The organism is Rathayibacter sp. SW19, assembly GCF_030866825.1.
Taxonomy (GTDB): domain Bacteria; phylum Actinomycetota; class Actinomycetes; order Actinomycetales; family Microbacteriaceae; genus Rathayibacter_A; species Rathayibacter_A soli.
In genome coordinates this window covers 1-113,932 of record NZ_CP133020.1, presented here as the reverse complement: position 1 = coordinate 113,932, position 113,932 = coordinate 1, and the positions used below count along the sequence as shown (strand labels likewise).

Here is a 113,932-nt window from a genome sequence, read left to right as displayed (position 1 = left end):
ACTGGAGAGCAGAACTGTGGCACCGGATGCCTTCAGCCGGTCGATCTCACGGGTGAACACGCTCTCCATCACCGGGTCGAGCCCGCTGGTCGGTTCGTCGAGGATGTAGAGCTCTGCAGGCGTGGCGAATGCCGCGATCAGTGCGACCTTCTGGCGGTTGCCCTTGGAGTAGCTGCGCGCCTTCTTCTTTGGGTCGAACTGGAATGCGGCCATCAGTTCGGCACGCCGCTCGCGATACCCGGCGGTACTGGTGTCTGCACCGCGAAGGCGGCTGATCACATCGACCGACTCTCCACCGGTGAGATTGGGCCAGAGACTGACGTCGCCGGGGACGTAGGCCATCCGCTGGTGCAACGCCACGGCGTCCCGCCACGGGTCCCTGCCGTACACAGTGGCGGTGCCACCACTGGCGCGGGCCAACCCCAAGAGAACGCGGATCGTTGTGGACTTACCCGCGCCGTTCGGGCCGAGGAAGCCGTGCACTTCGCCCGCGGTTACACTCAGGTTCAGGCCGTCGAGTGCATGCACGCGGCCGAATCGCTTGTCGAGACCCACGGTCTCAATCACTGTTGTCATGGGCACTGTTGTCATGATCGTGACAATACGCTTGTTTCACAAATTTGTGAATATTCCTAACGGAATTTTTACGGGCGTGTTCGGCGCCCCTGCACTGCGCCACCGCGTGCGCCGTGCGCCAGTTCAACTGGCGCACGGCGCATGACATGGCGCACGAGGCAGCCGCCGATCACGATAGTGTCGTGCAATCAGCGCTCGCACCCACCAGCCCAGCACCGGCCAGCCCAGCGCCCGGCGGCCCTTCGCCCGGCAGCCCATCGATCGCGAGATTCTGCGGCTCGCCGTGCCCGCACTGGGCGCACTGATCGCAGAGCCGCTGTTTCTACTCGCGGATTCGGCCATGGTCGGCCATCTCGGTGCGGCCTCGCTCGCTGGGCTCGGTATCGCAGGCGCCGTTCTGCAGACGATCGTCGGCCTCATGGTCTTCCTCGCATACGGCACGACGCCGGCCGTTGCGCGCAGGCTCGGAGCGGGCGATCCGCGCGCGGCCGCCGCGGCCGGTGTCGACGGCGCCTGGCTCGCCCTGGGTCTTGGCATTGTGCTTGCGATTGTCGGCTGGATCGCCTCGCCCTGGCTGGTCAGCCTGTTCGGGGCGGCACCGGATGTCGCGACCGCGGCATCCGGGTATCTCACGATCTCGATGCTCGGCCTACCCGCAATGCTGCTGGTGTTCGCGGCTACCGGACTGCTGCGCGGCCTGCAAGACACTCGAACACCGCTGGTTGTGGCCACGATCGGCTTCGGCGCGAACGTGCTGCTGAACGCCCTGTTCATCTACGGGCTGAAGCTCGGGATCGTCGGGTCGGCGATCGGAACGATCGCAGCGCAGTGGGGTATGGCGGCCGTGTATCTGTTCGTCGTCGTTCGCCACACCCGACGGGTGGGCGCGTCGCTGCTGCCGCGGCATGCAGGCATCCGCAATTCTGCCGGTGCCGGCGGATGGCTGTTCCTGCGCACGCTCAGCCTGCGTGCGGCTATGCTGCTCGCCGTCTATGTCGCCACCCAATTCGGCTCGCACGAGTTGGCCGCCTTCCAGGTGGCGATGACGGTATTCGCGACCCTCGCCTTCGCACTGGATGCTCTCGCTATCGCAGCGCAAGCACTGATCGGCAAGGCGCTCGGCGCATCCGATCTGGAGTCGGTGCGCAGCGTGCTCGCGCGCTGTCTGCAGTGGGGTGTGCTCGGCGGCGTCGCACTCGGAGCGGTGCTGGCCGCGCTGAGCCCGATCGCGCCGTGGGTGTTCACGAGCGATTCGAGCGTCGCCGGGATGCTGCCCGTGGCATTCTTGATCGTCGCCATCGGAACCCCTTTAGCCGGTTACGTGTTCGTGCTTGACGGCGTGCTGATCGGCGCAGGCGATGCGCGCTATTTGGCGTGGACGGGCGGGGTGAACCTGGCCGTGTTCGTTCCGCTGGCCATCGCGGTGGGAACGTGGGCGCCGAGCGGCCCGAGCGGACTGGCCTGGCTGACCGCCGCGTTCTCGTTCGGCTACATCGGGGCGCGAGCCGTGACGCTCGGGCTGCGTGCCCGCCGCGGCGCCTGGATGGTCGCCGGCGCGCAGCGCTGACCTTGCGGTCGCTGAACGAAGCCGAAGCGCAACCACCGGTCGCTGAGCGAAGCCGAAGCGCAACCACCGGTCGCTGAGCGAAGCCGAAGCGCAACACCGGGGACCCTTCGGCTGCGCTCAGGGAACGAAAGGCTGCACTCAGGGACCGACAGTGCTCTCAGGGAGCGACCACCAGCCACTCGCGAGCTGCTGTCTCGAGGGCGGCGACGCCCGTGTCGAGGGTCGGCTGCAGCACCGGCGCGAAGTAGGGCGAGTGGTTCGACGGGATGTCCATTTCGACACGTCCCGCCGCCACGGCTTTGGCGAACTGTTGCGGATCGCTGCCGCCGATCAGCCAGTAGACCAGCGGCACTCCTGCAGCGGTGGCGAGTTGGCCGACGTCTTCGCTGCCGGACACGGCCCCCGGGTCGACGACGTTCTCCGCACCGAAGCGCTCTCGGAACGCGGCCATGACGCGCTGCGTCGCATCCGAATCGTTGACAAGGGCGTCGAATGCGTCGGTGTGCGTGATCTCGGGCTTGACCAAGGCGCCGGATGCCGCGGCCTCCGCCTCGACAATGCGCGTGATTGCAGCAAGCACATGATCGCGCACCAGCGGGTCGTAGCTGCGCACGTTGATGCCGAGCGTCGCATCCGGGCCGATGATGTTGACCTTCGAACCGGCGTGCATGGTCCCAACGGTGACAACGGCAGAATCGGCCGGAGCGACCTCCCGAGAGACAATGCCTTGCAGGCGCATCACGGTTGCAGCGGCCATCAGCACGGGATCGACCGTCGTCTCCGGGCGCGATCCGTGGCCGCCCTGGCCGATCAGCCGGACGCTGACGTTGTTGGTCGCAGCGAAGGCCGGTCCCTCATGCGCGCCCAGCTGGCCGGCGGGGAACGGCGTCACGTGCTGGCCGAGCACCACGTCAGGCTTCGGCACCCGGTCGTACAGGCCGTCCGCGAGCATCTGAAGGGCGCCGCTGCCGAGCTCCTCGGCCGGCTGGAAGAGCGCCACCACCGTGCCGGACCATTCCGCGCGGGTGCCGACGAGCCGCTCGACGGCACCGAGCAGGCACGCGACGTGCACATCGTGGCCGCACGCGTGCATCACCGGAACATCGTGGCCATCTGGATCGATGCCTCTGGCCGTACTGGCGTAGTCGAGGCCTGTCGCTTCCTCAACCGGGAGGCCGTCCATGTCCGCACGCAGCAGAACCGTCGGCCCCTCGCCGTTCTCGAGCACCCCGACGACGCCGGTGCCCGCGATGCCCGTCGTGACGGTCAGGCCGAGAGCGGTGAGGCTGTCTGCGACGATGCCGGCGGTTCGGTGCTCGTCATAGGAGAGCTCTGGATTTCGGTGCAAGTCTGTGTAGACGGCTTCGAGGTCGATGGTCATGAAAACAGCGTACGCACATGGGTCTCGATACACGTATTCGCCCTTCGGCTCCGCTCAGGGACCGAAGCTCATGCGCTACTCGACCAACGAACGGGCCGACTGCCCAGCCCGGTGATCGAGTAGCGAGCGCCAGCGAGTGTATCGAGATCTCCTGAGCCGAAAAACAGAGGTCTCGATATGCGTGCTCGTTCCTCGCGCGCTACTCGACCACCGGGGGCGGAGGCGGAGGCGCAGTCGTATTCCCGCGATGGAATATAGTCGTAAAACCAACCGGTTCCGGATGCTCCCCCGCCAGCAGCATCAGCACCGCGCGACCGGCCGCGCGGCCTTTCTCCTGCGCGGGCTGCACCATCGTCGTGAGGTCGTATGGCCACAATCCGTCTACACGCACGCCGTCGAAGCCGAGCACGCTCAATTCGTCCGGCACCACGATTCCCAGTTCTTCGGCGGCGCGGATCACTCCGGCAGCCAGCAGGTCACTCTGCGCGACGATCGCGGTTGGCCGCTGCTCGACCGGCACGTTCAACAGGCTGCGCGCGGCCAGCCGTCCTTCCTCGACCCGGCTTCCCGCCGTGATGACCGCAGGGGCATCGGGGAACACGTCACGCGCCCCGGTCAGCCGCTCAAGCGACGTGGCGACCGTGCTCGCGGCGATACGCTCGGGCGTTACCGGCCCGCGCGATCGCCACCGATCGAACGGCAGCGTGACGATCGCAACCCGCGTGTGCCCGAGGTCGCGGAGGTGCTCCACGCCGAAGCGGGTTGCTTCCCGGTTATCTTGGGTGATCTGGAGCACCCCGTCGCCGGGATCACCCTCAATGGCGACGATCGGAATCCCCCGCGAGCGCAGTGTGGCCAGCGACTCCGAATAGCGTGGGCTGCAGCCCAGCAACACGACGGCATCCATCGGCGCATCCGCGATCGTCACGGCGCCTTCTCCCTCAGTGGCCTCGGCCAGAATCAGCACGCCCGCGTCGATCGTGCCGAATTCCTCGGCCAGGCCGTCGAGCATGGCGATGCGGATCGGGTCGCGGAATGCCTCGCTCACGCGCTCCTCCATCACGACGCCGACGATTCCCGAGCGCCCGCGCCGCAACGATCGCGCGCGCGGATCCGGCCCGCCATAGTTCATTTCCTTGGCGGCGGTGAGCACGCGCTCACGAGTCGCCGCCGACACGGGCCCGGAACCACTGAACGCAAGTGATGCTGTCGAGGCCGAAACCCCCGCGCGAGCGGCAACCGCGGCAAGCGTCGGTCGCGCATCGTGGTCGGTCATGCTCTCGACTCCTCCATATTCGCCGTGGCCTGGTCCATCTTCGCGCTAGCCTGGCCCATCTTCGCGCTGGCCTGGCCCATCTTCGCGCTGGCCTGGTCCATCTTCGCGCTAACCTGGTCCATCGCGGTGTCCGCGTGGCCCACCGTCGCCGCCTCTCGCCTTGACCACGGTGGTCTGATTCGATAGCTTAGGCGCAACGACTTATCGAATCGATTCGATTCGTTGTTGATTCGATTCTGCCACCTCGACCCCGTACCCCTGGAACTTCTCACCATGACCGCACTCGCCAACCGGCCGACGCAGCCGCGCAGCCTCCACGAACTGCGCGTCTGGCGCAATGCGGTCTTCGTGATCTTCGTGCTCAGCGGTCTCGCGCTCGCCAGCTGGGTCGCGCGCATCCCCGGAGTGCGCGACGACCTGCAACTGACGACAGAGGGCGTCGGCCTGCTGCTGCTGTGCCTCTCCATCGGCGCGATCCTCGGCCTTTCCGTCTCGGCGCCGATCTTGGCTCGGCTCGGAGCGCGTCGTGGAATCCTGTGCGGTCTCGGCCTGGTTGCGCTCGGAATGGTCTTGATCGGCATCGGCACCACGATCGTTCCGTTGATCCCACTGGTAGCGATCGGCCTCGCCCTGCTCGGCTTCGGCAACGGCGCCGTCGACGTGATGATGAACGTCGAAGCGGCGACGGTCGAGCGTCAACTCGGCAAGACGATCATGCCGCTGATGCACGCCTGCTTCAGCCTGGGCACCGTCATCGGTGCGGGAATCGGTGCCGCGGCGGCTGGGTTGAACATCCCGGTCGCCTGGCACCTGTTCGCAATGGCCGCGCTGCTGGTCGTCGCGACCCTCGCCGCGACACGGTTCATCCCGCGCGTTCACGAACTGGGTGACGATGAAACGCCAGCCGAGAAACTCGGATGGCGCGCTCGCCTCGCCGACAACCTCTCCGTCTGGCGCGACTGGCGTCTGATCCTGATCGGCGTTGTCATGCTCGGCATGGCATTCACGGAAGGCTCCGCGAACGACTGGATCGCCCTGGCCACCGTCGATGGGCACCACCAGGACAACGCCACCGGCGCGCTCGTGTTCGGCGTCTTTGTGGCCGCGATGACGGTGGGGCGTGTGGTTGGCGGGCCACTCGTCGACCGAATCGGCCGGGTCTGGGCTATTCGCATCACCGCAGCGATGGGTGTCGCCGGGCTGCTGATGTTCATTCTGGGCGGGCCATTGTGGCTGGTCATCATCGGCACTGTGCTCTGGGGTATCGGCTGCTCGCTCGGCTTCCCACTTGGGATGTCCGCAGCGGCAGACGACCCGCAGCACGCCGCCGCCCGGGTGAGTGCTGTCGCGATGATCGGATATTGCGCGTTCCTGGTTGGTCCGCCGCTGATCGGGTTCCTCGGCCAGCACTTCGGCATTCTCAACGCACTATTCGTCATTTTCGTGCTCCTGGTGGCCTCGGGCCTGTGCGCAAGCGCTGTGCGAGAGCACTCCGGCCCACGCGCGCGTCCCAGCGCGGGCGCGAAGGCGAAGACGCGGGATCACTCGCACGTAGGTTAGCCTCGAGAAGTGCGTCTGGTAATTGCGAAGTGCTCCGTCGACTACGCCGGTCGGCTCAGCGCGCACTTGCCCCTGGCCACGCGGTTGCTTATGGTGAAGGCCGATGGCAGCCTGCTGGTGCACTCGGACGGTGGTTCCTACAAGCCACTGAACTGGATGAGCCCGCCGTGCACGCTGGTCGTTGCGGAGCCTGATCCCGATCAAGCGGATGCCGGCGTCACCGAGCTCTGGACGGTCACCAACACCAAAACCTCGGACAAGCTCATCGTGTCGATCAACGAGGTGCTGCACGATTCCGCTCACGAACTCGGGATCGACCCCGGGCTCGTCAAGGATGGCGTCGAAGCTCACCTGCAGAAACTGCTCGCCGAACAGATCGGGCTACTGGGCGAAGGCCACACCCTCGTACGCCGCGAATACATGACGGCGATCGGCCCTGTCGACATTCTGGCCCGCGACGGCTCAGGGCATTCCGTTGCCGTTGAACTCAAGCGCCGTGGCGACATCGACGGCGTCGAGCAACTCACTCGCTACCTCGAACTGATGAATCGTGACCCGCTGCTCGCCCCGGTTGCCGGTGTGTTCGCCGCGCAGGAGATCAAGCCGCAGGCGCGCACTCTGGCCGAGGACCGCGGCATCCGCTGTCTCGTGCTCGATTACGACGCCATGCGCGGTTTGGACGACACGGATTCCAGACTGTTCTAATGAGCGCAGTCTAGTGAAACCATCCGCACGCTTTCCGCACAGCTATGTCAACACCGGTGTGGAATTTGCGATCCAGGGTGTCTACGCCTCCCAGAGCGAAGACGCACTGCCGGCATTGCTGCACGCGGCGCTTTCGGGCGGCCTCGTTGTCGACATCACGGGGTCGACGCAGGAGAGCGGGCCGCGGGCGCGCACGCTGGTTTCCAGCGATGGCCACGGCGTGCTCCCTCTGTTCACCTCGATGAAGGCACTCGAAGAAGCGGTCGGAACCAGTGCCCCTGGCACTATGGTTCAAGCAACGATCCTGCCGGCGAGGGAAGCCCTCGCATTGGTGCAAACACCTGACATTGCGGCCGTGCAATTCAATCCGGGTCCGTTCGGTCTGGTGGTCGCTCGAGCGCACATCGAAATGGCCCTGGGCGTGCATTCAGCAGAAGATACGTAGTATGGGAAGGCTATGAATAACCCGAATACAACCTTGACCCGAACCTGGACCTGTGTTCTCTTCGACCTGGACGGCACGCTGACTGACTCCGCTCCGGGCATCACATCGTCTTTGACACAGACCTTCACGACGCTCGGACTGCCGGTTCCAGATGAAGCCGGCCTGCTGGCCTACGTCGGTCCTCCCCTGCTCGAGTCGTTCCGCACGTTCGCCGGAATGAGCGAACTCGAAGCCTTGAATGCCCTCACCGTCTACCGTGATGCCGCCGTCAGCCGCGACCTGCACGACAATGCAGTGTTTCCCGGCATTGTCGGCCTTCTGCGCAGCCTGAGCGAGGCTGGCATTCCGGTCGCCGTCGCGACGAGCAAGCCGGAGTCCCGCGCGATACGCATCCTGGAACACTTCGGCATTGCCGATTACTTCCAGGTGATCGCGGGTGCATCTGAGGACGAATCACGCAGCACCAAGACGGATGTCGTCGCGTACGCGCTCGATCGCCTTCGGGATCTCGACGTGGACCTATCGCGGGCTGTGCTCGTCGGCGACCGCTCGCACGACGTCGAAGGCGCAACGGCCAACGGCATTCCGACAATTCTCGTCGAGTGGGGCTACGGCTCGCCCGCTGAGGCGGATGGCGCCATGGCGATCGTGCATTCCGCGGACCAGCTGCGCAAGCTGCTACTCGGCTGAACATCGGCAGTCCGGCAAGCCGCATCGAAAGCGTGCGTGATTGCTCTGTGTGTTATAGCTCCGCGCGTGTTTACCAGGAGCTTGTTGGCCCTGCGCGTGCTCGCCCTGCGCGTGCTCGCCCTGCGCGCGCTCGCCCTGCGCGCGCTCATCCTGCGCCGGTTCGTCCGGCGCTCGCCTGTTCTTCGCCGGTTCGTCCGGCGCGCGTTCGCCGCCAGGCGGCTTTGCTGCGCATCCGGATCGGGGTCTGGTTCGGGTCGATGTTTGCCGGTGGGATCATCCAGTAGGCGGAGCCCTCCCGCCGGATCTTCCACCCCTGATTGTGGACTCGCATATGGCTGAAACGGCACAGTAACACGCCGTCAGCGATATCGGTGCGGCCGTGATCAGCATGCCATTCGTCTGTGTGATGAGCCTCGGCATAAGAGGGAGGCTGGTCACAGAACGGGTCCATGCATCCGCCGTCTCGGTATGCCATCGCGACCTTGTGTTTCGCGGTGAATAGGCGCTGTTCTCGGCCCACGTCCAATGGGTTGCCGGAGCTGTCGACGGTGATCTGGCGGGTGCCGACGTCGCACAGCATCCGTTCCAGCATCGCCGGGGGGACCGCTTCACCCGTATCTTCCAGAAACCCGATTCCGGTCAAGTTGCCGTCCTGATCGTGTTTGTTCAGTTCGTCTTGGGCCACGATCACCCGAAGGCCGGGCTGGCGGGTGCCGAACGCCGTGGTCGGGTCGGCGATTGCTCCGGCACGCAGGGTATCCATGATCAGGTCGAAGACCAGCTGTTCGTTGGTGCGCGGATCGTTCACCAATTCTTCTGCACGTGCCCGCTCGGCAGCATCCACGAACCGCGGCCCGCCTCTGCGCGGTCGCATTCCCGCAGAGACGATCGAATCGATCCACGCGCCGGACTCGTCGTCGAACTGGACCCATGCCGTGCGCGCGCCTGAGCTGTTGCGGCCGAACCGCCACACCCGGTCTTCATAGTGCTTCTCGAACCGTTCCGTCACCCCGACGGGGTCGATCTGATCGCGCATCTGCCGTGCCAGCTTGCCCAGCTCGTCCGCATTCAGCGCCAGGCTTGCAGACATCTTCGAGCCGGCACTGGGTCGCTCCGCTGCGAGCTGCGCCGCATACTGCAGAAGTTGCGTGACGCCACCGCGCATCGTCTCGGCATCGCAGTGGTCGCACGGCTCGCCCATCCCGCGGATTATTGCGGCAGCACCATCGGAGGTCAGCGCGTGTTCCGCCACCGCCCGGGTGACCGGCTCGAACCACGGAAGCGCCGGCGACGACGGCCCGCACGAGCCGGCCAGCAGCGGATCCTTCAGCCGACCATCTTTCGGGTCGGGCGCGCCACCAACGCCGTCATCGGTGCCGAAACCTTCGCCGTCGCCGGCGCACTTGCCGGCCTCGAACGCTCGCGCGGCGGCATCCACCTCTGCCATGGCCTCACCCAGACGCACCTGCCGTGCAGCCTCACTCCGGGAAGACCCGGTGATTGCCTGAATCACGGCCGTCGCAGACCGGTAACCCTTGCGGGCCGCCAACCCCGAATAACCCAGATCGCGCTCGGAGCGCTTTGCGACCACCCCGGCGCCGGCCGCGATCACCGCATCGGTCTCCGACCGCAATGTTGCCGCCGCGGATAGCAGTCGCTGTAAGCCGACCTCATCCAGGCTGTCGACCACGGCCGGCAGAGAGCCGCCCGACCCACCAGAGACCGCTGAGGTCTGGGCGGTGTCCAGAACAGCACAGACGTCCAACACGCTCTGCTTCAGCTGCTCGGATATCGAAATCATGATCATATTCTATCACGACAATCGAAGATATATTCGACTCGGTCAAAATCTAAATAACACAACTCGACAGGGTGTGCGCCCAATTTAGAGCGGGCAGCCCGCCTGTAAAAGGGGCAATGCAACCGTCGCTCGGGCGTTCCGCCGCGACGCGCGCCGATCTCCGAAGGATCATCAGTCGTATCTATATTCGGCTAGAGTTGAACCGCTATCGCGGAGACAGCGGCCCTGTTGGAACCCCGCGGCCGTGCGGATGGGGTCAGGCACGCGGGGTCAGACGCACGGGGTCAGACGCGCGGGGCCAGACGCGCGGGGTCAGACGCGCGGGGTCAGACGCGCGTGAACACTCCGAGCCCCTCAGCGTGCCCAGTGTTCAGCGGCTCGAGCGCGAGCGTGGTCGGACCGGCCCCCACCGTGAAGGTCGCGGCCGAGATTCCGGCGGCGTTTTCGCCGATCGGCTCGTACGAGTAGGTCGCGCCGTCCCAGTGCGTCAACGGGTATCGCACCTGCTTCGCGCCCATCGTGAGCACCAGCGCATCGCCGTCTGCGATCACAGCGGCCGGCCCGTAGAGGTCGTTCGTGTATTTTCCGACCACGGCGGATGCCGGCGGCGCGGCACTCGGGGAGGCCGGCTTCGTCTTGCCTGCCAGTTCGCTCGGGTTCTCATAGCCGGGTGCGAACTGGTAGTCATGGAAGAGCCGGTACCAGTCGGCGCGCACGTCGCCCGTCTCGACAATGTCGAAGAAACTGCGGGTGACGGCCTCGACCAGTCCGATCGCCATGCCGTTGCCGAGCACGACGATGCCGAGCTTCTCGGCCGGCATCATCATATAGTTCGTGCCCGCACCGATGGCGAACTGGCCGGAGTGGCTGAGAACGACGCGCCCGGAGGCATCCGGACTTGTACCGATGCCATATCCGTACATGCCCGCGCGGGAGGCCGGCGTGCCGGGGGCTCCCGAGATCATGTGGGGAGATTGGATGGTTAGGATCTGTTTGGCGTCGATCACCTGCGTGCCATCGAACTTGCCTTCTGCCAATTGCAGGCGCAGCCACGCGGCCATGTCCTTCACGCTGCCGCTGACCCCACCGGCGGGGGCTTCTGGATCGGGGTCGCGCACGTACTTCGCCTCCCACTTCTTGCCGACGAGAACGTGACCGTATGCCCGTTTCGGCGAAGACTTGTACGCCGCCAACGTCGTGTTCGTCGACGACATCTTCAGCGGGTCGAAGAGGAATTCGTGGCAGAGGGCATCCCAGCTCATCCCCGCTGCGGCTGCCGTTGCCGCCGCGGCGGCAGTGAGTCCGAAGTTCGTGTATGCGTAGTGGGCGCGTATTGGCGCAAGCGGGTAATACTGCAATCGACTCAGGATGGCCGACTCGTCGTAGCCCAGATCCTCAACCAGGTCGCCCGCGTGGTCGGGGAGCCCGCTGCGGTGCGAGAACATGTCGGCCAGGGTGACGTTGTTGGTGGCGTATTCATCGGACAGTTTGAACGACTTCAGGTGCTTGATCACTGGGTCGTCCCACGCGACGATGCCCTTCTCGACAGCGGCCGCCATGACGGTGCCCGACAAGGACTTTGAGAGCGAGGCGAGCTGAAACACCGTGTCGGTGTCAACGGCGTCGTGCGTGCCGACCTTGCGCACTCCGAAACCCTTCGCGAAGACGATCTTGTCGTTGTGCACGACGGCTGCCGCCACACCGGGCATGCCCGTCTTCTTCATCAGATCCGTGATCAACGACTCCACGCGATCGACGGCCTTGTCGATGTTCGAAGCGTCGATCGGCAGATACGCAGCTTCGCTGGGAACTTTGACCTTGGGAAATGCGGACGCGGGAGGGTTCAACGCCTGCACCCCTAATGTGCCGCCGACACCAACGACGACACCTCCGGCGGCCGCCAAAGACGCCCCGAGAAAATTGCGACGTGCGACCTCTGCCACGAAAACCCCTAAGTGGCCGGCGCAGCCGAGAGCGCGGCGCTACGTTCCAAATGGAGCGGCGCGGGGCCTCTGGTCGCCGTTGGACCCTGTTCGAATATTAGAGGGAGATGTGTCAACGCTCCAAACCGCCATAGAGCATTTCTCAGCTTCGGTGGCAGCTCCCGACCGAGTTTCCCTCGCCCTGTTATCGCGCCAGGCGCTCGACCACCGCACCGAACAGCCGCGGTGCCGCCGAGGATGCCGGCACGATCTTCGAGCGCAACCCAGAGCGCCCGGCCGCGACGAGGCCACTGGTCAGCACTCGGAAGTCCCGCGTAACCCGCACCCACTCCCGCTCGTAGCGGCGCAGGTCGCCCGCGCGGACGGCGCGCACCGCTGCATCTGCCTGGGCGAAACCGACGCGCAAACCCTCGCCGGTGAGCGCGTCGACATAACCGGATGCGTCGCCCGTCAGCAGGACACGACCGGCGGTGCGTGCTGCCGAACGTTGGCGTAGCGGACCGGCCCCGCGCACGGGTCCGTCTACCGCAGCACCGCTCAGCCGCGCGCCGAGCTCAGGGATCCTGGAAAGTTCCGCGTCGAAATCGGCACCGACAGGACCCAGCAGAGCGACGCCGACGAGTTGAGCGCCGACCGGGGTCACGTACGCCTCGACCCGATCGGACCAGTGCACCTCGACGAAGTCGCTCCACGGTTGGGTTCGAAAGTGCCGACGCAGACCGAACCGGCGCTGTGACCTCTGCTGTGGCGCGGCAGCCAGCCCGACCAGCTGCCGCACGGTCGAATGCAGCCCGTCGCAGCCGACCAGCCAATCCGCGCGAATCCGGTCGAGGCCGGGGCCCGACACGGTGACGCCGTTCGCATCCTGCACTAGGTGCTCAACGCGACCGGTGATGCGACCCACGCCGAGCGCATCCGCCCGCTCGGCCAACGCGCGATGCAATTCAATCCGTCGCACCCCTCGCCCCGGGCCGTTCGTGAACACGTGCTCTGCGCGCGTCGCGCCTTGCAGATAGCGGATGCCGCGGAAGTCCATGCCTGCCGGGCGCACTCCGAGCAGCTCGAGGGCGCGAACGGCGCCGGGCATGAGTCCCTCACCGCAGGCCTTGTCGATCGGGGTTGGGCGCGGTTCGATGATCGCAACGTCAAAACCGAACGCGCGTGCGCGAATGGCCGCGACAAGACCGACTGGACCTCCGCCGACGATGAGAATTTCGACATCCGAGAGGAGTTCGGCGTCCGGCGCGCGCACGCTACGCTCCGGCCGCTCGAGTCGTCGCAAGCGCCCGCTCCTCGGTCGGGATGCGCACCGCCAGCAACAGAATTGCGTTCAGCACAGTGAATACGATGGCCGTGATCCACGCTGTATGTACGAGCGGCAGAGCAATGCCTTCGACGACGACCGCGACGTAATTCGGGTGGCGCAGCCAGCGATACGGGCCGCGCGTAACCAGGGGAAGGCCCGGCACGACGATCACCCTGGTGTTCCAACGCGGACCGAGCACGGTGATGCACCACCAGCGCAGCGCTTGGCTGGCCATGACAAGTGCGAGTGCCGGCCAGCCGAGCCAGGGAAGGAAGGGTCGGTCACCGAACCAGACTTCGGCAAAGCACGCGAACAACAGGCCGACGTGCAAGGCGACCATCGGCGGGAAATGCCACCTGCCGTACTCGATGCCGCCGCGAGCGAACGACCAACGGGCGTTGCGACTCGAGACGATTAGCTCAGCTATTCGTTCGACGCCGGTGGCCAGCAGAAGAGCGGTGTACCAGATCATGCGGGTGCCTCCGCGGGCACCGGTGGAGCGGCAGCGGTGGTTGAGGAGCGAGCGCCAGCGAGCGTCTCGATCACTTGTGGAACGGCGCCGGTGGTTGAGGAGCGAGCGCCAGCGAGCGTCTCGAAACCATTGCCCTCGACAGCGTATTGTCCCGGTTTCGAGACGCGCTGCTCGCTGCGCTCTCGGCGCTCCCCAACCAACGGTGCGGCAGGCCAGCGCAGCAGCACCAACTCCGCGGTGACCCCGGGGCCGAGGGCGAACAGCAGGCCGTTTGTTCCGGCTGTAGGGGTGCTGACCGCAGCGGTGCTGCCTGCCGGGGTGCCCGCCATCACATCCGCCAGCACGTGCAGCACGGCTGCCGAGGAGAGGTTGCCTTCCGCGGCCATGGTCCGCCAACTCGGTGCGAGCGCGTCATCAGGCAATTCGAGCGCGGCCGCGAACGCCTCGAGCACCTTCGGTCCGCCGGGATGTGCCATCCAGACGTCGATGTCGTCCAGACCGAGCTCGTGGTCGGCGACGAGCTTCAGCGCGTCCGCAGCGAAGCTGTGCTCGATCACGCTCGGCACCCCTGCTCCGAGCACGATCTTGAAGCCGGTGCCGCCGATGTCCCAACCGAGCACGTCGCCGGTGCCCGGATACAGCGCGCTACGGCTGCCAAGCACATCAGGCCCCGTGGCAGCCAGGCTGCGAGCACGCTCGTCGCCGACCATCACCACGGCAGCTGCCCCGTCGCCGAAGAGCCCGCTTGCGACGAGATTGGCCATCGAATCGTCGCCGCGTTGCACGGTCAGCGAGCAGAGTTCCACCGAAACCAACACGGCGACGTCATCCGGATGCCCTTGAAGATAATCATGCGCTCGCGCGATCCCCGCCGCTCCCGCCACGCAGCCGAGGCCGAACGACGGCATCCGTTTGAGGTCGGAACGCATGCCCAGCCGCGCAGCGAGCACGGCGTCGAGGGAGGGGGCTGCGACTCCCGTGACTGTCGTGAAAAGCAGGTAGTCGACATCCGTTGCGGCCAGTCCGGAAGCGGCGAGTGCGTTACGAATCGCGCGCTCGGCGAGGTCGGCTCCCGCCGACATGAACAGTTCGTTCGTCTCATGGAACGGCCCGAGGTCGATATATTCCTCGAGCGGCATGACAAGGTGACGCGTGTCGACCCGACATGACGCGTGCAGCCGTCGCATCAGAGACTGACGGGCCGGATCGGCCGTGATGAACGGAAGCAGTGCCTCGACGATCTCGCTCTGCGCGTAGCGATGCAACGGGAGGGCAGGGGCAACCGCCACAATACGGGACACGGTGGCAACGTATCACGCGCCACCGGTTGATAAACTCCGAATGCGGTCCCAGGAGTGCCGTCGTAAGAAGGCAGGTGCGACATGACGCCAGGTGAACCCGGTCAGGCAGCTGCGGCATCCGCAGGTTCGATCGTCGTCGGGATTGCCCCCGACGAGGCGGCGAGGGTCCTGCTGGAAGCAGCCCGGTTCGCGCGTGAGCTCGGCACCGAGCTCGTCTGCGCGCATGTGGACGCTGCCCGCTATCCGATCGAAGTGCGCGAAGACGGCACTGTTTCATCCATGCCTCTGGACCCCGAGGTTCCCGACGTGCGCGACGAGACGGTCGACCCCTCGCTGGCGCGCCACGTGCTCGACACGCTCGCCGGTGCCGATGCCGGTGTGGGCGCCGATGCCGGTCTGCGCGTGCGCTTCTTCGCACTTGCCGGCGACCCTGCTCAGGCGCTCGGCCGGCTGGCGGAGTCGCTGGATGCACGGGCGATCGTCGTCGGCACTCGGCATCCGGGCGTTCGAGCGGGTCTCGAAGAGTTCTTCACCGGCTCGATCGCGGTGCGACTCGCCCACCGGCAGAGCCGGCCCGTCATCGTGATCCCGCTGCAGCCGCATCCGACGGCGGCGCCGTGGGAGTTGGAGGAGTGAGCCGGCAGAATCCACCGGCAATGGCGGGGCCGGAGGCGCGCCCGCTCTATCTGCGCCCGCGGTACATCCTCCTCGTAGGAATCGGCGGGGCCGCGGGAACGCTCGCCCGCTATCTGATCAGCCTCGTCATGCCCGAGGCATTCGGACTCCCTTGGCCGACGCTGACCGTGAACCTGATCGGGGCGTTTCTGCTCGGGATGCTGTTAGAGGGGCTCGCCCGTCGAGGACACGATGAAGGGCGCCGCCGGATGTTGCGCCTGCTACTCGGCACCGGATTCATGGGCGGCTTCACCACCTACAGTTCTCTCGCCGTCGAGACTGAGCAACTGTTGCGCGCGGGGCGGGTGTGGGAGGCGATCGGATACGGCTTGATCACCGTTGTCATCGGGCTGCTCGCCGCGTTCTTCGGCATGTGGATCGCGGCGGTGCACCATCGCTCGGCTGTGCGACGCGACGGCGACCGGCACGGCGGCCCGAATGCCGAGCCTGCCTCGTGATCGCGTTGTTGGCCGCGGCCGGCGGCGTCGGCGCGATCGCGCGCTTCATGTTGGATGGGATGCTGCGCAACCGACTGCGCACCGTTCTGCCGCTGGGCACGATAATCATCAACGTGTCCGGCTCGCTCCTGCTGGGCTTTCTCACCGGCCTCGTGCTGTTCGCGGGGACGCCTGATGGCTGGCGCGTCGTGGTCGGCACCGGCTTTCTCGGCGGCTACACCACGTTCAGCACGGCCAGCGTTGAGACCGCGCGCTTGGTCCAAGAGCGACGCTGGCTCCTTGCACTCATCAATGCCTTCGGGATGCTGGTGCTCGCGGTCCTCGCCGCTGCCGCCGGCGTCGGCTTCGCCTCGCTGCTCCACTGACTTCGCTGGCGCGAGCGCAGCGCTGCAGTCCCGCTGGTCGAGTAGCGCGCGAGCGCAGCGAGCACGCGTATCGAGACCACAGTGAGCCGATCCGCGCAAGCCCGGATACGGGTCGATACGGGTCTCGATACTCTCGCTGGCGCTCGCTACTCGACCACCGTCCTTACCGCTCGACCACCATCTTTGCCCGACCACCGCAGTTCGCCGCGCGTAACGGATGTCAGCGGGCGGCGACCTCCGCGCCCGCGTGGGCGGGCATCCGCAGTGCTTCGATCATCGGGTAGAGCATGACAAGTGCGACGACGATGAACGACCAACGGTAGCCAAGGTCGATGCGGCCTGGGTCGACGACCTGGGCAGCAGCCGTCGTCACGCGCACGATCAATGCGGCAACCGCAATGCCGAGCCCGATCGCGATCTGCTGCATCGTCGATGCCAACGTGTTTGCGCCGGACGTGAGTTCTGGCGGCACGTCCGCGAATTGGATCGAGTTGTAGCCGCTGAAGCCGATCGACCGGAACACTCCACTCGCCCCCAGGGCCAGTGCGATCCAGACCAGTGACGTCGACGGTTCGATGAACGCGCACGCCGCGAACACGATGGCACCGCAGAGCGAACTGCCTGCGATAACCGCCCGAAAGCCGAAGCGTCGGATCAGCGGACTCGTCGCCGGCTTGATCGCCACGTTGCCGACGAAGATCGCCATCACGAGCACGCCCGCCTTCGTCGCACTCCAGCCGAAGCCGGACTGGAACATCAGCGTGAACATGAACGGTGCCGCACCGATCAGAAGCCGGTACATGCCTCCGCCGACATTCCCGACGCGGAATGTGTGGATGCGCAGTGCCCGAAAATCAAGAAGCGGATGCTTCGCCCGGCTGATTCGAGCCACTGCGGCCGCTCCTACCACAAGAAATACTGCAAGCAGCGCGGTCACCGATAGCCAGTCGGTCGGCGCGGCGCCGACCAGGTCCATGCCGAGCACGAGTGCGGCGAGGCTGAGACCGACCAGGAGAAAGCCTGACCAGTCGAGCGCATGAACGACCCGCTCCGCTGTCGACGGAACCACGCGCAGGGCGACGATGAACGCAGCGATTCCGATCGGAATGTTGATCAGGAAGATCCAGTGCCAACTGGCGAAGTCGGTGAGGACCCCGCCGAGTGCCGGCGCGATCACGGGCGCAATGAGAGCCGGCCAGGTGAGGTAAGCCATCGCATCCAGTAGGTCTCGTTTTTCGACGGTGCGCAGCACGGCGAGGCGACCGACCGGCACCATCATGGCCCCGCCGATACCCTGCAGCACGCGCATCGCGCAGAGCATGGGCAGGTTCGTGCTGGCCGCACACAGCGCCGATGCCACCGTGAAGATGACGATTGCGATCGCGAAGATGCGCCGATCGCCGAAACGGTCGGCGAGCCATCCGCTCACCGGAATGCCGACGGCGAGCGTCAGCAGGTAGGACGTCATGGCGAGGTTGATGTCGACCGCGCGCACGCCGAAATCTAGAGCCATCACCGGCGCGGCGGTCTGGATGATCGTGCCGTCGAGGATCTCCATAAAGAAGGTGCTCGCGACCAGCAGTGCGAGGGCGCGGTTGAGCGTCTTCGAGCGGGGCCTCATCGGGCCTCGAAATGGGTCTTGATACGGGTCTTGATACGGGTCTCGATACGGGTCTCGATACGGGTCTCGATACGCTCGTTCCTCGCTACTCGACCACCGGCGCTTGCTACTCGACCACCGGCGCTTGCTCCTCGACCACCGTGGGCGTGAGCTTTTCTGCCTCGGCCAGCAGCACGCAGGTGCACAGGCCGTCGACGGCCTCGCGCAACTCGTCCAGCGAGGGGAAGGTCGGCGCGATGCGGATGTTCGCATCGGCCGGATCCTTGCGGTGCGGATACGTCGACCCGGCCGGCGTGACCGCGATGCCCGACCGCGCGGCGAGTTCAATCGCGCGCGCGGCGCATCCGTCTGCCACCATCAGGCTCACGAAGTAGCCGCCCTTCGGGTCGGTCCAATCGCCGGCGCCGTACGGGGCAAGCCGAGAAGCGAGGATCTCGGCGACGGCCGCGAATTTGGGTTCGAGCAAGTCACGGTGCTTGCGCATGTGTGCGATCAGGCCGGCTTCGTCGCGCAACAGGCGCACGTGTCGCAGCTGGTTGACCTTGTCCGGCCCGATCGACTGCGCGCGCATCTGCTCGAGCAACCAGGCCACGTTCTCCTCGGATGCCCCGAAGAATGAAACGCCGGATCCCGGGTAGGTCACCTTCGACGTGGAGGCGAAGATGAATGGACGGTTCGGGTTGCCGGCCTCTGCGGCGAGCGCGAGCACGTCGATCGGTGCAGGCACGTCGTCGGTGAGGTGGTGAACGGCATACGCGTTGTCCCAGAACAGGCGGAAGTCCGGGGCCGCAGCAGGCAGCGAGACGAGCGCGCGCGCGACGTCCTCGCTGTACACGATGCCGGTCGGGTTCCCATAGACCGGCACGCACCACATGCCCTTGATCGACGAGTCCGTCGCGAGAAGTCGCGCAACCGTCTCGAGGTCGGGGCCGTCATCGTTCAACGGGACCGGAATCATCCGGATGCCGAACACCTCGGTGATCGTGAAGTGGCGGTCGTAGCCGGGCACCGGGCAGAGGAAGCTGACGGCGTCTTCCTTGCCCCACGGGCGCTCGCCGTCGGGCACGCCGTGCAGGAGTGCTTGAGCGACCGTGTCGTGCATCACGGTAAGGCTCGAGTTGCCGAGTGCCAGCAGTTGAGCGACCGGAACGCGGAGCACGTTCGCGAAAATTGCACGCAACTCGGGCAAGCCCTGCGCGCCGCCGTAGTTGCGCAAGTCGGTGCCCGCTGCGTCGCGGTAGTCGTCCTCGCCGGGAAGGCGCAGCAGCGCGTTCGACAGGTCGAGCTGTGCGGGCGAGGGCTTTCCGCGCGTCAAGTCGAGCTTCAGTCCGCGAGCGACGAGCGCGTCATAATTGCGCTGAAATGCCGCGTGGATGTCGCGCAGCTCCTCGGCGCTGCGCTTTGCCAACGGAATGTATGGTGGCGTACCGGTTTCGCGTATTGTCACGGGCTCCATGGTAGTCGCGCACGTGCCGGTGGACTCTCTGTAGATAATTATCTACAGAGAGGTATGGTAGGGCTATGAAAACGACTGAATCACCAACGGAACGGACAATGAGCGTCGGCCAGCTTCGCCAGAATCCTGCACCGATGGTTCACGATGTCGAAGATGGACGTTCCTGGGTGTTGACCAACCACGGCCGCGCGTTCGCTCGAGTCGTGCCATACGCCCGCGAGTCGTGGGTGCCTGTCGGCGAGGTGACGGAACTGCTGAACACGGCGACCGATCCGGAATGGCTTGCCGAACTCGAGGCGGACCGCGCCGCATCCGAACTCCGTGATCCGTGGTCCGAATGAGGGCGATCCTCGATACGAACATGCTGATCTCGGGCGAGTTCCGTGCGCCTGAGGGCGTCACCGAGTTGGCCGTGACGTCGATCTCTTACGCCGAGCTGCAATTTGGGATTACCGCGACCGCGGATCGTGCGGAGCAGCAGGTTCGTCGTCGATTGCGGCTTGAGGCAGTCACCGCGCGGTTCGGAGACGGGCTCCCGTTCGACGATCAGGCTGCGCTGGGTTATGGCCACATCACGGAACTAGTTCGCCTCGCGGGGAGGTGCCCGCGTGGCCGCATTCCCGACCTGATGATCGCGGCGATAGCCCTCAGCCACGGCGCTGCACTGATCACACGTCACGGCAAGGACTTCGCCGGGGTCGATCGGATCGTGCAGGTGCTGCGCGCGTAGGCGCCACGGGCGCTGTCGGTGTCGGTGTCGGTGTCGCGCCGGCGATAGCGAGGTGCGGCGGCGATGTCAGGGATGCGGGCCGACTGTCACAAGGGTGATTGTGTCGGACTCGGGACCGTAGCACCACCACAGGCGCCATGCTCCCGGCGTGCTGTTCTCGACGTAGACCTCCCAGATATCTTCGCCGTTCGGTCCCGTCAGAGTGCGGTACTTGTGGGCATTCAGACCAGGATGCCGAGGACCGATGTCGCGCAGCATCCGGATTGCTTTGAGTACCTTCCTGTGCTTGGCAGTATTGCTCTTTGCGACTTGAGTCAGCTGCTTGTCGAACTCGGGGGCGGTGAGGATGCGGAAGGGCGGCGCAGCCATCCTCACTCGTCGCCGTCGCGGTCGTCGCCGTCGCTGTCGCCTGTGGCGTCGCCGAGAGCATCAAGCGCGTCATTCAAAGCGAGGTTTGGGTGGGCGAGGCCGGCCGCGGCCTCAGCAGTTCCGGTCAGAATGCTCGTGCGCAAGTCCGCGTTCTCCCAGACAAGCAGCTCTCGCTTGGGGATCGTAACGACGGGTGTCAAGATAATCGTTCCATCGGATTCTACGGTCGCTTGGAACTCATCGCTCGGGTGCACGCCGAGGCGACCGACGGGCAAGCGAGTGCGGTCGTCCGCCGTGAGCCGAACTGTTGTGACTGCCATACGTTCGAGTCTAGCCGCTTCGGGGCAGATGGGTAACGCCCACCTTTAGATGAGATGTACGCAGCACATGCCGCGCTCGAAAAGTGGCTACTTTCGCTCGGCGATCGCCTTCACATTCTTCACGAGGCTGTCCCACATGCCCTTCGAGTGCTCGGCTGCCTCGGCGCTCGCGTTGTTGTCCTGCGATAGCGTCAGCTCTGTCGCGCCCGCCCCGCTCTCCAGTGTCCAGGTCAGCGTGTGGTAGTTCTCGGGCACGTCATCCTGACCGCTCAATGGGCTGAAATGGGTGTTGACGAGTCGCCGTCCGCGTTCGAACTCGAGGATCACACCCTTGTCCGCGTAGTCCTTGCCGTTCCACACACCGCGCCAGAGGATCGGTCCGCCGACCGTCCAATCGGTCTCGACTTCTGTGCCGAACATGAATTCCTTGATCGCGACAGGGTCGGTGAGCACGACCCACACGCGATCTGCCGACGCATCGATCGTGATTGTCGACGTCGCCACATAATTTCCGGTCATTGCCTTCTCCGTTTCGAACGTGGTGGCGCCGGCCTCGCCTGGCCCAGACACTACTCGGATGCCGTCGCTTACACCTTGAAAAATCGCGACAGAACCAGCTGGCTTCTGCCGGAGCGTTTCCGGTTCAGTTCTTTTCGATCAATTCGAGCAGGCGGGTGGTCGTGCGCCAACTTCGCACGGTCATCTGCTGGAATACGGGCATGCCGAAGAGGCGGGTGATGCGGGTCTTGGATGCCTGTGCTGCCGTGCGCGAGAAGTAGAGCGCGCCGGGGCCGGGCGAAATCGAGTCAACGCCCTCACGCAGCTCTGGCATCTGCGCGATCACCCCGACCGCGGTGAGTGGCTGTTTGAGGAAGAACACGTCGCTACGTAGCTCCTTGGAGCCGTGGTCGGCGGGCGCTGCTGCGATCGTCGCGGCAAGCTCAACTCGCGATCGGACAATGGTAGGGATCGGGGTGTCGAACCGCTGCTGCAGCAATCGCTCGAGTGCATCCTCCAGACCTGCAGCGCTCGGTGAGTCCGATGCGAACATGACATTGCCGCTCTGAATGTAGGTATGAACTCCCTCGTATCCGGCTGTGCGGAAGCAGTCGGCGAGGGCCTGCATGCTAATCAGGTTCTTGCCGCCGACGTTGATCCCGCGCAGGAGGGCAACGTATTCAGCCATCACCGAACGATGGCGGCGACTGCACCGATTTCGACGAGCGCGCCGGGGACGCCGAGCCCTGCGACTCGAGCCGCCGTCACCAAGGCGGGCTCGTCCGAAGCCAGATCGGACGCGATCGCTTTATACCCCGCTGTAATGTCAACTCCGTCGACGAACAGCACCGTCCACTGCACAACGTCTTCGATAGTCGCGCCGGCGGCGGCCAGCGCAATCCTGACATTCTCCAGAGCGCGAGTGGACTGTTCCGCCACGTCGCCTTCGCCAACGAGTGCGCCATTGGCTGCAACTGAGTTCTGACCGCCAACATAGATCGTGGTGGCACCGGGCGACACAACGGCGACGTGGCTGAACGCTGGACTGTGGACAAGCCCCTCGGGGCGAATACGTTCAATAGGCATACCTCACGATGGCATGGACTACCGACATCAGCTATCGTGCCAGCCAGTCGCGATACGCCCCCAAACGGAACAGTCCGCCGCCGCGGCAATACCGCCGTTCGTGCGGGCAACACGTTGTGCCCGTTGCGGCCGCGCAACAGCGGGCGAGGTGGTAGAACGTGAGGCATGACCGACCACACATCCGAGCAACGCATCACAGCCGCCAGCCGCGAGATCGCCGCTCCGGCCGCTGCCATTTTCGAACTCATCGCGGACCCGGCGCAACAGCCACGCTGGGACGGCAACGACAATCTCGCTCAGGCCGAACCCGGTCAGCGCATACACGCGGTCGGTGACATCTTCGTCATGACGCTCACCGGCGGAAGCGTGCGCGAGAACCACATCGTCGAGTTCGAGGAAGGGCGCCGGATCGCGTGGATGCCGGCAGAACCCGGCAAAGACCGTCCAGGTCATCTTTGGCGGTGGGAACTGGAAGAGCTGGAGCCCGGCCGAACCCTTGTCACGCACACCTACGACTGGAGTGACTTGACCGACCAGTCCCGCTTCAAGCGCGCACGCGGCACCACATCGGAGCGGCTGATGGCATCTGTCGAGCGGTTGGCCGCGCTGGCAGAACACACTGAAACTCCCCTGTAGCCGCCGCACGCCGCATGGGAACATTTCGCACATCCAACCGAGTACGAAAAGTGCCCGTGGGACACTGTTCAGGTGGTCACCGAACATGCTCTGTTGCCCGTAATTCCCGGCAGGGAAGGTGCGTCTGAGATTGCTTTTAGCGAAGCCCGGCGATCATCAGGTCAATGCCAGGATGCCGACACGTGCCACTGTCTCGTTCGATTGAAGCTCCAAGCGCCTATCTGCTGCTTGTTGATTGGGAGAACCTAGACGACCACATGGTCGGATTCCGACAGTCCGAGCAGTACGAAAAATGGCACACCCTCCTCCACCATTTCTATGAGCCGTTCCCGGTCGTCGAGCACTATCAAGCTGTCCTATAAGCCGAACGGCTTACGGGACGCATCAGACCGACGTTGCGATGGGGGGTCATCTCACCGGCGCCGTTGAAAGTTGTCGACGGGCAGGTCGCGCTGCCCGCCACAGGGTCCGTGATCGAACATAAGCCGGACGCCCGGCCCGACGGCTGTAGGGACCGGTTGAAGATGTCCGTTTCGCGCGGGAGTTGTCCGCGCACGTCCATCGGAACAATTCGCCGGATCGTTAGGCTGGTCGGCATGCAGCGACCGACGTGGTTCGCGGACGAGACGAACTCCTTTGGCTGGGAGAACACCGATCCTCGAGGGAGAGCAACGAGATGAGACCGCTTCGATACTCGATCAATGTCACGCTCGACGGGTGCTGCCATCACGAGGCGGGGCTCCCCCCGGACGAGGAGTCGATGCGCTACTGGAGCGCTGAGGTGGAACGAGCCGATGCCCTGCTGTTCGGCCGGGTAACGTACGAAATGATGGAGTCCGCGTGGCGGAGGCCGGCCACGGGAACGTGGCCGGACTGGATGGATGAGTGGGAGATTCCGTTCGCCGAAGCCATCGACCGGGCGAAGAAGTACGTCGTGTCGAGCACGCTGAGCGGGGTCGATTGGAATGCCGAGCCGGTGCGAGGCGACTTGGGGCCGGCAGTTCAGCGACTCAAGCAGGAGTCGGGCGAGGGCCTGTGGGTGGGTGGCGTGACGCTCCCCCTGGCATTGGCAGATCTGGGACTGATCGACGAGTACGAGTTCCTCGTGCAACCGGTCCTTGCCGGACACGGGCCGACCTTGCTCGCCGGTCTACACGAGCACATCTAGCTCGAGCTCGTGGATCGCCATGAGTTCCGGTCGGGGGCGGTCGCCCTGCGATACCGGCCCACGCGAGTAACCGCATGACGTGATTTGTCCTGGCACGTTGGCAGCTGCACCACGGCCATGACCGTGCGCCCTCGGCGACACTGTGCGCATCGCGGTCGAGACGCGGTACGGAGACGACCCGATCAGTCGTTCGGCGTGATCAGGCAAAACGGATGCCCCGCCGGGTCAAGATACACCCGGAACGTGTCGTGGTCGGAACCTGTCTTCACGGCACCGAGCGCGAGAACGGCCTGCTCTGCGGCATCCATGTCGCCGACGAGCACATCGATGTGCATCTGCTGCGGCACGTCTTGCCCCGGCCATTGCGGCGGCGTGTAGTCGCCCTCCACGCGCTGGAAGGCGAGAAGCGGCCGCAGCGAGGCTGCGCGCGGCGTCACCCGAGCAGGCTGCCACCCCGCCAACCCGCTGCGCGCCCCGCGGCCTCGGCCTCTCGCACGGCGTCGAGGTCGGCCAGCGGGCCCAGGGTCGGCACGAGATGCTTCAGCTTCTGCGGATTGACCACACCGTGGATGTTGGCGATCACGCCGTCCCGCACGTCGAGTGCCATCACGGCCATCACGCCCCCACCGACGGGGATGTCCGCGACGACCACGATGCCAGGGCCCCCGTTGATCGAACGCTGCTCCACGTGCACCGGGAACACGGCGCGCCTTCCGAACGACGACAGCACCTTTGCGACCGCGTCGCGACCGTGTACAGGGCGCCCAAGAGCAAATCCGGGCGGTACTTTGCCGCCACCGTCGCTGGTGGCGGTGACGTCCGCTGCGAGCAACGAGACGAACGAGTCGACCGCGCCCGACTCGATCGCGGTGATGAACCGCGTTACGAGCTCGCGCTGCTCCTCGGCGGGTACCGGATATCGCGACACCCGCCCTGAGACCCGGGCCCGAGCCCGCGAAACCAGTTGCCTCGCCGCGGCCTGCGACGGCCGGTCGAGCACTGCTGCCACCTCGTCGTACGAATAGTCGAGAACGTCGTGCAGTAGAAACGCTGCCCGTTCGCTCGGCGTCAGGGTCTCTAGCAGCACGAGGAAGGCAAATGACAGCTCGTCGGCGAGCTCCGCATGATCCGAGGCGTCGGATGCCGGCCCCTCGCCCCCGACAAGCGGCTCCGGCAGCCACTCCCCGACGTACTGTTCGCGGCGCACGCGCGCCGAACGCAGCTGGTCGACCGCGAGACGGGTCGCGACGGTCGTAAGCCACGCCTCGGCGTTCGCGGGGCGCTTGTCGGGGGCGAGGCGGAGCATCCGCTCCATCGCCGACTGCGCGATATCCTCGGCATCGGCGACCGAGCCGAGCATGCCGTACGCCGCGCCGAAGGCGACGCGACGCAAAGCCTGTGCGTTGTCTGTCATGCTCCGATCATCTCGCGGCGACCACGTGCAGACGGCTGCACGTGCGAGCGACGGCTCGGCGTGTACGGACCGGGATGCCGCGCTGCGAAGAGATTGCCGCGATGCACGTACTCCTTGATCGTCACGGCAGCGCGGCCGGTGATGACGTGGCCCGTCGCCGTGCCGTCGCGAGTCAACCACTGCAGCAGTGCGTCGTGCCGGCCGAGGCTGATGCACTCGGCGAAATACCGCCCTGTGAACGGTCGGGCGGCGACACCGGCGAGAGAGTCGGCGACCTTCTGCGGCCCGGCCAGCGCCATGAACGCTCCGGTGCGGCATCCCATCTTGAGAGGAGTCCCGTCGGGCCCGGGCACCCGGGCAGCGTCGCCGATCACCCAGACGGCTGGGTCGGAGACCGAGCGCAACCGCTCGTCGACGTAAGCGCGACCGAGCTCGTCGACCGCGATTCCGGATGCCTCGGACAACGCGTTCGCCCGGAATCCGCCTGCCCAGAAGGTCAGCGCTGACGACTGCTCGTGGCCGTCGGCGAACGTAACAGCATCCGGGCCGATCGCCGACACCCGGCCGAGTACCTGCTCGATGCCGAGCCGCTCGAATGCGTGCCGAAGATGGCGCTGCCCTGGCTCGCTCAGCCAGTCGCCCGCGGACCTCGGGCTCGTGATCGTTACCCGCAGCCGCGGATACGACTCGGCCACCTCTGTCGCGAGCTCGATGCCGGTCAGGCCTCCGCCGACTACGACGACGCTCGTGCCGTCGGGCAGCGCCTCGAGCTTCTTCGATGTGGCGTGCACCGATGCGGCATCCGTGAGTCCGTGGGCGTTGTCCAGCGCACCTGGCACCGATCCGAAGTCGATGACACTGCCGAGAGCGATGACCACGGAGTCGTATGGCACAGTCTCACCGCCGGAAACGATCACAGCGTGCGATCCGGTGTCGATGCGCTCGATCGTGGCGACACGCAGGTCGGCGCCTGAGCCGGCCAGGGCATCCTCGATCGAGAGCAACGGATATCGCTGTCCGGTGGCCAGCTGGTGCCAGCGCATCCGCTCGTTGCGGGTCGCGTGATCGGTGACGAGGGTGACGGATGCCTCGTCGCGCCGCATCCGCCGCGCCAACTGACCCGCGACCAGCACTCCGGTGTAACCGCCGCCTAATACCAGGATTCGATGCTTGCTCATACCAATACGACGGGGAACGGCCCCGGGTTGTGACACACTATGGGCGACTGGTGGCCACGCTACCCGCTGGTGCTATCGCCACGGCCGCGCGACCATACAATTGAGCGGTGAGTTTTCCCTCTTTTGCCGCGTTCGCGGGACTGTGCGTTCTCTTGGCCGTGACGCCCGGCCCCGACACGTTCATGACGCTGCGCTTCAGCATGATTCGGCGGGCATCCGGAATTGCGAGCGGCATGGGGTCGTCGGTCGGCGTGCTCGCCTGGGCACTGCTCGTCGCCGTCGGACTGGCATCGCTGCTCGAGCAGTCGGCCGAGCTCTACCGCGTGGTGAAGATTGTTGGCGGGCTTTACCTCGTGTACCTCGGCGTCAGCACATTCATCCGGGCGCGCAAGGCGCATGCGAACGCTTCGCAGGACGAGCTCTCTGCCGCGGCAACGCCCCGGCGAGGCGATGGCATGCCCCAGGCTTTCATCGCTGGACTCGTATCGACGCTGCTGAACCCGAAGGTCGGCCTGTTCTTCCTGGCGATCGTGCCGCAGTTCGTGCCGGCGCATCAGGCGACGTTTGGCTGGACTCTCGTGCTCGGCGCCACCATGTCCGTGATCGGCGGCGTCTATTTGGCCGTGATCGCCTTCGCCGCGGCGCGCATGATGGGCTGGTTGAAACGACCGAAGGTCACGCGAACGCTCGAGCGCATCTCCAGCGGCATACTCGCCGCACTCGGCATCGGCACGATCGCGCTGTCGATTCAAGAGTGACGGTGGTCGGGCGGTGTCATGCGGGCGGGGGTCTCGATACGCCCACGCGCTGCGCTCGCGGGCTACTCGACCAACGGGGTGTCGACGCTCGCCGGCTAGACAACCAACGAGGCGACATCCGAATGTGTCGCCGCCGTCAAGTCGACGGCGTGCGTCGGCGGAAGCGTGACGGCTGCAGGATCGACGACGGAGCCCGCGCGGATATCGAAACCAGTTGCTTTATCCATGCCTCCAGCCAAGCCTCCGATACGGGTGCTGTCGTCCGTCCGTGGGTTGGCTGCCATCATCCTTTGGGAGGAATTGCGCGCCAACCTGCGACCAACACACCGTGCCCGCCCTACCGTTAGGGCATGCACTCTGAATCGATGCGGGCGGAACCGCGCGTTCCTCGTTGGACCGTCGAACCGCTGATCGGGCTGGCACTCCTGATCATCTGGGCCGTCGGGTTCAACCTGCGCATGGTCACGTTCGTCCCGCTGCGCGTCGACATGATCGTGTACACAACGCCATACGCCTTCCTGATCGCAGTCGGCTTCACCACCGCTATCGCGCTCGCCCGCGTCGCAACCAATGCCTCGATCATCCTGGTCGGGGCACTCCTGGCCATTCAACTTGTCGCGTGGCCCGCTCGCTTCAGCCTGTTCAGTTGGTCCGCCTACCTCCTGCTGCTCGTCTTCGGGGCGCTCGTCGGATGTTATGCAACCGGGCGGATGCGCGTCGTTGCCCCCGTCGTCCTGGCCGCCTACGCCCTCGTCGTCGCCGCACTCTTGCTACTCCCGCGGTTCAGCGCCACCGGTATCGATGGGCTGATCAACGGGAAGCACTTGTCCACCGTCGGACTGCTGCCTGACTTCACGATCTATGGCGGCACAGCTGCGCTGATCACGATCGGCTTCTGGTACCTCGGGACTCGAATCCGCAGGGCGAGCGAACAGACGCGCGCCTACTCGCGTTCGGGGCTTTCATCGATCATGCGCGGCATCGAGCTGACACTGCTCCCGCTGCGCCGCGCGCTGGAGCCGGCTGTCGCGGTCGTCTTCTACGTGTTCTGGATCAGCGCAGAGGCCGGGCGCTCCAGCAACTCGCCATGGCCGTCATTCCCGTTCACGCTCGGCTTGATCGCCGCGTCGATCGCCCTGTCGCGGCAGTACCCCCGCGTGGCGGTCGCGCTCCCGGGCGTTGTGCTTGCAATTCAACTCGTCTTCATTCCAACTCGCTACAGCTCCACGACCTGGCCCGTGTATCTGGGCCTATTGCTGACCTGCTCGATCGTGAGCGCCAGCGCAAGCAGGCGCATCCGCTGGCTGGCCCTGCCGATCATGGGCGGTTACACCCTCGTCGTGGCAACACTCATGACCGTGCCCGCGCTGTCCGACGGTTACGGTTGGACGTCCTGGGCCGGCCCCGGAATATCGGTCAGCGCTGTCATCTCGAGCATCATCGCCGTTCTGGTCGTCGGCCTCATCCTCACCGCGGGCGCCTGGTTCATCGGCTTCGGCCTCCGGGCCAGGCGACTCCAACAGGTCGCCGACACCAAGCTCGGCGAGACCGTCGACGAGCTCCACTCGGCCGAGATCGACCTGATCATCGCCAGCGAGCGCGATCGCATCGCGCAGGACGTGCACGACATCATGGCCCACTCATTGTCAGTCATCATCGCGCAGGCCGACGGTGCGCGCTTCATCGGACCGAAGCGCCCCGAGGCGATCAACGAATCGCTCGAGCGCATCGCAACATCCGCTCGCACGTCGTTGACCGAGGTGCGGATGCTGATCGAATCCCTCGTCGACGACCCAGACGGCCACTCGAATCCCACGCTTGAGAACCTGGACGACCTCATCGAGCGGATGCGCGGGGCCGGCCTCGCAATCACCATCGACCGTTTCGCGCCGGAAACACGGTTCACCGACCCCGAGTCCACCGAGCCGGCGCGCACCGAACCAGCGCCGACCGAGACCGCGCCCACCGAACCGGCCCTGACCGCGACTCAACAGCTTGCCGTGTACCGCATCACACAGGAGAGCCTGACGAACGCGCTCAAGCACGCGGGAGGGCAGCCGACAGCGCGGGTCACCCTCGACTGGCGCGGCCCGGGCTTCGTTTTGACGGTGTCCTCCCGCGGCGTGCAGCGAGCACGCACCGAAGCGGGCGCGCCTGCTCGCGGGCATTGCCGCGGAATCTACGGCATGCGTGAGCGAGCGCGATTAGCCGGGGGCTGGCTGACCGCCGGCGCCGACGAAGACGTTCCCGGCGACTGGCTTGTGACCGCGTTCGTGCCGACCGGTGCGGCGGCTGTATCGCCGACGGAAGTGGGCGCAACCGAAGGGGTGCAGGCCGAAGTGGCGCCGGCCGCGACGGCTGCGAGCGACGCATGAGCAGCATCCGCGTCGCAATCGCTGACGACCAGCAGTTGTTCTGCTCGGGCATCCAGATGTTGATCGAATCGCAATCCGACTTGACGTTCGTCGGCGCCGCCTACGACGGAGAAGCCGCGGTCGCGCTCGCACGCGAGGCGCTCCCTGATGTCATGCTGATGGACATCCGGATGCCGCTGCTCGACGGAATCGAGGCGACCGCGCGCATCCTGGATCGCAGCGATCGCAGCGGCGGGGGTGCCGAGACCTCCGCCGAGGGCGCCCGGCCGAAGATCATCATGCTGACCACGTTTCAGCGCGACGAGGCCGTCGTGCGGGCGATCCACGCAGGTGCTGACGGCTTCATCATGAAGGACACGACGCCCGAATTCGTGTTGGCGTCGATTCGGACTGTGCACGCCGGGCACTCGGTGATCGCGCCGAGTGACACGGCGGACATCATCCGGGCGCAGAGTGCGCGGCGGCGGCCGGAGCCCGCCGCGGAGTCGATCGCGGTGCTCTCGGCGCGCGAGAAGGAGGTCTTTCTGCTCGCGGCGCGCGGCTTGAGCAACGCGGACATCGCCCAGACTGCTTACATCAGTGAGGCGACGGTGAAGAGCCACATCCGCAGCATCCTGGCGAAGTTGGCGCTGAGTTCACGCGTGCAGTTGGTCGCGCACGCGTATGAGAACGGGTTGCTGCGCTGAAATCGGCTGCGGTCGTCGTCAGGTGATGCCGGCCCCATTGATCGTGCCGATCTGGCCCATGACCGTGTTGACGAACGATGCAACCTTGATGATCACGACGACGATCGTGATCACGTAGACGCCGATCAGGACCCAGATCGGCGTGAGGCCTTTGCCGACGCGGCGGCGCACGACGACCGACCGGCCGATCACATAGACGATCGCGCCCGACGGCAGAAACGACCACGCCCAGTGGAACGGGCGCGTGACGCCGACCCGACCCAACGCATGCCAGTCGAGGTAGGCAAGCCAGGCCGACACGCCATAGATCACCCAGCCGAGTGCGGCAATCAGCAGGTACGCCGGGTCGAAGGCCATCCTGAACGATTCTGACGTCGGCCCCGCCGCTGTCGTCAGGTGCGCGTACTTGTTCAAGTCGAACGCGGCGAACGCGATCATTTCGAGCAATGGCAGCAACACGATGATCCACAGGAACGGCGTGTAGATCTTCGGGTTAGGCCCGAGATCCGGCTGAACAATGGGCATCACCGTGGCGTACGGCTGCGCTACCGGTGCAGCATCCGCATATGAGCTCAGGTATGGCTGCTGCTGGGGTGCCGCGGGCGTTTGCTGAACGGGCGGCGGTTGAACAGCCGGAGGTTGAACGGGCGGCGCGGGGGTTTGCGGGTTCTGCAGATAGCCGGTCCATTGGGTGCCATCCCACCAGCGTTGCTGCGGCGAGCCGGCCGGATCTGGATACCAGCCGGGTGCCGGGTTGCTGCCGTTCACATCACTCACGATTCCCGCTCCTCGTCAAACCCCGCACCAGCATACGGCCGCAACCCAGATCATTCGGACAACTCTCCGCCCACTCACGGCCCGCGCGCCTAATCTGTAGAAGTGTCAACCACGACATCACCACAGCATCCAGGCGCCGAAGGCGACCGCGACGCGCCCGACAACGACACAGCACCCGGCGACAGCACGGGCGGCACGCCCGCGGGTGGCACGGGGGCAACTCCCAAACGCGCCCTTAGCCCCGGCTCGTGGTTCTGGATCGCGGCGGCCTGCGGTGTTCTCAGCGGGTTGGCCACACAGGTCGCCGCTGTTGGGGCCGCTCTGATTTCCGGGCAGTCAAGTACTCCATTCTTTGCGGTCGGGGCGTGGGTCGTCGACCTCACCCCGGCCTGGTTCCGCGAGTGGATCATCTCCGTGTTCGGCAGTTCGGACAAACCGTTTCTATTCGTCTGCCTCGGCGTGCTCCTGTTTGTGCTCGCGGTTGCGGTCGGCGCCCTCGAGTTTCTGCGCCCGCCTTTCGGTGTGCTCCTGCTCGCCGCGATCGGCGTGGTTGCCGTGCTTGCGGTGCTGACGCGCCCAGACGCATCCGTTCTGTCAGCGGCGCCGACGGTGGTCGGCTTCATCGTCGGCGTGATCGTGCTGCAGCAATCGATTCTGCGGATGCGCCGCTGGCACGATGCGGCGGCCGAGCTGCGGCGCGTCCCGAATGCGGAACCGCAATTGGCCCGGCGATCATTCCTGCGGTTCGTCGGATTGAGCGCGGCTGCCGCTGTAGCAGTCGGCGTCGGAGTCCAGTTGTTGTCGGCGGGGACCGCGGCCGTCACGTCGATCCGCAACACACTGAAGCTGCCTCGAGCTGCGTTCGCGGCAGCCCCCATTCCGGCCGGCGCTGATCTGAAACTGCCGGGGTTGAGCCCATACATCACTCCGGTCGGCGGATTCTATCGCGTTGACACGGCACTGCAGGTGCCGGCCGTCGACCCGAACAACTGGAAGCTGCGCATCGATGGCATGGTCGAGAACCCCGTCGACCTGACGTTCGCGCAGTTGCTGGCGCTGCCGCTCACCGAGCACACCGCCACGCTGACCTGCGTTTCGAATGAGGTCGGCGGCAACCTCGCGGGCAATGCGACCTGGCTCGGGTATCCGCTGCGTGAGTTGCTTGCGCGCGCGGTGCCGAAGGCTGGCGCAGACATGGTGCTGTCGACCAGCGCGGACGGATGGACGGCGGGAACGCCGCTGTCTGCGCTGACCGACAACAAACGGGATGCGCTGCTCGCTGTCGGCATGAACGGTGCGCCGCTGCCACTCGAGCACGGCTTTCCTGTGCGAATGGTCGTGCCCGGGCTCTACGGCTACGTCTCGGCGACGAAATGGGTAGTGCAACTCAACGTCACACAGTACTCGAAGGCGATCGGGTACTGGACGGACAAAGGCTGGTCGGCGATGGGTCCGGTCAAACTCGCCTCACGGATCGACACTCCCACCGACAACTCAACCGTGCATGCCGGTCGGGCGGCGATCGCAGGAGTGGCCTGGGACCAGCACGTCGGTATCGCGCGCGTCGAGGTGCGAGTCGACAACGGTCCGTGGCAGCAAGCGCGCCTCGCCGACGCCGTCTCGGCCGACACCTGGCGGCAGTGGGTGCTCGAATGGGATGCGACCGCCGGCAACCACACCGTCCAGGTGCGTGCGACCAACGCAAGCGGCGAGGTTCAGACGAGTGCACAGGCGCCGCCTGCGCCGAACGGGGCGACGGGCTGGCACACCATCGGGGTATCGGTGAGCTGAGGCGGGGCGAACTTGCGTGTGCGGGTTCGCTTGCGCGAGTTCGCTTGCGCGAGTTCGCTTGCGCGGGTTTGCTTGCGCGAGTTCGCTTCCGCGGGTTTGCTTGCTTGCGGGTTGGCTTGCGGGGCCGGCCACAGGCATCCGCCGGGCGTCGCCGACGGCGCGTGGCTAGCCGCCGTGGTGCGCCTGAATGGTGATGACCGAGCCGTTGTCGCTGCAGACCTGGCTGATCAGTTCGGTCGCCACCGAGTAGGAGCCGGGGCCGGCCGAGGTGAGAACATCGCCCGGCCCCAGGCCATCGCGCGTGTACCAGGTGACGACGGCGGGAAGTTCGGCGCCGATGATTCCGGATGCGGATGCCGCCAGCTTCTTCAGTTCAGCCACCGTCTTCGTGACGGTCGCGGTCCACTGAGCTGCGGTCACGTCCGAATGGGCATAGCCGTCCTCGGTACCGCGGAACGCGGTGTAGATACCGGAGAGGGTCTTGCATTCGGCCGCAATCACGCGATCCGGCACGAACTTATCCGTGCTGAAGGTCGCCGATAGCGCATATCTCGTGTCGGTCGGCACGCTCACCGTGAGGCCCACGTTGTCGTATGGGGGCAGCGGCAGAAGCCATGAACGCGTGCCGCCGCACGACCCGCTCCGCGAGGTATCCGAATTCATCGAGACGTCGAAGAGGCCGGATGAGCAGACGAACTCGACGCGCAATGATTTTGCGCCCGCCGGGATCGCGGTCGTCTTGTCCACCTGCCCGGTGCCGGCCATGGTGATGGTTGGCCAGGCGGAGGCGTTGACTGTCGGGGTGACGGTGGGTGCTGGAGCCGCGGAGGTGCATCCGGTGATTGCGAGCAGCAGTACTACGGCCGAGATGGTAACTGAGGATTTCACTCCAACCCGCCGCACGTGCCGCATTGCTCCACCTTCCTGCACCGTCCGGCCGACGCGCTCCGTGAAACGCTACACCGGGGGACGGACACTCATGCAAGCCGTTAGTCATTATCTTCGAATGTTTGTGATCAAATACTTACTCTAACTAGAACCTATCAGCTATTTTGTGTTACACTGAGGCATGGCCCCAATATCCCAGCAGTCGATCTCTCAGCAGATCAGAGAAGACGCCTTGAGGGTGTCCGATTCTCTGGCCGCGCTGGAGCCGGTCGGCACGCCGGGTGGTCTGCCCCGACTTCTTGCCGGGCTGGATGACGACGCCTTGTTGGCGCTGCTGGCCGATGCGGCGACCGCCCGGGCACAGTTCGAACTGGTGATCACCGCTGGGGCCGGGATCGTCTCGGAACGCTCCAACCGGCAGCTCGGCTATCAGGGCTTGGCCGCGCGCCGCGGTCAACGGTCCACCGCCGGGGTGCTGCAATCGGTCACCGGCTCGACGAGGGCCGAAGCATGGCGGCAGGTGCGCCTCGGCGAGGCGATGGCTCAGGCCGATGCGGCAGCCCGCACGGGAGAAGCCGCCGGCCAGGCAGACAGCCCGACCCCGGACGGCCCGACCCCGGACGGTGCGGGCCTGGACGGGGCGGGAGACACGACCGAGGTCGCGACCGGCGCGGCGCAGGAGGGATCCGCCGACGAAGCGGGTTCGCCGCCGGCCCCGGTCGTGGAACTGCCGTGGCATGATCCGATCACCCGCGCGGTCGCCGACCACACGCTGACCCCGGCTGGCGCCTCCGCCCTGCTGACCGGCCTCGGCCAACCGACCGACAGTTGCGACAGCGAGGTGCTGCGTCAGGCAGCCGAGGACCTCCTGGCGAACGCGGCCGGGGTCAACGCGGACGAACTGACCAAACGGGCCCGCTGGTTACGCGACAGCCTTGACCCGACCGGGGTCACCGAACGCGCCCAAGCCCACTTCCAAGCGCGGAAAGCACGCATCCGCACCAACGACACCGGTGCACGCACCGCGTGGCTGGAATTCGACGACGACTCCGCCGCCTGGCTCGACTCGATCGTCGACGCCGCGATGCGACCGCGCCGCGGCGGACCCCGCTTCATCGACAAAGCTCAAGCCGAACACGCCGAAGAACTGCGCACCGACCCGCGCACCGACGAACAACTGATCTTCGACCTGCTCATCGACGTCATGCGCACCGGCGCCCTCGCCGACCCGAACACCATCTACGGCAACCGGCAACCCGGCGTGCGCGTGGTCATCACCCAGGAAAACCTCAACCAACACGACACCGACGGCAACGTCACCGGCACCGGCCACTGGGAAGACACCGGCGAGGTCGTTCCACCCGAAACCATCGAACGACTCCTCTGCGACACCGGCACCCGCCCCATCACCGTCGATGAAAACGGTTGCCCACTCGACGTCGGACGAGAACAACGCCTCTTCACCGCCAAACAACGCGTCGCCCTCGCCATCCGAGACGGCGGCTGCATGCACCCCGACTGCGACCGGCCACCCTCATATTCTGAAGCACACCACATCGACCACTGGCACGAACACCACGGCCGCACCGACATCGCTCAAGGCATCCTCTTATGCCGATTCCACCACATGCTCCTCCACAACCAACACTGGCGGATCCAACGCCACGGCAACGACTACTGGCTCACACCACCCACCGGCGACCCCCGACAACCCATCCGCCTCCACCGCAAAGCCGCCTGGTGGCAAAACACCACCAAAGCAAGCTGAACCGGGCATCCCGATCGGCGCTGCCGCCACGCAGCCCAGTCTGGTCCGGTCCGGTCCGGTCCGGCACACTACGGCACGGCACACTACGGCACGGCACACTACGACGCGGCAGGTCCAGGCCTGGCCACCGTCCGGCCGGGCACCGTCCAACTGGCACAGTCTGGGGTGGCACCGTCCGGCGTGGCGTGGCGTGGCGTGGCGTGGCGTGGCGCGGCACGGCACGGCGCGGCACAGCACGGCACAGCACAGCACAGCACAGCACAGCACAGACCGACCCAATCAGCAACAGCCCAGCTACACGCTGTAGTCAGCAGACACCAGAATCGGCTTGTGATCCGAGACCCCGCGGGGCAACGTCTCCACACTGCCGATGCCCATGCCGGCAGACGTAACGAAGTCGTAATGGCCACGAAAGATCTTGTAGCGCGTATAGGTACGCCGATCGCTCAGCGACAGATCGTAACCGGACTCCCCGACATGCTCGGTCAAGTTCTTCTTGAAGATCGGATAGTTGTAGTCACCGACCATCAGCGTCGGCAACCCATCACCAAGCGTGCGCAACTCCGCATACGCAGCGCTGATTTGTTTGCGCCGCAGTGAATTCAGCGCGGTCAGAGGCGCTGCATGAAACGACGCAGCAATCAACTCATGCCCGTCGGCATTGTCAACCAGCCGTGTGCCGATCAACCGCTCATGCGCTGGCGTCAACACACGGTCGTGCAACGACTTCTTCAGCTCGAACGCCTTGGTTTCATCCGCTCTGAAGCGCTCCCGGTTGTAGTACACGGCAAGACCGAGTCGGTTTCGCTTGGTCGAATCGGCCAGGTGAAGTTGACCGATGGCATCCGGCATGCTGGTCGTGTCGCATTCCTGCAGACACATCACGTCAGCACGAAATTGCTCCGCAAGCGCAACCAGTTCTCCACTGGCATGGTTCTTGCGGAGGTTATAGCTGATGACTCGTATTTCGATTGTCGATCCACGTCCCTGAGGCTCTGGTGCTCACTCGCTTTCACTGTACGCGTCTTGAATCGACACCCGCTGAATGGACGATGTCGTGATCACACCGGCCGCGCTGCAATCACAACTGTGGCCCCCAATCTGTTCGAATGCGCCACTCGGGCAGTGAGACCGTTGCGCTCGAACAGCTCCCGGGTGACCGGACCTTGCTCCTCACTCACCTCGACGAGTAGCTGCCCGCCCGGTGCGAGCCAATCTCGAGCGGATGCCGCCACCCGCCGCTGCACGTCGAGCCCGTCGGCACCACCGTCGAGCGTCACCCGCGGCTCGTACGTCCGCGCCTCTTGGGGCATCAACCGGATGTCGTCGGTCGGCACATACGGCGTGTTGCAGAGCAACATATCGATGCGACCGCGTAGAGCTGCGGGCAGCGCATCGAATAGGTCACCTTCATGCACGCGTTCGGCAGCCGCAGCGCTCGCACCAAGAAACCGCGCAAAGTTTCGCCGGGCGTATTGGACCGCGGCGGGCTCGATGTCCGCGGCATAAAGTTCGATGCTCTCGTCCGGCTGCTCGAGCGAGGAAGTAACGGATATGGCAGCAGCCCCAGCAGCAGACCCAGCAACGGACGAAGCCGGCGAACGACCAACCGTCACAGCAAGCGCCACACCGAGGGCACCGCATCCGCAGCACAGATCAAGAACAACGGCGCCGGGGCGCACCCGACGCGCCGCCCGACGCACGAGGAATTCCGTGCGCCGACGCGGCACGAAAACACCGGGACCCACTTCGATTCGCAAACCACAGAATTCGACCCAACCAAGGATGTGCTCAAGCGGAAAGCCGGCAACTCTCCGAGCGACCATATTCTCGAGTTCGATCGGCGCTGCATCCGCTTCGATTAGTAGCCGAGCTTCCTCCTCCGCGAACACGCAACCCGCAGTGCGCAGCCGTGCCGTGATCGCTGCTTCGCTCAGCGATGGGTCAGCATTCTGCGGGCCGGGGTTCTGCACACCGCAAACTTACGCCGACTGCGACTGCGCCTGAGTAAGCCGACTACGCCTGGGTTTGCGTCTGATTGAACCGCACCATGTTGCCCGCCGGGTCGCGGAATGCACAGTCGCGCGGACCCCACGACTGGTCGATCGGTTCTTGCAGAACTTCCGCACCGGATGCTCGCAGCTGCTCGAATGTCGCGTCTACGTCATCGGTGGCGAACACGATCGGGCCTGGGCCCGAACCTTTCACGATCAGACGGTGCAGGGCGTCGCCGTCCTCGGGTGAGCGACCCGCACCCGGGTCGGACAGCACGATCGCCAGCCCCGGCTGACCGGCGAACCCGAAACTCACCCAGCGGTGGCCGTCTGAAGCCACATCGCTGAGCTGCTCGAGGCCTACGGCATCCCGGTAGAACGAGATCGCTGCGTCCACATCATCGACGGTAATTGGGCAGTAGCTGAGTGAAATTGTCATACGCCAAATCTACGAAGCGCGGGCAGGCTCCGCTTCTCGGATCCTGCTCGATTCGCGCCGCACCGCGCCATCCAGTGCCATCGGCATCGGTCGGGTCAGAAGACGAGCGATACACGCGGGCATCGCCTCCACCGCACTGTGCTCGCGGTTGCGATACGACGACGGCGTCTCCCCTGTGATCACCGTGAAACTCGAACTGAACGAGCCGAGCGAGGTGCAGCCGACCGCCATGCACGCATCCGTCACGCTCGAACCGGCGCGCAAGAGTGCCATCGCGCGCTCAATGCGACGTGTCATCAAGTAGCCGTATGGCGTCTCACCGTATGCCGCCTTGAACTGGCGGGAGAAATGCGCTGGCGACATCAGCGCATGTTGCGCCATGGTCGGAACATCGAGCGGATGCGCGTACTCGCGATCGATCAGATCGCGCGCCTTGCGCAACTGCGCCAACGTCCACAGTTCGCTCGTGTCCATGCCGCGAGGGTACCACCGGGCCATCAGACGCGCCCGGCGCATTGCGCGTGCCTGAAGGCGCGGTCTTGCAGCACGGTCTTCCAGGGCGCTGTGGCCACACGGTCTTGCGCAACACGGTCTTGCGCAACACGGTCTTGCGCAACACGGTCTTGCGCAACACGGTCTTGCGCAACACGGTCTTGCGCAACACACCAAACTGTACTTAGAATCCCTAGGTATGAGCAACGATCGAATCAAGGGCAATCTCGATACCCTGCTCCTCACCGTTCTGCAGTCCGGTGACGCACACGGGTATGAAGTGATCGCGGAATTGCGCCGCCGCAGCAACGGCGAGTTCGATATGCCAGAGGGCACGGTGTACCCATCACTGCATCGGCTCGAGAAGCTCGGCTTTCTCGCCAGCAACTGGGATACCAGCGAGGGGCGCCGTCGCCGCACCTACAGACTCACCGCAGACGGCGCACACGCTCTCGAGGGGCAACGCGCCGAGTGGCACCGCTTCTCGGCGGGCATGAACGCCGTGCTCGGAGGTGCCTGATGTCGAGCGGCGAATCCCCCAGCACAGATCCAGCCAACGCAGATCCAGCCAACACAGACTCGGCCAACACAAAGCCGGCCAACACAGAACCGGCCAACACAAACCCGGCCAACACAAGCCAAACCAACGCAGACCCGATCGACACCTACCTGGATGACCTTCTCGGCCGTCTGCGCGGGCCGGCAGCCACAGTGCGTCGCACGCTGACAGAAGCCGAGTCGCACCTGCGCGACACAGCGGATGCCGAACTCGCCTCCGATCCGGAGCTCACCCCTGTTGCGGCGCAGCACCGCGCACTCGAACGGTTCGGGACCGCCGGCACGGTCGCTCGTGCCGCAAATCGCGACGGCGCCGGCGCGCACCTGGGGGCACTCCTGGCGGCTTTGACCGGTTCGGCCCTGCGGATGGTTGCGATCGGCTTCTGCGCCGTCGCGCTTGCTGCGGTCGGCGCCCGGGCACTTGCGGCCGTCACCTCCGTCGGATTCGTCTACGGTCTCCCGGCCGGCACGGCAACGGTCGCAGCAAAGTGCGCCCACTGGCTGAGCGTTCAGCCGACGGCGGCAAACTGTGTGCAAGCGGCGACGCTAGAGAACGCATCCGATTCGTTCCAGTTGTACCTCGGCGGTGCGCTCATCGGCCTCGGTGTGCTCAGTATTATCGCCGGCGTTGCGTGGCTCATCCGGCGCGGAACCAACGCACGGCGCACGACGCAACAACGTAGCCCGCGGCAGCCCAACGCAATGCGCGCTCGCCTTCCGCAAACGCTGGTGCCAGTTGTTGGCACGACGATCTTCGGAGGTGTCGGGGTCGTATTGTTGGCCTCGGCTGTGACGAACCTCGCGGTGCTCGGCCTGTGGGGTCGAGGTCAGTGGTACGTCGAGGCCGTGATCTCATTGGCCATTGCGGCGGTGTACCTCGTGCTGTTCCTGCGAGCTCTCACAGGGGCGACCGTTTCTTAGTCACGTCTGGGATCGGCGCTGCGAATCTGGCACACGTGAACGCGCAGCCCACCTCCCTGGTCGGCGCCCGCATGCTCGTCAGCAAGGTTGCCCAGGTCACCGTTGCGTTCTGGGTGATCAAGGTGCTGTCGACAGCCATGGGCGAAGCGACCTCAGACTACTTCGTGCACACGATCGGGCCGATCCCCGGCGTCGCGATCGGCTTCCTCCTCTTTGCTGTGACGCTTGCCCTGCAGTTCTTCGTGCCGGGCTACAGTCGAGTGCGATATTGGGCGGCGATCGTCGGCGTCAGCGTCTTCGGCACGATGGTGGCGGATGTCGCTCACGTCGGCTTCGGAATCCCCTATTGGTTGTCCGCACTGATCTGCGCGATCGTGCTGGCTGCCATTTTCACACTCTGGTATCGACTCGAACACACCCTGTCGATCCACAGCATTCATACGCGACGTCGCGAACTGTTCTACTGGGCGGCGGTGCTTGTCACGTTCGCGCTCGGTACGGCCGTCGGAGACCTGACCGCGACGACGCTGCACTGGGGCTACCTCGGCTCCGGAATTCTGTTCGCAGTAGCGATCGCGTTGCCAGGGCTCGCATTCCGCCTTTTGCACGCTAACGCAATACTCACCTTCTGGATCGCCTACGTGCTCACACGGCCACTCGGGGCGTCCTTTGCGGACTGGTTCGGCGTCTCGCACGCCCGCGGCGGGCTCGACCTGGGCTCCGGCTGGGTGGCGCTGGTGCTGACCGCGGCGATCCTGCTCATGGTCGGCGTCACCGGTCGCGGAACATCGAGCACGGTTGCAATCGGCGACGCTGCTTAGTGCCGCCGAGGACAGTGCCGCCGAAGACAGTGCCGCCGAATACAGTGCCGCCAGGCACCTGCGCGCCGCGCATCCGTTCGACGCGGTAGCCTCTGACCATGGTCTGGTCCGCTGACCTTCTCCCGACGCTCGTGGGCGTCGGGATCCTTATCGTTCTCGCGACCGTCGTGCTCTGGAGTTACCGGGCGCCTCACCACTGGGCACCTGCGCTTGCGGTACTTCGCGGCACACTGCAGTTGGCGATCATCAGCGTTGTGCTCAGCGGAGTGATCTCGAACCTGATTTGGGTGGCACTGGCACTGCTGGTCATGTTCAGCGTTGCTTCCGGCACGGCGACACATCGCATCGGTTGGTCGTTTGCGCACGCAAGCATGATGGTCACAGCGATGGCCGCTGGAATTCTTGTCAGCCTCGGCGTCATCTTCGCCACGGGCGCTATCGAATTCTCTGCTCGATACGTGCTGGCCATCGGTGGGATCGTGATCGGCAACTCGATGACCATCGCAACGTTGGCGGGTCGCCGGTTCATGGAGGCGACCGGCGATCGCTGGGAAGAGGTCGAGGGTTGGCTGGCGCTGGGCGCGACTCCTCGTCAGTCCACCTACGACATCACCCGCAATGCGGTGTACCACGCGCTCATCCCCACGACCGACCAGACCAAGACAACCGGCCTCGTCACGTTGCCGGGTGCTTTCGTGGGCGCCATCTTCGGCGGCGTCTCGCCCCTGGAGGCCGGCCGATTCCAGATCGTCGTTCTGGCGGCAATCGTCGCCGCCGGCTCGATCACGGCGGTGATCGTCGTGAGTTGGCTCGCTCCCGTGCAAACCAAACCGCTGGCTCTGCGCTAACGACATGTCGACGCAGCACGAGCGCACACAGCAGTTTCAAAACTGAGCGCCGCATGGTCCGCTATTCTCGTAACAGTCAACGAGAGGGAACGGTCGCAAAATGGGTGCATTCGCTCGGCGAGTGCGACGACTGGGCCGCAGGGGCCGCCGGGCGTTCCAGTTCGATCACCATGCCTACTGGCGCGCGCAACCGATTCGTCTTGGAACGGTGCTCTACGAATCCTTCTCAGGCAATGGGATGCTGTGCAACCCCGAGGCGATTTTCCGTGAACTGATGCGGCAACCCGACTTCGCATCACTGCAGCACATCTGGGCGCTTTCCGACTTCCGACAGTACCGGGAGACAGTGCGCGAGTTCGCAGGCGTGCCCAATGTGACGTTTGTCAAATACCGCTCAGCCGCGTACTTCCGCGCTCTGGCGACGAGCGAATTCTTGATCAACAACGCGACTTTTCCAGCCGAGTTCAGCAAGCGCACCGGTCAGATCTATCTCAACACCTGGCACGGAACACCGCTGAAGCGGATGGGCTATGACATGCCCGGCGGCGCACTCGAGGCCGCGAACACGCTGCGCAACTTTGTTTCAGCCGACTACCTGCTGGCAGCGAACTCGTTCATGGCCACACAGATGTATGAGTCGGCGTACAAGCTGAACAACGTGTTCGAGGGCCTGATCATCGAGGAGGGCTACCCGCGCATCGATCGGCAGTTGCTCGATCAAGACCAGTTCATGGCCGTGCGCGGCCGACTGGAACGTGCGGCCCTGCCTCTGCACGGACGTGACATCGTTCTCTACGCTCCGACCTGGAAGGGTGACTCGTTCAACCGGCCGGAAGACGACATCGAGTCACTCGTCTCTGCGGTGCGAACACTGCAGACCGCACTCGGCGAGCGCTACATCGTGTTGCTGAAGACTCACCAGGTCGTGCACCAATACACCAGAGAGAACCCGGAGTTGCGCCGCTTCCTGGTGCCGAACGACGTGCCGACCAATGAGGTGCTCGGTGTGTCGACCGCCCTGATCACCGACTACTCGTCGATCTTCTTCGACTTTCTGCCGACCGGGCGCCCGATCGTGTTCTACACGCCGGACATGACCGACTATTCGGATTCCCGCGGGGTCTACTTCCCGGCATCCGAGTGGCCGGGCCCGGTCTGCACCGACATCGCCGACGTCGCGCTGAGGCTGCACGAACTGCTGAGCGCCGACCAACCAGAACCGTCCGAGCGCTACACACAGTGGCAGCAACGCTTCACCCCTCACGAAGACGGTGGTGCCAGTGCGCGCGTCATCGACATTGTCTTCCGTCACCGGCGCCGCGGGTACCGCGTGCGGCACTCGGAGCACGACGAGCGCCCCCGCGTGCTGTTCTATCTCGGAGGGATGCGCTCGAACGGCATCACGGCATCCGCTCTCAATCTGCTGAGCACGATCGATCACGCTCGACTCGACGTCTCTGTGCTCTACGCGCACTCGCGAAAAACTCAGCAGCGGGAGAACCAAGAGAAGATTCACCCGGCCGTGCGCCAGTTCCCGCGTGTGGGTGGCATGAACGGCAGCAAGCTCGCTCAGGTGAAACGAAGACTGAATGAACGCCGCGTACAGACCAGCGCCTACGAAGCACCTCAGGCCGAGCACGATCTCTATAACGAGGAGTGGTCGCGCTGTTTCGGAAATAGCAGCTTTGACGATGTGATCGATTTCAGTGGTTACAGCCCGTTCTGGGCGCGGTTGATGCTGCACTCGCCCGAGGCGACGCGCTCCATCTGGCTGCACAACGACATGGCCGCGGAGGTGCACCGTGAGGTCGGCGGCAAGCAGTCAATGCGCCGCTCACTGCCTGCCGTTTTCGCGCTGTACAACAAGTTCGACCACCTGGTATCCGTCTCCGCGCGGCTGAGTGAGCTCAATAGCAGGCAACTCGCGGCGTATGCGCCCGCTGACCGGTTCACCTCCGTGCGCAATCTGATCGACGCGAATCGCGTGTTGCAGGGAGCCGACGCCGACCTGCGCGAGCTGGACGGGCATCCGATCGACCCGGAAACCGAAGCGGTGATCGTGCCGCCCTGGGTCGAGCAGATTCGTGGCCACCGCGACGCAGACGGCCATAAGAAGACCACGTGGTTCGTCACTGCCGGGCGATTGTCTCCGGAAAAGAATCAAGCACGCTTGATCGGTGCGTTCGCTGCGGTCTATGCCGAGCGACCCGACGTGCGTCTGCTCATCGTGGGAAACGGCCCGCTGCGTGCAGAACTGCAACGAGACATCGACGCGCGCGGGCTCAGCGAGGCGGCAATCCTGACCGGCGCATATCAGAATCCGTTCGCGATCATGGCGGCTGCGGACTGCTTCGTGCTGTCGAGCAACTACGAGGGTCAGCCGATGGTGTTGCTCGAAGCCGCGATCCTGGCGCTCCCGATCGTTTCCGTCGAGTTCTCTTCCGTGCACGACGCACTGCCGAATGACGACATGCTCATTGTCGGTCAGAGCGAAGCAGAACTCGCCGACGGGCTGCGCGCCTATCTGCACGGCGACGTGCCCGCCGGGTTCCTCGATATCGAGGCCTACACCCGCTCGGTGCTGCACGAGCTCGACAGGGTGATCACGGGTGTGCACCCCCCCGCACAGACCGCGAACCTGGCGGATGGCGATGCCTGAGGACCGGCAGCGGACGGACGCTGTGCGCGCCGCGCCGAATCTGCTGCGCCCGCTCGCGCACCCGACGTTGATCGCGTCTGTGAGCGGCTGCATGATCGTGATCGTCATCGCATTCGGGTTCCTCGTGTCGGCCGGCCCCTCGTCGGATTCCTGGGAATTGAGCTTTCTGCAATTCCTGAGCAGCAATCACACGTCGTTCGCCTCCGCCGTTTCGCTGGGCATCGCTTGGCTGTTCAGCCCGCCGATTGCAATCACCCTCAGTCTCATCGCCGGAGCGCTCGTCGCGCTGGTGACGCGCAGCCCAGGCCGCACGGCGACCTTCCTGCTGATGATCGCTGCCGTGTGGGCCGGCTCCGAGGTCATCAAATGGCTCGTGCATCGGGCGCGCCCAGACGGCGCACTGCTGGCCGATCCGTTGGCCCTCGAGCATGGCTTCAGCTATCCGAGCGGGCACACCTGCTTCACTGCCGCTCTCGCCCTCGCTGTGATTTTCTTGGCCAGAGACAATCGGCCGCGACTCGTCCTGCTGAGCGTGATCGGTGCGCTCGCGACGGTGCTGGTCGCGTTCTCGCGGATGTATCTCGGCGTACATTATCCGACCGACGTGATGGCGGCGATCGTGTACTCCGCCGCGGCCGCTGCGCTCTTCCTCGTGATCTGGCTCGGGATGCTGCTGCCACGGATTCCGTGGCTGCGCACCTGAGCGTTCCCTCACGTCAGCGATCAGCGATCACAGCGCTTTCCCAGCGGGCCAATTCGGTTACTCAGCATCGCAACCCATCGGGGCTACTCTGGGCACAGTGTTTCGTGCCGGGTTTGTGCCGGTGCTGTGTGCCGGTGCTTCCTGTCCCCCGCTCTCAGCTATCCTGCCCACTCAGCTGTCCGGCGCAAAATTGATGGCGACCGCACGCAGAAACGAGAATCATGGCAGACCGAGCACTCGAACTGCTGCTGATCGAGGATGACCCGCAACTGGGGCCGCTGATCCGGGACGTGCTGGCGGAGGCATACACGGTGACCCTCGCCGCCGACGGGCAGGTGGGCCTTGACGCGGCTTTGACCGGCGATTTCGACGTCATGGTGGTCGATCGTCGCCTGCCATCGCTCGACGGTCTCGAACTCATCAGCAGGTTGCGCGAGGAGCGAGTGGTCATCCCGATCCTTGTGCTCACCGCGCTCAGCACGATCGCGGACAGGGTCGACGGGTTAGATGCCGGTGCCAACGACTACCTGGTCAAACCGTTCGAATTCGATGAACTCCTCGCAAGGCTCCGCGCGCTCACGAGGGTCTTCAGTGCGGAAGGTCCGGCTCTGCCAATTGGCGATTGGACGTTCTATCCCGAAGACCGTTGCATCTACTCCCCACATATCGGCCGCATCCTGCTGACACCACGCGAAGGGGCATTGCTGCGGCTGCTGGCCGAGAATCCGACACGCACTTTCAGCCGCAAGCAGATTCTCCGATCGGTGTTCCGCGCTGATGAGCAGCCCGGCACCGTTGACACGTATGTGCACTACCTGCGGCGCAAGACAGACAAAGATGTTGTGCTGACCGTGCGGAGCCATGGCTATCGACTCGGCCAGCTCTGACGCGCCTGAGAGCATTCGAAGAATACCCGACCGATGCGGATTCTGGTGATGTCGATGACTGCGCCGACTACCGCGCCGGCCACCGCGCCGACTACTGCGCCGACTACCGGGCCGACTACCGGGCGATCGTGGCCATTTCCAGTAGAGCCGCCCCACTCCACCGTCCACCGTGCCTGGAGGCTGCCGGTCGGTTTCGGGTTGCTCGCGATGTTGGTGTCGTTGCTCGGATCGTGGATTCCGTCGCTGTGGGAAGACGAGACTGCGAGCCTCGTCTCGGCGAGTCGGCCACTGGACTCGCTGTTCATGATGCTCGGGCACATCGACGCGGTGCACGGCACGTACTACCTCGGCCTGCATTTCTGGGTCGACCTGTTCGGCAGTTCACCGTTCTCGATTCGCTTTCCGAGCGCGATCGCGATCGGCCTGTGCATTGCCGCGGTTGTCATTCTCGTGCGACAGCTAAGCTCCAGCCGCACGGCATTCATCGCCGGTTTGGTCTGCGCACTCCTGCCGCGCTTGACCTACGCGGGTGTAGAGGCACGCTCGTATGCATTCAGCGCGGCAATCGCAGCCTGGCTCACGGTACTGTTCGTCGAACTGCTGCGACGTTCGCGACCGAAGCGGATGCTGTGGGCCGCCTACGCTGCGCTTCTCACGCTCGGCATCTACTGTTTTCTCTACGTCGGGCTCGTCGTCGCCGCACACGCTGTGCTCGCGCTGTGGCACCGCCCGGGCCGACGCTTTGCCGCGTCCTGGCTGGTCGCAACGGCCGCCGGCCTCGCTGCAGCGGTGCCGATGGTTGTATGGGCCTTTCTCGAGCGTTCGCAGATCGAGTATCTGGCCCCGCAAACGCAGGTCACGCCAAATTCGATCCTGGTCGAACTGTGGTTCGGATACAGCGCGGCCGCGATCGTCGCCTGGGTGCTGATCGCCCTAGCCGTCGGCGGGGCGATTGGTGGGGCCGTTACCGAAGCAGCGACCGAGGAGGCGGCATCCGGGCTCGGTGGCACGCGAGAGTGCCCTGACGCGGCAAGACCGCTACCGTCGCTCGAGCTGGTGGCTGCGTGCTGGCTGTTCATTCCGGCCGCGCTGCTCATCGCGCTCGGCTCGTTCGTGCCAGCCTTCACGCCTCGCTACCTGACATTCTGCGCGCCTGCAGCAGCCGTGTTGATCGCTTGCGGCATCAGCAGGCTTGCGGCGTACAGGTGGGTGCCTCACCGCCGACACACACGTGCAGCCGTGATCGCAACAATGGTCGTGCTGGCCGCGTTCGTGCCTGCGTATCTGGTTCAACGTGGCCCGTACGCGATGAACGACAGCGACTGGGCACAAATTTCCGCCACCGTCGGCGCGCACGCCGTACCCGGTGACGGTGTGCTGTTCGACCAGTCGGCGCCGCAGTCGCAGCGCCCGGAACTCGCGTTGCGCAGCTATCCGGCCGGGTTCACCGGTGTGAACAACGTGTTGCTCGCGACGCCATACACGCGCAACACCAGTTGGGCAGACACCATGGACAGCGTGCCGCAGGCGGTGGCTCGCGGCCGTTTCGCCGGCGTCTCCCGCGTGTGGGTGGTCGAATATGCAACGCCGACGCGAACCGACACCTGGGGCTTGGCCGATCTCCATGCGCTCGGTTTCACAAAGGCAGCCCATTACCGCACGTTCCGGAGCGAGATCATCGAGTTGACGCGCTAGCGGCCGGCAACTAGCGCACGAACTTCTGTTTCGCTTCCGGAGTCGTCGCAATGGCGGTGTTGACCAGGGACTGCGTCCCAGCATCCAGATAGCCGTAAGTCTTGAAGTGTGCGGCAAATTGTCGTTCGAATGCAGCGCGGTTCGTGATCGATTTCCACGCCGACGACATCGGGTTGTCATTCCAGGGCGAGTGCAGCACGGGGGCATGCCCGGTCACCGGAAGCAGTCCCGTCGATCCGCCGCCGTCGACCGGTAATATGATCGCGCCGAACGACGGAGCACGAGGGTCGATCCGGGTCGACTGTCCCAGCCGCGCCTCTGTATCGCTCGCTGCCTCACCCGCGTATACGTACTCGGTCTTCAACGCCTTCGCGTTCGGGATCCACGGCTCTATACCGGCCGACCCCAGCATCACAAACGCGTAGACTCCGCCGTCGAGCTCGGCGAGGGCATCCGCGGCCGTTGTCGTGCCGTACGAGTGCGCAACGATATTGAGCACCAAGTCGGATACGTCATCATTTCTCGCGGCGACCAGACCGGCGAGCGCCACAGCCAGTTTGACGGCGCCGCGCGCCGCATACTCGCCGAGCGCGGCATCGATGCCCGGTGGCGGGGTGACGTAACCGATCCACGCGATGACGGATCGCGCCGCCGGCGCGCCGACCTGCCCCTGCGCTTCGTAGACGTTGACGGCAGACCGCGTCCACAATTGCATGTCCGTCGTGTACGTGCCCATACCGGGAACGTCGAATGTCACCTGCTTGGCGGTGTCGGGGTTACCGATCGCAACGGCGGCAAGCGGGTTCGGGTCCTCTGTCAACTCCACAAGGTAACGGCGCGGCGAGAGGCGAGATCCCTTGAGCGCGCCTTTGATCGCTTTCAAACTCTGCAGTGTCGTTGCCGCTTGCGGGCTGCCCGGATGCTGCGCGACTGCCTTCTTCGCTTTCGCGTATGCGGTCTTCAGGTAGAGGCGATTGGCGACGTCACGTGTCGAGTATGCGATGCCCTCAAGGTTCCCGATGTACGACGGCCAGTCGGCGATCGCCTTCTTCTGATACTTCGGAGTCTGGCTGGTCCACCACTTCGCTGTGGCTTCCGGGTCGGCGTTCTCCAAATCCATGTAGAGCTGAGGGTGCAGTTTGACGTACGCAGCCGCTTGCTTGGCCGGCATCCGTAACAGCTTGACGAGGTCGGTGTTCACGACCTGGTCGCCCGGCGGCGGAGCCGTGCTGATGGCAACGATGGCGATGATGGTGCACAGCACGATTGCGATTCGACGCGGCCAGGTTCGCCACATAGCGCATCCGCCCCCAGCCACTGTGATCACGTACGGCATCGCGCGCCGGCGATCACCGTACTTCCCTACCCTAGACGCAAGCCCGAGGCGCAGCGCCACACTCCAGTATTGGGCTCGAGTTCGGTAGCTCGACCCCCGTGGTTCAACCGCGGTATTAGGCTCGACACGGTTTGTGCGCGCAACGCGCACACGGAACGCATGAAAGGCTTGGGCCCATGACTGAGCGGCACGTGGTCGTAGTGGGCGATGCCCTGATCGACGAACTGCGCGACGGCAGCGTTGTACGCGACTTCGTCGGCGGTGCCGCCCTCAACGTGGCGGTCGGCCTGGCAATCCTCGGCGTGAAGACGACGCTGATCGCCATGGTCGGCGACGACGCAGACGGCGAGCGCATCCGCTCGTTTGCCGCATCGTTCGGGGTCGCGCTCTTGCCGACGATCGGGCCGTACGGCTCCTCGCGGGCGGTTTCGGATCGCACAGAGGGCGAACCGCGCTACGAATTCAACACAGCGGCTCAGAATAGGAGTATCGACTTCGGCACTGCGGTGCGAGCGGCGCTGGATGCCGCCAACTACGTCGTCGTGAGTTGCTTTCCGTTCGACAACGCGGCTCAACTGGCCGCGCTCGAAGCCGCCGTGGCCACGCCCGAGCGACGCTTGATCATCGATCCCAATCCGCGAGAGGGCATGCTGCACAACAAGGCGGCTTTCCGTCTCGGTTTCGATCGGTTGGCGTCGCGGAGTCTGCTCAGCAAGATCGGCGATGATGACGCACAACTTCTCTATCGAACGGGCCTGGAAGCTTTGCAACAGCGCCTGCTGCGGAACGGCAGCCCGATCGTCGTTGCCACGGCCGGCCGCGACGGAGCAAGCGTCGCCACCCGCGACGGCATTCGCGTGACCGAACCGATCATGTCCCTACCGGGGCCAGTGATCGACACTATGGGCGCGGGTGACGCGACGCTCGCCTCGATTGTCGAATCGCTGCTCACCGGCGGCGTTCCTTCGGATGCCGCCGGCTGGCGCGGCGTCCTGACCCGGGCGATGATGATCGCAGCCGCGACCTGCCGGCATGAAGGAGCACAACTGCGGATGCCGCCGGTCGGCTCATGAACGAGCCTCGCCTTCCGCAAATCAGCGAACTGGCCGACCTGTTGCGCGAGCGCCTTGCGACGACCCCGCGCCTGATCCTCGGCGTCGTCGGCGCGCCAGGGTCGGGCAAGTCGACGTTCGCCGAGCGATTGCTCGACCAGTTCGACCCAGGCGAAGCCGTGATCGTGCCGATGGACGGCTTCCATCTCGCACAGTCGATCATCTCCGGCACCGAGTTGGAGCAGCGCCGCGGAGCGCCGGACACGTTCGATGTCGACGGTTATGTGTCACTGCTGCGGCGGCTGCGTGCTCGCGACGAGGGCGTCGTCTACGCGCCGACCTACCGACGCGGACTCGAGGAGCCGATCGCGGCATCCGTCGCCGTACCGCGAGCTGTGCCGCTGGTGATCACGGAGGGAAACTATCTGTTGATCGAGCTCGCAGGCTGGCGCGCGGTGCGTGATCTGCTTGACGAAGCGTGGTTCGTCGACATTCCGGATGCGATTCGGGTGCCTCAACTGATCCAACGACACATCGAGTTCGGCATGAACCCGGATGCAGCGGTCGCCTGGGCGAATGGCCCGGATGCGCGCAATGCGCAACTGGTCGCATCCAGCAGGAACCGTGCCTCGCGGATAATCGCCGTCGAATTCATTCCTAGTGCGCGAAGTGTCGGAATGATCGGTCAAAACGACACTTCGCGCCCTATGAACGAAACAGGACTATGAACGAAACAGGACTATGAACGAATCAGGTCAGTGACTGGAAGCCACGACCGACGGTTAGCAGAACCCAGCCAGGCCATCCCATACCGTGCCGGCCGACGACGCGTTGTCACGTGTGACCGTTGCTTCGATCAGGCCATACGGGCGGTCAGCGGCGAACAGCACCACGTCTGGATTGTCGAGCCCGAACGGCTCGAGATCGACGACGAAGTGGTGCTTGTTCGGCATCGAGAACCGGATCTCGTCAATGTCCGCACGCACCTCGAGCACGCGCTTGCCCATTTCATACAGAGTGTTCTGAAGTGCTGACGAATACTTCTCGGTGAAGGCCTCGAGCATCAGCGCCTTGATCTGAAGGTAACTCGCGTTGAAGTCAATGCCGTCGATCGTGTTGTAGCGCCAGCGTGCCGCCACGTCGGTGGACAGCACCCGATCCGTCGTCTCTTTGAGGGTCGTATACGGGTCTTTCGGGTAGCCGACGAAGCCGGACTGCGTGCTCTTGAGCACGGTCAGACCCTTCAGCCCGCCGAGGATGTGCGTGCGGCCGTTCTCGACCACGACGGCTGCCGTGCGGATGTTCTGGCCGTTGCGCACGAACGAGTGGTCGTGCCCCGCACCGTGAGCCTCGATGCGATCCCACGGATACTGCTCCGCCAGCCACCGTCCGCCGGTCACCCAATCGAAGTCTGCGATGAAGTGCTTGCTCAGTCGCAGCAGGAATGCTTCTGGAGAGCCGATACCCTCCCGGGCGAAGGCGAAGATCGTGTTCTTCTGCGTGTCTGTGGCGACAACGTGCGCGTTGTCTCCGTCGAGGTGGGCTGCGGTGAAGTCGCCGTGCAACAACGACGTGACACTGAGATCTTCGACCTCGTGCCTGGGCGTCTCGCGGGTGAGCCGGACGAGGCGCACCTCCGCCTTGCCGTACTGGTTCGGGCCCAGGATGATTTTGCCGCTCTGCGCCGTCGCGCCCTGGGCTGCACTGTCCTGGGCTGCACTGCTCTGGGTTGCACTGCTCTGGGTTGTGGTCGTGTCTGTCATGATCAATTTCCTCTGTAGGTCGAATACGCGAACGGGCTCAGCAGAAGCGGCACGTGGTAGTGCGCCTCGCCCTCCGCGACGGTGAAGGTCAGGAGAACTTCCGGGAAGAAGGTCTCGGTGGATTGTCCGGCGAAGTATTCGCCGGTGTCGAAGGTGAGTCGATAGCCGCCGGCGGGCAGCGCATCCGGCCCCAACTGCATGACGCGGCCGTTGTCATCGGTCACACCGTCGGCGATGGGGGTCCATTCGCCGTCCGCGTAGCCGTGCAACTGCACGGAGACCCCGGATGCGCCGCGCCCGCGCGCCGTGTCCAGGATGTGGGTTGAGATGAGAGAGCTCATGCGGTGATCAGTCCTTCCAGTCGCAGTAGCGCTATCTCACGCAACTGCTCGGCTACGATGGTGTCTTCCTCCGCGGCACTGTGCCCAAGCCGTTCGGTGAGCGCCGCGAGGATCTGCTGCGACGTACGACCAGCCGCCCTGATCAGGAATACCCGATCGAACTTCTGCTCATACGCCCGATTGCCGTCGGCGAGCGCAGCCTGGGTCGCCGCATCGGTGGTGTCGACGCCCGCCTGCTCTGCGCGCGAGTGCGCGGCAACGGCTCCGCCCTCGTTCGACTTCTCACCGATTCGCGGGTGGTGCGACATTGCCGTCGCGACTTCGTCGGCAGTGAACGGATGCGCCGCCTCGCGTGCAGCGCGCAACACCGCTTCTCGATCGGCGTAGGGACGTGCATCGGCGACTTGCTCATACCAACGCCGGATATCAAGGCAGGGGCGCAACAACTCCACCGCATCCGAACGGTGTGCCCCGTTGAATTCTGCAAGCCTCATCGCTTGTCCAACATTGCGTGTTCAACTTTCTTACACGTGCTGGCATCCACGGTGTACGAATACGAGCAATTTCTGCCGTTTGAATCAGCAAATCTCGTATCGTGGAACTGTTATTTCAGCATGTGTAATTCTATCAGGATAGTGCGATGCGTTGTCAACCATCCGCGCAGTTTCTTCGATGCCCCCGGCGCGCGACACCCGCTGCGCCACGTCGTGCGCCACGTCGTGCGTGGTGCGCCAGTTGAAGTGGCGCACCACGCTCGAAATGGCGCAACGCGCGCTGATTCACACGCCGAGCTGCGCCCGCAACTTTGCCACGTGCCCCTGCGGGTTGACGTTGTACTGTGCGCCGACGAGCACGCCTGATGGGTCGATTACGAACGTCGAGCGCAGCACGCCCATGACAGTCGTCTCCTCCGGCGTGTCCTTGCCGAATGTCTTCTCTCCCCACGCACCCCACGCGTCCGCAACGGCGCCGCCGACGTCTGAAAGCAGCGGAAAGTTCAACGACTCGGCCTTGGCGAAGTCCGCGATCTTCTCGATCGGATCGGGCGAGACTCCGAGCACTTGATAGCCCGAGGCGTGCAGGCTCGGCAGGCTGTCGCGGAAGTCGCAGGCTTCTGTCGTGCATCCGGCGGTGAATGCCGCCGGATAGAAATACACGACAACGTCTTGTCCGCGGAAGTCGGACAGCGATCGCAGTGTGCCGGTGCTGTCTGGCAATGTGAAGTCGGGTGTCTGCTGGCCGACGGTGAGTTCTTTGCTCATATTCATGCTCCTTGCGAGTCTGTGTTTTGCGAGTCTGTGTTTTGCGAGTCTGTGTTTTGCGAGTCTGTGTTTTGCGAGTCTGTGTTTTGCGAGTCTGTGTTTTGCGAGTCTGTGTCTTGCGAGTCTGTGTCTTGAAGATCTGCGCCTTGTGGATCTGCACCGGCCCGGCGGATCAACCGCCCGGTCGGTTCCTCGTAATCGATCCTCGCACCATGCAGATAGGTCGCGCGTACTGCACCGTGCAGCGTCTGCCCGTCATAGGCGCAGACCGCGTTCTTGTGCTGAAGCGTCGACGCATCGACGATGAACGTCTCCTCCGGTGCGAAGATCGCGAAGTCCGCCGACGTGCCGACGGCGATCCTGCCCTTGCCTGGCAGCCCTGCCAAGTCGGCGGGCGTGCCCGCCATCCAGCCGACCACCTGCTCCAAACCGATGCCGCGCCGCTTCGCCTCGCTCCACACGAGTGACAACCCGAGCTGGAGCGATGATATTCCGCCCCAGGCCACCCCAAAGTCCCCGCCGAGGGGCTGCTTCAACTCGGGTGTGCTTGGCGAGTGATCCGAGACAATGCAGTCGATCGTGCCGTCGATCAGCCCGGCCCAGAGGCGGTCTTGATTTGCGGCATCCCGGATCGGGGGGCAGCATTTGTAGGCGGTCGCGCCATCCGGAATGCGCTCGGCCGCCAGGGTCAGATAGTGCGGGCAGGTTTCGACCGTGAGGGCGACGCCGTCTGCGCGGGCCGCCGCGATCTCCGGCAGCGCCTCAGCGGAGCTCAGATGCAGGATGTGCGCGCGCACCCCGGTCGCGCGGGCGCCGGCGATCACCGTGGCGATACCCGTGTTCTCGGCCTCGGCCGGGCGCGATGCAAGAAAACGGTCGTAGCCGGGCCCGAACGGATCGGGCGCGTGTTCGATGGTGCCGGGATCCTCGGCGTGCACGATGATGCGCGCGTCGACCGTTGCAAGGATGGCCATGTCGGCACGCAGCTCCTCGGGGCCGAGCGGCGGGAACTCATCGACACCGGAGTCGAGCAGGAAGCACTTGAAGCCGAAGACGCCGTCCTCGTAGAGCGGCAGCAGGTCGGCACCATTGCCGGGGATCGCGCCGCCCCAGAAGCCGACGTCGACGAAGACCTGGTCCCGCGCGACGTCGCGCTTGAGCGCGAGCGCTTCCACGGTCGTGGTCGGCGGGATGCTGTTCAACGGCATGTCGATGATCGTCGTCACACCGCCGGCCGCAGCGGCTCGCGTTGCGGATGCGAAGCCCTCCCACTCGGTTCGCCCCGGCTCGTTCACATGCACGTGGGTGTCGACCAGGCCGGGCAGCAGAATCTCGTCCGCTGCGAGCTCGATGGTGCGCACGCCGCGGAGTATTGTGCCGAGTTCGCCGCTCCCCGTCGGCACAATGGCCGCGATCACTCCATCGCGCACGCCGACTTCTGCCGCAATTATGCCGGTGCCGACCGTGTTGTCCGGGTTGTCCGGGTTGTCCGTGTTGTCTGTGCGGTCTGTGTTGTCTGTGCGGTCGCCGACGAGGTTGCGCGGCGGCTGGTCTCCTCGTGCGCCACTTTCCGCGCCATGCGCCACTTCAACTGGCGCACCCTGCGCAAACGGGCGCAGCGTGAGGCCGCTCGCCAGGATGCGTGCGCCACGGATGACCAGGTCGAACGGCTCGTCGGTCGCCTGCCCGTCGCTTGGTGCGCCACCTTCCGCGCCATGCGCCACTTCAACTGGCGCACGCTGCGCAAACGTGCGCACTGTGGCAGCCTCGGCCGCGGCCGCGATGCGCGCACCGAGCGTCTCGAGAAGCGGGCCAGCGTCGCGGATGCAGGTGGCGACATCCGGTTCAAGGTCGGTCAGCGCAAAGGTGCGTTCGAAACCTGCCGCCTTCAACTGCTGCGCATTCAACGGTGTGCGACCGCAGACCGCCCACACCGGGATGCCCTGCTCTGCCGCGACCCGGGCGACGCCGATCGGGGTCTTGCCGAACAGGGTCTGCTCGTCGAGGCTGCCTTCGCCGGTGATCACGAGGTCCGCGCCGCGCATCCGCCCCGCGAGATCCGTCAGCTCGAGCACAACGTCGATGCCCGGGCGCCGGGTGGCGCCGAGCACCGCCAGCGCTGCGAACCCCGTGCCGCCCGCTGCGCCAGCACCCGCGGCACCCGCTGCCTCTGCGGCCGCACCCGCGGCAACTCCGTCGCCCAATGCCTCGCTCAACACCGCTACGAACCGCTCCAACCCGGCCTCGAGCACGCCAACATCCGCAGCGCTCGCACCCTTTTGCGGCGCAAACACGGCCGCGGCGCCGGTCGGTCCGAGCAGTGGATTGTCGACGTCGCTCGCCAAAACGAACGATGTGGCGGCAACTCGGGCATCGAGCCCGTCAAGGTCGACGCGAGCCAGCCGCGCCAGCGCTGCTCCCCCGCCGGGCAGCTCAGCGCCATCCACATCCAGCAACCGTGCCCCGAGCCCCTGCAGCAGTCCGGCACCGCCGTCAGTCGTGGCGCTTCCGCCCACGCCGAGCACGATGCGCGTCACGCCAAGATCGAGAGCCGCACGAATCAGCTCGCCGGTGCCGCGCGTTGACGCACCGAGCGCATCCGGAACCCCGCCGGGAAGCACCGCGAGCCCAGACGCCCGCGCCAGCTCGACGAACGCCTCGCGGCCGCGCATTGCGAACGCGGCGACCGTCGGCGCACCGGTCGGTCCGCTGACGGTTGCCGCGTGAAGCTGAAAGCCGGCGCCGACGGCGGCGTCGATCGTGCCCTCGCCGCCGTCGGCCATCGGAATGGCAACCAGTTGCGCATCCGGAGCCACCGAGCGGATGCCTTCGGCCAGCCGCTGCACCACCTCAGGCGTGGTCAGCGAGCCTTTGAACTTGTCCGGGGCGATCACGATGCGCATAGGCGGGTCACACTCTTAGCGCGAGCGTGGCGGTCGGCGCGTCTTCGGCGCTGAGCGCCAGGTCTTCGAACTCCACCACGCTGTCGAGATCGGCGCCCATCGAGATGTTGGTCACACGCTCCAGAATAACCTCAACGATCACGGGCACCTGGAACTGGTCGCGCAGCTCCGCGGCCTTGGCGAAGGCGGCGCCGAGCGCGCTCGGGTCGAGCACCCTGATCGCCTTGCAGCCGAGTCCCTCTGCGACCTTGATGTGGTCGACGCCGTAGCCCTGTGTTTCGGGCGAGTTGATGTTCTCGAACGCCAACGACACGTGATAATCCATATCGAACCCGCGCTGCGATTGCCGGATCAGGCCGAGATAGCTGTTGTTGACGACGACGTGGATGTACGGCAACTGATGCTGAGCCCCGACCGCAAGCTCTTCGATCATGAACTGGAAGTCGTAGTCGCCCGACAGCGCGACCACATTCTCACCCGGCTTGCCGCGCACCACTCCCAGCGACGCAGGAACGGTCCAGCCGAGCGGGCCGGCTTGCCCCGCGTTGATCCACTTGCGCGCACCGAACACGTGCAGCATCTGCGCGCCGGCGATCTGCGATAGCCCAATCGTCGACACGTATGTCGTGTCGGGCCCGAACGCCTTGTTCATCTCCTCGTACACACGCTGCGGCTTGATCGGCACATTGTCGAAGTGCGTCTTGCGATGCATCGTCGCCTTGCGCTGGAAGCACTCGTCTGCCCACGCTGAATAGTCCGGCAGCGTGCCGGCGACCTGCCGCTCCAGGGCGACCGCGATCAGCGCCTCCAGGGCGGCCCCGGCATCCGAAACGATGCCGTAGTCAGGAGCGAACACCCGCCCGATCTGCGTCGGCTCGATGTCGACATGCACGAATGTGCGCCCGGCCGTGTACGTCGCGAGCCCGCCGGTCTGGCGGTTTGCCCAGCGGTTGCCGATGCCGATCACGAAATCGGATGCGAGGAAGCTCGCGTTCGCATACCGCTGCGAGGTCTGAATTCCGGCCATGCCGGCCATCAGCCGGTGGTCGTCCGGGATCGAGCCCCAGCCCATCAGCGTCGGGATCACCGGCACGTTCAGCAGTTCGGCCAGTTCGACCAGGTGTGCCGATGCGCCGGCGTTGATGATGCCGCCGCCCGCGATGATCACAGGATGCTTGGCCGCCGTCAGCAGATCCAGTGCCTTTTGCGCCTGCGCACGACTCGCTCGCGGCGGCGTCACCGGGATCGGCTCGTAGGTGTCGATGTCGAACTCGATCTCGGCCATCTGCACGTTGAACGGCAGATCAATCAGGGCAGGGCCGGGCCGCCCGGAGCGCATCACGTGGAACGCCTTCTGGAACGCGCCGGGCACCTGTGCCGGCTCGAGCACGGTCATCGCGAACTTCGTGACCGGTGCGGCGATCGACACGATGTCAACGGCCTGAAAGTCTTCGGTGTGCAGCTTGTTGGTCGCCGCCTGACCGGTGATGCACAGGATCGGCACCGAGTCCGCCCACGCGGCGTACAGGCCTGTGACCATGTCTGTGCCGCCGGGTCCGGAGGTTCCGACGCAGACACCGATCCGGCCGTCCGCGGTGCGGCTGTAGCCGTCGGCCATGTGCGAGGCACCCTCGACGTGCCGGGCGAGAGTGTGGCGCAGACCGCCGTGCGCTCGCATGGCCGAGTAGAAGGGATTGATTGCCGCGCCGGGGAGGCCGAAGATCTCGGTCGCGCCCTCCTTTTCCAGAATCAGCACTGCGGCATCGACGGTGCGCATGCGTGTCATGAGAAGCTCCTTACGTTGTTTTGCGGGTTGAGGAGGCCGCCCGCGGCCGTCTCGAAACCCCGGTAGTAGGTGATTTACTTCTGCCGGGACATCGCAGCGGTCTGCTTGAACAGCCCCGAGTGGTCGAGCCCGCCGTCGCCCTGGTTCACCATGGCTGTGACGAGTTGCGCTACCGCGGCGCCGAGCGGTGTGACCACTCCGGCTTCGCGTGCGGCGGCGGTGACAATGCCGAGATCCTTGTTGTGGAGCTCAAGTCGGAAGCCGGGCGCGAAGTTGCGATCGAGCATCTTCTGGCCCTTCTGGTCGAGTACTTTCGAGCCGGCGAGCCCGCCGCCGAGCACCTTCAGGGCGGCATCGGTGTCGACACCGTAGGCCTCGAGAAACACGATCGCCTCAGACAGCGCCTGGATGTTCACCGCCACGATCAGCTGGTTCGCGGCCTTGACGGTCTGCCCCGCGCCGGACGGCCCGACGTGCACGATCGTCTTGCCGACCGCCTCGAGAATCGGGCGCGCCTCCTCGAAGGTGGCGGCGTCGCCGCCGACCATGATCGACAGCACTCCGTCGATCGCGCCCTGCTCGCCACCGGAGACCGGCGCGTCCAGCGGGCGGATGCCGGCAGCCGCGGCGTCCTGCGCAAGTCGCGCCGCGACATCCGGGCGGATGCTGCTGGCATCGACCCAGATTGCCCCCGCTTTCGCGTTGGCCAGGATGCCGTCGGCACCGGAGGCGACAGCCTCGACATCGGGTGAGTCCGGCACCATCGTGATGATGATGTCGGCGTCCTTGACGGCATCCGCAATGCTGGTCGCGCCGGTGCCGCCTGCGGCGACAAGTGCGTCGATCTTGGCCTGGCTGCGGTTGAAGCCTGTGACGGTGTGGCCGGCCTTGATCAGGTTGACGGCCATGGGCAGGCCCATGATGCCGAGCCCGATGACGGTGACGTTGCTCATCTGAAAAGTCCTTTACGTTCTATTGGTGGTCGAGTAGCCCGCGAGCGCAGCGAGCAGGCGTATCGAGACCCGCTTACGCGGCGAGCCAACTGAATGCGGTCTCGCGCGGCGCCTTGTACTCGAGGCCGATGTACCCCTGGTAGCCGAGCTCGGTGCTCCGTGCGAGCCAGTCGGCCAGCGGCAGTGTCCCGGTGCCGGGGGCGCCGCGTCCTGGGTCGTCCGCAATCTGAATGTGGCCGAAGTCGGCAGCATGGTTCCCGATCACGGACGCGACATCGTCGCCGTTGACGGCCAGGTGGTAGAAGTCGGCGAGCAGCTTGATGTTCGTGCCCCCGGATTGCGCGATGACTCGCTCGATGACGGCCAGGGCGTCCGCCGCGGTTTTCAGCGGATAGCGCTCTGCACCGCTGACCGGCTCGAGCAGCACGATGCCGTCCATGCCGGCTACCGCGGCGGCCGCGGCGGCCAGATTTTCTATGGCAACGGCATCCTGTTCCGCGGCACTGGCATCGTCGGCCCTGTTGCCGTACAGCGCGTTGAACGCGCGGCAGCCGAGTTCTTTGCCGATGCCTGCGACAACGTCGATGTTGTCGCGGAACTCGTTCGAGCGGGCAGGCCACGAGACTAGTCCGCGATCGCCGCCTGGCATGTCCCCGGCGTTGAAGTTCAAGCCGGTCAACTGCACGCCGGCGTTGCGGATGGCTGTGACGAACGCATCAAGCTCGGCGTCGCCCGGTACCGAACGGGCGAACGGCCACCAGTACTCGACGGCGTCAAAGCCCGCAGCCTTCGCGGCGGCCGGGCGTTCAAGCAAGGGCAACTCCGTCAACAGGATGGAGCAGTTCACCGTGTACGTCATCGTCGTATCCTCGTCGTGTCACTCGGTTTGGTTTCAATACTTTTCCGCATTGCGAGATTATTATTCTGCGGTGTGAAAAGAATACGTCAGCGCGGCGCAGGCGTCAAGAGGCACATCAGGCGGGCAAAACTATCTAGACAGACTAGACAGATTGATCGACTGAGTGTAGCGTTTGACATATGGGTGCGACATGGCAGGTACAGGAGGCAAAGCAGCGCTTCAGCGAGTTGGTGCGCGCCGCCGAGTCAGGAGAGCCGCAGATCATCAGCCGGCACGGGCGACCGGTCGCGGCACTGGTCGATATCGATGACTTCCGAGCCACACACGACTCGGGGCCCTCCTTCCACGACTTCCTGCTTGCAGGGCCATCCTTCGACGCACTTGAGTTCCCTGACCGGCAAATCGACCCCGAGCGCCTCGCCGAGTTCGACGGATGACTCGCTACTTGCTTGACACGAACATCGTGTCGGAGCTTCGCCGCATGCAGCCAAATGCAGGCGTACGCGATTGGTATGACACCATCCCGCAGGCCGAACTCGTCGTCAGCGTGCTCACCGTCGGTGAGATCCGCTACGGCATCGAGCGAGTGCGCCGGCGAGGCGACACCGAACAGGCCGACCGCCTCGACGAGTGGCTGAGCACGCTTCACGAGCATTTCGGCGATCGGATCGTACCGGTGGATGTCGCCACTGCACAGGCGTGGGGCCGCATCCGCACCATTCGGTCGATCCCGGTCATCGACGCGCTGCTCACCGCAACGTGCATCGCGCACGACCTGACGCTCGTCACCCGGAATGTGCACGATGTCGCCGACCTCGGCGCGCGCATCGTGAACCCGTTCGAAAGCTAGCGCGACTACGTCAGGCGGATCTGCCGGTTGACGTCTTTGTAGAGCAGGTAACGGAACGGGCCGGGCCCACCGGCGTAGCAGGCCTGCGGGCAGAACGCACGCAGCCACATGAAGTCGCCTGCCTCGACCTCGACCCAGTCGTCGTTGAGCCGGTAGACGGCTTTACCCTCGAGCACATACAGCCCGTGCTCCATCACGTGGGTTTCGGCGAACGGAATCGTGCCGCCGGGTGCAAACGTGACGATGTTGACATGCATGTCGTGGGCGAGGTCGTTCGGGTCGACGAAACGTGTCGTCGCCCAGGCGTCGTTCGTGCCGGGCATCGCGACGGGTGCAACATCCTGATCGCGCGTTACGAACGACAACACTGAATAACCCTCGAGCGGTTCGTAGGCCTTGCGGATCCACTGGAACGTGGCCGGCCCGTCGCTGTCGTTGGCGACCGACCATGCGGCCCCTGCCGCCAGATAGGCGTAGCCGCCGGGCTCGAGATGGTGGACGGTACCGTCCAAGGTCAACTCGAGCGCGCCCTGCGTGAGAAACACGACGCCCTCGACACCGGCCTCAGCCTCCGGCGCATCGCTGCCGCCGCCGGCGCCGACTTCGACGATCAGTTGTGAGAAGGTCGTGGCGAAGCCTGCGATCGGTCGGGCGATGATCCAGGACCGCGTGTTGCGCCAGCCGGGCAGGTTGCTCGTGACGATGTCGCGCAGCACACCCTTGGGGATGACGGTGTACGCCTCGCGCACGATCGCGCGATCGGTAAGCAGTGTGGTCTGCGGCGGCAGTCCGCCCTCGGGCGAATAGTAGGTGCTCATGATCTGTTCCTCGTCTCGAATGTGGACTCCGGATGCGCATGCAACCCCGGATGCGCCAACTCCTGCAACCTCGCAACCGGTACCGCAACGTCCCGTTCGACTTCGTCAGCGCTGAGCGCGCCGCAGTCCAGCCCCCGGCAGACGAAGCCGGCGAGTGCCCGTGCTGTTGCGGGTTCGTCCATCACGGCTCCAGCGACACCGCCCAGATAGTTGCGCAGCCGCACAGCCGCGGCCGCGTAGCCCTCCCGATAGAACGCATACGTCGCACTGAACCGAGACGGCAACTGGGCAGGATGCATGTCCCAGCCCTGGTAGTAACCGCGCTCCAGCGAGCGCCGCACGAGCCTGCCGTGCAGGCGCCAGGCGTCTTCGACACCGGCGCCGACGGGCACGACGTTGGTCGAGCCATCCGAAAGTCGAATGCCGGTGCCCGCGGCCGCCAGCTGCATGACCTGCTTCGCGAAGTCCGCGACCGGGTGTTCCATCGACTGGTATTGCGCGGCGATCTCCAGCGATGCGCTGTAGTCATACGTGCCGTAGTGCAGCCCGCTGATCCGGCCGGGAACCACGTGCGGCAACTGCGCCACCGGCGAGGTGCCATCGGCGCCGAGGATCAACTGCGGCGTCTCCACCTGCACCTCGAATCGCAGTCGCCCGGCCGGCAGCCCGTGCACCTGCTCGAGCGACGCGACGGCCAGCTCCATGGCTCGCACCTGCGCGACGGTTGTCACCTTGGGCAGTGTCAGCACGAGTCCGGCCGGCAATTCGCCCGCCCCGACCAGGCCGGAGACGAACAGATCGAGCGTGCGCAACCCTCGTGCGCGCGTCGCCGCCTCGAAGCATTTGAATCGGATGCCGATGAACGGCGGCGCAACCCCCGCCGACACTGCAGCTGTGACGGCTGCAACCGCGGCGAGCGCATCGGCGTCCTCGGTGTCGTCCGAGCGATTGCCGTAGCCGTCCTCGAAATCGAGCCGAAGATCCTCGATCGGTTCGACTTCAAGCTTCGCGAGCACGCGCGGCACAACCGCAGCCGCAACCGCGGCATCCTGCCCGAGCAGCGCACTGAGCGCGCCGAGCCCGCCATGGGCATCCGCCGCGGCGAGCGCCTGCTCGCCCCACTGTGCAGGCAAGGACGGCGTGTAGCGATCGGCCGGAACGTACACGGTGTGCACGGGTTGGCGGGAGCCGTCGTCGCCCGGATAGTTCGTGGCAAGCAGTTGGTCTGTCGACGCCAGGAGCGCGTCGATTTCAGCCAGCCGCGCCGCGGGCAGCGATCGAGTGGTCGACACGGCTCAGCCGAGCAGTTCGTAGGCGGGAATGGTCAAAAAGTCGGTGTAGTCGCTCGACAGGCAGATCTCGGCGACCAGCTCGGCGGCCGGCCGGTAGTTCGCGTCGAATGCCTCAGCGCTCACTTCGCCGCGCAAGCGTTCCACTTCCTCGTCAAGCAGGCGACGCACGAGTTCGCGCGTCAAGATCGCGCCGGTGTCTGCAAGCGTGACACTGCTGTTGAGGTGCTGCCAGACTTGCGAGCGGGAGATCTCCGCGGTCGCGGCATCCTCCATCAGGTTGCGGATGGCAGCTGCGCCATTGCCCCCGAACCACGCCGCCACATACGCAACGGCCACATACAGGTTGGTGCGCACACCGTCCTCGGTTACGACGCCGCCCTCGATGCGCGTGTCGAGCAGGTCGGCAGCGGTCACTGCCACCTCCGGCCGCTGCTTGCCGAGCTGGTTGGGCGCCCCGCGGAGCACGCCGTCGAAGACCTCGCGGCAGATCGACACGAGGTCCGGATGCGCAACCCACGAGCCGTCGAAACCGTCGTTGGCCTCGCGCGTCTTGTCGGCGCGCACCTTCTCGAACGCGTTCGCGGTGATCTCCGGCTCCGCGCGATTCGGAATGAACGCGGCCATGCCGCCCATCGCGAAGGCACCGCGGCGGTGGCAGGTCTTCACGAGCAGCTCCGTGTATGCCCGCATGAACGGCGCGGTCATGGTGATGAGTGCTCGGTCGGGCAGCACGAAGGTGCCGCCCGCGTCGCGGAAGTTCTTGATGATGCTGAACAGATAGTCCCACCGGCCAGCGTTCAGGCCGGAGGCGTGGTCCCTCAACTCGTAGAGGATCTCGTCCATCTCGAACGCGGCGGGAATCGTCTCGATCAGCACGGTCGCCCGGATCGTGCCCTGCTCGATTCCGAGGGCGTCCTGTGCGAACACGAACACGTCGTTCCACAGGCGGGCCTCAAGATGGCTCTCGATCTTCGGCAAGTAGTAGTACGGTCCGTCACCGTTTTCGATCAATTGCTTGGCATTGTGAAAGAAGTGCAGCCCGAAGTCGACCAGAGAAGCGGATGCTCGCTCCCCGTCGATCATGATGTGCTTCTCGGTCAGGTGCCAGCCTCTCGGTCGCGTCACGACGGTTGGCAGCGGTGCGTCCGTTCGCACGGCGTACGCCTTGCCCTCTGGCGAGGTGTAAGCAAGGGTGCCTCGAGCGGCGTCGCGCAGATTGACCTGCGATTCGACCACGTTGTGCCAGGTCGGCGAAGACGCATCTTCAAGGTCGGCCAGCCACACGTTGGCGCCGGAGTTCAGGGCATTGATCGCCATCTTCGCCGGCACCGCCGGGCCGGTGATCTCCACGCGCCGGTCCGTCAGTCGAGCCGGTGCGGATGCGACGCTCCACTCTCGCTCGCGGATCTCCGCGGTCTCGTCCAGAAAATCGAGTCGCCCCGTGGCCGCCACGGTCGCGCGCTTCTCGACCCGAGTGCTCAGCAATGCCAGCCGCCGCTGATTGAACTGTCGCTGCAGTCGCTCGAGGAAGGCCAGAGCGTCCTCAGTCAGGATCCCCTCTGTGCCGCTCGCACTGTCTCCGCTAGCACTGTCTCCGCTAGCACTGTCTCCGCTCGCACTGTCTCCGCTCGCACTGTCTCCACCTGCATTAATCGTGATCGTCATGGACGTGCCCTTCTCATACAGCGCTCATACAGCGGCAGCGAGCGTGGCGACAACCACCCTTGGCCGAATGATCGGAAGATTCTTTCCGTATCTTGGATATTTCCGTACTTTGGATGTTATTGTCTGAATCGCGGAATCTCAAGTGATCAGACCTCCGGACGACAACCTGGGGATCTGAGCACGGGCGACCGATCCAGTATCGTGGGTATGTTCGGCAGTTTCCACCATGCGGATAAGATTTGTCGACAGCGGTCAACCCGGAGGGTTCGGTCATGGCGGAGAAGACTTCTGAGGGCGTCAAGTCGGTCGTGCGCGTGTTCGACCTGCTCGAGTTGATCACGGATGCCGGTGGCGACGTCACCCTGAGCGAACTGTCCACGATGGCACAGCTTCCGCTCCCTACGATCCACCGTCTGCTGCGCACCCTCGTTTCGCTCGGCTACGTACGCCAGCTCGCCAACCGCAGGTATGCCCTCGGCCCACGGCTGGTGCGTCTCGGCGAGGCTGCGAACAAGCAGTTCGGAGCGCTCGCGCGCCCGCAGTTGAAGTGGCTCGTCGACCGTCTCGGCGAGACCTCGAACATGGCGATGCTGGACTCGGACATGGTCGTCTACGTTGCCCAGGTCCCCTCCCCGCACGCGATGCGCATGTTCACCGAGGTCGGCCGGCGCGCGCACACGCACGACACCGGCGTCGGCAAGGCCATCCTCGCCCAACTCGACGATGAAACGGTGCGTGGCATCGTCGAACGCGCGGGCATGCCGACCCCGACCGCGACGAGCATCGGCACTGTCGACGAATTGCTGAAAGACCTTGCCGCCATCCGCGAGCGCGGCTACTCGATCGACGCGGGGGAGCAGGAGCTCGGCGTGCGCTGCTTCGCCATGGCCATCCCCGGCGCTCCGACGCCGACCGCGATCTCTGTCTCTGGACCCGAGGCTCGGGTCGATGACGCGTTCGCTGCACGGGCCATCCCGCTGTTGAGAGAAGCAGTCGCGAACATCGCAAAGAACGCCGCCAACATCTGAGCAAAGCGCCGGCGACCGCTCTGGCTCGCTTGACGATTCACTCTGGCACGTCTTACCATTCTCGTATCGCAATAATCTAATTCCGCCTCTCGGAATTCAGTTGCGATTGTCGGACTGACGAGGTACCCGATGAACGAGCAAAGTCGCCCAGTTTCTGAAATCAACGCGGCTCACACCGCCACCACGAAGTGGCCCGGAGTGATTGTGAACGGCCAGCAGCGCCCGCTGGGCGAGGTCGCATCTCACACGACCGCGCTGGATTGGCTGCGTACCCGCGGCCTGACCGGCAGCAAGGAAGGCTGCGCCGAGGGTGAGTGCGGCGCGTGCGCCGTCCTGGTCGCCGGGCCGGATGGCCACGGCGGCACCGCCTGGAACTCGGTCAACTCCTGTCTGATTCCGGTCGCTGCTCTGGACGGCCAAGAGATCGTCACATCGGAGGGCCTCGGCTCACCGGAGCACCTGAACCCGGTACAGGCAGAAATGGCGAGCAACGGAAGCTCCCAGTGCGGCTACTGCACCTCCGGCTTCGCGTGCAGCATGGCCGCCGAGTTCTACCGTCGCGGGCGCAGCGACGACGCTGCACATGAAGGCGGCGCATCGCAAATCTCGCACGAGCACCACGAGCACGGGCCGAACGGTTTCGACCTGCACGCGCTCGGCGGCAACCTCTGCCGCTGCACCGGTTACCGGCCGATCCGCGATGCCGCGTACGCTCTCGGCGACCCTGACCCGGCGGATGCCCTCGCTCTCCGCCGCGATCGGCCCGCTCCTGCTGCTGTCGCCACCGACTTGACGGCGTCGGATGGGCGCTTTGTGCGGCCGTCCACCCTCATCGAAGCGCTGTCCCTGCTTGCCGAGAACCCAGGAGCCAAAGTGCTCGCCGGCTCGACGGACTGGGGCGTCGAGGTCAATCTGCGCGGGAGTCGCAACGCGCTCGTCATTGCGATCGACCGGTTGCCGGAACTGCGCACCTTCGATACCGTCACGGAAAACGTGGGTACCGGCAGCACCAGTACCGGCGGCTTCGTCGAAATCGGTGCAGCGCTGACGCTGTCCGAAGTGGAACGCGACCTCGACGGCCGGATTCCGCTGCTCGCAGAGCTCTTCCCTCAGTTCGCGTCGCGGCTGATCCGCAACCGGGCGACGATCGGCGGCAACCTGGGCACTGGCTCCCCGATCGGTGACACGCCTCCCGCACTGTTGGCGCTCGGCGCACGAGTTGTGCTCGCGTCCCTGGACGGCGAGCGCGAGGTCCCGATCGACGAGTACTTCACCGGCTACCGCACCACGGTGCGCGAGTCGCACGAATTGATTCGCGCCATCCGCATTCCGCTGCCGACCGCTCCCATCGTCGCGTTCCACAAGATCGCCAAGCGCCGCTTCGACGACATCTCCAGTGTGGCCCTCGCGTTCGCGCTCGAGGTCGACGCCGGCATCGTCACCGGTGCCATGATCGGCCTTGGCGGCGTGGCAGCCACCCCGCTGCGCGCTCGCGCTACGGAGGCCGCTTTGATCGGAAGGGCATGGAACGAGGACACCATCGCTGCGGCATCCGCCGTGCTTGGTGCAGAGGGCACCCCGATGGAGGATCACCGGGCGAGCGCAGCATACCGACGTATCATGCTGTCACAAGCGCTTCCTAAGCTTTACGTCCAGACCGGCGACGGTCAGGCATCAGAAAGTCAGGAGGTTTCAGTATGAGCGCACTGTCAGAGCGCCCGGCGAGCCCCATCGTCGGACAGAACGAACCGCACGAGAGCGCCGTCGGCCATGTGACCGGTCGGGCGCTGTACACGGACGATATCGCAACCCTCACCCGTGATGCGCTGACCGCCTGGCCGGTGCAGGCCACGCAGGCGCACGCGTTGATCACTGCACTGCGCACCGACCGGGCCCTCGTAGTTCCCGGCGTTGTGCGGGTGTTGACGGCCGAGGATGTACCCGGCCTGAACGACGCGGGCATCTGGGGAGACGAACCGCTGTTCCCCACGGAGGTCATGTACTACGGCCACGCCGTGTGCTGGGTGCTCGGTGAAACCCCGGAGGCAGCGCGCCTGGGAGCCGCGGCAGTCGAGCTCGAATACGAGACTCTGCCATCCGTCATCACGGTCAGTGAGGCGATCACGGCCGGCTCGTTCCAGGGCAAAGCGCGCGTCTCTCGCCGTGGAGACGTCGATGCAGCGCTGTCGTCGGCTGCGCACGTGTTCGAAGGCGAGATCGAAACAGGCTGCCAAGAGCACTTCTACCTCGAGACCCAGGCTTCGCTCGCCTACTACGACGAGGGCGGCCAGCTGTACGTGCAGTCGAGCACGCAGAACCCGGCAGAGTGCCAGGCCATCGTCGCGCACGTTCTGGGGCTCACGAGCAACGCCATCACCGTGCAATCGCTGCGGATGGGCGGCGGCTTCGGCGGTAAGGAGACGCAACCGCACGGCTTCGCTGCCATTGCCGCGCTCGGCACCACCCTGACCGGTCGGCCCGTTCGACTGCGTCTGAACCGCACACAAGACATCACAATCACCGGCAAACGACCAGGTTTCCAACTGACCTGGAAGGCCGGCTTCGACGATGACGGCAAACTCGTCGGGTTGAAGGCGAACATGACCGCCGACGGCGGATGGTGCCTCGACCTGATGGAGGCCGTGCTCTCCCGCGCACTGTGCCACATCGACAACGCATACTGGGTGCCTAACATCGAAGTCAACGGTCGAATCGCAAAGACCAACAAGACGTCGCAGACCGCGTTCCGTGGCTTCGGCGGGCCACAGGGTGTGCTGCTCATCGAGGACGTGTTCGGCAAATGCGCCCCAGCACTCGGCATCGACCCCGCCGACCTGCGCCGCCGCAACTTCTACGCCCCCGGTCAAACGACTCCGTACGGCCAGGTAGTGAAAGACGCGCAGCGGATGCCCGCAATCTGGACCACGCTGCTCGAGAACTCCGACTTCGCGCGGCGTCAGCACGAGGTCGAAGCGTTCAACGACAGCCATCCGTATGTCAAGCGCGGGCTGGCAATCACGCCGGTCAAGTTCGGCATCTCGTTCAACGTCTCGTTCTTCAACCAGGCGGGCGCCCTCGTGCTCGTCTATAAAGACGGGTCTGTGCTGATCAATCACGGCGGCACCGAGATGGGTCAGGGCCTGCACACCAAAATGATCCAGGTCGCGGCAACCGCCCTCGGCGTTCCTCGTTCGGCTGTTCGTCTGGCGCCGACGCGCACGGACAAGATTCCCAACACGTCTGCGACCTCCGCGAGCACCGGAACCGACCTCAACGGCGGCGCGGTCAAGAACGCGTGCGACCAGATTCGTGACCGGATGGCCGTGGTCGCCGGCAGCATCCTCGACGTCAGCCCTGCGGACGTGCGCTTTGGCAACGGCATGGTCACCGGGCTCAGTGCGCCCGGCCAGGAGCTGACATTCGCCGAGGTGGCTCAGGCCGCGTACCTGCGGCGCGTGCAATTGTCTGCCGCCGGCTACTACCGAACCGAGGGCCTGCACTGGGATCCTGAGACCTGGACCGGTTCGCCGTTCAAGTACTTCGCCTACGGCGCTGCGGTGACCGAGGTCGAGATCGACGGGTTCACCGGCGCGTATCACACGCGCAGGGTCGACATCGTGCACGACGTCGGGGACTCGTTGTCTCCAATGATCGACATCGGCCAGATCGAGGGCGGCTACGTACAAGGCGTCGGATGGCTGACGTTGGAAGACCTGCGCTGGGACACATCGGACGGCCCGAACCGGGGACGTCTGCAGACCCAGTCCGCGAGCACGTACAAGCTTCCGAGCTTCTCAGAGATGCCGGAGGAGTTCAATGTGACACTGTTCGACCAAGCGCACGAGGAGGGCTCGATCTACGGGTCCAAGGCGGTCGGTGAGCCGCCGCTGATGCTGGCGCTCAGCATGCGCGAGGCACTTCGTCAAGCGGTCGGCGCGTTCGGCCCGGCAGGCCGGCCGGTCAACCTCGGATCCCCCGCGACCCCGGAGGCTGTTTTCTGGGCTGTCGATGCCGCGAAGGATGCCGCCAGCCGGCTGTTGCAGACTCCAGAACCTCAGCCGGCGCTGGTCCGCTAGCCATTGGTCGAGTAGCCCGCGAGCCTTCGGTCCCTGAGCGTAGCCGAAGGGCGGATCCGTCCGGTGGTCGAGTAGCCCGCGAGCTTTCGATCCCTGAGCGTAGCCGAAGGGCGAGCAGGCGGATCCCTCCGGTGGTCGAGTAGCCCGCGAGCTTTCGATCCCTGAGCGTAGCCGAAGGGCGAGCAGGCGTATCGAGACCCAACACGAACAAAGAGGCACTGAAATGGAGTGGTTGGCGGCGATCGAGCGCCTGCGGGTAGCGCGGCAGAGCGCTGTGCTGGTCACTGTGGTGTCCTCCCGCGGGCACGCGCCACGCAGGGCCGGCGCCAAGATGGTGGTGACCGCGGATGGCTCGTGGGACACAGTCGGTGGGGGCAACCTGGAGGCGACGGCGATCGACCGTGCCCGGTCAGTGCTAGCCAACGGTCTTGCTGGCCCCGAACTAATCACCATTCAACTCAGCGAGAAGGCGCCCGCCGAATACGGTGTGCAGTGCTGCGGAGGAGAGGTCACCATGCTGTTGGAACCGGTGCGAATTCGCACGGCGGTCGCGATCTGCGGAGTAGGCCACGTCGGCTTCGAGCTGGCACTGATTCTGTCCCGCCACGATCTCGAGCTGCACCTGATCGACTCGCGCGAGGTCATGCTGACCCCGGAACGGCTGGCGATGCTCGAAAGCGGGGCCGCGGACATCCGTTTGCATCACGCTCCGGTGCCGGAAAGCGCGCTTGGCGAGCTCCCTGCGGGCACGCACGTGTTGATCATGACCCACGATCACGCCGAGGATCTCGCTCTGTGCGACACGGCATTGCGCACACCGCAGCTTGGTTCGATTGGGCTGATCGGCTCGCACTCCAAGTGGCGGCGCTTTCAGCTGCATCTGGGCGAACTGGGGCACACGCCACAGGAGATCGAACGGATCACGACGCCGATCGGCATCGGTGGTATCAGCGCGAAGGAACCTGCCGCAATCGCGGTCAGTGTGGCTGCGCGTCTGCTTCAGCTGTTCGAGTCAGCACCTGCCGCCTCGGTGTCGGCGTCGAGCGCAGTGGTTGGTGACGCAGCGCGGGTGTGAGCACCAGCACAAGGCAGCCGTTCTGCTGCCGATTGGCCGACACGAACCCCAGGCGTGCTGCGAGCGCCAAGGACTTGCGACTGTGCTCGTCGATGACCGCCAGCACTCTGTGCGCTCGGAGGCGCCCGAATGCGAGGTCGAGCAGGTCATCGGCTTGCCACAATCGGGTGTGCCGCGTGCGATCCTTCAGATGCTGTAAAGACTCGGCCCGCGTGCGCCGCGGCCATGGCAAAGATTCGAGAACGGTCGGATCGCTCTGGATCACGTACCAGTCAGTACCAGGCCAGCCACAACCAATACAGAAGGGCCACCCTGTACCGCCAGCGCGCATGGCGGCATCGAGTGGCGCTTCGGCTTCGCTCAGCGAGCGTTACTTCATGCCGAGAAGCTGTTCGATCACACCGACCAGGAAGTACAGCACGAAACCGGCGGAGACGACCCACATCAGCGGGTGAACTTCCTTGGCCCTGCCCTGCACCGAGCGGATCAAAACGTATGCGATGAAGCCGGCGCCGATGCCGTTGGCGATCGAGTAGGTGAACGGCATGAGAATGAACGTCAGGTATGCGGGGATCGCGATTCCGAGGTCCGACCAGTCGACGTTGCGAATCTGGGTAGTCATCAGAAAGCCGACGATCACCAGTGCCGGTGCGACCGCCTCGAAGGGCACGATCGTAACGAGCGGCGCGAAGAACGCTGCCGCGATCAGCAGGATTCCGGTGACGATGCTCGCGATGCCTGTGCGAGCGCCTTCGGCGATGCCGGCTGCGGACTCGACGAAGATCTCGTTGGAGGAGACCGAGCCGAAGCCGCCGATTCCAGAGGCCGCGGCATCCACGAGCAGAACGCGGTTGGCGCCGACGAAGTTGTTGTCCTTGTCGAGAAGGTGGGCTTCGCTGGCCAGGCCGGTCATGGTACCCATGGCGTCGAAGAAGACGGTCAGCAAGATGACGAAGGTCAGCAGGGACGCCGCGATCACACCGATGTGCACGAAGCCGCCGATGATATCGACCTGGCCGAATAACGACAGGTCTGGTATCGCGACCACCTTTGATGGGAACTCCGGAATCATCAGCGACCAGCCGCTCGGACTCTTGTCGCTGCCCGGCGTGTGCGTGATCGCCTGCACGATCATTGCGAAGATCGTCGAGCTGACGATTCCGATGAGGATCGCGCCCGGGATCTTGCGGACGAGCAGGATGATCGTCAGCACGAGTCCGAAGACGAACACGAGCGTCGGCCAGCCGATGAGCTTGCCGTCGATGCCGAGCTGCAGCGGAACGGTGGTGTGCGCGGCATCCGGAATGCGGCGGACGAAGCCGGCATTGACCAGTCCGATGATCGCGATGAACAAGCCAATGCCGACAACGATCGCGGTCTTCAGGCTGGCGGGCACCGCTTTGAACACGGCCTCTCGGAAGCCGAGGAGCACCAGGATGAACATGATGATGCCGGACAGCAGCACCAGCCCCATCACGTCGGGCCAGGTCAGTCCCTTTGTCGTTGCGATCGTGACCGAGACGTATGCGGAGACTCCGAGACCGGCCGCGAGCGCGAATGGATACTTCGCCCACGCGCCCATGATGATCGTCATGACACCTGCGATGATCGCCGTCATAGCAGCCACCTGCGGGATGCCGAGGGTGTGACCGGAGCTGTCCGGGCCGCTCAGAATCAGCGGGTTGAGCACCACGATGTATGCGAGTGCGAAGAAGGTGGCGAAGCCGCCTCGAATCTCGCGGGCATACGTGGATCCACGCTTGGTGAGCATGAAATAGCGGTCGATGCGAGAACGTCCCGCGTCGGAGATCTCGGCGCGCTCGTCTTCGTGTTCTGGGGTCTGCTGGATTGTCATTGAACGTCCTTGTTCGGGGTGTTGGTGGCGATTCAGGGTGTTGCGATTCAGAGTGTGGCGATTCAGGGGCTGGCGATGGCTTCGTGGCTAGTAGGCAACGCGCGTTGTGAGGTTGATCCAACGCTCGAACGGGGCCGTGTGGGTGGGGGCGTCCGCGCTGAGAGGTGCGTGTCGTATCACCCGCATCGAGCGCTCTTCGACGGGCTGTTCGAAGAATTCGTAGAACTCGGCGTCGTCGAAGCCGGCGTCTGCCGCGTCGTGACGGTCGGCGGCGAACACGATGTGGTCGACGCGGGCCCACAGTGCGCTTGCGAGGCACATTGGGCACGGTTCGCAACTCGTGTACAGCGTTGCGCCGGTCAGGTCGAAATTCTCGATGGCAGCGCACGCGGTGCGGATGGCTGTCACCTCGGCGTGCGCGGTCGGGTCACTGTTCGCGGTGACGCGGTTGACGCCGAGGAATTCACGGCCGTCGGCGGTGACGATGAGTGCGCCGAATGGGCCGCCACCGTTGTCGACGTTGCTGACCGCCAACTCGATGGCGCGGGACAGGTATTTTTCTTGGATCTGCGGAGATTCCACGATGAGGCTCCTTGACTGGCGCAGCTGCGCTGTATGTGCTGGGCCGCCGACAGTCGCAACACCCGAGTTGGGGTCGTCACCTTCGACGCGAATTCAGAGTAACAGGGCTGGTCGCTTTTATCTACAATTTTGGAAGATAAATTTCACGATGCAGAAAATCGGTCGCTGAGCGCGGTGGCAGCATCGGTCGCTGCCCTTCGAGACGGCCGCGGCCTTCAACCTTCGCTCGCAGGCTCACTCGGCGCTGGGGTCGCCGCTCGCTTCGCGATCTTCAAGCTCCACCGCGCTCCTCAGGAACCGCGCAGCCGAAGCGCCCGGCGTCCTTGCCCGCACGCTCACAACGATGTCGGACCCTGCCCGGTGTAGTACGTGTGCGCAAACTGGTGGGTGTCGCCTGCAGCGACCTCTTCGTCGATGTCGGCGCGGAGGTCTCGCATCAGCTTATGCAGTTCGGCGTGCTTCTCCGGCACGCGTGCGTGTCGCGAACTCGCGTAGATGTTGGACACCCGCAGGGCCTCGCCGGTCTGCACTGCGAGCGACCACTCGGCCGTCGTTGCGACGGCGGCGAACTCCGACTGCATCGTCACGAGTACGCTGCGGTGGAGTGCGGCGGCGGAGACGGTGCCGGCCTCGTTCACGAGATCGATTGTGCCGGTGGCGTCGGAAAGGAACTCCACCTGGAAGCCGCGAGCAGCAGCATCCCTCGCGGTTCCTTCACAGCAGTGCTGGGTCATGTACCCGCAAATGGTCAGCGTGTCGATCTGTTGGTCGCGCAGCCATTGCTCGAGGTCCGTGCCGACGAAAGCAGACACGTCATGCTTTTCGATCGCGTGGTCTGGGATGCGTGACGCCACGGGCTCGTGCAGAGCTGCACCGATGGAGCCGCGACCAAAGAGTGGCGAGGAGGCATCCTCGATGTGGGTCACGACAACGAGCGGGATCGCGCCGTCGGCGGCGGCATTCATCGCGACGTCGAAATTCGGCAGCGACACCGACAGGTCGGGGAAGCAGATCTTCAACCCGCCGGTCACGTATTCGTTCTGCACATCGATCACAATCAGGGCACGCCTCATCGGATGCTCCATCCCTTGTGCGCGTGCGGCTGCCGCGCGTTATTGCAAACCTACGCCCAGCGTTGTGGCCGCCAGCCCTCATTCATAGTGCGCGGAATGTCGGATTGGTTCGTCAATCCAGCATTCCGCGCACTATGAACACGTTGAAACGCGCTCCAGGCGGCTACGCGGTCGCGTCTCCGGCAGTCGGGTCGTCGGTCGTCCAGTTGCCCTTCGGCTCCGGCTCGGCGTCGCGATCGAGCGCGACTTCCACGTCGCCATACAGCACCTCTGGCGTGGTAGCGGCGGCTGTTCTCGCGGCCTCCCCCTTCGGGCGACGGATCCAGTGGTTGAAGACCAGGTTGAGGATGAACACGACAATCACCGTTGCGGTGATGCCGGAGCCGAAGATGACCTGGAACTCGTTGGGGAAATTGTGGTAGAAATTCGGCGCAACGGTCGGAATCATGCCGATCGACAGTGACACGGCCACGATCAGCATGTTCTGATTGTTGACGAACGACGTCTTGTGCAGGGTGCGAATGCCGACCGCGGCCACCATCGCGAACATCACCGTCGCGGCGCCGCCGATCACCGGGTCGGGGAGACTGGCAACGACCACGCCCATCTTCGGGATGAAGCCCATCAGAATCAGCAACACCCCACAGACCGTGACCACCCATCGGCTGCGGACCTTGGTCATCTCAACGAGGCCGACGTTCTCGGCGAACGAAGTGTCTGGGAAGGAGTTCATGAAGCCACCGAAGATGGCCGACAGGCCGTCGTTGGCCAAACCACGTGCCAGGTCGTTCGGTGTCAGCTTCTTGTCGACGATCTCGGCAACGGCCAGCATGTCCGCCGTCGACTCTGTGAACGTGACCAACATGACGATGCACATCGAGATGATCGCCGCGGCTACGAATTTCGGTGGTCCGAAGAACAAGATGCCGCTGAACCCGACCCAGTTCGCCTGACCGACGGCCGAGAAGTCCGCCATGCCCATTGGCCACGCGATCAGCGTTCCGATCACGATCGACAGCAGCACTGCGATCTGGCGGACGAAGCCGCGGAAGAACCGTGTGATGAGAATGATGAGCAGCACGACGATCGCGGCCAGGGTGATGCCCGGCAGCGCAGCGTACCCTTTCGCGGTCGGGTCGGTGCCGGCGATCAGACTGACGTCGGCACCGATCAACGACAGGCCGATGATCATGATCACGGTGCCGGCGACCAGTGGCGGGAAGAAGCGGATCATCATGGAGAACGGCTTGGCGACGAGCACGCCGAACACGCCGGAGACGATCATCGCGCCGTAGACGGCCTGCATTCCGTACTGCTGGGCGATGATGATCATCGGTGTCAGAACGGTGAATGTAGCGCCGGTGACGACCGGTAGGCGCACACCGAGGATCTTGCCTATGCCGACCGATTGGATCACAGTGAAGATGCCCGAAACGAGCAGGTCTGCGCTCACGAGCAGAGCGATCGTGGATGTCGGCAACTTCAACGCATCGCCGACGATCAAAGGCACGGCTACCGCTCCGGCATACATGATGACCAGGTGCTGGATTCCGAGCGTGATGAGGCGTGGAGTCGGCGGCACCTCGTCAACCAGATGCTGGCTGCTCCGCGGGATGAAGCGGAGCGGGCGGGTGAGCGTCTTGCTTATCGACATGTGATCCTCCATTGGACACGGGAGGAAGCTGCTTTCACACTGTGGAAAAAGTATTCCGCTCGCTAAATTAAACAAATAGCACTTTCGAACCGATCAGGTCAAGGGGAAACCTCCGCTCGACCGCAGATCCGAATCCACGAGACGTTCAGCGCGCTGCAAAATACCTTCAGTATTTTGCAAAATAGAGGCTTGTGTGAACCCGGCATCCCTCATTGAAGCGCGCGGCGCATCCGGGGCAATGGTCGACGACGAGGTACTCGGCGATCGTCAGCTCGCGCGAGCACACTCCGCACAGCACGGCGCGCTCGTCGCGCTGGGCGACGGGCCACTGTTTCGCCGGATGCGACTCGCTCTGCTCATGACACAGATGGCACGGGTAGTAGCGACCGCAGCAGGCGAACTTGATGGCGACGACATCCTCAGCGGTTGTGTAATGGATGCAGCGGGTCTGGTCATCGACGACCGGTCCGTAAACGTGTGGCCGCGTCATTCCACACCCCTCATTCCATCCCCCTCATTCCACACCCCTCATTCCACACCGCGGGCGATCAGGGCATCTGCAAGGTCGTCGGAGTGTTTCAGCGACAGCACGAGCAGCGGCACCGCCATGCTCCATACTCGCAGGCGGCCGCCGCGAGCGCGCTGGGCCTCACGAATGGCGCGTGCGAACCCTGCGATCACCGGAATCGTGGTGATCGTCATCGCCAGTAGCAACCCGACTCGACGCGGGTTGACGCCGATCCGCTCCAGCGGCCGCAGCCCGCGTTCGGTGGCGTCGAGCAGGTCGGCGATGCGGGTCGTCAGGGTGACGAGAGCGGCAAGCACCAGCACGACGACCACGCGGCCGACATTCAGAAGTGCGGTCGTCCACGGCAAGAATACGAGCTGGGTCACCAGCATGATCGCGACGATCCAGCGCACGACCCAGACTTGTCGGCCCAGTTCGCGGATGCCGAGCGCAGCGACCAGATAGCCGGCCACCACGAGCGCGGCCGCGGCCGCGAGCAGCCACAGCGTGTCGAGCGTCACCGTGAGCGTGATCGCCAGGGCGACCGCCATGAGCAGCAGAATCTTCGGGCCCGCCGGCATCCGGTGCAGGGGGCTCGTGCCTTGTCGGTAGAGGCCAATCATGCGCGGCACCTCATAGGTAGCGCCTCATCTGCCGCACCTCATGCGTACTCGCGTTCGTAGCGGTCGATGACGGATGCCGCTTCGCCCGACTCGACGAGGCATCCGTTCTCGAAGCGCAGCACGATATCGCAACGGGCTGCGAGTTTCAGGTCGTGGGTGACGAGCACGAGTTGCTGCTCCAGTTCGTCGAGCAGCAGTGATCGGATGCGTCGACTGTTGGCCGCGTCCAGCAGCGCGGTCGGCTCATCGGCGACGATCAATGCGGGTTCGCCGATCGTCACTGCGCACAGCGCGAGCAGCTGCTTCTGTCCGCCGGAGAGGCCATGGGCCGGGGCGTCAGCGTGCGCGGTGAGGCCGTGTCGATCGAGCGCAGCGGCGACACGCTCGGCGATCTCGGGCTTGGTCAGGCCACGGCCACGCAGGGTGAACGCCACGTCTTCGGCGGCGGTTGGCATGACGATCTGCACGTCGGGGTTGCTGAACACGAAGCCGACTCGGCGCCGCAACTGCCTGGCCTGCCGGTTCGGGTCGAGTCCGTGCACGCGAATGCTGCCGGTAGTCGGCGCGACGAGCCCGTTCAGCAGTCTGGCAAACGTCGACTTTCCGGAGCCGTTCGAGCCGATCACCCCGATGCGGCGCTGGTCGAGCATGACCGAGACGCTGCGGAGCGCGCTGCGGTCGCCGAAGCTGACCGAGACCGCGTCGAGGACGATTTGATTCATTCGACGTCGGCGCGGGCGGTGTTCGGATGCGAGGTGGCCTGTGCTTCGACGGCGGTCGCCGCGGGAGATGGTGCTGCGAGCGATGGTGCTGTGAGCGTGACGCGAGTCGCGGCATCCGCGGTTGCGGGCTCGACGCAAGACTCGGCGTCCGTCATCGCCGTCGCGGTCGCTGTCGCTGTCGCTGTCGCTGTCGCTGTCGCATCTGAAACCGCATTCGCCGTCTGGTGGCCGAACGCCTGCGGATAGGCGCGCCAGAGTGCGAGTGTCACGATCGTGGCGACGGCGGCCTTGATCAGGTCGCCGGGCACGAACAGGAGGCTGCCGAGTGCCATTTGCGGCAGCGGCAGACCGGTCACGAACGCCGAGACCGGAAGGCCGAACGCGTAGACCACGAGGATGCCACCGATCACGCAGCCGAGCGCGGTGCGCCACCAGGTCGGATGCCTCGTAGCGCTCTTGCCTTCGGTGGCGTGCAAACCGGAACGCACGATCGCGCCCGTGACGAAAGCCCCCACGATCCAGCCGAACAGGTAGCCGGCGGTCGGCCCGACGAAAACGCCGAAGCCTCCATGCCCGCCGGCCAATAGAGGTAAGCCAACCGCGACGAGCACGAGAAACGTCGAGACGGCTGCGGCGCCGCGCCAGGGTCCGAGGATCGCGCCGGCGAGCATCACGCCGAGTGTCTGCGCAGTGATCGGAACAGCACCACCGAGCACCGAGATCGGGGCGGGCAGGCCGAGCACGGCGATGATCGCCGCGAAGACGGCAATTCGCGTGAGGTCTCGCACGTCGATCTGCACTCGCTGCGACATGGGTGCTCCTTAGTCGGGGGGTCTGGTTGGGACGAGCGGGGGGTTCGTCGGAGTGGCACTCACCTGAACACCGTTCACCTGAACGCTGTTCATGATACTGCTACGCTGGGTCGCGATGGCAAATCTGCAGAGTTTCGGCGCCGCGAATCCGCGCCCATCGCGACATACGCGAGCGGATGTGGTCGCCGCAGCGTTGCAGATCTTGGACGATTACGGGCTGCCTGATCTCACGATGCGGCGCCTGGCCGCCACCCTCGAAGTGCAACCGAGCGCCCTGTACTGGCACGTGCCCAACAAGCAAACGCTGCTGGCGCTGATCTCGGACGAGATCGTGGCGAGTCGGGTCGTGGCAGAGGCTATCGGGGCTGGCGGGGCGGCGGGCGAGGCGGGTAGCGCCAATGCGACCAATGTTGCTTATGCTGCCGCCCCTGTCGACTCTATGGCCGCCTGGAAGCGTGCGACCCGCGCCGAGGCGGCTGCACTGCGGGACGCTTTGCTGTCCTACCGCGACGGCGCCGAGGTTGTCTCCAGTTCGCTGGCGCTCGGGCTAGGCGGCTTGAACGCCTCCCAACGACTGGCGGATGCGATTGCTCGCGGCGGCTTCGACCCGACCGTCACCGAGATGTCCGCCGCCGCACTTCTGCACTTCATCCTCGGTCACGTTTCACATGAACAGCAGCGACTGCAAGCGGACAGCCTTGGTGTGGTCAGCGCCGAGCACGCGGCATCCGTTGACGATGTTGCGGTCGCTGCGGGCGGGCATCCGGCTCGTCTGAACGTGCGTGATTCGTTCGATTTCGGCGTCACACTGCTGCTCGACGGGCTTGAATTGCTTGAACCGTCGAGCTCGGGGGCAGCGTCAATGACAACAAGGCCCCGATAGCGACTGCTTCGCCGTGGGAAGCCGTGGTTGCGGCTGCGGTTGCGGCTGCCCGCTCAGCCTGAAATCTTGGTGCTGGTGCGCGGCACCTGATCGCCCGACTGCGATTGCCCGGCTGCCGCTTTGAGGCTGCGCACGGCTCCGCGGATGCGCCAAACGGTACGATCCGCTCGGTGCCTGAGCGCAGTCGACGCCACCTCGTGCTCCGCGTGTAACGGCTTGGTAACGGTCTTTGAATGGCTCGGATTCGGCGTGTTTTGCCTGTTTTCGGGGTCGGAGTGTCGGTGGCTGCTGGTTGACTTCAGGTATGGAAGATCTGCTGGAGGCGACGCAACGGCTGGATGCGCGGCTGCTGGATGCCGCGCCGTCCAGTGCCGATCTGCCGCAGTCCACCGTGCTTGATTCGGTCCTGCTCAGCGCCGACCTGGTGGACGATTCGGTCGTGATGCTGCCGCCGGCGGAAGTGGATGCGGGGGTGCGCAATGATGGGCAGGTTGCCCGTGCCCAGTTCGCGGGACGTCAGATCGCTCGGGCCACCGCCGGCCAGTTGGCGGCGATCCTCGCCACGATCCGCGAGGCGCGCGTGTTCCCGGAAGTGTTCGTCGGCCCTGCGCCCGAGCGGCAGAGCGCTCGCGGTGAACGGGATCGGGTGGAGTTCGCCGAACGCGCCGCGATCGCCGAACTGGCCACCAGCCTGGGAATCGGTCAGAACACGGTCCGTAACCGTCTGGCCGACGCGGAAACGCTGACCACACGGTTGCCGGCGGTGTGGGCCGACTTCCTCGAGGGGGAGATCTGCTACCCGAACGTGCGCGCCATCCTGGACAACACCACCGGCCTACCCAACAACACACCCAACGACACGGCTGACGGCGCGGTCGGCGAGGCGGCCGAGGATGCGGCGGTGTGGGCGGAATACGATGCGAAGCTTGCCGGTCCGGCCCGCACCGTCAACCCGGGCCGGATGCGCCTGCTGGCGCGCAGCCTGGCCGAGAAACTCTCCGCCGAACCGTTGGCGGTGCGCCACGCCCGGGCCCGGGAGGACCGCCGGGTCTGGGTGGAGGCCGCGGCGGACGGGATGGCGTGGTTCGGGGCGTTGCAACCGGCCGATGCCGCTTATCGCGCCTACGCGAGAATCAACGCGAACGCGAAACATTTGGCCGGCCTGCCCGGGGAGACCCGCACCATCGGCCAGATCCGCGCCGACGTGATGGCCGACCTGCTCACCGGCGAGGGCACACCCCACGAAGTCACAGCCACCGTCATGATCACCGTGCCCGTCCTGACCCTCCTGAACCCGGACACACCCACTGGCGACCAAACAGGTCGGGCTGGCCAAACGCAGCCGACGGATCAATCGCAGCAGGCTGACCGAACCCAGCAGACCAGCCAGGCACAGCAGCCCACCCCGACAGATCAACCCGACCACACAGACCCGCCCGACCAGTCGGATCGAGCAGAACGCTCGGATCACGTTGCTCGGTATGAGCAGCCGGCCCAGTTGAACGGGTACGGGCCGATCGACCCCGACACCGCCCGACGCCTGGCCGGGAAGGCACCCTCGTTCTACCGCATCCTCACCCACCCGGTGTCCAGTGCGATCCTGGACGTGGACCGCACCAGCTACACCGTGCCCGCCGACCTGAAACGGTGGATCCTGGCCACCCACACCTACTGCGTCTTCCCCGGCTGCAACCGGCTCGCCGTCGACTGCGACATTGACCACAGCCTCGACTGGGTGCTGAACGGCACCACCACCCTGAACAACCTCGCACCCGTCTGCCGCGGCGACCACAGACTCAAACACAAAACCCGATGGAAAATCATCCGCCACCAAGACGGCACCATCCAATGGGAAAGCCCCCTCGGCCACACCCACAACACCGACCCACCACCCTTCTAAAAACGGTCGGAACCTGGCCAGCCGCGTGACGAGAACGCATGCACACCCGGCACTCGAGTACGCAGATACACGAGCGCACCGGCGCGCGCAGTAAGGCACGCGCAGGTCCGGTCGCTAGCTACCCGAGCTGGCACGGCTCGTCACAGCCCGGCTGCCGCCCGCACCGCGTCTATCGCCGCAACAGCGGCCGACACTCTAACGCCCGCGGTGCACCGGAAGCCACACACGCATCGTCGACGGGCCGCGCTCCGCCCATCGGTTGTACGGAACGAGCTCCGCCGTGAAGGCCTCGGACTCGTCCCGTCGGACGAACCCAGCTGAATACGGCCACCCTGCGTTCCCCGCAGTTTTGGCCTCCCCCACCCTCGTCGCCCTCGTCGCCCCCGTCGCCCGCAGCGAAACCACAACCCGATCTCCTGATACCCGAGGCCGAACGTCGACATCCATATCTACAGCTTCAATCGAGGCAGGTTCTCCCCGCAGCGTCGCCGGCAAGTCCGTCGACTCGAGACAGTACACCTCCGGGCCGCGCTCAACGGCGACACAACCTCGCACCGCGTCGATCCTCGGGTCAGGCATCGTGAACCGCGGCTCCATCGGCAACGTCAACTCGATAACATCACCCACACGGAATACCCGCCGAACCGACGCGTAGCCCGGCTCCGGCCGAGTTTCCTCGATCGACCCGTCTCCACCCAGCACCACCAGCCTGGACAATGACGCCCACGCCGGCACACGCAGCGTCAGCGTTGTCGGCTCACTCATGTCCTCGACGACACGCATGGTCACGACACCGTCATCCGGATAGTTCGTCTCCACCTCAACCGCAATGCAGCGGCCGTCCTGCAACACCGTACGAATCGACGCCGGCGCGAACTGGTGGAGTTGCAACCCATCCGCATCCACCGTCGCCAGGTAGGTCGCAAGGCTCGCGAACGTGCGCGCAACGTTCGGCGGGCAACATGACACGTCGAACCAAGGAGCACGCAACGACGACGACGCACGCGGCGAAACGGCATCCGGCGAACTCACCTCGCCCGGTTGACGCTGATGCAACGTGTTCGCATAAAAGAACGCCGTGCCCTCCTCCGACGGCGAAGTCGCAACCACGTTGTACAGCGTGCGCTCGATCAGGTCCGCATAGCGCGGGTCGTGATCAGCCGGCACAGCACTACCACCCGGCACAGCACTACCACCCGGCACAACACCGTCGGCCAACAGCAGCCGCCAACTGAACATGACGGATGCGACACCGGCACACGTCTCCGAGTACGCACGATCGGATGGCAGCTCCCAGTCGCCACCGAACGCCTCGTCCTGGTGATGCGAACCTTGCCCACCCGTGATGTAGGTGCGCCGCGCAACAGTGTTCGTCCACTGCCTGCGCAAGGCGTCGAGCAGTTCGGTGTCCCCGCCCTCGACGGCGATATCTGTCGCACCAGCCGCAAGATAGTTCGCACGCACAGCATGGCCGCGTAACACGTGCGCATTGCGCACGGCAACATCATCCTGAAAATACGCGCGACCCCACTCGATGTCTCGAAGCGTGCCCCGCCCGTGCCGTTCGACGAACAACGCCGCCTGCGTCACGTACGCTGTCTCCCCGGTGAGTCGCCCCAACTCGGCGAGGCCGACCTCAATCTCTGCGTGACCGCAGATCGAGCGGATGCCGTCGGCTCCGAACACGTCACACACCAGATCGGCTGCGCGGCGCGCAATACCGAGAAGCCCATCGTCAGAGCCCGGACGAGTGCGTTCCCGCGCAACCGCAGCCTGGAATAGGTGACCGAGGCAGTACAACTCGTGGCCCCACTCAAGATCAGACCAGCGCGGTCGTTGGCCCGGGTGGCCGAAATTGGTGTGCAGATATCCGTCAGCATCCTGTGCGGCACCGATGCGATCGACGATCGCTCGGAAACGCGCCTCGAGCTCGTCGACACGTGCGCCGCCCTCGTCTTCGGCCCCGGAACCGCTGTCGCCAGCATCGCAGCGCCCAATCTCCCACGCCAACGCCTCGAGATACTTGTACACCTCGGAATCCGAGAACTCGCGACCACGGCGACCGGCCGGCAGTGTTCCGGCGGCAGCCCGATCAAAATTACCGAGCCAGCCATCCTTCTCAAGCCAATGCTCGATGTGCGCGAGCGTCGCGGTACCGTTGATCTCCTGACGTCGACCCCAGAAGCCGCCGGTGATGCGCACCTCATCCAGGCCGAGGGGCCGAAGCGCACCGGTCGAGGGAACAACAGGCGTGGAGACGATCCGAGTCGTGAGAGTCATTCTTATCCTTTGAAGGCGCCGGACATGAAGCCGCGCACGTAGTGTCGTTGCAAGATCAGGAAGAGCAGAATGCACGGCAGCGCAAGCACCACGACGCCGGCCTCGGTGGCGCCATAATCGACGACACCCTGCACCTGCCCGCGCAGGTTCGAGATGGCCAGAGGCAGCGTGATGCGCGATGAGTCATTGATCAAGATCAGCGGCGCCATGAAGTCGTTCCAGGCAGCCAAGAAGGCGAACAGGCCGACCGTGATCAGGCCGGGCTTCACCGCGGGCACGAGAACGCGCCACAACACCGACCACGACGTGCAGCCGTCGACCATCGCGGCCTCATCCAGTTCGCGCGGCACCGATTCGAACGAGATGCGCATCATGAACGTCGAGAACGGCAGTTGGAACATCGTCAGCACCAGCGCGACACCGACCAGCGAGTTCGACAGGCCGACCTGATTCAGCAACACATAGAGCGGAATCAGCAGCGTGGCGTACGGCACCATCAGGATGGCGATGGTGGCCAGGAACAGCGTGTTCTTGCCGCGAAAGCTGAAGCGCGCGAACGCGTATCCACCAAGCAGTGAGATGAACAGTGTCAGCAACACCGTCAGCAAAGACACGATCGTGGAGTTTGCGATGTACTGCCAGATGCCGTCCTGGTAGTTAACCAGGGTGATGTAGTTGCCGAGCCCCCACCCGTTGACCTGGTTGGTTCCAGCACGCGGCGCGACGGACGAAACCGCGGTCCACACCAGCGGGTAGAGGAAGATGATCGCGATTGCCGCACTGAACACCCAGAACGGCATCTGCAGCGCGATGCCGCCGAGGCTCCAGCTGCGATGTCCGTGCCCGTTTCGCGAGCCACGCGGATGCCGTGGGCTGCGTTCCAGACGCGACCCGCCAGCATCCGCTGTGGTCGGGTCGTTATCCGTACCGACCAGGTCGGTGTTGGTTTCCGTGCTCGTGCGGGTGCGAGCGCCTGTGGCGGTCATGGTTCAGTCCTCGTCTTTCCGGCTGAAGGCGCGGATTTGCACGATGTTGATGACGACGAGCGCCAGGAGGACGATCACGGAGAGAGCGCCCGCAACCCCGAGGTCGTTCTGGCCCTGAAAGGCCACGTTGTAGATCAGCTGTACAACGGTGATGGTGCTGTTGTCCGGCCCGCCCTTTGTGAGGATGTAGAACTGCTCGAACGCGAGCAGCGAGCCGGTGACGCAGAGCACCGTCGTGAGCGCGAGTGTTGGCCGCAGCAGCGGGATCGTGACATCCCGAAACGTCTGCCAACGCGACGCACCGTCGATGCGAGCCGCTTCATAGACGTCGTCGGGGATTCCTTGCAGTCCGACGAGCATCAGGAGCATATAGAAGCCGGCGTAGCGCCAGACGATCAAGAACAGGGTCGACCAGAGCGCAGCATCCGGAGTGCCGAGAAAGGTGAAGCCCCACGACTTGGTGAGGTCGGCGAACGGGCCTGCGATCGGCGAATAGAGAACGTAGAACAGCAGAGACGCGGATGCGAGGCCGAGCGCACTCGGGATCAGGAACGATGCGCGCAGGAAGCCCTTCCAGCGGCTGGATTCCTGCACGAGAAGGGCCAGGCCGAGGCCCAGACCGATCAGCAGAACGGTGGCAAGCACCGTGTATTTCAGGGTGAAGATGACCGAGTCGAGAAAGAACCGGTTGCTGATGGCCTTCTGGTAGTTCTCGGGGAAGTTCCAGCCCTGATTGCCGCCGAGCAGCGGCCAGTTCGAGCCGGACATTTGGAAGACGAGCAGCAGCGGCAACACGAACAGGAAGAGCACGAACAGCGCGGTCGGCAGCGCATAAAGCCAGCCGTTGACGGAGTTCCGAGCGCGTCGTCGGCGACGGCTCGGCGCCTCGGTCGCGTTGCCGCGGGGCCGCGCGGCCGGTGTTGTCGGAGCGGTGACGCTCATGTTTGCCTCTCGCCTTTCAATCCGAGCGGATGCTGCGCTCCGGGTGGCTGCACCGGGTCGCCCCGGTGCAGCCACGTCGTCGCGCACTGCCTACTGCTACTGCGAGAGCACCGAGGTGATCTCCTTGTTGTCGGCGGCAACACTGTCGGTGCCCTTGAGCACTGCGTTGCGAACGAGCGTCAGCCACGGGCTGTTCGGAGCATTGAACGCCTCTTGGAAGTTCAGCGAGATGGGCGTGTCACCCTTCGCTGCGACCTCGTTGATCGTCACAAGACGCGGGTCCTTGCTCGAGTACTGGTTGCTGGACAGGTCGGAGCGGGAGACGACGTCGCTGTCCTTGGCGAGAACACCGACCTGGGCGTCCTCGGACATCATCCAGCTAAGGAAGCTCCACGCCTGCGCAGCCTTCTTCGAGTCCTTCGAGACGCCGATGCCATCGCCGCCGACGAAAGTGGATCCGCCGCCCTTCGCACTTGGGATGCCGGTGACGCCCACATCGAACGGTGTTGAAGAGAGCAGCGTCGCGGGGTACGGCATGAGGCCGACCTTGCCCTCTGTGAAGCCGGCGGTCCAGGTGGGTCCGGCCTCATCCTGCGAAGACGGCAGCACGGCACCTGACTTCCAGAGGTCTGCCCAGGTGCTGTAGATCGCCTTGGACGCGTCGCTGTCCAACAGCGACTTCGAGCCCTCGGCATTCATCACCTGGTCGCCGCCGGCCCAGACGCTCGGGAACCAGGTGAAGACGAGGCAGCCGCCGCAGTTCAGACCGGTCGCCGTACCGTAGATGTCCGGCTTGCCCAGCGCCTGAATGGCCTTGGCATCCTTGGCGAACTCGGCCAGGTCGGCCGGAGCCTTCTCCGGGTCGAGGCCCGCCTCCTTGAAGAGGTCCTTGTTCCAGAACAGCATCGACAGGTCGAGCACGAACGGCAGCACGTGCTCCTTGCCGTCCAACGTTCCAGCCTTCAGGTGGCCCTTGTTGATCGCGTCCTTATACGACAGCCCATCGATGTTCGTGGTCAGGTCCTGGAACAGGCCCTGCTTGACCCAGTTCGGCACGTAGACGATGTCCGCCGCGAACAGGTCGGGGAGACTGTTGGAGCCGGCCGCGGCGCCGACCTTCGCGACATAGTCGTCGTTGGGAACAACGGTGAGCTTCACCTGATTCTTGTGGCTCGCGTTGTACGCCTTGACAAGCAGATTCGCCTGCTTCTCGAGCGGTGCCCGTGTCCACAGAGTCAGCGAGGTACCATCATCGAGCCCGTTGGGGCCGACGCTGGCAGCTGGTGTCGCCTTGTCGCCGCTGGAACAGGCCGCGAGACCGGCGAGGAGGATGCCGGCTGTCAGCACTCCCCCGATCCTGCGCAGCCGGCGGCTGGTGGTGTCTTTCATGTCGAACTCCTTCGAACTCGTCGTTGAGCGGGCGGGGAGCCCGGCCATGCGTGGTACGTGATGGTTGGTACGTCTAGTTGAGCGAGATTCCGAAATTGCCGAAATCCTTTTCGGTACGCTATCGCGGGAGTTGCAGCTGCGTCAAGTCACCTGTCCTGTAACGTTTACGTCACGGAGGATACGAGCATGGCAGACAGTGAGAAGCCCACAGCAGGGGTTCGAGCATCGACTCTCAGTGACGTCGCGAAGCTGGCCGGCGTCTCCATCGCCACGGCATCCAAAGCGATCAACGGTCGCGAACAGGTGGCACCGGCCACTCGCCAACGCGTCATGAACGCTGCGAGAGAAGTCTCTTTCACCCCGAACGAGCTGGCCCGGGGGCTGCTCAGCGGGCGTACGGGAACGGTTGGCCTCCTCACCAGCGACCTCGAAGGCCGTTTCGTCATTCCGATCCTGATGGGGGCTGAGGATGCGTTCGGTGCCGGGCAGGTCAACGTCTTCTTGTGCGACGCCCGCGGTGACGCGATCCGCGAGCAGCACCAGTTGAAGGCACTGCTCACGCGCCGGGTCGACGGCATCATCGTTGTGGGTCGCCAGACGGATCCGCGGCCATCGCTCGGCCACGACATCCCGGTACCGGTCGTCTACGCGTACGCGCCGTCCGAGGATCCGGCCGACCTGTCATTGACCCCCGATAACCGAGCAGGCGGGCGCATGGCAGTCGAGCATCTTCTTGCGTGCGGGCGCACCCGGATCGGACTGATCAGCGGTGACCCCGCGTATGCGGCGGCGCAGGACAGAGCACTCGGCGTGCGCGAGGCGCTTGCCGATGCCCACATCGAACTCGTCGGCAGACCGATGTTCTCCGACTGGAGCGAGCACTGGGGCCGCGATGCGTCCGCCATGCTGTTGCGGCAATTCCCCGATGTCGACGGCATCGTCTGCGGCTCAGACCAGATCGCGCGCGGAGCGCTCGACACATTGCGCGACCTCGGCCGCGATGTGCCTGCGGACGTCGCCGTGATCGGATACGACAACTGGGAAGTTCTCGCCACCAACTCACGGCCGGAGTTGACGAGCATCGACGCCAACCTCCAACAGTTGGGCCGTACGGCCGCAACCCGCGTCTTCGAGGCACTCGAAGGCCTCGACATCGGCAGCGGAACGCAGCGCCTGCCGGTTCGGCTGATCATTCGAGGATCGACAATTCCGCGGCGCTGACGCACGCAGAACTCAGCAGACCGAAAGCCCGGAGACCGAAAGCCCGGAGACTGAAAATCCTCACCGACCGGAAATCTCACTGTGCGCGAGGGGGGACTTGAACCCCCACGCCCTTTCGAGCACTGGCACCTGAAGCCAGCGCGTCTGCCAATTCCGCCACTCGCGCGCACACGCCAGCACGCACGCGTGCCGACTCAGCGACATTAGCATGACGCGGCCCCGGATGCCATTTCGCGACCTTCACGCCCGCTCACAAGCGGCCTTACACCCGTTCCGACTAACATGCACATAGTCGCGCCAGCGAAGAAGGCGGCGAACAAGGCACCGAACGAGCAGCAAAACAAGCCGTAGAACAAGCGGGAGACCAGTGGGCATTCTGGACAACTTTGAGAAAGGTCTCGAGCGCGCCGTCAATGGTGCGTTCGCGAAGACTTTTCGCTCGGGGTTGCAACCGGTCGAACTCACAAGCGCACTTCGGCGCGAACTCGACACAAAAGCCGCAGTCGTGACTCGCGACCGAATCCTTGCACCGAACAAGTTCACGTTGCGAATGGCGCCAAGCGACTACTCGCGAATGCGTTCGATCGGCCCGACTCTCACCGACGAGCTCACCCAGTTCGTGCAACAGCACGCCGCAACTCAGCACTACCAGTTTGCGGGCGGCATTTCGATCACACTCACCCAGGATGACAGTCTCAGCACCGGCATCCTCGAGGTCGACTCACAGAACGTGCAGGGTTCCGTCTCCTGGGCGCCCGTGCTCGACATCGCCGGCAAACGCTACCCGTTGGTTCAGTCACGCACCATCATCGGGCGCGGAAGCGAAGCGGACATCACGGTCAATGACACGGGCATTTCGCGCAAACACGTCGAGGTGATCTGGGACGGCAGCCGCGCCCAAGTGCGCGACCTCGGCTCAACCAACGGCTCACGGCTCAACGGTCAACCGGTGACGAAAGCCATCATGGAACCGAATTCCGTCATCTTGATCGGCCGCACCAGTATCGTGTTCAAGGTGCTCCCCCAAGCCGCCCCCGCCGCACCGCGCCCCAACCTGCCCGGCAGCGACATCGGCGGCTTCTGGAGCGACTCGTGAACACCAGTGAGCTCACGCTGCTCGTCCTGCGCATCGGGTTCCTGCTGCTGATGTGGCTGTTCGTCTTCGCCATCGTCTACGCCCTGCGCACTGATCTGTTCGGTCAACGTGTGCGCAAACTCCCCGCGGATGCCGCCGCCTCACCGTTCGCAAACGTGCCGGCGGCAGCACCGAACGCAGCAGCCAGCGCAGCACAGGCACCGCCAACTCCCACCCCCCTCGCGACGCCCGCGAACACCAGTGCTCCCCTGAGCACCCCTCGCCCGACCCGCTCGTCGAGTGCGGGTTCGTCCAATGGAAATCCGGCTGCAACGATACTCACGGCAGGGCACCTTGTCATCACCTCGGGCCCGAAGCAGGGCACCGAGCTGCCGCTTGGTCGCGACCCTCTCACCATCGGTCGCAGCGGTGACTCCGGCTTGATCATCCGTGACGATTACACGTCAACGCACCACGCCCGGTTGCTCTTGTGGAACGACAAGTGGATGATTCAAGACCTCGACTCGACCAACGGCACCTTCCTCGGCGGCACTCGGGTGAGCGTGCCCACCGAGGTGGCCTTGAACACTCCGATCAAAATCGGAACGACCACGTTCGAACTTCGGCGGTAGTGCATGGCGCAGGTCAACCGAGCCGCCGCACTGTCGCACGTGGGCAAGATCCGAGCGAACAATCAAGATTCCGGCTACGCCGGCCACAACCTTTTCGTCGTCGCAGACGGCATGGGCGGTCACGCCGGCGGCGATGTCGCCTCGGCGATCGCGCTCAACCGCATCAAAGAAGCGGATGTCGCGTACGTGACCGCAGAGGAAGCCCTGTTCTCGATGCAGTCGGCTCTGATTGCAGCGAATGCTCTCCTTGCAGAGACGGTGTTCGAGCATCCTGAATTGACCGGAATGGGAACGACGGTCAGCGCGATCGCCCGCGTTGGCGACAAAGTGGCCCTTGCACACATCGGCGATTCCCGCATCTATCTGTTACGCGACGGCGAGTTCACCCAGATCAGCGTCGACCACACATTCGTGCAACGACTGGTCGACACCGGCCGCATCACGGAGGAAGAGGCGCTCGTGCATCCGCGGCGCTCGGTGCTGATGCGCGTTCTCGGCGACGTCGATGCTCACCCCGAGATCGACACCTGGACGCATGACACGATGCCGGGGGATCGCTGGCTGATTTGCTCAGACGGTCTCAGTGGCGTCGTCAAGGCCGACGAGTTGGCCGGGATCGTGTCAAATCTTGCAGACTCGCCAAAAGAGGTCGGCGAAAAGCTCGTGCGCGCAAGCCTTGATGCCGGTGCACCAGACAACGTCACCGTCGTCGTCCTGGACATCGACCGGGGCGAAGCCGCAGCGGAGCCAGTAACGGTCGGATCTGCCGCCGCACCACTCGCGTTCGCCCAAGACCCCGTGCGGGCCAAAACCTGGGTGCCATCACTACGACTGCACCCGGTCAAACCGGCAACCGGACCGACTCATTTCGAACCGCAGACCGAAGACTACTTCGGCGAACTGATCGAGGAGGATCAACGCAGAGCTCGCCGCCGCAAGCTCACCTGGCTGACGGCGGCAGTGCTTCTCGTGGTCGCGATCGTGCTCGCGCTCGTACTGGGCTACGAATGGACCCAGTCCCGGTACTTCGTCGGTGCGGCACCAGACGGCAATGTCGCCATTTTCTCCGGCGTGCAGCAGGACCTCGGCCCGATCTCCCTCTCGCACATTTATCAGGAGACGACAACGCATGTCTCCGAGCTGAGCAGTTATGAGCGGCAACAGGTCGAACAGACCATCAACGCAGACTCCCTCGAGGATGCCGAGCGCATCGTGAATCAGTTGGCCAATGCCGGACAGTAAGCAGTCAGCCGCCGTGGTCGGCGCATCGCAACCCTCACCGGATGCCGGCAAGGTCAAGCGCCTGCGCCTGCCCGCGAAGATGCGCAACCTCGAGTTGGTGCTGGTCATCTTCGCCTGCATCATCAACGCGATCGCGATCGTGCTGGTGCAGCTCGGTGCGATCGGGCACGCGGATCTCACCCTGGTGTTTCTCGGTGCCGGGCTCGCGGTCCTGGTTTTGGCTCTGCACATCGTCATGCGCTACATCGCGCCGAATGCCGACCCGTTCATCCTGCCGATCGCCACGGTGCTGAACGGAATCGGCATTGCGGAGATCTACCGCATCGACCTTGCGTACAAAGACTTCGGGTGGGAGAGCGCAGCGGTGCGCCAGATCGTCTGGACGGCCATCGCGATCGCCTGCAGCATCATCGTCATGCTGCTCATTCGCAACTATCGAGTGCTGCAGCGCTACACCTACCTAGCCGGCCTGACCGCCATCGTGCTGCTGCTCCTGCCGATGCTGCCGCTGATCGGCAAGGAGGTCAACGGTGCTCGCGTGTGGATCGCCATCGGCACCTTCACCTTCCAGCCCGGCGAGATTGCGAAGATCGCTCTGGCCATCTTCTTCGCGGGCTACCTCGTGCAACACCGTGACTCTCTCTCGCTCACGGGCACGAAGTTCCTCGGGATCCGCTTTCCGCGGCTGCGTGACCTGCTGCCCATTCTCGTGATCTGGGCCATTTCGATGTCCGTGATCGTGTTCCAGCGCGACCTTGGAACCGGCCTGTTGTACTTCGGTCTGTTCCTCGTGATGATCTACGTCGCGACGGCACGGGTCAGCTGGGTGCTGCTCGGCCTGATCATGTTCGTCGGCGGAGCCCTGATCGCGAGCCAGGTGCTCAGCTACGTGCAAGGCCGCTTCGAGAACTGGCTGAATCCGTTCAGCCAACACCAGTACGACAAAGCCTTTGCAGGCAGTTACCAACTGGTGCAGGGGCTGTTCGGCCTGGCTCACGGCGGCTTGCTCGGCACAGGGTTGGGCCAAGGTGACCCGAGCATCACCCCCGTTGCGAACAGCGATTACATCATCGCGAGCCTCGGCGAGGAGCTCGGGCTCATCGGCCTGTTCGCCATCCTGTGCCTCTACCTGCTGTTCGTCTCCCGCGGCTTCCGCATCGGCTTCGCCGGCCAGGATGACTTCGGCAAACTCCTGGCCGTCGGCCTCTCGTTCACGGTTGCCCTGCAAACCTTCATCGTGATCGGCGGCATCACCCGGGTGATTCCGTTGACCGGTCTGACGACGCCGTTCCTCGCGGCAGGCGGATCCTCCCTCGTGGCGAACTGGATCATCGTCGCGTTGCTCTTAAGGCTGTCTGATACGGTGCGAAACCAGCCGAGAATGGTGGTGAGCTGATGAACCGAGAGCTCAAACGGGTGAGCATCGTGGTGCTGCTGATGTTCATTGCGTTGTTCGTGTCGACGTCCGTCATTCAGGTGGGGGAAGCCGACTCTCTCAACGCCGACGCGCGCAATTCGCGCACGCGTCTGGATGGCTACAACGTGCAGCGCGGCGCCATCCTGGTCGCCGGGCAACCGGTCGCACAATCGGTGCCCAGCAAAGACGACTACAAATACCAGCGCGTATACACGAACGGGCCGCTCTACGCGCCGGTGACCGGGTTCTTCCCGATCAACGGACAAGCCACCGGCCTGGAGGGCGCACTCGACACGCAGCTGAGCGGCACATCGAACACCACATTCCTGGAGCGATTGAACAACATCCTGACCGGCAAGAGCCCGCAGGGCAACTCGGTTGCAACGACCATCGACCCGGCAGCGCAACAGGCAGCCTATGCGGCGCTCGGCAGCCTTCAGGGCGCTGTCGTCGTGGTGCAGCCGAAGACTGGCCGCATCCTGGCACTGGTGTCGACAGCGTCCTACGACCCGAACACGCTGGCCGCGCACGATTCCAAGCAGGTGGATGCCACCTACCAAGCTCTGCTGAACGCGCCCGGCAACCCTCTGGTCAGCAAGGCGTATACCGATCTGAACCCGCCGGGGTCCACGTTCAAGCTCGTCGTCGCATCCGCCGCCCTGTCGACCGGCAAGTACACGAAGGACAGCCAGCTGCCGAACCCGGCGAGTTTCACACTGCCCGGCACGAATACGGTCGTTCGCAATGACAGCTTCACCACCTGCGGGCCCGGCGCAACGGTTTCGATCGAAACCGCCCTGCAGCTCTCCTGCAACATCCCCATGGCAGAACTCGGCATCGAGCTGAAGTCGCCGACGATCAAGAAGCAGGCGGAGGCCTTCGGTTTCAACAGTGCATTCACAATCCCGATGCAGTCGTCGAAGAGTTCGTACCCGGGCTACTCGGGCGACTCGGCGCAGACAGGCATGAGCGCGTTCGGGCAGGCGAGCGACACGGCAACAGCGCTGCAGATGGCGCTCGTTTCCGCTGGGATCGCGAACGGCGGCGTGGTGATGGAACCGAATCTCGTCGAGTCGGTGCAGACCCCCTCCCTCACTCAGGTGGCGGGAACCGGCTTCACACCCAAGGAATTCGGCCGCGCGATCAGCCAAGACGTCGCAACGACGATGACGCAGCTGATGGTCAATAACGTGGCAAACGGCGTCGCGGGTAATGCAAGAATAGACGGGGTCAGTGTGGGTGGAAAGACGGGAACAGCGCAGAACGCGGGCAATGAGCCCTATACGCTGTGGTTCACCGGATTTGCGCCCGCCGACAATCCCGAATTCGCCGTGGCAGTTGTCGTGGAAAATGGTGGCGGACTCGGTCAGAGTAGCAACGGCAATGCTGTTGCTGCCCCGATCGCGAAGAAAGTACTAGAGGCGGTGCTGAGTAAATGAGACCCACAGCAGGGCTCACCTTCGGGGGACGTTACGAGCTGCAGTCGCGCATTGCGATCGGCGGCATGGGCGAAGTCTGGCAGGCAACCGACCAGGTGATCGGCCGCACGGTCGCCATCAAGATCTTGAAAGACGAGTACCTCGGCGATCCGGGCTTTCTCGAGCGCTTCCGCGCTGAGGCCCGGCACGCGGCGCTCGTCAACCACGAAGGCATTGCCAACGTGTTCGACTACGGCGAGGAAGACGGTAGCGCCTTCCTCGTCATGGAGCTTGTGCCCGGCGAGGCGCTCTCCACGATCCTCGAGCGCGAGCACACCCTCTCGAGCGACAAGACGCTGGACATCGTTGCGCAGACCGCCGCGGCATTGCACGCCGCGCACGCGGCAGGGCTCGTGCACCGCGACATCAAACCGGGCAACCTTCTGATCACCCCGGATGGCCGTGTCAAAATCACCGACTTCGGCATCGCCCGGATCGCGGATCAGGTTCCGCTGACGGCAACCGGCCAGGTGATGGGAACGGTGCAATACCTCTCCCCGGAACAGGCCAGCGGGCATCCCGCGTCGCCGACGACCGACATCTATTCGCTCGGCATCGTCGCCTACGAGTGCTTGGCCGGCCGCAGACCGTTCAGCGGTGAGTCGCAGGTCGCGATTGCCATGGCGCAGATCAACGAGGCGCCACCCGAACTTCCGATCACCGTTGCAGAGCCCGTTCGCAACCTGGTGTATTCCTGCATCGCCAAGAACCCACAGGACCGCCCCGCCTCGGCAGCGCACCTGGCGCGTGCAGCACAGGCTCTGCGAAGAGGCGACGTGGCGGCGGCAGCAGCAGCCGTTCCTGCCGTGTTGACCAACGCATCCGGTGAGCCGGACGGTCTGACCATGCTGCTGCCTGCGTCAATCGCGGGCGCAACAGAGGCGACGACGGTGCTCGCCACACCGACGGCAACCACCCCGGTTCCCGACGACAAGAAGGCCAAGAAGCGCAGCCCGTGGACCTGGCCGCTGATCGCGCTGATCGCGCTCCTCGTGATCGTGCTCGGTGGAACGCTCATAGCATTGCTCAGTCAAAATCGCGGTGGAAACGCCCCGGCGAGCACGCCAAGCGCTAGCACGGCGACGACGCATTCGACTCCCCCGCCGCAGACGCAGACAAGCACTCCCGTGGCGACCTCTGGGTCGATCAATCAAGCCGACTACGTCGGAAAGACGCTTGATCAGGCAACGGCCGCGCTCAACGCGCTTGGCTTCAAGAACATCACGAACAATCAGGGTAAGGCGGCAACGACCGCCGCCCAGGTCAACACCGTCTACGGCGTCAACCCGACAGGAACCGTGCCGTTCACGGCCACGATCACGCTGACGTTCTACGGCCCGGTCGTGCAACCGAGCGCCCCGACCGACACAGTGACGCTCAGCTCACCGGCTCAACCGCTGAACGTTGGCGATCAGGCGCAATTCGCCTGGGGCACCGCATCGTGCCCGGCCGGCCAGAACCTCACCGGCCACCAACTGTACGTTGATGGGCAGGGCCAGGGGCCGGTCTCCGGCTCGGCCGCAGGAACCTCCTGGACCGTACCGTCGACAGCTGCCGGAAAGACGGTCACGGTGACGTACACGATCTTCTGCGGCGAGTCCGTCGAGTCGCCACAGTCAACCCAATCACTGCCGGTGGCGATCAAGCCTTAGCGGATGCACAGCTTGACCCCGATACACTTAGGCGCAAGTATTGCCTGACCCGGAGAGCACCGAACTGGAGAGCCGCGTGACCGAAGACCGCCGCATCCTCGCCGGACGGTATCAGGTGGGCGAACTCATCGGTCACGGCGGCATGTCCGACGTCTATCGCGGCATTGATGCCCGACTCGGGCGCACCGTCGCGATCAAGCTGCTCAAGTCGTCGCTTGCGACAGACCCTGCTTTCCGCACTCGCTTCCGTCAGGAAGCGCAGTCTGCGGCACGGATGGCGCATCCGACGATCGTGCGCGTCTTCGACGCCGGCGAAGAGACGCTCCGCGACGCGAACGGTCGCGAAGTCCAGGCCCCGTTCATCGTGATGGAATATGTCGACGGCAGACTGCTGCGCGACATCATCAAGGACGGCCCGCTCGAGGCCGGCGAAGCCGTTCGAATCGAAGTGGGCATCCTCACCGCACTCGAATACTCGCATCGTGCGGGTGTCGTGCACCGCGACATCAAGCCCGGCAACGTGATGATCACGCAGACCGGGCAAGTCAAGGTGATGGATTTCGGTATCGCGCGAGCCATCAGCGACTCATCCGCCACCGTTGCGCAGACCACCGCGATCCTCGGCACCGCAAGCTACTTCTCACCGGAACAGGCCAAGGGCGAAACGGTTGACGCTCGCAGCGATCTGTATTCGGCCGGCGTCGTGCTCTTCGAGATGCTCACCGGGCGAGCACCCTTCCGTGGCGACACCCCCGTAGCCGTCGCATACCAGCACGTCAGTGAGCCACCGACCAAGCCCAGCGTGATCAACCCGAAGGTCTCGCCTGCCCTCGACACCGTCGTGCTGCACGCGTTGGCGAAGGATCGGGCCGATCGCTACCAGAGCGCTGCAGATTTTCGGCGAGAGCTGGAAGCAGCCGGCTCCGGCAAGATCCCTGTGCACCGCCAGCGGGATGCGTTCTCAGAGACACTGTTCGGCACACCGACCGGTGGCATAACCGGCACAGAGGCGGCGTTGCGCCAACTCACAGAAGACGACACAATGGTGCGCACCCAGAACCGGCCACCCGTGGTCTGGATCTGGGCGGGCATCCTCTGCGTTGCAATCATCGTCGTCGCTCTGGTGCTCTGGGTGTTCAGCCAGACACCGTCGACACAGCTCTCCAACGTGTCTCGTGCCGTGCCGAATGTGATCGGCAAAACGTTGGATCAGGCCACGAGCGAGCTGAAGAAGAGCGATCTCACCTGGTCGATCACGAACCAGGAGAGCGCGACCGTTCCAGCAGGCAAGGTGATCAGCACCGATCCAGACAGCGGCATCATCGCCCAGAAGGGCGACCAGGTCACCGTCTACGTCTCCAGCGGCAAGAAGGCCGCGGCGGTTCCCGATGTGACAGGACAGTCGATAGCCGACGCGCAGAAAGCGATGACGGCTGCCGGGTTCCAGCTGGGGCTGGTCAATCAGCAGAACTCCCCGACGGTGCCCGCCAACGTTGTGATCAGCACAAAGCCTGCGGCGAATACCCAAGCCCACGAGGGTGACACCATCAACTTCAACGTTTCAAACGGAAGTGTCACCGTGCCTGATTTCACGGGGCAGTCGATCGGCGCGGCGACGAGTCTGCTTCAGGCACCTGACCTGCAGTTGACCGCCGACCCGAAACCGGACCCCAGTTGCAAGGCACAGCCTGGCACGCTTGTGGTGAGCCAGTCGCCCGGCCCCGGCCTTGCCCCGCAAGGTTCGGCCGTAACGCTCAACTACTGCAACGGTTAGGTTAGTCAGCCGCCGGAGTTGTGCTGGCCGGAGTAGTGCTTACCGGAGCTGTGCTGACCGGACCTGTACTTACCGGAGCTGTGCTGACCAGCAGCGGGTCCAGCGTGCGCGCTGTCTCGTGCGCGGTCGCTAGGCCTGCCTCGACGAGCCAGTTGCCCAGCATCCGATAACCGTCTTGCGTGAGCACGGACTCCGGGTGAAATTGCACACCGAAGATCGGTGCGCTCTCGTGCCGCAACCCCATGATCACGCCACCGGCCGTGCGGGCCGTCACAATCAACTCGGACGGAATCGTGTTCGCAACAACGGCAAGCGAGTGGTAGCGCGTTGCTGTGAACGGTTGGCGTACGCCTTCGTAGAACGGGCTTTCGTCATGGCTGACCAGTGACGTCTTGCCATGCATCAGTTCTTCCGCGTTCGTGACAGTGGCGCCGAACGCCTCAGCGATCGCCTGGTGACCAAGGCAGACTCCCAGAAGAGGGGTGCCGGAGTGAAGCGCGGCCCTGACGATCGGGATGGACATCCCCGCGTCTCGCGGCTTTCCCGGCCCCGGAGAGAGCAGCACCGCGTCGTAGTGCGTCAAGCGTTCCTCGACCTCTTCGATCGGGAAGGCGTCATTGCGCACAACTTCCGTCTCAGCACCCAGTTCGCGCAAATAGCCGTTCAGCGTGTAAACGAAGCTGTCGTAGTTGTCGATGACGAGTACCCGGGTCATGTTGCCACTGTTCCTTCTTCATTGCCGACCAACGTGGCGTCGACCCAGGGGAACACCCAGGTGACAAGCGCGTAGAGCACGGCGGCCAAGAGGATCAGAAGGATGCTGATACGTACCCAGACCGGACCCGGCAGAACCCGCCATAAAGCTGCATACACGAAACTACCTCCCGCTCACTTGGCCGGCGATGGCCGCAGGTACATCACTCAGCGGTTGCCAGGAATCGAAAACGCCGAACGCCGCGATGCGTTCCTGCGCGTGATACGGCGGGTTGCAGGTCGTGAGCGTGATCAAGCGATCGCTCGCCGCGGCCCCCTGCGCCTGCGGCACCGGCAAAAGCACATTGACTGCTGTCGGCCGCACATACTGAAAATTGCGGAACTCGTACGTGTAGAAACCGTCTTTCGTCTGGACGTAGATCTTGTCGCCGAGTTGGAGCTTCGACACATTCAGGAAGGCATTGCCATATCCGGTGTCGTGGGCAGCAATCGCGAAGTTGCCGACCTCGCCGGGCATCTGCGTTCCGGTGTAGTGCCCGACTCCAGCGTCGTAGCTGTTCAGAACGCTCTGCACATCGACAGACTCGCGGATGATGCGTTTCCAGTCAGCGCCAAAGCGAGGAATGTAGATCACGGCGAGCGGCTGCGCAAAGGCGACAGGGCTCATCACGGGAGGGGGACCGTAGTCGACCGGGGCGGACGTCGCTCCCGGTGTTGAGGTCGGTGTCGCCGTAGGCGCCGGTGTGTGATGTGAGCGGCTCTGTTCCAACCATTGCTGACTCTGCGCGGCAGCTGCAGATGTCTGCTGCCCCGCGAGCACGGCACTGTTCCACCAGGTCTGCCAGCCGAGGAACAACAGCACGACTAGTCCGGCCGTGATCAACAGTTCGCCGAATACCCCGACCACGGACACTCTGCGCGAAGGCCGTTGCCGTCGACTGCGGCCTGAACGGTGCGTGGGCTGTCTTGATGAGGCGTCGGGTGCGCTTTGTGCGTCCGGCTCATCCATGTTCGTGATTCTATCGTGGCTCATTCAAGGCTCTCTGTGGATGCCCGGAATCGACCGGCTACACTTGGTTCTTATGGCTGGCTCCAAAACCCGATCGAAGCGCGAGCGCAATGATGCCGCCGCGACCGCTACTTCCCGCGACGACATTCCGAACCCGGTGTGGTTCAAGCCCCTCATGCTGGGCTTCATGTTGGTGGGGCTCGCCTGGATCGTCGTGTTCTACGTGAGCCAGAGTCAGTTCCCGATTCCGCAGCTCGGTGCGTGGAACATCCTGATCGGTTTCGGCATCGCATTCGTGGGCTTCTTGATGACGACTCGGTGGCGTTGACGGCGCCACGCGTGTGTCCTCATCTCTGAGGACAATTACACGGCTGTAACTATCCCCATTGTGGGAAACCCTGTGGATAACTTCGGCCGGTCCCTGAGCTTGCCGCCTGTGCTGAGCCTGTCGAAGTGAAGGGCAGCCTTCACACGAACAGGCGCCAGCAGCTGACCAGGATCATGATGACAGTCAGTGCGCTCAACAGAACGATCTGCACGTTCTTACGGGAGGCCCGACGGGTCTCCACGTAGATCAACCCGACCAGTGCCCCACCGACCAGGCCGCCGAGATGAGCCTGCCAGGCGATGCCTGGGATGACGAACCCGATCACTAGGTTGATGCCGACGAGGATCAGCAGCTGCGTGGCGTTGCCGCCAAGCCTGCGCTGGATGATCAGGAACGCAGCCAGCATTCCGAATATCGCACCGGATGCACCGATCACCGGCTGACGGGGGTCTGCGATGAGAAATACACCGATGGACCCGGCGAGGCCGCTCAGCAGGAACAAAATGAGATAACGCATCCGCCCGAGCATCGGTTCCAGGATCATGCCGAACAGCCACAGGGTATACATGTTCAGAGCGATGTGAATGATGCTCGCATGGGCGAAGATTGCGGTGAACATCCGCCATGGCTCAAAGAGTTGCGGGTAGTTGTACAGGCCCGCATACTGCAGCGCGGCCGTGACCGTGCCGCCAACGCCCGGCAGGGACTGCAGGATGAACACCAGGACGCAGACGCCGATGATCGCGTAGGTCACGACGGGTGCACCAGCGCCCGTCATCCTGGTCAGGATGGCCGGCTTCGTGCGCGGCGCGGTCGCCCGCTGCTGCTTCATGCACTCCGGGCAGATCACACCGACGGCGCCAGGCGTCTGGCACTCACCGCAAATCGTGCGACCGCACCGCTGGCAGAGCACAAAACTCTGCCGCTCAGGGTGGCGATAGCAATAGTTAGCGGCAGACTGGGAGGCCTGCGTCACGGGGTTCTGCCTTCCGAAAGCGTATGGCTGAGCGTGTGCTCTAGGCGTCGACGACGGTGACCGACTCGATCACGACATCGTCAAGCGGCCGGTCTCGGGCATCCGTTGGAACAGCGGCGAGCTTGTCGACGATGGCGCGCGACGCGTCGTCAGCGACCTCGCCGAAAATGGTGTGCTTGCCCTGCAGCCACGTTGTGGCGCCGACGGTGATGAAGAACTGCGAACCATTGGTGCCGTGACCCTGCTGAATGCCTGCGTTCGCCATGGCAAGCATGTACGGCGCGGTGAAATCGAGGTCGGGGTTGATCTCATCGTCGAATTGAAAACCGGGGCCGCCGGTGCCCGTGCCGAGCGGGTCGCCGCCCTGGATCATGAAGCCGGGAATGATGCGGTGGAACACGACGCCGTCGTACAGGTTGTCTTTGCTGGTCGCGCCGGTGCGCGGGTGGGTCCATTCGAGCTCGCCCGTTGCCAGACCGACGAAGTTCTTGACGGTCTTCGGAGCGTGGTTGCCGTAAAGGTTCACGACAATGTCTCCATAGTTGGTGTGGAGCGTTGCGACAGCGGTGTGCTTAGACATGTGTTCAATTCTTGCATCCCGCGGCGCATTACACTGACAGGTCGCGCTGAGTATTTGAAGCGCTGGGCGCATTGCGTGGCAAGATGGACTCAGTTCGCTTCACGACGCAATGGAGGTCCAGATGAGTCTGTCACGTAAGCGCCAAAAGGAACTGAACCGACTTCGGGGGAACGCTGAGGATCTCTGGCACGCGCAACAAGACGTGTTGGATCGCGCGAGTTCAATCGCTCGAGAAGCCGGTCGCCAGGCCGGTCACCTCACGAGGGAGGAAGTGGCTCCGCGCGTGCGCGACAGCTATGCGACCTATGTTCAGCCCGGTTTGAACCGCGGCGCGTACTACTCGCGGCGAATTGCCCGCGGGGCGGGCGATGTCGTCAACAACAACATTGTTCCGGCGATCGGAACTGCTCTCGGCACCGCGCTGAGCGTTGCGGATGTCGCCAACGACGCTCGCGTTCAAGCTGCGGTTCGCCGCCTGTCGGGCCGCAATGCCCCGGTCGAGGTCAAGAAGTCAGGTCCGGGCTTCGGCACCGTTTTTGCGATCGGGGTCGGCGCTGTCGCACTCGCCGGCGTCGCATACGCGGTATGGCAGACCTTCCGCGCCGATGATGAGCTCTGGGTAGCCGACGACGACTCTGCCGCACCCCTGTCCGACGCGACGGAGTAGTTCTTGGTGGTCGAGCAGGGAGCGCCTGTCCCTGAGCTTGCCGAAGGGCGAGCGTATCGAGACCACTACACCGCTTCACGGCAGCCCGGCCATCCGCAGCGCAGCATCGACGAGACCAACGTGCTCCAGGTGCGCCACGGCCGCCAGGGCGAACCAGTCCGCCTCATCGGTGCTTCCATCGAGTTCGTTCATGAGGTCGCCACCGATGATTCGGGCGCGGTACACGATCCGAAGCGAATGCAATGGTCGGCCGGAACCGTTGATGCGCTGATCGCCGGGAACGACGTGTGAGTTGATTCCGAGCAACCCATCTAGAGCGGCGTTGTAGCCGGTCTCCTCGTGGATTTCCCGCACCGCTGCGTCCGCAGGGTCCTCACCGGGTTCGAGACCCCCACCGGGCAACGTCCAGCCACTGTGCCCGTGCTCGTTCCAATGCGCGAGCAGGATGCGTCGCTCGTCGTCGATGATGACGGCGTACGCCGCAACTCTGATGTCCACCGGGGTTACGTTACTCGCTGCGATCGACACCGACTGCCCGTGACTGACACGGGTGCACGCGGCCGACGCGGATTGAATGAAAGTGTGGAGCCTAGGAGAATCGAACTCCTGACCTCCTGCTTGCAAAGCAGGCGCTCTACCAATTGAGCTAAGGCCCCTCGGGGCGTGCCCGATTCGGATTCGAATCGGACCGCAGTGGGGGTACCAGGACTTGAACCTGGGACCTCTTCGTTATCAGCGAAGCGCTCTAACCGCCTGAGCTATACCCCCGAATGGGCAGATGAAAGACTACAGGATTTCACCTACCGGGTGCGAATCGAGCTGTTGGTTTTCGGCGCGTCAGTTGTTGGTGAACCCGACCAACAGCCCACCGGTGATCTTCACGCTCAAGTTGTACAGCAGAGCGAAGATGGCACCGAGCGCCGTCACCACAACGACGTCAAGAATTCCGACGACGATCGCAAAGCCCATCACCTGACCGAGGCCGAGAATCGATTTGAGGTCGGTTCCGCCTGCGCCGGAGATGTCTTTGAATAGGCTGTTGACCTGATCGAAGATTCCGGTCTGGTTGAGCACCGTCCAAACCAGGAACATGCCAACGACCCCGACAATTGCGATGCAGAGTCCAACCAAGAACGACAGCTTCACACTCGACCAGAAGTCGATGTAGACAAGCTTGAGCCGCACTTGCTTCGACGAGGGTCTCCTCGAGGATTTCCTCGCCAGTTTCTCGGCAACGCTACTACTCATCTACAGTTTCATCCTTCCCGGTGGCGCCTGTCTCATCATCCCCTGCCGATTCGTCATGCTCGGCTTCTTCTTCATCAGCTGTGTTTTCATCAGCTTCATCTTCATCTGGGGCGATAATGTTGCGTTCGGTGTTTCGTGCGACGGCAATGATCCGGTCTTCTTCTGCAAATCGTGCGAAGACGACACCCATGGTGTCACGACCCTTGGCCGGAACCTCAGCCACCGCAGAGCGTACCACCTTGCCGCTGGCAAGAACCACAAGAACCTCGTCGTCTTCGGCAACCATGAGAGCTCCAACAAGGTCTCCACGGTCATCGCTCAGCTTCGCAACCTTGATTCCAAGCCCGCCACGACCTTGCAGTCGATACTGATCGGCGGATGTCCGCTTCGCGTAGCCGCCCTCCGTCACGACGAATACATACTCGCCTTCACCATCGACAACGGATGCGTCAAGCAGTGAGTCTCCGCCGCGGAAGTGCATTCCAATAACGCCGGAGGTTGAGCGTCCCATCGGTCGGAGCGCTTCATCGGTCGCCGTGAAACGGATCGACATCCCCTTCTTCGAGACAAGAAGAACGTCGGAGTCCTCCTCGACGAGCAGGGCCGCAACGAGTTCATCCTCTTCGCGGAGCTTGATCGCGATGATGCCACCGGAGCGGTTCGTGTCGTACTCGGCCAGCGCTGTCTTCTTGATCAATCCGTCCCGGGTCGCCAAGGCGAGATACTGGGCCGCTTCGTAATTCTGGATGTCCAGAATCGCTGCAATCTCTTCCTCGGGTTGCATCGCCAGCAGGTTCGCGACATGCTGGCCCTTCGCGTCGCGCCCTGCCTCCTGCACCTCGTAGGCCTTCGCCCGATAGACGCGGCCCTTGTTCGTGAAGAACAACAGCCAGTGGTGCGTCGTTGTGACGAAGAAGTGCTCGACCACATCGTCCGCGCGCAACTGGGCGCCCTTCACGCCCTTGCCGCCACGGTGCTGGGAACGGTAGTTGTCGCTGCGGGTGCGCTTGATATAACCGCCCCGCGTGACGGTCACCACCATCTCTTCTTCGGGGATCAGGTCTTCCATCGACATGTCACCGTCGAATCCGAACATGATCTCCGTGCGTCGCTCGTCGCCGAACTTATCGACGATTTCCGTCAGTTCCTCACTGATGATGACGCGCTGCCGTGTCGGCGTCGCCAGGATGTCCTTGAAGTCGACAATGCGGGCCTCGATCTCAGTGGCCTCATCGATGATCTTCTGCCGTTCCAGTGCCGCGAGGCGCCGCAGCTGCATTTCCAGGATTGCGTTGGCTTGCAGTTCGTCGACGTCGAGCAGCTCGATGAGCCCCGTACGGGCGTCATCGACTGTTGGTGAGCGCCGGATGAGCGCGATCACCTCGTCCAACGCATCCAGTGCCTTGAGGTAGCCACGCAGAATGTGCGCGCGCTCTTCGGCCTTGCGCAGCCGGAACTGCGTGCGCCGCACGATGACATCCACCTGGTGGTCGACCCACGCCGTGATGAATCCGTCGATGGGCAGCGTACGAGGCACACCGTCCACAATGGCGAGCATATTCGCGCCGAAGTTCTCCTGCAGCTGCGTGTGCTTGTAGAGGTTGTTCAGAACAACCTTCGCCACGGCATCCCGCTTGAGCACGATCACCAGTCGCTGACCGGTACGGCCGGATGTCTCATCCCGGATATCCGCGATTCCGCTGATCCTGCCATCCTTGACCATCTCGGCGATCTTGATCGCCAGGTTGTCTGGGTTGACCTGATACGGCAACTCTGTGACGACGAGGCAGGTGCGGTTTTGAATCTCTTCGACGTTGACGACGGCGCGCATCGTGATGGATCCGCGGCCGGTTGTGTATGCGTCGTGGATGCCCTTGATACCGAGAATCTGGGCTCCGGTTGGAAAATCCGGCCCTTTGATACGCGCCATCAGGGCCGTGAGAAGCTCTTCCCGTGTCGCATCCGGATTCGCCAGGTGCCAAAGCGCTCCGTCGGCGACCTCTCGCAGGTTGTGCGGAGGAATATTCGTCGCCATGCCGACGGCGATGCCGACCGAGCCGTTGACCAGGAGGTTCGGGAACCGGGCGGGCAATACGAACGGCTCCTGCGTACGACCGTCGTAGTTGTCGACGAAGTCGACGGTCTCCTCATCGATATCGCGCACCATCTCGAGCGCAAGCGGTGCCATCTTCGTCTCGGTGTACCGGGGAGCTGCCGCACCATCGTTGCCGGGCGAACCGAAATTGCCCTGGCCGAGAGCGAGCGGGTAGCGCAGGCTCCACGGTTGCACCAGCCGAACGAGAGCGTCGTAGATGGCCGAGTCACCGTGCGGATGGAACTGCCCCATCACGTCGCCGACGACGCGCGCGCACTTCGAGAACGCCTTATCCGGCCGATAGCCGCCGTCGAACATCGCGTAGATCACGCGCCTGTGCACCGGCTTCAAACCATCGCGCACCTCGGGCAGTGCGCGCCCGACGATCACGCTCATCGCGTAGTCGAGATAGGAGCGCTGCATTTCCAGCTGAAGATCGACCTGATCGATCTTGCCGTGGACGCCATGATCGACGGGGGTATCGTCCGGTGGTGTGATGTCGTCTTCAGCCATGAATTCTTCTCTCTATATTCCGGTCGCTGAGCTTGCCGAAGTGCCTCGCGGATGCGGCCCTTCGACAAGCTCAGGGACCGACAGGGTGTGTTCAGATATCGAGGAAGCGCACGTCTTTCGCGTTCTTCTGGATGAAACTCCGGCGGGCCTCAACGTCTTCACCCATGAGCGTTGTGAAGATCTCGTCCGCCGCCGCAGCATCATCGAGCGTGACCTGCAACAGCGTGCGGGTCTCCGGGCTCATGGTGGTCTCCCAGAGCTCCTTGTAGTCCATCTCACCCAGACCCTTATAGCGCTGGATCCCGTTGTCTTTCGGGATGCGCCAGCCGGCAGCTTGCCCGTCGGTCAGCAGCGCGTCGCGCTCGATATCCGAGTAGACGTACTGATGCGGGGCGTTACTCCATTTCAACCGGTACAGCGGTGGTTGCGCGAGATAGACGTAGCCCAACTCGATCAGCGGCCGCATGTAGCGGAACAGGAGGGTCAACAACAGTGTGGTGATGTGCTGACCATCGACATCGGCGTCCGCCATCAAGACGATCTTGTGGTACCGCGCCTTGTCCGGGTTGAAATCTTCACCGATGCCGGCACCGAACGCGGTGATCATCGCCTGCACCTCGTTATTGCCGAGCGCACGGTCGAGCCGCGCCTTCTCGACGTTCAGAATCTTGCCGCGCAACGGCAGAATCGCCTGTGTCTCCGGATTGCGCCCCTGCACGGCTGAGCCGCCGGCCGAGTCGCCTTCGACGATGAAGATCTCAGACAACGAAGGGTCTTTGCTCTGGCAGTCTTTCAACTTGCCGGGCATTCCGCCGCCCTCGAGCAGGCCCTTGCGTCTAGCAGTCTCGCGAGCCTTCCGTGCAGCCATGCGTGCGGTCGCGGCCTGAAGTGATTTGCGGATGATCTCCTTGGCCTGGTTCGGATTACGAGCGAACCAGTCGCCAAGCTGATCACCGACAACCTTCTGTACGAACGCCTTCGCCTCAGTGTTGCCGAGCTTGGTCTTGGTCTGGCCTTCGAACTGTGGTTCGGCGAGCTTGACCGAGATGACGGCTGTGAGCCCCTCACGCACGTCGTCGCCGGAGAGGTTATCGTCCTTCTCTTTCAGCAGATTCTTATCGCGCGCGTACTTGTTGACCAGGGTGGTCAGCGCGGCGCGGAAACCCTCCTCGTGCGTACCACCCTCGTGGGTATTGATGGTGTTGGCGTAGGTGTACACACTCTCCGTATAGCCGCTCGTCCATTGCATCGCAACCTCGAGCGCGATCTTGCGGTCCGTGTCCTCCGACTCGAATGAGATGATCTCGTCATTCACGATCTCGGCGCGCTTGAGCTTGTTCAGGTACTGGACGTAATCGACCAGACCCTTTTCGTAGATGAAGTTGTCTGAGCGTGCGTCTTCTCCTTCTTCGGGAGCGCGCAGATCGTTCAACGTGATTCGCAGGCCCTTGTTCAGGAACGCCATCTGCTGGAAGCGGGTGCGTAGGGTCTCGTAGTCGAAATGCACGGTTTCGAAGATCTTTGCATTCGGCCAGAAGGTGATCGTCGTTCCGGTCTCGCTCGATTCCTCACCGCGCGCGAGCGGCGCCAGCGGTACGCCATCTTCGAACGCCATCCACCAGATGTACCCGTTGCGCTTGACCTCGACCTCGAAGCGGGTCGAGAGCGCATTGACAACCGAACTGCCAACACCGTGCAGTCCGCCGGAGACGGCATAGCCGCCGCCGCCGAACTTGCCGCCCGCGTGCAGTTTGGTCAGCACGACCTCAACGGTAGAAATCTTCTCGATCGGATGCTCGGCCACCGGAATACCGCGACCGTTGTCGACAACGCGGATACTGCCATCCCTATTGATGGTGACGTTGATCACGTCTGCGTAGCCGGCCAGTGCCTCATCGACCGAGTTGTCGACGATCTCCGAGACCAGGTGGTGCAGCCCGCGCGGACCCGTCGATCCGATGTACATGCCGGGACGCTTGCGCACGGCTTCGAGGCCCTCGAGCACCTGAATGTCGCTCGCACCATAACTGTGGGACGTGTGCCCGCTGGTGATCGGCGTCGCGGCTGGGGTTGTAGCTGTCGGGGTTGTAGCTGTCGGGGATGTATCTGCTGAGGTTGTATCTGCTGGAGAAGTATCGTGGTCTTGGGAGTCGTCGGGAAGAGCGTTTGTGGATTCCGATGTCATATGAAGATTAGGCTCCTGACCGCACAGTAGGTGACCACTCAGTCTACCAAGTCGACGGCCACCTTGGAGCCATATACGGCGATCTGGGGCCTTAGTTTTGCTCGGGTGACCAGATTTGCATTGCTACCCGTAGGTATCGCGTGGACCACGCCCTGAAATCGACCTGGGGCCTCTTTTCCAGGATGGTACGTCGGGTCCTTGAAATCGGATTGATTGGATGCCCGCGTCCGGGAAGCGGTCCGCGATGTGCTTGAGCAACTCTGAGCGCATGATTCGCAGCTGCGTGGCCCACGCCGTCGACTCACAGCGCACGGTCAGCACACCGTCGTCGATTCCGACCGGGCTCGAGTGCTCTGCTGTGTCTGCTCCGACCAATTCGTTCCACGAGGCGACGAGTTCAGACTGTGCCAGCGGGGAATTCCAACCAAGCCGCGCCGTCAGCGCGTCTACGACGCTGCCGAGCCCGTGCGGATCACGCCCAGCACCGAATGGCACACTGGCGGAACCATCCAGTGGACGAGTCGATTGTCTCGGTGCACGATAAACGGATGCCGAGAACAGCGCCTTCAGACGCTGATACACCTCCGCTGACTCTGTCATGGTCTGTCAGGCACGGTTGATCGGGAGGTGCTCAGGTCGTCAGACACGACCCCGGCCTCGATGTGCACGGTGTGCGCTGTCAGCTCCGCGGGAACGTCCTCGTACACCGCTGCTGTGATCAGCACCTGCTCGAAGTTGTGCACCGCCTCCGCAAGCATCCGCCGCCGTGTGCGATCCAGCTCCGCGAAGACATCATCGAGGATCAGAACAGGATCTCCGCTGACAGAATCCTGCCGCAACAGTTCAGCCGACGCGAGTCTGAGTGAGAGCGCAAACGACCACGACTCCCCGTGGCTTGCATAACCCTTCGCCGGCATACCGTTGAGCTCGAACAGCACGTCGTCGCGGTGCGGGCCGACCAACGTCATCCCCCGTTCCAGTTCCTTGCCGCGCAATGCCGCGATCGCCGCGTGGAAGACCTCAGCAGTCTGACCAGCTGCGGGGGAATTCTCTGTTGGGGCACCCTCGTCGTGAATGCTGAGAACAGAGCTCAACCGTGGCGAGTGATCATCGCCGACCACAGACTGGTAGGCGGCTCGCAATGGCGCGGAGAGTTCGTGCGTCAAACGCACCCGCTCGTCGATGATCTCGCTGCCCAGCGTGACGAGCCGCTCATCCCAGATCTCGAGTGTTCCGAGCTGATCAAGGCGAACCCTCGTTGCGCGAGCGGACTTCAGAAGGCTGTTGCGCTGTTTGAGCACACGATCGTAATCGGCAAGCACGCCGGCTAGCCGCGGAGTGCGTTGGATCAGTAGCTCGTCGATGAAGCGGCGACGCACGCCCGGCTCACCGCGAACGAGAGCGAGGTCCTCCGGCGCGAAGATCACACTGGAAAAGTAGCGCGGGAGTTCTCGCACCTTCACAGCCGACCGGTTGACCTGGGCCCTGTTGGCCGAGCCTCGATTGAGTTGCACCTCGACCAGCAGCTCTCTCGACTCGTGCTGCACGCGTGCGCGGATGATGGCAGCATCGGTGTCCTTGCGGATCAACGCCTGATCACTCGAACTGCGGTGCGATCCCAGCGTGCTCAGATAGCCCAACGACTCGACGAGGTTGGTCTTGCCGTGGCCGTTCCGGCCGATGAAAAGGTTCGGCCCAGGGTGCAGCGGCACTTCGGCGCGCGCGTAATTGCGAAAATCGGTCAACGAGAGGTGCACGACGCGCATGCTCGCTCACCTTTTTCCATCCATTCCCTGAGCAAAGCCGAAAGGCGGATCATCATACCCTTCGGCAAGCTCAGGGAACGATAACTGAGGCTCAGGGGCAGAAGCTCAGTCGACAGCTTTCACCGCGTGTCCGCCGAATTGATTGCGCAACGCCGCAACGGCCTTCATCGCAGGAGAGTCCTGCTGGCGTGAGACGTATCGTGCAAAAATCGACGCACTGATCGTCGGCACTGGAACAGAATTTGCAAGCGCTTCTTCGACCGTCCAGCGACCCTCTCCGGAGTCGTTGACGTAGCCTTCGATGTGCTCGAATTCCGGGTCCTCTTCGAGCGCGCGCACGAGAAGTTCCAGCAACCACGAACGCACAACGGTTCCCCGTTGCCATGCCTTGAATGTTCCGGTCACATCTTTGACGATGTCCTTGCGTGTGTCCAAGAGTTCGTATCCCTCTGCGAACGCCTGCATCAGCGCATACTCGATGCCGTTGTGCACCATCTTTGCGTAATGACCGGCTCCGACCTCACCGACATGCACGAACCCTTCATCGCGCGGGCCTTCAGGTCGCAGAGCGTCGAACACCGGCATGACACGCTCGACCTGTGCCGCGCTGCCGCCAACCATGAGCCCGTAACCGTTCTGCAAGCCCCACACCCCTCCCGAGACTCCGGCGTCCATGAAGTCGATGCCTTGAGGCGCAAGTTGTTCTGAGTGCTTGAAATCTTCGGTGAAACGAGAGTTCCCGCCATCGATGATCAGATCACCCTTCTCGAGAACGGTACCGAGATCGGAAACGACTGAGTCTGTTATTGCGCCGGCCGGCACCATCACCCAAACGGTTCGCGGAGTCGGCAGAGCTGCCGCAAGCGCCGCAAGAGTCGGCACATCAGTCAACTCGGGATTGGTGTCATATCCGGTGACCTCGATGCCTTTCTGTTCGAGCCTGCTGCGCATGTTGTTGCCCATTTTTCCGAGACCGATGAGGCCGATATGCATGAGAATCCCTCTTTTGTTCTATCTGTTCGGACGCGGCTACGTAGGTGAATTCGACTATCGCAGAAGCAGGTTGGGCTGCAGCAGGTATCGATAACTGTCTGAACCGGCCTGCTCTTTGCTGGTCTGGCTGGTGATCAGAACGGGCCCGGGCTTATTCGGGTTCTCGGTCTTCGTGAACGAGATGCGCACGAATTCCGAGTGCACGGCGCCGAGGCCATCCAACAAAAACTGTGGCTTGAGCGAGACAACTGTGTCGTCGCCGGTGAGCAACGCGTCAATGGTCTCGGATGCCTGTGCCTGTTCCGACCCAATCGCCTCGAGCCGCAGCCCGTCAGCGTTGAACGTGAAACGGAGCGCTGCCTCACGTTCCAACACGAGCGAAACTCGCCGAGTCGCCTCGACAAGTTCGGCCGTGTTGATGACGGCATAGTTGTCAACTGTGTCGGGAAAAAGCCTCTTGACCGGCGGGAAGTTCCCTTTGATCAACAGTGATGTCACAGTCTTCTTGTCTGCAGTGAATGCGATCAACTCTCGATCGTCTTTCGACGTGATCGCCACGGAAATCGTTCCACTGTGGCCGAGGGTCTTGCCGATCTCTTGCAGCGTGCGAGCTGGAACCAGGGCGGTGGCCGCACTCGTTCCGCTGTCGGATGCGTCCCAATCGATTTCCCGTACGGCCACCCGATAGCGATCTGTGGCAACCAAGCTGAGCTTGTTATCCGCGATCTCGAGCTGCACGCCGGTGATGACCGGGGTCACGTCGTCGCGCGACGCTGCAACCGCGACTTGTGCAACGGCTTCAGCGAATGCGTCGGCTGGAACCAGGCCCGCATCTTCGCCTACCTGCGGCAGGCTTGGATATTCCTCAACCGGCATGGATAGCAGTGTGAAGTTGGCGGAACCACAGGTTACCGAGATTCGTGACTCGGCGGTGGAGAACCGGACGGGCGCATTCGGCAGTTTGCTTGCAATCTCTGCCAGCAGTCGACCAGAGACGAGCACGGTTCCCTGCTCTTCGACGTCGGCCGCGATCTCGGTCTGTGCAGACACCTCGTAATCGAATGACGAAAGCGTGATGCCGGTCGGAGTCGTGGTGATCAAAACGCCACTCAGGATCGGGAGAGTCGTTCGCTGCGGCAGCAGCTTCACGGCGAATGAGACCGCCTCACTCAGTACGTCCCGATTGGCTTGAAACCTCACGAAGTCACCCCTGTCGCTGAAGAGCACACTGTTGCCGATGAACACATGTGGACACAATGCTAGCGCTTGCCTGAAGAGCGAGAGCGTGGGTGTGGTGTCTGCGTGGAGTGGTCAATTGCCGGGCATGTTCGATGGTCAAGGTTGTGTGTCGGAGCAGAGAATGGAATTAAGGAGTAATCGTCTTAACCGATGTGGAAACTGTGGATAACCATGTTCACGCGCGTCGATCGCTGGGAACTACACCGGTGAAAGTTGTTGAGGGATTGTGGGACACGCCCGGCTTCGTCCGCGCAAGTTGGTGGTCGTCATGGTCGCCGACTCACAAGGAGCGCGCATTCGTCAACATCTGACGCGCGGTTATGCCTTAACTTTCCACAAGTTATCCACAGTGTGAATATAGTGCGGAACACGGGTCGAAATTCGGTGGCGGCCTCAGCGTTGATTCTGTTTGATACGGCTTGTCAGCTCTGTGACCTGGTTGTAGATCGACCGCCGCTCCTTCATGAGTTCGCTGATTTTCTTGTTCGCGTACATGACGGTGGTGTGGTCGCGGTTGCCGAAGAGTTGTCCAATTTTCGGGAGGGATAGGTTCGTCAACTCGCGACACAGGTACATGGCGATCTGGCGTGCCGTCGCAATCGCCTGTGACCGGGAAGAACCGTAGAGGTCGTCGACGGACAGCTTGAAATAGTCTGCGGTGTTCGTAATGATGTCGACGGGCGCGATGACGTTGTCATCATCGAGCGTGATCAGATCCTTGAGCACCGTCTGCACCAGGTTCATGTCGACGGGTGTGCGGTTGAGGCTCGCGAACGCGGTGACGCGGATGAGCGTTCCCTCAAGCTCGCGGATGTTGCTGGACACCTTGGTCGCCATGAATTCGAGGATGTCGTCTGGCACCTGAATTTTTTCGCTCTGCGCCTTCTTGCGGAGAATTGCGATGCGCGTCTCGAGGTCGGGCACCTGCACATCGGTGATGAGTCCCCATTCGAAGCGAGAACGCATCCGATCTTCGAACCCCGTCAGCAGCTTCGGTGGGAGATCACTGGTGATGACGACCTGTTTGTTGTGATCGTGCAGTGTATTGAATGTGTGGAAGAAGGCTTCTTGCGTCTCGACGGCGCGTTGGAGAAATTGAATGTCGTCGATCAACAGGATGTCGATGTTGCGGTACCGAGCCTGGAATGAGGAACCGCGGTTGTTTGCGATCGAGTTGATGAAGTCATTTGTGAATTCTTCCGAGCTGACATAGCGAACCCGGATGCCCGGGTACAAACTCATCGCGTAGTGGCCGATCGCATGCAAAAGGTGCGTCTTACCCAGACCAGAGTCGCCATACACGAACAGGGGGTTGTAGGCCTTCGCCGGCGCCTCCGCGACGGCGACGGCCGCGGCGTGGGCGAAACGATTGGATTGCCCGATCACGAAGTTGTCGAAACTATACTTCGGGTTCAGCCGGGAATCGTTGACTCGTGGGGCGGCGGTGATCTCCGTCACGGGCGCGACAGGGGCCGGAACCTCTATATAGGTTTGCTCCTGCGGGAGGGGGTTGCGCATTGTTTCCTGCGCGATATCCGGATTCACCACGATCGCGAAGGTGGAAACGGCGAGTTCGTCGGCAAGATTGCCGATCGCACTGAGCAAAGGGACTCTGCTGCGCTGTTCGATCATCCCTCGGGTGAACTCGTTGGGAACCTCGAGATAGATAGTGCCGGCCATGATGCCTTTCGGCTCGACCAGGCTGAGAAAACCATAGAGCTGCGGTGTGATGCGCTCGTCGGATTCGAGTGCGGCCAAGATGGTCGACCACGCATTGGATAGAGACTCGTCCCCGGCTGTCAT

At 64.2% G+C, this 113,932-nt stretch carries 108 protein-coding genes, 3 tRNA genes and 4 pseudogenes (1 of these 115 cut by a window edge); 47 read left to right on the top strand and 68 right to left on the bottom strand.

Annotated elements, in window-relative coordinates:
• Nucleotides 1–576 carry the 5' portion of an ABC transporter ATP-binding protein gene (locus QU604_RS00570; RefSeq protein ID WP_308469006.1) on the bottom strand. It extends 369 nt beyond the left edge of the window, so only the first 576 of its 945 coding nucleotides appear in the window; it begins with the start codon at nt 574–576; the stop codon falls past the left edge of the window.
• Nucleotides 577–859: 283 nt separating this feature from the next.
• On the opposite strand from QU604_RS00570, the gene QU604_RS00565 reads away from it, so the two are divergent.
• Nucleotides 860–2,143 (top strand): MATE family efflux transporter, encoded by a 1,284-nt coding sequence (locus QU604_RS00565; RefSeq protein ID WP_308466854.1) that lies wholly within the window; start codon nt 860–862, stop codon nt 2,141–2,143.
• A 157-nt stretch (nt 2,144–2,300) separates the two neighbouring features.
• On the opposite strand, the gene QU604_RS00560 is transcribed toward QU604_RS00565, so the two are convergent.
• The 3 genes from QU604_RS00560 to QU604_RS00550 form a co-directional block, all read right to left on the bottom strand.
• Nucleotides 2,301–3,524, bottom strand: a complete 1,224-nt coding sequence (locus tag QU604_RS00560; RefSeq protein ID WP_308466853.1) for an amidohydrolase — start codon at nt 3,522–3,524, stop codon at nt 2,301–2,303.
• A gap of 199 nt (nt 3,525–3,723) precedes the next feature.
• Entirely contained in the window at nt 3,724–4,800 is a 1,077-nt protein-coding gene (locus QU604_RS00555) for a LacI family DNA-binding transcriptional regulator (protein ID WP_308466852.1), read from the bottom strand.
• Nucleotides 4,797–4,943, bottom strand: a complete 147-nt coding sequence (locus tag QU604_RS00550) for a hypothetical protein (protein WP_308466851.1) — start codon at nt 4,941–4,943, stop codon at nt 4,797–4,799. The genes QU604_RS00555 and QU604_RS00550 overlap by 4 nt, the downstream gene beginning before the upstream one ends.
• A gap of 130 nt (nt 4,944–5,073) precedes the next feature.
• Here QU604_RS00550 and QU604_RS00545 point away from each other — a divergent pair, with 130 nt between their 5' ends.
• The 4 genes from QU604_RS00545 to QU604_RS00530 are packed head-to-tail and all read left to right on the top strand — an operon-like array spanning nt 5,074 to nt 8,200.
• Entirely contained in the window at nt 5,074–6,360 is a 1,287-nt protein-coding gene (locus QU604_RS00545) for an MFS transporter (RefSeq protein WP_308466850.1), read from the top strand.
• A 9-nt stretch (nt 6,361–6,369) separates the two neighbouring features.
• Nucleotides 6,370–7,065, top strand: a complete 696-nt coding sequence (gene nucS / locus QU604_RS00540; RefSeq protein WP_308466849.1) for an endonuclease NucS — start codon at nt 6,370–6,372, stop codon at nt 7,063–7,065.
• A 13-nt stretch (nt 7,066–7,078) separates the two neighbouring features.
• Entirely contained in the window at nt 7,079–7,510 is a 432-nt protein-coding gene (locus tag QU604_RS00535) for an SseB family protein (protein WP_308466848.1), read from the top strand.
• A gap of 12 nt (nt 7,511–7,522) precedes the next feature.
• Complete coding sequence (locus QU604_RS00530; protein ID WP_308466847.1) at nt 7,523–8,200, top strand: HAD hydrolase-like protein; 678 nt, start codon at nt 7,523–7,525, stop codon at nt 8,198–8,200.
• Between the two features lie 145 nt (nt 8,201–8,345).
• On the opposite strand, the gene QU604_RS00525 is transcribed toward QU604_RS00530, so the two are convergent.
• From QU604_RS00525 to QU604_RS00505, 5 genes are all read right to left on the bottom strand, one after another.
• Entirely contained in the window at nt 8,346–10,001 is a 1,656-nt protein-coding gene (locus QU604_RS00525) for a DUF222 domain-containing protein (protein ID WP_308466846.1), read from the bottom strand.
• Between the two features lie 326 nt (nt 10,002–10,327).
• A complete protein-coding gene (locus tag QU604_RS00520; protein ID WP_308466845.1) occupies nt 10,328–11,944 on the bottom strand; it encodes a serine hydrolase in 1,617 nt (538 codons plus the stop codon).
• Between the two features lie 184 nt (nt 11,945–12,128).
• Nucleotides 12,129–13,196 (bottom strand): NAD(P)/FAD-dependent oxidoreductase, encoded by a 1,068-nt coding sequence (locus QU604_RS00515; protein WP_308466844.1) that lies wholly within the window; start codon nt 13,194–13,196, stop codon nt 12,129–12,131.
• Between the two features lies 1 nt (nt 13,197).
• Entirely contained in the window at nt 13,198–13,722 is a 525-nt protein-coding gene (locus QU604_RS00510) for an isoprenylcysteine carboxyl methyltransferase family protein (RefSeq protein ID WP_308466843.1), read from the bottom strand.
• Nucleotides 13,719–15,023 carry a type III polyketide synthase gene (locus QU604_RS00505; protein WP_308466842.1) on the bottom strand — a complete coding sequence of 435 codons (1,305 nt, stop codon included), beginning with the start codon at nt 15,021–15,023 and terminating at the stop codon, nt 13,719–13,721. Before QU604_RS00505 ends, QU604_RS00510 begins: the two co-directional genes overlap by 4 nt.
• 81 nt (nt 15,024–15,104) lie before the next feature.
• On the opposite strand from QU604_RS00505, the gene QU604_RS00500 reads away from it, so the two are divergent.
• Genes QU604_RS00500 through crcB (QU604_RS00490) form a run of 3 tightly spaced genes read left to right on the top strand, consistent with a single transcriptional unit; the run spans nt 15,105 to nt 16,521 of the window.
• Nucleotides 15,105–15,659 (top strand): universal stress protein, encoded by a 555-nt coding sequence (locus QU604_RS00500; RefSeq protein ID WP_308466841.1) that lies wholly within the window; start codon nt 15,105–15,107, stop codon nt 15,657–15,659.
• 20 nt (nt 15,660–15,679) lie between these two features.
• Nucleotides 15,680–16,156, top strand: a complete 477-nt coding sequence (crcB, locus tag QU604_RS00495; protein WP_308466840.1) for a fluoride efflux transporter CrcB — start codon at nt 15,680–15,682, stop codon at nt 16,154–16,156.
• Complete coding sequence (gene crcB / locus QU604_RS00490) at nt 16,153–16,521, top strand: fluoride efflux transporter CrcB (protein WP_308466839.1); 369 nt, start codon at nt 16,153–16,155, stop codon at nt 16,519–16,521. The genes crcB (QU604_RS00495) and crcB (QU604_RS00490) overlap by 4 nt, the downstream gene beginning before the upstream one ends.
• Before the next feature lie 220 nt (nt 16,522–16,741).
• On the opposite strand, the gene QU604_RS00485 is transcribed toward crcB (QU604_RS00490), so the two are convergent.
• The gene (locus tag QU604_RS00485) at nt 16,742–18,142 is read right to left on the bottom strand and encodes an MFS transporter (protein ID WP_308466838.1); all 1,401 of its coding nucleotides are present in this window, start codon (nt 18,140–18,142) and stop codon (nt 16,742–16,744) included.
• Nucleotides 18,143–18,248: 106 nt separating this feature from the next.
• On the bottom strand, nt 18,249–19,598 hold the full coding sequence (locus QU604_RS00480) for an aspartate aminotransferase type Ic (RefSeq protein ID WP_409349985.1): 1,350 nt from the start codon (nt 19,596–19,598) through the stop codon (nt 18,249–18,251).
• A 65-nt stretch (nt 19,599–19,663) separates the two neighbouring features.
• On the opposite strand from QU604_RS00480, the gene QU604_RS00475 reads away from it, so the two are divergent.
• Nucleotides 19,664–19,939 carry a type II toxin-antitoxin system Phd/YefM family antitoxin gene (locus tag QU604_RS00475; protein WP_308466836.1) on the top strand — a complete coding sequence of 92 codons (276 nt, stop codon included), beginning with the start codon at nt 19,664–19,666 and terminating at the stop codon, nt 19,937–19,939.
• Nucleotides 19,936–20,328, top strand: coding sequence for a PIN domain-containing protein (locus QU604_RS00470; protein WP_308466835.1), 393 nt, complete (start codon nt 19,936–19,938; stop codon nt 20,326–20,328). Before QU604_RS00475 ends, QU604_RS00470 begins: the two co-directional genes overlap by 4 nt.
• A gap of 66 nt (nt 20,329–20,394) precedes the next feature.
• Here QU604_RS00470 and QU604_RS00465 read toward each other — a convergent pair whose 3' ends face one another.
• From QU604_RS00465 to QU604_RS00445, 5 genes are all read right to left on the bottom strand, one after another.
• A complete protein-coding gene (locus tag QU604_RS00465; protein WP_308466834.1) occupies nt 20,395–20,697 on the bottom strand; it encodes a hypothetical protein in 303 nt (100 codons plus the stop codon).
• A gap of 2 nt (nt 20,698–20,699) precedes the next feature.
• Nucleotides 20,700–21,017 (bottom strand): hypothetical protein, encoded by a 318-nt coding sequence (locus QU604_RS00460; RefSeq protein WP_308466833.1) that lies wholly within the window; start codon nt 21,015–21,017, stop codon nt 20,700–20,702.
• 87 nt (nt 21,018–21,104) lie between these two features.
• Entirely contained in the window at nt 21,105–21,536 is a 432-nt protein-coding gene (locus tag QU604_RS00455; RefSeq protein ID WP_308466832.1) for an SRPBCC domain-containing protein, read from the bottom strand.
• Between the two features lie 124 nt (nt 21,537–21,660).
• Nucleotides 21,661–22,203, bottom strand: a complete 543-nt coding sequence (locus QU604_RS00450) for a DUF1697 domain-containing protein (RefSeq protein WP_308466831.1) — start codon at nt 22,201–22,203, stop codon at nt 21,661–21,663.
• Nucleotides 22,203–22,601, bottom strand: a complete 399-nt coding sequence (locus QU604_RS00445; RefSeq protein ID WP_308466830.1) for a RidA family protein — start codon at nt 22,599–22,601, stop codon at nt 22,203–22,205. The genes QU604_RS00450 and QU604_RS00445 overlap by 1 nt, the downstream gene beginning before the upstream one ends.
• A 165-nt stretch (nt 22,602–22,766) precedes the next feature.
• Between QU604_RS00445 and QU604_RS00440 the strand changes: the two genes are divergently transcribed.
• The 3 genes and pseudogenes from QU604_RS00440 (at nt 22,767) to QU604_RS00430 (ending at nt 24,483) form a co-directional block, all read left to right on the top strand.
• Complete coding sequence (locus tag QU604_RS00440; RefSeq protein ID WP_308466829.1) at nt 22,767–23,237, top strand: SRPBCC family protein; 471 nt, start codon at nt 22,767–22,769, stop codon at nt 23,235–23,237.
• A 164-nt stretch (nt 23,238–23,401) separates the two neighbouring features.
• Nucleotides 23,402–23,599: an antibiotic biosynthesis monooxygenase family protein gene (locus QU604_RS00435; protein ID WP_308466828.1), complete on the top strand. Its 198-nt coding sequence runs from the start codon at nt 23,402–23,404 to the stop codon at nt 23,597–23,599.
• A 314-nt stretch (nt 23,600–23,913) separates the two neighbouring features.
• Nucleotides 23,914–24,483: pseudogene (locus QU604_RS00430) on the top strand (dihydrofolate reductase family protein).
• 104 nt (nt 24,484–24,587) lie between these two features.
• Here QU604_RS00430 and QU604_RS00425 read toward each other — a convergent pair.
• The 3 genes from QU604_RS00425 to QU604_RS00415 are packed head-to-tail and all read right to left on the bottom strand — an operon-like array spanning nt 24,588 to nt 26,997.
• Entirely contained in the window at nt 24,588–24,842 is a 255-nt protein-coding gene (locus QU604_RS00425; RefSeq protein ID WP_308466827.1) for a VOC family protein, read from the bottom strand.
• Nucleotides 24,839–25,819: an RNA polymerase sigma factor SigJ gene (gene sigJ, locus QU604_RS00420; RefSeq protein ID WP_308466826.1), complete on the bottom strand. Its 981-nt coding sequence runs from the start codon at nt 25,817–25,819 to the stop codon at nt 24,839–24,841. Before sigJ ends, QU604_RS00425 begins: the two co-directional genes overlap by 4 nt.
• Nucleotides 25,816–26,997 (bottom strand): NAD(P)/FAD-dependent oxidoreductase, encoded by a 1,182-nt coding sequence (locus QU604_RS00415; protein WP_308466825.1) that lies wholly within the window; start codon nt 26,995–26,997, stop codon nt 25,816–25,818. Before QU604_RS00415 ends, sigJ begins: the two co-directional genes overlap by 4 nt.
• 107 nt (nt 26,998–27,104) lie before the next feature.
• On the opposite strand from QU604_RS00415, the gene QU604_RS00410 reads away from it, so the two are divergent.
• Nucleotides 27,105–27,755 (top strand): LysE family translocator, encoded by a 651-nt coding sequence (locus tag QU604_RS00410; RefSeq protein WP_308466824.1) that lies wholly within the window; start codon nt 27,105–27,107, stop codon nt 27,753–27,755.
• Nucleotides 27,756–27,850: 95 nt separating this feature from the next.
• Here QU604_RS00410 and QU604_RS00405 read toward each other — a convergent pair whose 3' ends face one another.
• The gene (locus QU604_RS00405; RefSeq protein ID WP_308466823.1) at nt 27,851–27,982 is read right to left on the bottom strand and encodes a hypothetical protein; all 132 of its coding nucleotides are present in this window, start codon (nt 27,980–27,982) and stop codon (nt 27,851–27,853) included.
• 123 nt (nt 27,983–28,105) lie between these two features.
• Here QU604_RS00405 and QU604_RS00400 point away from each other — a divergent pair, with 123 nt between their 5' ends.
• Entirely contained in the window at nt 28,106–30,130 is a 2,025-nt protein-coding gene (locus QU604_RS00400) for a sensor histidine kinase (protein ID WP_308466822.1), read from the top strand.
• Nucleotides 30,127–30,816 (top strand): response regulator, encoded by a 690-nt coding sequence (locus QU604_RS00395; RefSeq protein ID WP_308466821.1) that lies wholly within the window; start codon nt 30,127–30,129, stop codon nt 30,814–30,816. Before QU604_RS00400 ends, QU604_RS00395 begins: the two co-directional genes overlap by 4 nt.
• Before the next feature lie 18 nt (nt 30,817–30,834).
• Here the strand turns inward: QU604_RS00395 and QU604_RS00390 are convergent, their stop codons facing one another.
• Nucleotides 30,835–31,593 (bottom strand): DUF2510 domain-containing protein, encoded by a 759-nt coding sequence (locus tag QU604_RS00390; protein ID WP_308466820.1) that lies wholly within the window; start codon nt 31,591–31,593, stop codon nt 30,835–30,837.
• A gap of 102 nt (nt 31,594–31,695) precedes the next feature.
• On the opposite strand from QU604_RS00390, the gene QU604_RS00385 reads away from it, so the two are divergent.
• A complete protein-coding gene (locus tag QU604_RS00385; protein ID WP_308466819.1) occupies nt 31,696–33,384 on the top strand; it encodes a molybdopterin-dependent oxidoreductase in 1,689 nt (562 codons plus the stop codon).
• Nucleotides 33,385–33,549: 165 nt separating this feature from the next.
• Here QU604_RS00385 and QU604_RS00380 read toward each other — a convergent pair whose 3' ends face one another.
• Nucleotides 33,550–34,272 (bottom strand): hypothetical protein, encoded by a 723-nt coding sequence (locus QU604_RS00380; protein WP_308466818.1) that lies wholly within the window; start codon nt 34,270–34,272, stop codon nt 33,550–33,552.
• A 181-nt stretch (nt 34,273–34,453) separates the two neighbouring features.
• Here QU604_RS00380 and QU604_RS00375 point away from each other — a divergent pair, with 181 nt between their 5' ends.
• Complete coding sequence (locus tag QU604_RS00375) at nt 34,454–36,040, top strand: DUF222 domain-containing protein (RefSeq protein ID WP_308466817.1); 1,587 nt, start codon at nt 34,454–34,456, stop codon at nt 36,038–36,040.
• 294 nt (nt 36,041–36,334) lie between these two features.
• Here QU604_RS00375 and QU604_RS00370 read toward each other — a convergent pair whose 3' ends face one another.
• The 4 genes from QU604_RS00370 to QU604_RS00355 form a co-directional block, all read right to left on the bottom strand.
• Nucleotides 36,335–37,006, bottom strand: a complete 672-nt coding sequence (locus tag QU604_RS00370) for an endonuclease/exonuclease/phosphatase family protein (protein ID WP_308469005.1) — start codon at nt 37,004–37,006, stop codon at nt 36,335–36,337.
• 95 nt (nt 37,007–37,101) lie between these two features.
• Nucleotides 37,102–38,013, bottom strand: coding sequence for a HemK family protein methyltransferase (locus QU604_RS00365; RefSeq protein WP_308466816.1), 912 nt, complete (start codon nt 38,011–38,013; stop codon nt 37,102–37,104).
• Nucleotides 38,014–38,056: 43 nt separating this feature from the next.
• The gene (locus QU604_RS00360) at nt 38,057–38,473 is read right to left on the bottom strand and encodes a VOC family protein (RefSeq protein ID WP_308466815.1); all 417 of its coding nucleotides are present in this window, start codon (nt 38,471–38,473) and stop codon (nt 38,057–38,059) included.
• A 9-nt stretch (nt 38,474–38,482) separates the two neighbouring features.
• A complete protein-coding gene (locus QU604_RS00355) occupies nt 38,483–38,947 on the bottom strand; it encodes a helix-turn-helix transcriptional regulator (protein WP_308466814.1) in 465 nt (154 codons plus the stop codon).
• Between the two features lie 47 nt (nt 38,948–38,994).
• Between QU604_RS00355 and QU604_RS22120 the strand changes: the two genes are divergently transcribed.
• The 9 genes from QU604_RS22120 to QU604_RS00315 all read left to right on the top strand — a co-directional run bounded on the left by QU604_RS22120 (nt 38,995) and on the right by QU604_RS00315 (nt 48,057).
• Entirely contained in the window at nt 38,995–39,153 is a 159-nt protein-coding gene (locus QU604_RS22120; protein ID WP_409349984.1) for a pentapeptide repeat-containing protein, read from the top strand.
• Between the two features lie 11 nt (nt 39,154–39,164).
• A complete protein-coding gene (locus QU604_RS00350; RefSeq protein WP_308466813.1) occupies nt 39,165–39,485 on the top strand; it encodes a PadR family transcriptional regulator in 321 nt (106 codons plus the stop codon).
• Nucleotides 39,485–40,444, top strand: a complete 960-nt coding sequence (locus QU604_RS00345) for a hypothetical protein (protein WP_308466812.1) — start codon at nt 39,485–39,487, stop codon at nt 40,442–40,444. The genes QU604_RS00350 and QU604_RS00345 overlap by 1 nt, the downstream gene beginning before the upstream one ends.
• 35 nt (nt 40,445–40,479) lie before the next feature.
• Nucleotides 40,480–41,265, top strand: coding sequence for a COG4705 family protein (locus QU604_RS00340; RefSeq protein WP_308466811.1), 786 nt, complete (start codon nt 40,480–40,482; stop codon nt 41,263–41,265).
• 98 nt (nt 41,266–41,363) lie between these two features.
• Entirely contained in the window at nt 41,364–42,113 is a 750-nt protein-coding gene (locus QU604_RS00335) for an ABC transporter permease (protein ID WP_308466810.1), read from the top strand.
• Nucleotides 42,114–42,213: 100 nt separating this feature from the next.
• Entirely contained in the window at nt 42,214–44,772 is a 2,559-nt protein-coding gene (locus tag QU604_RS00330; protein WP_308466809.1) for a CDP-glycerol glycerophosphotransferase family protein, read from the top strand.
• Nucleotides 44,765–45,475 (top strand): phosphatase PAP2 family protein, encoded by a 711-nt coding sequence (locus QU604_RS00325; RefSeq protein WP_308466808.1) that lies wholly within the window; start codon nt 44,765–44,767, stop codon nt 45,473–45,475. Before QU604_RS00330 ends, QU604_RS00325 begins: the two co-directional genes overlap by 8 nt.
• A gap of 221 nt (nt 45,476–45,696) precedes the next feature.
• Nucleotides 45,697–46,362, top strand: a complete 666-nt coding sequence (locus QU604_RS00320) for a response regulator transcription factor (RefSeq protein ID WP_308466807.1) — start codon at nt 45,697–45,699, stop codon at nt 46,360–46,362.
• 54 nt (nt 46,363–46,416) lie between these two features.
• Complete coding sequence (locus QU604_RS00315) at nt 46,417–48,057, top strand: glycosyltransferase family 39 protein (RefSeq protein ID WP_308466806.1); 1,641 nt, start codon at nt 46,417–46,419, stop codon at nt 48,055–48,057.
• A 10-nt stretch (nt 48,058–48,067) separates the two neighbouring features.
• Here the strand turns inward: QU604_RS00315 and QU604_RS00310 are convergent, their stop codons facing one another.
• Nucleotides 48,068–49,354, bottom strand: coding sequence for an alpha/beta hydrolase (locus tag QU604_RS00310; RefSeq protein WP_308466805.1), 1,287 nt, complete (start codon nt 49,352–49,354; stop codon nt 48,068–48,070).
• Between the two features lie 215 nt (nt 49,355–49,569).
• On the opposite strand from QU604_RS00310, the gene QU604_RS00305 reads away from it, so the two are divergent.
• Nucleotides 49,570–50,466 (top strand): carbohydrate kinase family protein, encoded by an 897-nt coding sequence (locus tag QU604_RS00305; RefSeq protein ID WP_308466804.1) that lies wholly within the window; start codon nt 49,570–49,572, stop codon nt 50,464–50,466.
• Nucleotides 50,463–51,173: a nucleoside/nucleotide kinase family protein gene (locus QU604_RS00300; protein ID WP_308466803.1), complete on the top strand. Its 711-nt coding sequence runs from the start codon at nt 50,463–50,465 to the stop codon at nt 51,171–51,173. Before QU604_RS00305 ends, QU604_RS00300 begins: the two co-directional genes overlap by 4 nt.
• 54 nt (nt 51,174–51,227) lie before the next feature.
• Here the strand turns inward: QU604_RS00300 and pucL are convergent, their stop codons facing one another.
• From pucL to QU604_RS00255, 9 genes and pseudogenes are all read right to left on the bottom strand, one after another.
• The gene (pucL, locus tag QU604_RS00295; RefSeq protein WP_308466802.1) at nt 51,228–52,208 is read right to left on the bottom strand and encodes a factor-independent urate hydroxylase; all 981 of its coding nucleotides are present in this window, start codon (nt 52,206–52,208) and stop codon (nt 51,228–51,230) included.
• Nucleotides 52,209–52,210: 2 nt separating this feature from the next.
• Nucleotides 52,211–52,549, bottom strand: a complete 339-nt coding sequence (gene uraH, locus QU604_RS00290) for a hydroxyisourate hydrolase (RefSeq protein WP_308466801.1) — start codon at nt 52,547–52,549, stop codon at nt 52,211–52,213.
• Nucleotides 52,546–53,043: a 2-oxo-4-hydroxy-4-carboxy-5-ureidoimidazoline decarboxylase gene (gene uraD, locus QU604_RS00285; protein ID WP_308466800.1), complete on the bottom strand. Its 498-nt coding sequence runs from the start codon at nt 53,041–53,043 to the stop codon at nt 52,546–52,548. The genes uraH and uraD overlap by 4 nt, the downstream gene beginning before the upstream one ends.
• A 285-nt stretch (nt 53,044–53,328) precedes the next feature.
• Nucleotides 53,329–53,811, bottom strand: coding sequence for a peroxiredoxin (locus tag QU604_RS00280; protein ID WP_308466799.1), 483 nt, complete (start codon nt 53,809–53,811; stop codon nt 53,329–53,331).
• A 158-nt stretch (nt 53,812–53,969) separates the two neighbouring features.
• Nucleotides 53,970–55,262 (bottom strand): annotated as a pseudogene (gene allB, locus QU604_RS00275) (allantoinase AllB); the annotation flags it as partial.
• Between the two features lie 327 nt (nt 55,263–55,589).
• A pseudogene (locus tag QU604_RS00270) lies at nt 55,590–56,714 on the bottom strand (glycerate kinase); the annotation flags it as partial.
• Between the two features lie 7 nt (nt 56,715–56,721).
• On the bottom strand, nt 56,722–58,500 hold the full coding sequence (gcl, locus tag QU604_RS00265; RefSeq protein ID WP_308466798.1) for a glyoxylate carboligase: 1,779 nt from the start codon (nt 58,498–58,500) through the stop codon (nt 56,722–56,724).
• Between the two features lie 74 nt (nt 58,501–58,574).
• Nucleotides 58,575–59,453 (bottom strand): 2-hydroxy-3-oxopropionate reductase, encoded by an 879-nt coding sequence (locus tag QU604_RS00260; RefSeq protein WP_308466797.1) that lies wholly within the window; start codon nt 59,451–59,453, stop codon nt 58,575–58,577.
• A 73-nt stretch (nt 59,454–59,526) separates the two neighbouring features.
• The gene (locus QU604_RS00255) at nt 59,527–60,312 is read right to left on the bottom strand and encodes a hydroxypyruvate isomerase family protein (protein WP_308466796.1); all 786 of its coding nucleotides are present in this window, start codon (nt 60,310–60,312) and stop codon (nt 59,527–59,529) included.
• Nucleotides 60,313–60,491: 179 nt separating this feature from the next.
• Here QU604_RS00255 and QU604_RS00250 point away from each other — a divergent pair, with 179 nt between their 5' ends.
• Nucleotides 60,492–60,749 (top strand): type II toxin-antitoxin system Phd/YefM family antitoxin, encoded by a 258-nt coding sequence (locus QU604_RS00250; protein WP_308466795.1) that lies wholly within the window; start codon nt 60,492–60,494, stop codon nt 60,747–60,749.
• A complete protein-coding gene (locus QU604_RS00245) occupies nt 60,746–61,162 on the top strand; it encodes a type II toxin-antitoxin system VapC family toxin (protein WP_308466794.1) in 417 nt (138 codons plus the stop codon). Before QU604_RS00250 ends, QU604_RS00245 begins: the two co-directional genes overlap by 4 nt.
• A gap of 5 nt (nt 61,163–61,167) precedes the next feature.
• Here QU604_RS00245 and QU604_RS00240 read toward each other — a convergent pair whose 3' ends face one another.
• The 3 genes from QU604_RS00240 to aceB are packed head-to-tail and all read right to left on the bottom strand — an operon-like array spanning nt 61,168 to nt 64,937.
• Nucleotides 61,168–61,980 carry a bifunctional allantoicase/(S)-ureidoglycine aminohydrolase gene (locus QU604_RS00240; protein WP_308466793.1) on the bottom strand — a complete coding sequence of 271 codons (813 nt, stop codon included), beginning with the start codon at nt 61,978–61,980 and terminating at the stop codon, nt 61,168–61,170.
• Nucleotides 61,977–63,272, bottom strand: coding sequence for a DUF6986 family protein (locus QU604_RS00235; RefSeq protein WP_308466792.1), 1,296 nt, complete (start codon nt 63,270–63,272; stop codon nt 61,977–61,979). Before QU604_RS00235 ends, QU604_RS00240 begins: the two co-directional genes overlap by 4 nt.
• A 3-nt stretch (nt 63,273–63,275) precedes the next feature.
• Nucleotides 63,276–64,937 carry a malate synthase A gene (gene aceB / locus QU604_RS00230; RefSeq protein WP_308466791.1) on the bottom strand — a complete coding sequence of 554 codons (1,662 nt, stop codon included), beginning with the start codon at nt 64,935–64,937 and terminating at the stop codon, nt 63,276–63,278.
• Nucleotides 64,938–65,209: 272 nt separating this feature from the next.
• Between aceB and QU604_RS00225 the strand changes: the two genes are divergently transcribed.
• The 4 genes from QU604_RS00225 (at nt 65,210) to xdhC (ending at nt 71,116) form a co-directional block, all read left to right on the top strand.
• Nucleotides 65,210–65,965, top strand: coding sequence for an IclR family transcriptional regulator (locus QU604_RS00225; RefSeq protein WP_308466790.1), 756 nt, complete (start codon nt 65,210–65,212; stop codon nt 65,963–65,965).
• A 129-nt stretch (nt 65,966–66,094) separates the two neighbouring features.
• Nucleotides 66,095–67,666 (top strand): xanthine dehydrogenase small subunit, encoded by a 1,572-nt coding sequence (locus QU604_RS00220; RefSeq protein ID WP_308466789.1) that lies wholly within the window; start codon nt 66,095–66,097, stop codon nt 67,664–67,666.
• On the top strand, nt 67,663–70,041 hold the full coding sequence (xdhB, locus tag QU604_RS00215) for a xanthine dehydrogenase molybdopterin binding subunit (protein ID WP_308466788.1): 2,379 nt from the start codon (nt 67,663–67,665) through the stop codon (nt 70,039–70,041). Before QU604_RS00220 ends, xdhB begins: the two co-directional genes overlap by 4 nt.
• Before the next feature lie 223 nt (nt 70,042–70,264).
• On the top strand, nt 70,265–71,116 hold the full coding sequence (gene xdhC / locus QU604_RS00210) for a xanthine dehydrogenase accessory protein XdhC (RefSeq protein ID WP_308466787.1): 852 nt from the start codon (nt 70,265–70,267) through the stop codon (nt 71,114–71,116).
• Nucleotides 71,117–71,486: 370 nt separating this feature from the next.
• Here the strand turns inward: xdhC and QU604_RS00205 are convergent, their stop codons facing one another.
• The 8 genes and pseudogenes from QU604_RS00205 to QU604_RS00170 form a co-directional block, all read right to left on the bottom strand.
• Nucleotides 71,487–72,887, bottom strand: coding sequence for an NCS2 family permease (locus tag QU604_RS00205; RefSeq protein WP_308469004.1), 1,401 nt, complete (start codon nt 72,885–72,887; stop codon nt 71,487–71,489).
• Nucleotides 72,888–73,058: 171 nt separating this feature from the next.
• Entirely contained in the window at nt 73,059–73,553 is a 495-nt protein-coding gene (locus QU604_RS00200; protein ID WP_308466786.1) for a nucleoside deaminase, read from the bottom strand.
• 335 nt (nt 73,554–73,888) lie between these two features.
• The gene (locus QU604_RS00195; protein ID WP_308466785.1) at nt 73,889–74,626 is read right to left on the bottom strand and encodes a cysteine hydrolase family protein; all 738 of its coding nucleotides are present in this window, start codon (nt 74,624–74,626) and stop codon (nt 73,889–73,891) included.
• A 163-nt stretch (nt 74,627–74,789) separates the two neighbouring features.
• Nucleotides 74,790–76,280 (bottom strand): nucleobase:cation symporter-2 family protein, encoded by a 1,491-nt coding sequence (locus tag QU604_RS00190; RefSeq protein ID WP_308466784.1) that lies wholly within the window; start codon nt 76,278–76,280, stop codon nt 74,790–74,792.
• Nucleotides 76,281–76,446: 166 nt separating this feature from the next.
• Nucleotides 76,447–76,770 (bottom strand): CHY zinc finger protein, encoded by a 324-nt coding sequence (locus tag QU604_RS00185; RefSeq protein ID WP_308466783.1) that lies wholly within the window; start codon nt 76,768–76,770, stop codon nt 76,447–76,449.
• A 38-nt stretch (nt 76,771–76,808) separates the two neighbouring features.
• Nucleotides 76,809–77,411: an energy-coupling factor transporter transmembrane component T family protein gene (locus QU604_RS00180; protein ID WP_308466782.1), complete on the bottom strand. Its 603-nt coding sequence runs from the start codon at nt 77,409–77,411 to the stop codon at nt 76,809–76,811.
• Between the two features lie 38 nt (nt 77,412–77,449).
• A complete protein-coding gene (locus QU604_RS00175; RefSeq protein ID WP_308466781.1) occupies nt 77,450–78,133 on the bottom strand; it encodes an energy-coupling factor ABC transporter ATP-binding protein in 684 nt (227 codons plus the stop codon).
• A 230-nt stretch (nt 78,134–78,363) separates the two neighbouring features.
• Nucleotides 78,364–78,945, bottom strand: a pseudogene (locus QU604_RS00170) (biotin transporter BioY); the annotation flags it as partial.
• A gap of 115 nt (nt 78,946–79,060) precedes the next feature.
• Here QU604_RS00170 and QU604_RS00165 point away from each other — a divergent pair.
• Nucleotides 79,061–79,828, top strand: coding sequence for a TetR/AcrR family transcriptional regulator C-terminal domain-containing protein (locus QU604_RS00165; RefSeq protein WP_308466780.1), 768 nt, complete (start codon nt 79,061–79,063; stop codon nt 79,826–79,828).
• Nucleotides 79,829–80,132: 304 nt separating this feature from the next.
• Complete coding sequence (locus QU604_RS00160; protein WP_308466779.1) at nt 80,133–81,728, top strand: HNH endonuclease signature motif containing protein; 1,596 nt, start codon at nt 80,133–80,135, stop codon at nt 81,726–81,728.
• A gap of 195 nt (nt 81,729–81,923) precedes the next feature.
• On the opposite strand, the gene QU604_RS00155 is transcribed toward QU604_RS00160, so the two are convergent.
• The 4 genes from QU604_RS00155 to QU604_RS00140 form a co-directional block, all read right to left on the bottom strand.
• Nucleotides 81,924–84,008 carry a glycoside hydrolase family 127 protein gene (locus QU604_RS00155; RefSeq protein ID WP_308466778.1) on the bottom strand — a complete coding sequence of 695 codons (2,085 nt, stop codon included), beginning with the start codon at nt 84,006–84,008 and terminating at the stop codon, nt 81,924–81,926.
• Between the two features lie 2 nt (nt 84,009–84,010).
• On the bottom strand, nt 84,011–84,994 hold the full coding sequence (locus QU604_RS00150) for a carbohydrate ABC transporter permease (RefSeq protein WP_308466777.1): 984 nt from the start codon (nt 84,992–84,994) through the stop codon (nt 84,011–84,013).
• 3 nt (nt 84,995–84,997) lie between these two features.
• Nucleotides 84,998–85,936 carry a carbohydrate ABC transporter permease gene (locus QU604_RS00145; protein WP_308466776.1) on the bottom strand — a complete coding sequence of 313 codons (939 nt, stop codon included), beginning with the start codon at nt 85,934–85,936 and terminating at the stop codon, nt 84,998–85,000.
• 96 nt (nt 85,937–86,032) lie between these two features.
• On the bottom strand, nt 86,033–87,325 hold the full coding sequence (locus tag QU604_RS00140) for an ABC transporter substrate-binding protein (RefSeq protein WP_308466775.1): 1,293 nt from the start codon (nt 87,323–87,325) through the stop codon (nt 86,033–86,035).
• 186 nt (nt 87,326–87,511) lie between these two features.
• Between QU604_RS00140 and QU604_RS00135 the strand changes: the two genes are divergently transcribed.
• The gene (locus QU604_RS00135; protein ID WP_308466774.1) at nt 87,512–88,546 is read left to right on the top strand and encodes a LacI family DNA-binding transcriptional regulator; all 1,035 of its coding nucleotides are present in this window, start codon (nt 87,512–87,514) and stop codon (nt 88,544–88,546) included.
• A gap of 82 nt (nt 88,547–88,628) precedes the next feature.
• On the opposite strand, the gene QU604_RS00130 is transcribed toward QU604_RS00135, so the two are convergent.
• Nucleotides 88,629–88,712, bottom strand: a tRNA-Leu gene (locus QU604_RS00130).
• A 201-nt stretch (nt 88,713–88,913) separates the two neighbouring features.
• Here QU604_RS00130 and QU604_RS00125 point away from each other — a divergent pair.
• The 7 genes from QU604_RS00125 to pknB all read left to right on the top strand — a co-directional run bounded on the left by QU604_RS00125 (nt 88,914) and on the right by pknB (nt 97,816).
• The gene (locus QU604_RS00125) at nt 88,914–89,642 is read left to right on the top strand and encodes an FHA domain-containing protein (protein ID WP_308466773.1); all 729 of its coding nucleotides are present in this window, start codon (nt 88,914–88,916) and stop codon (nt 89,640–89,642) included.
• A gap of 50 nt (nt 89,643–89,692) precedes the next feature.
• Nucleotides 89,693–90,253: an FHA domain-containing protein FhaB/FipA gene (locus tag QU604_RS00120; protein ID WP_308469003.1), complete on the top strand. Its 561-nt coding sequence runs from the start codon at nt 89,693–89,695 to the stop codon at nt 90,251–90,253.
• A 3-nt stretch (nt 90,254–90,256) separates the two neighbouring features.
• A complete protein-coding gene (locus QU604_RS00115) occupies nt 90,257–91,495 on the top strand; it encodes a PP2C family protein-serine/threonine phosphatase (RefSeq protein WP_308466772.1) in 1,239 nt (412 codons plus the stop codon).
• Nucleotides 91,482–92,891 carry an FtsW/RodA/SpoVE family cell cycle protein gene (locus QU604_RS00110; RefSeq protein WP_308466771.1) on the top strand — a complete coding sequence of 470 codons (1,410 nt, stop codon included), beginning with the start codon at nt 91,482–91,484 and terminating at the stop codon, nt 92,889–92,891. Before QU604_RS00115 ends, QU604_RS00110 begins: the two co-directional genes overlap by 14 nt.
• A complete protein-coding gene (locus QU604_RS00105) occupies nt 92,891–94,351 on the top strand; it encodes a peptidoglycan D,D-transpeptidase FtsI family protein (RefSeq protein WP_308466770.1) in 1,461 nt (486 codons plus the stop codon). The genes QU604_RS00110 and QU604_RS00105 overlap by 1 nt, the downstream gene beginning before the upstream one ends.
• A complete protein-coding gene (locus QU604_RS00100) occupies nt 94,348–96,042 on the top strand; it encodes a protein kinase domain-containing protein (RefSeq protein ID WP_308466769.1) in 1,695 nt (564 codons plus the stop codon). The genes QU604_RS00105 and QU604_RS00100 overlap by 4 nt, the downstream gene beginning before the upstream one ends.
• 76 nt (nt 96,043–96,118) lie before the next feature.
• A complete protein-coding gene (gene pknB / locus QU604_RS00095) occupies nt 96,119–97,816 on the top strand; it encodes a Stk1 family PASTA domain-containing Ser/Thr kinase (protein ID WP_308469002.1) in 1,698 nt (565 codons plus the stop codon).
• Between the two features lies 1 nt (nt 97,817).
• On the opposite strand, the gene QU604_RS00090 is transcribed toward pknB, so the two are convergent.
• The 3 genes from QU604_RS00090 to QU604_RS00080 are packed head-to-tail and all read right to left on the bottom strand — an operon-like array spanning nt 97,818 to nt 99,539.
• Entirely contained in the window at nt 97,818–98,531 is a 714-nt protein-coding gene (locus QU604_RS00090) for an anthranilate synthase component II (RefSeq protein WP_308466768.1), read from the bottom strand.
• Nucleotides 98,528–98,689: a hypothetical protein gene (locus QU604_RS00085; protein WP_308466767.1), complete on the bottom strand. Its 162-nt coding sequence runs from the start codon at nt 98,687–98,689 to the stop codon at nt 98,528–98,530. Before QU604_RS00085 ends, QU604_RS00090 begins: the two co-directional genes overlap by 4 nt.
• A 4-nt stretch (nt 98,690–98,693) precedes the next feature.
• On the bottom strand, nt 98,694–99,539 hold the full coding sequence (locus tag QU604_RS00080) for a class E sortase (protein ID WP_308466766.1): 846 nt from the start codon (nt 99,537–99,539) through the stop codon (nt 98,694–98,696).
• Between the two features lie 73 nt (nt 99,540–99,612).
• Between QU604_RS00080 and QU604_RS00075 the strand changes: the two genes are divergently transcribed.
• On the top strand, nt 99,613–99,867 hold the full coding sequence (locus tag QU604_RS00075; protein WP_308466765.1) for a cell division protein CrgA: 255 nt from the start codon (nt 99,613–99,615) through the stop codon (nt 99,865–99,867).
• Between the two features lie 139 nt (nt 99,868–100,006).
• Here the strand turns inward: QU604_RS00075 and QU604_RS00070 are convergent, their stop codons facing one another.
• Together QU604_RS00070 and QU604_RS00065 are read right to left on the bottom strand one after the other, a co-directional pair.
• Entirely contained in the window at nt 100,007–100,699 is a 693-nt protein-coding gene (locus QU604_RS00070; protein WP_308466764.1) for a rhomboid family intramembrane serine protease, read from the bottom strand.
• A gap of 184 nt (nt 100,700–100,883) precedes the next feature.
• Nucleotides 100,884–101,423: a peptidylprolyl isomerase gene (locus QU604_RS00065; RefSeq protein WP_308466763.1), complete on the bottom strand. Its 540-nt coding sequence runs from the start codon at nt 101,421–101,423 to the stop codon at nt 100,884–100,886.
• A 121-nt stretch (nt 101,424–101,544) separates the two neighbouring features.
• On the opposite strand from QU604_RS00065, the gene QU604_RS00060 reads away from it, so the two are divergent.
• A complete protein-coding gene (locus QU604_RS00060) occupies nt 101,545–102,090 on the top strand; it encodes a hypothetical protein (protein WP_308466762.1) in 546 nt (181 codons plus the stop codon).
• Nucleotides 102,091–102,165: 75 nt separating this feature from the next.
• Here the strand turns inward: QU604_RS00060 and QU604_RS00055 are convergent, their stop codons facing one another.
• The 11 genes from QU604_RS00055 to dnaA all read right to left on the bottom strand — a co-directional run bounded on the left by QU604_RS00055 (nt 102,166) and on the right by dnaA (nt 113,932).
• The gene (locus QU604_RS00055; protein ID WP_308466761.1) at nt 102,166–102,588 is read right to left on the bottom strand and encodes an NUDIX hydrolase; all 423 of its coding nucleotides are present in this window, start codon (nt 102,586–102,588) and stop codon (nt 102,166–102,168) included.
• Between the two features lie 85 nt (nt 102,589–102,673).
• Nucleotides 102,674–102,746 (bottom strand) — tRNA-Ala (locus tag QU604_RS00050).
• 38 nt (nt 102,747–102,784) lie between these two features.
• Nucleotides 102,785–102,858 (bottom strand) — tRNA-Ile (locus tag QU604_RS00045).
• A gap of 69 nt (nt 102,859–102,927) precedes the next feature.
• Nucleotides 102,928–103,338, bottom strand: a complete 411-nt coding sequence (locus QU604_RS00040) for a DUF3566 domain-containing protein (RefSeq protein ID WP_308466760.1) — start codon at nt 103,336–103,338, stop codon at nt 102,928–102,930.
• A complete protein-coding gene (gene gyrA / locus QU604_RS00035) occupies nt 103,331–105,946 on the bottom strand; it encodes a DNA gyrase subunit A (protein ID WP_308466759.1) in 2,616 nt (871 codons plus the stop codon). Before gyrA ends, QU604_RS00040 begins: the two co-directional genes overlap by 8 nt.
• 91 nt (nt 105,947–106,037) lie before the next feature.
• Entirely contained in the window at nt 106,038–108,131 is a 2,094-nt protein-coding gene (gene gyrB / locus QU604_RS00030) for a DNA topoisomerase (ATP-hydrolyzing) subunit B (RefSeq protein ID WP_308466758.1), read from the bottom strand.
• A 123-nt stretch (nt 108,132–108,254) separates the two neighbouring features.
• On the bottom strand, nt 108,255–108,731 hold the full coding sequence (locus QU604_RS00025; RefSeq protein ID WP_308466757.1) for a DciA family protein: 477 nt from the start codon (nt 108,729–108,731) through the stop codon (nt 108,255–108,257).
• On the bottom strand, nt 108,728–109,897 hold the full coding sequence (gene recF, locus QU604_RS00020) for a DNA replication/repair protein RecF (RefSeq protein WP_308466756.1): 1,170 nt from the start codon (nt 109,895–109,897) through the stop codon (nt 108,728–108,730). Before recF ends, QU604_RS00025 begins: the two co-directional genes overlap by 4 nt.
• A 105-nt stretch (nt 109,898–110,002) precedes the next feature.
• The gene (gene gnd / locus QU604_RS00015) at nt 110,003–110,890 is read right to left on the bottom strand and encodes a phosphogluconate dehydrogenase (NAD(+)-dependent, decarboxylating) (RefSeq protein ID WP_308466755.1); all 888 of its coding nucleotides are present in this window, start codon (nt 110,888–110,890) and stop codon (nt 110,003–110,005) included.
• 54 nt (nt 110,891–110,944) lie between these two features.
• On the bottom strand, nt 110,945–112,090 hold the full coding sequence (gene dnaN, locus QU604_RS00010; RefSeq protein WP_308469001.1) for a DNA polymerase III subunit beta: 1,146 nt from the start codon (nt 112,088–112,090) through the stop codon (nt 110,945–110,947).
• Between the two features lie 432 nt (nt 112,091–112,522).
• Complete coding sequence (gene dnaA / locus QU604_RS00005; RefSeq protein WP_308466754.1) at nt 112,523–113,932, bottom strand: chromosomal replication initiator protein DnaA; 1,410 nt, start codon at nt 113,930–113,932, stop codon at nt 112,523–112,525.

Excerpts from the sequence above, each read along its gene's own strand:
- QU604_RS00560 (WP_308466853.1), bottom strand. The coding sequence starts at position 3,524 with ATGACCATCGACCTCGAAGCCGTCTACACAGACTTGCACCGAAATCCA.
- QU604_RS00555 (WP_308466852.1), bottom strand. The coding sequence starts at position 4,800 with ATGACCGACCACGATGCGCGACCGACGCTTGCCGCGGTTGCCGCTCGC.
- QU604_RS00545 (WP_308466850.1), top strand. The coding sequence starts at position 5,074 with ATGACCGCACTCGCCAACCGGCCGACGCAGCCGCGCAGCCTCCACGAA.
- QU604_RS00530 (WP_308466847.1), top strand. The coding sequence starts at position 7,523 with ATGAATAACCCGAATACAACCTTGACCCGAACCTGGACCTGTGTTCTC.
- QU604_RS00525 (WP_308466846.1), bottom strand. The coding sequence starts at position 10,001 with ATGATTTCGATATCCGAGCAGCTGAAGCAGAGCGTGTTGGACGTCTGT.
- QU604_RS00510 (WP_308466843.1), bottom strand. The coding sequence starts at position 13,722 with ATGATCTGGTACACCGCTCTTCTGCTGGCCACCGGCGTCGAACGAATA.
- QU604_RS00500 (WP_308466841.1), top strand. The coding sequence starts at position 15,105 with ATGACGCCAGGTGAACCCGGTCAGGCAGCTGCGGCATCCGCAGGTTCG.
- crcB (WP_308466840.1), top strand. The coding sequence starts at position 15,680 with ATGGCGGGGCCGGAGGCGCGCCCGCTCTATCTGCGCCCGCGGTACATC.
- QU604_RS00485 (WP_308466838.1), bottom strand. The coding sequence starts at position 18,142 with ATGAGGCCCCGCTCGAAGACGCTCAACCGCGCCCTCGCACTGCTGGTC.
- QU604_RS00480 (WP_409349985.1), bottom strand. The coding sequence starts at position 19,598 with ATGGAGCCCGTGACAATACGCGAAACCGGTACGCCACCATACATTCCG.
- QU604_RS00475 (WP_308466836.1), top strand. The coding sequence starts at position 19,664 with ATGAAAACGACTGAATCACCAACGGAACGGACAATGAGCGTCGGCCAG.
- QU604_RS00470 (WP_308466835.1), top strand. The coding sequence starts at position 19,936 with ATGAGGGCGATCCTCGATACGAACATGCTGATCTCGGGCGAGTTCCGT.
- QU604_RS00465 (WP_308466834.1), bottom strand. The coding sequence starts at position 20,697 with ATGGCTGCGCCGCCCTTCCGCATCCTCACCGCCCCCGAGTTCGACAAG.
- QU604_RS00460 (WP_308466833.1), bottom strand. The coding sequence starts at position 21,017 with ATGGCAGTCACAACAGTTCGGCTCACGGCGGACGACCGCACTCGCTTG.
- QU604_RS00455 (WP_308466832.1), bottom strand. The coding sequence starts at position 21,536 with ATGACCGGAAATTATGTGGCGACGTCGACAATCACGATCGATGCGTCG.
- QU604_RS00450 (WP_308466831.1), bottom strand. The coding sequence starts at position 22,203 with ATGGCTGAATACGTTGCCCTCCTGCGCGGGATCAACGTCGGCGGCAAG.
- QU604_RS00445 (WP_308466830.1), bottom strand. The coding sequence starts at position 22,601 with ATGCCTATTGAACGTATTCGCCCCGAGGGGCTTGTCCACAGTCCAGCG.
- QU604_RS00440 (WP_308466829.1), top strand. The coding sequence starts at position 22,767 with ATGACCGACCACACATCCGAGCAACGCATCACAGCCGCCAGCCGCGAG.
- QU604_RS00435 (WP_308466828.1), top strand. The coding sequence starts at position 23,402 with ATGCCAGGATGCCGACACGTGCCACTGTCTCGTTCGATTGAAGCTCCA.
- sigJ (WP_308466826.1), bottom strand. The coding sequence starts at position 25,819 with ATGACAGACAACGCACAGGCTTTGCGTCGCGTCGCCTTCGGCGCGGCG.
- QU604_RS00415 (WP_308466825.1), bottom strand. The coding sequence starts at position 26,997 with ATGAGCAAGCATCGAATCCTGGTATTAGGCGGCGGTTACACCGGAGTG.
- QU604_RS00405 (WP_308466823.1), bottom strand. The coding sequence starts at position 27,982 with ATGGATAAAGCAACTGGTTTCGATATCCGCGCGGGCTCCGTCGTCGAT.
- QU604_RS00400 (WP_308466822.1), top strand. The coding sequence starts at position 28,106 with ATGCACTCTGAATCGATGCGGGCGGAACCGCGCGTTCCTCGTTGGACC.
- QU604_RS00395 (WP_308466821.1), top strand. The coding sequence starts at position 30,127 with ATGAGCAGCATCCGCGTCGCAATCGCTGACGACCAGCAGTTGTTCTGC.
- QU604_RS00375 (WP_308466817.1), top strand. The coding sequence starts at position 34,454 with ATGGCCCCAATATCCCAGCAGTCGATCTCTCAGCAGATCAGAGAAGAC.
- QU604_RS00360 (WP_308466815.1), bottom strand. The coding sequence starts at position 38,473 with ATGACAATTTCACTCAGCTACTGCCCAATTACCGTCGATGATGTGGAC.
- QU604_RS00355 (WP_308466814.1), bottom strand. The coding sequence starts at position 38,947 with ATGGACACGAGCGAACTGTGGACGTTGGCGCAGTTGCGCAAGGCGCGC.
- QU604_RS00350 (WP_308466813.1), top strand. The coding sequence starts at position 39,165 with ATGAGCAACGATCGAATCAAGGGCAATCTCGATACCCTGCTCCTCACC.
- QU604_RS00345 (WP_308466812.1), top strand. The coding sequence starts at position 39,485 with ATGTCGAGCGGCGAATCCCCCAGCACAGATCCAGCCAACGCAGATCCA.
- QU604_RS00335 (WP_308466810.1), top strand. The coding sequence starts at position 41,364 with ATGGTCTGGTCCGCTGACCTTCTCCCGACGCTCGTGGGCGTCGGGATC.
- QU604_RS00330 (WP_308466809.1), top strand. The coding sequence starts at position 42,214 with ATGGGTGCATTCGCTCGGCGAGTGCGACGACTGGGCCGCAGGGGCCGC.
- QU604_RS00325 (WP_308466808.1), top strand. The coding sequence starts at position 44,765 with ATGCCTGAGGACCGGCAGCGGACGGACGCTGTGCGCGCCGCGCCGAAT.
- QU604_RS00320 (WP_308466807.1), top strand. The coding sequence starts at position 45,697 with ATGGCAGACCGAGCACTCGAACTGCTGCTGATCGAGGATGACCCGCAA.
- QU604_RS00315 (WP_308466806.1), top strand. The coding sequence starts at position 46,417 with ATGACTGCGCCGACTACCGCGCCGGCCACCGCGCCGACTACTGCGCCG.
- QU604_RS00310 (WP_308466805.1), bottom strand. The coding sequence starts at position 49,354 with ATGTGGCGAACCTGGCCGCGTCGAATCGCAATCGTGCTGTGCACCATC.
- QU604_RS00305 (WP_308466804.1), top strand. The coding sequence starts at position 49,570 with ATGACTGAGCGGCACGTGGTCGTAGTGGGCGATGCCCTGATCGACGAA.
- QU604_RS00300 (WP_308466803.1), top strand. The coding sequence starts at position 50,463 with ATGAACGAGCCTCGCCTTCCGCAAATCAGCGAACTGGCCGACCTGTTG.
- pucL (WP_308466802.1), bottom strand. The coding sequence starts at position 52,208 with ATGACAGACACGACCACAACCCAGAGCAGTGCAACCCAGAGCAGTGCA.
- uraH (WP_308466801.1), bottom strand. The coding sequence starts at position 52,549 with ATGAGCTCTCTCATCTCAACCCACATCCTGGACACGGCGCGCGGGCGC.
- uraD (WP_308466800.1), bottom strand. The coding sequence starts at position 53,043 with ATGAGGCTTGCAGAATTCAACGGGGCACACCGTTCGGATGCGGTGGAG.
- QU604_RS00280 (WP_308466799.1), bottom strand. The coding sequence starts at position 53,811 with ATGAGCAAAGAACTCACCGTCGGCCAGCAGACACCCGACTTCACATTG.
- gcl (WP_308466798.1), bottom strand. The coding sequence starts at position 58,500 with ATGACACGCATGCGCACCGTCGATGCCGCAGTGCTGATTCTGGAAAAG.
- QU604_RS00260 (WP_308466797.1), bottom strand. The coding sequence starts at position 59,453 with ATGAGCAACGTCACCGTCATCGGGCTCGGCATCATGGGCCTGCCCATG.
- QU604_RS00255 (WP_308466796.1), bottom strand. The coding sequence starts at position 60,312 with ATGACGTACACGGTGAACTGCTCCATCCTGTTGACGGAGTTGCCCTTG.
- QU604_RS00250 (WP_308466795.1), top strand. The coding sequence starts at position 60,492 with ATGGGTGCGACATGGCAGGTACAGGAGGCAAAGCAGCGCTTCAGCGAG.
- QU604_RS00245 (WP_308466794.1), top strand. The coding sequence starts at position 60,746 with ATGACTCGCTACTTGCTTGACACGAACATCGTGTCGGAGCTTCGCCGC.
- QU604_RS00240 (WP_308466793.1), bottom strand. The coding sequence starts at position 61,980 with ATGAGCACCTACTATTCGCCCGAGGGCGGACTGCCGCCGCAGACCACA.
- aceB (WP_308466791.1), bottom strand. The coding sequence starts at position 64,937 with ATGACGATCACGATTAATGCAGGTGGAGACAGTGCGAGCGGAGACAGT.
- QU604_RS00225 (WP_308466790.1), top strand. The coding sequence starts at position 65,210 with ATGGCGGAGAAGACTTCTGAGGGCGTCAAGTCGGTCGTGCGCGTGTTC.
- QU604_RS00220 (WP_308466789.1), top strand. The coding sequence starts at position 66,095 with ATGAACGAGCAAAGTCGCCCAGTTTCTGAAATCAACGCGGCTCACACC.
- xdhB (WP_308466788.1), top strand. The coding sequence starts at position 67,663 with ATGAGCGCACTGTCAGAGCGCCCGGCGAGCCCCATCGTCGGACAGAAC.
- xdhC (WP_308466787.1), top strand. The coding sequence starts at position 70,265 with ATGGAGTGGTTGGCGGCGATCGAGCGCCTGCGGGTAGCGCGGCAGAGC.
- QU604_RS00205 (WP_308469004.1), bottom strand. The coding sequence starts at position 72,887 with ATGCTCACCAAGCGTGGATCCACGTATGCCCGCGAGATTCGAGGCGGC.
- QU604_RS00195 (WP_308466785.1), bottom strand. The coding sequence starts at position 74,626 with ATGAGGCGTGCCCTGATTGTGATCGATGTGCAGAACGAATACGTGACC.
- QU604_RS00190 (WP_308466784.1), bottom strand. The coding sequence starts at position 76,280 with ATGTCGATAAGCAAGACGCTCACCCGCCCGCTCCGCTTCATCCCGCGG.
- QU604_RS00185 (WP_308466783.1), bottom strand. The coding sequence starts at position 76,770 with ATGACGCGGCCACACGTTTACGGACCGGTCGTCGATGACCAGACCCGC.
- QU604_RS00180 (WP_308466782.1), bottom strand. The coding sequence starts at position 77,411 with ATGATTGGCCTCTACCGACAAGGCACGAGCCCCCTGCACCGGATGCCG.
- QU604_RS00175 (WP_308466781.1), bottom strand. The coding sequence starts at position 78,133 with ATGAATCAAATCGTCCTCGACGCGGTCTCGGTCAGCTTCGGCGACCGC.
- QU604_RS00165 (WP_308466780.1), top strand. The coding sequence starts at position 79,061 with ATGGCAAATCTGCAGAGTTTCGGCGCCGCGAATCCGCGCCCATCGCGA.
- QU604_RS00160 (WP_308466779.1), top strand. The coding sequence starts at position 80,133 with ATGGAAGATCTGCTGGAGGCGACGCAACGGCTGGATGCGCGGCTGCTG.
- QU604_RS00155 (WP_308466778.1), bottom strand. The coding sequence starts at position 84,008 with ATGACTCTCACGACTCGGATCGTCTCCACGCCTGTTGTTCCCTCGACC.
- QU604_RS00150 (WP_308466777.1), bottom strand. The coding sequence starts at position 84,994 with ATGACCGCCACAGGCGCTCGCACCCGCACGAGCACGGAAACCAACACC.
- QU604_RS00145 (WP_308466776.1), bottom strand. The coding sequence starts at position 85,936 with ATGAGCGTCACCGCTCCGACAACACCGGCCGCGCGGCCCCGCGGCAAC.
- QU604_RS00140 (WP_308466775.1), bottom strand. The coding sequence starts at position 87,325 with ATGAAAGACACCACCAGCCGCCGGCTGCGCAGGATCGGGGGAGTGCTG.
- QU604_RS00135 (WP_308466774.1), top strand. The coding sequence starts at position 87,512 with ATGGCAGACAGTGAGAAGCCCACAGCAGGGGTTCGAGCATCGACTCTC.
- QU604_RS00120 (WP_308469003.1), top strand. The coding sequence starts at position 89,693 with ATGTGGCTGTTCGTCTTCGCCATCGTCTACGCCCTGCGCACTGATCTG.
- QU604_RS00115 (WP_308466772.1), top strand. The coding sequence starts at position 90,257 with ATGGCGCAGGTCAACCGAGCCGCCGCACTGTCGCACGTGGGCAAGATC.
- QU604_RS00110 (WP_308466771.1), top strand. The coding sequence starts at position 91,482 with ATGCCGGACAGTAAGCAGTCAGCCGCCGTGGTCGGCGCATCGCAACCC.
- QU604_RS00105 (WP_308466770.1), top strand. The coding sequence starts at position 92,891 with ATGAACCGAGAGCTCAAACGGGTGAGCATCGTGGTGCTGCTGATGTTC.
- QU604_RS00100 (WP_308466769.1), top strand. The coding sequence starts at position 94,348 with ATGAGACCCACAGCAGGGCTCACCTTCGGGGGACGTTACGAGCTGCAG.
- QU604_RS00090 (WP_308466768.1), bottom strand. The coding sequence starts at position 98,531 with ATGACCCGGGTACTCGTCATCGACAACTACGACAGCTTCGTTTACACG.
- QU604_RS00080 (WP_308466766.1), bottom strand. The coding sequence starts at position 99,539 with ATGGATGAGCCGGACGCACAAAGCGCACCCGACGCCTCATCAAGACAG.
- QU604_RS00075 (WP_308466765.1), top strand. The coding sequence starts at position 99,613 with ATGGCTGGCTCCAAAACCCGATCGAAGCGCGAGCGCAATGATGCCGCC.
- QU604_RS00070 (WP_308466764.1), bottom strand. The coding sequence starts at position 100,699 with ATGAAGCAGCAGCGGGCGACCGCGCCGCGCACGAAGCCGGCCATCCTG.
- QU604_RS00065 (WP_308466763.1), bottom strand. The coding sequence starts at position 101,423 with ATGTCTAAGCACACCGCTGTCGCAACGCTCCACACCAACTATGGAGAC.
- QU604_RS00060 (WP_308466762.1), top strand. The coding sequence starts at position 101,545 with ATGAGTCTGTCACGTAAGCGCCAAAAGGAACTGAACCGACTTCGGGGG.
- QU604_RS00040 (WP_308466760.1), bottom strand. The coding sequence starts at position 103,338 with ATGAGTAGTAGCGTTGCCGAGAAACTGGCGAGGAAATCCTCGAGGAGA.
- gyrA (WP_308466759.1), bottom strand. The coding sequence starts at position 105,946 with ATGGCTGAAGACGACATCACACCACCGGACGATACCCCCGTCGATCAT.
- gyrB (WP_308466758.1), bottom strand. The coding sequence starts at position 108,131 with ATGACATCGGAATCCACAAACGCTCTTCCCGACGACTCCCAAGACCAC.
- QU604_RS00025 (WP_308466757.1), bottom strand. The coding sequence starts at position 108,731 with ATGACAGAGTCAGCGGAGGTGTATCAGCGTCTGAAGGCGCTGTTCTCG.
- recF (WP_308466756.1), bottom strand. The coding sequence starts at position 109,897 with ATGCGCGTCGTGCACCTCTCGTTGACCGATTTTCGCAATTACGCGCGC.
- gnd (WP_308466755.1), bottom strand. The coding sequence starts at position 110,890 with ATGCATATCGGCCTCATCGGTCTCGGAAAAATGGGCAACAACATGCGC.
- dnaA (WP_308466754.1), bottom strand. The coding sequence starts at position 113,932 with ATGACAGCCGGGGACGAGTCTCTATCCAATGCGTGGTCGACCATCTTG.